Genomic DNA, 110,370 nt, shown 5'->3' with positions numbered 1-110,370 from the left:
GTCGTCCAGGCCCTGCGAAGCCAGCACCCGGCGGAATTTCCTGAGGCGGCCTTCCACCCGCGAGACATCCACCTCGCCCTGCTGAATGGCGTGCAGACGGGTCAGCTGCACTTTCAGCTGGGGCAGGGCAGCCGGCAACGTTGCAGCCGTGACCCGCTTGCCCTCGAACCGGCGCATCACCAGGGCTTCGGCGCCGTCGGCAAAGAGGGTGTCCAGCACCCAGTGGCCCAGTCCGGCGCGGTGCAAATTGGCGGCCTCGCGCTCGGCCTTGCCCACCCCGCTGCGGTACACCTTGATCACTGCCTCGCCGTCGGCGGTGGCGTACACCCGGCTCTGCATGCCCGTGCCCATGCTGCTCAGCGGCCCGTACCTGGCGGTGAGTTCGGGCAGGCGGGTGGTGGGGCCGTTGGTCACCCCGGCATGATAGCGGGCCGGGGGGCAGCCGGGGCAAGGGCGCACCAGACACACAGGTACACCGGTTGCCTTCCCTTGGCCGACCTTTTCGCTCAGCTCATTCCCACTCGATGGTGGCGGGCGGCTTGCCGGTGATGTCGTACACCACACGGTTTACCTCATGGACCTGGTTCACGATGCGGTTGCTCATGGTGGCCAGGAAATCGTAAGGCAGCCGGGCCCACTCGGCGGTCATGAAATCACCGGTGGTCACGGCACGCAGGGCCACCGTGTAGGAATAGGTGCGCTCGTCGCCCATCACGCCTACCGACTGAATTGGGGTCAACACCGCCAGCGCCTGCGAGCAGTCGTCGTACAGGTCAAACTCGCGCAGGCCACTGATAAAGATGTCGTCCACCCGCCGCAGGATGTCCAGCTTGTCCTCGGTGATGGCACCCAGGCAGCGAATCGCCAGACCAGGGCCGGGGAAAGGGTGGCGCATCCGGACCTCGTCGGGCAGGCCCAGCAGACCGGCAATCTCGCGCACCTCGTCCTTGAAGAGGGTGCGGAAAGGCTCCACCAGCTTGAACTGGAGGTCGTCGGGCAGACCGCCCACGTTATGGTGGCTCTTGATGTTGGCCGCGCCCTCACCGCCGGCCGACTCGATCACGTCGGGATAGAGGGTGCCCTGCGCCAGGAAATCGAAAGGGCCGTGGTCGCGGGCTTCACGCTCGAACGCCCGGATAAACTCGCGGCCGATGATCTTGCGTTTCTGCTCGGGATCGCTGACGCCTTCTAAGTGGCGCATGAATTCCTCGCGGGCGTCCACCGTGATCAGGTTCACGCCCAGAGGCCGCAGCGCCGCTTCCACCTGTTCGCGCTCGCCCAGCCGCAGCAGGCCGTGGTCGATAAAGACGGCGGTCAGCCGCTCGCCCACCGCGCGGGCCAGCAGCAGCGACAGGGTCGAGGAATCCACGCCCCCGCTGATGCCCAGCAGCACCCGGCCGTCCTCGCCCACCTGGGCCTGCACGTCTGCCACCAGTTCGTCGATGATGTGCTCGGCCGTCCAGTCGCGCTGAATACCGCAGATGTCCAGGAAATTGGCCAGCAGTTGCCCGCCCTTGGGGGTGTGCACCACTTCCGGGTGGAACTGCACGCCGTAGCGTTTCGTTTCGCTGTTCTCGATGGCGGTCACCGGGGTGTCCTCGGTGCGGGCCACCACCTGATAGCCGGCCGGCAGCTGGGTTACCGAGTCCGAGTGGCTCATCCAGGCCACGAACTCGCCCTCGATGCCCCGGAACAGCTCGCCGCCGTATTCGGTCAGGCTGGCCTTGCCGTATTCGCGCTTGCCGGCCCGCTTTACATCGCCGCCGGCCTGCTGCGCCAGAAACTGCATGCCGTAGCAGACGCCCAGTACCGGCACGTCCAGCTCCAGTACGCCCGGCGCGGGGCGGGGGGCCTGTTCGTCGTACACGCTGCTGGGGCCGCCCGAAAGAATGATGCCGCGGGGATTTTCCTGCAAAATCCGCTCCAGCGGCGCGCTGCCGGGCAAAATCACCGAGTAGGCGTTCAGCTCGCGGAAGCGCCGGGCAATCAGCCGGGTGTACTGACTGCCGAAGTCGAGAATGACGATGCTTGGCTGGGTGGGCTGTGAAGGCTCAGTCATGTCGGTTTATTGTGCCACGCTGCCGGGCATTTCCGGGCTTTCTCCCCCGCCCTTTCCAGCTCCTGCCCAGCCAGCGGGCCTGAGCTTCCAGCTTATTCGTCGAACTCGATTTCCACCTTGTTCATGCCGTGCTTGACCTTGACATCCAGCTCGATGTTGTTCTGAGGGCCGGTGCCCCGGCTGAGGTTGGCCTTGTAGCCCAGGCCGCTGGACTTGAATTTGGTGCTCGTTACCGTGAAGCCCTGGCCCTTGAAATAGTTCACGTAGTAGTCGTAGACCCGGCGCAGCTCATTGTTGCGCTTGAAGTAGAGTTCGTATTCGTCACTATCGGTTTCGATTTTCACGTTCTGGGCACCGGGATAGGTGGGCACATTCAGGCCGTGAAAAGCCGTGGATGTCTGAGCCAGCGCCGAACCGAACAGGGCGAGAAAAGAGACAGCCAGAGCAGCTTTTTGCATGCTTTCAGTCTGGCCGGGGGGTAAGGGCGGCAGGTGAACTCTGCCCCAACCCGAGCTTGAGGTTGGGGCAGAGCTGGTTTCTATATGCAAGAGATCCTTGTACGCAGGGTTCAGGTCAGCGCGTCAGTTCCTGCACGCCGTCCGGCGCGGCCACGAAGGCCCGCTCGGCCATGCCCAGGAACAGGCCGGTGTCCACCACGCCCAGGGTGCCCTTGATACGGCGTTCCAGCGCGGCCGCCTCGAACTGCTCGGGCAGCTGCGCATCGTAGATGAAGTTGCCGTTGTCGGTCACGAAGTTGTGGGCGCCGTCCATTCGCAGGCGGCCGCCTGGCAGGAACGCCCGCAGGCGCTCGACGGTGGACAGAAACCCGAACTGCGCAATCTCAATGGGCAAGGGGGCTTTTTCCCCCAGCCGGCCGACCAGCTTGGTGTGGTCGGCGATGATGATCAGGTGCCGGGCCTGCACCTCGGTCAGTTTCTCGCGCAGCAGGGCGCCGCCCAGCCCCTTGACCAGGTCCAGATTCGGGGCGATTTCGTCGGCCCCGTCAATGGCGATGTCCAGCGGCCGGGGGTCAAGGTCTTCCACCGGGACGCCCACCTGCCGGGCCAGCTCCGCCGAAGCGTTGGAGGTCGCCACGCCCACGATGCCCGTCAGCTCGCCCGCCTGCAACCGGCGGCCCAATTCCTCAATCGCGTATTTGGCAGTGCTGCCGGTGCCCAGGCCCACCCGCTGCCCACTTTCCACCAGCGCCACGGCGCGCAGGGCCGCTTCTTTTTTCAGGGCTTCAAGGTCGCTCATTGCTTCTCCTCCATCTCTTTCTGTGTCTGCATGTCTTTTTCGATGGCATCGGCCACCGCGTCGGCGTGGCCGTCCACCTTGACGGCCAGCCAACTCTTGACCAGCCGGCCCTGCGGGTCAATCACGAAGGTGGAGCGTTTGATGCCCTCGGTCACCTTGCCGTAGCTGTTCTTCTCGCCGTATGCGCCCAGCGTCCGCAGAAAATCCGGGTCCGGGGCAGTCAGCAGCGGAAAAGGCAGGCTGTACTTCTCGGCGAACTTGCGGTGGCTGGCGTCATCGTCCAGGCTGACACCCAGCACCTGAGCGCCCAGCTCGCGCAGGCGGGCGCTGTCGCGGAAATCGCACGCCTCGCGGGTGCATCCGGGGGTGTCATCCTTGGGATAGACATACAGCACCACGTACTGCCCGGCGTAGTCGCCGGGGCGGTGGGTCTGTCCGTTCGCGTCAAGAAAGGCGAAGTCGGGAAACGCTTCGCCGGGTTGCAGGCGGCCTGGATTGGTCATAAAAGAAGTCTAAGGGCCAGACGGGCGTCAGGGCCAGCTTTGCAGCTGTGACCGGAGCCTGCGCTGCAGACCCCCGGCCCCGCCGCCCTTTAGACTCTGACTTATGGACAGTCATCCTCTGGCCCCTCACATTGACCACACCCTGCTCAAGGCCGAAGCCACCTCGGCGGATATTCGCCGGCTGTGCGCCGAGGCCCGCGAACACCACTTCGCCGCCGTGTGCGTGAACCCGGTGTATGTGGCGCTGGCCGCCGAGGAACTGGCCGGCAGCGGCGTAAAGGTGGCGACCGTGTGCGGCTTTCCGCTGGGTGCCATTTCCAGCGACCAGAAAGCCGCCGAAGCCCGCCAGAGCGCCGAACAGGGCGCCGACGAGGTGGACATGGTGATTCATATCGGAGCCGCCCGCGCCGGCGAGTGGGAAACGGTGCAGGCCGACATCGAAGCGGTGCGCCGCGCCATTCCCGACACGGTGCTGAAAGTGATTATCGAAACGGCCCTGCTGGACGACGCCCAGAAGCGCCAGGCCACTGAAGCCGCGGTGCAGGCGGGCACCGACTTCGTGAAGACCTCCACCGGCTTTTCCACCGGCGGCGCCACCGTGGAGGACGTGGCCCTGATGAAAGAAGTGATCGGCGACCGCGCCCAGATCAAGGCGGCCGGCGGCGTGCGCAGCCCCGAAGACGCCCAGGCCATGCTGAACGCCGGAGCCTCCCGCCTGGGCACCAGCGGCGGCGTGGGCCTGGTGTCGGGCGGCGAAAACGGCAGCGGCTACTAGAAACTGAGAGGTGAGGGAGAGAGTCGTCCTTATGGTCCTTTCTTCTCACCTCAGGCCAGCAGGGCAGCCACGCACAGCAGCAACACTGCCAGCAGGGTGAGCTGGGTCAGCCACGGGGTGGGGGGCCGGTCTTGGGTTCTTTCACCCCCGGACTGCCATACGTGCCAGCCAGTCAGAGCACCAATGACGGCCAGCAGCAACAATTCGGCCCTCAGCGCCCAGGTCCAGCCGTGCCGTACCCCCAGGGCCAGCACGGCCAGAACCAGTAGCGCCGTGACAAATCCGTTGACGCGGGCATAGATGCGGCCCACCACGCGCCGGTATGCCGCCCGCTCGGCCGCGTCCGGAAACAGCTGCACAAACGCCGGGCTGACCACCAGGGTGGTGAACAGGTACATGCCGGCCCAGACGCCAGCCAGCAGAACATTCAGAGCCGTCAGCAGGTGCATGAATGCAGTATGCGCCGCGCCGCTAGGATGAAGGTCATGAGCAGCGCACCCGGTCGGCCGGCCGCGTTAGCATCGGCCCATGCCCGAACCTTTGCCGCTCATCCTGGCCTCCGGCAGCCCGCGCCGCCGCGAACTGCTGGCCCGCCTGCTGCCCGATTTTGAAGTGGTGGTCAGTGATGTGGACGAAACCAGCCCCGAGACCGACCCCGCCGCCCTGGCCGTAACCCTGGCGCAGCGCAAGGCCCTGGCGGTGGCCGCTGCCCACCCCGGCCGCGCTGTGCTGGGCGCCGACACGGTGGTGGCGCTGGGCGGCACCCTGTTGGCCAAACCGGAGAGCAACGCCGAAAACCGCAAGTTTCTCCGGCAGCTGGGCGGGCAGACCCATCAGGTCGTGACCGGGCTGTGCCTGGTGGCCGGCGGTCAGGTCTGCACCGCGGCCGAAAGCACTGCCGTGACTTTTCGCCCGCTGACTGAAGCTGAGATTGCCCATTACGCTGCCAGCGGCGAAGGGCTGGACAAGGCCGGCGGCTACGGCATTCAGGGGCTGGGCATGGCGCTGATTTCAGGGATCAGCGGCGACTACTCAGGCGTGGTGGGTCTGCCGCTGGCGCGCACGCTGGAACTGCTGCGGGCAGGCGGCGTCGGCACGCGCTGGGAATAGCGAACCGTAGCTTCAGTCACAAGGCTGGAGAGGCAAACAGACGATGTGGCCCTGCTCCTCCAGCACAGGCGGTGGAGTGATGAAACGGTCATCCAGCATCAGACTGCCCCCCAGGCTCAGGGCCGCCCATCCCCCCCAAGCCCAGGCCAGAAGCACCAGCCAGCGCGGCGGCGACCATGTTCTCAGCAGGTAGGCCAGTAGGGCGAATGCGGCCAGCCAGAACAGAAAATTCAGCGCCAGCGGCACAGCAAACCAGGCCTGACTTTGACTGGACCAGTCCATTCCAGCGCGGTTGGGCAAGGGAAAACCATGGTAGTGCAGTACGCTTTCACCACCTTCCACATACGGCAGGCTGACCCGCTTGACCCACCGCAGCGTGACTGGCGGCTGTACAGCCCAGGCCCAAGCCAGAGGCAAAAGCCAGATGGGGCGCAGCCTGATCCTCAGCCCTGACCGCTTTCCTTACCTTCTGCCAGCTGCACGTCCAGCACAATCTCGGCGTTCAGGCTGGCCGCCACCGAGCAGTACTTGTCGTGGCTGAGGTGCGCAGCCTTTTCCAGCTGCTCCAGGGTCACGCCCTCGCCGCCGGCAATGTGGCGCACGGTGATGCGGGTGTAGCGGGCCGGGGTGGTATCGGCCCGCTCGCCTTCTACCTCAATGCGGTAGGTGCTCAGCGGAGTGCGGCGCTTTTGCATGATGCCCACCACGTCGTAGGCGGTGCAGGTGCCCAGCGCCGCCAGCAGGGCGTCCATCGGGGACACGCCCACCTTGTTCTCGGAGTTGTCAATCAGAATCTGCTGGCCGCCGTCGCTGCGGCCCACGTAACGCTGTTCGCCCAGCCAGTCGATGTTGACAGTCTTGGTAGTTGCCATGGCTAGAGCTTATCGCCCTGGCTGCCGGCCGACCGTTCCTGCGCCGCCACTTCCCTGACCCGGTCGGCCAGCAGCTGCCACGGCTCCAGCGAAAAGTGGTTGTGGCCCAGCGGGCTGGTGGAGGGCAGCACCCACAGCTCCGCGCCTTCGAGGTCCATCAGCTGACGGCCGTAGGGCAGCCGGCCGGTGGGCAGGCCCAGCGTTTCGGACGCCCCCCGCTTGGACGTAAAAGCCACGATGCGGGGCGCGTAGCGGCGCACCTTGCCACGCAGTTCGTCGGGCGCCCAGGCGTCGGCCGGCAGCGCGGCATCGACCCCGCTGTGCCGCTTGGCCACGTCGGTCAGGCCGATGCCGTAGTCCGGCAGCAGCGGAAACTCGGTGGGCGCCAGCTGCCGCGGGGTGAGGCCCACCGCGTGCAGGGTGCGCCAGAACTTGTTCTGCGGGTTGGCGTAGTAGGCCCGCGCCGCCGCCGAACGTTTGCTGGGCGCCGTGCCCACCAGCACCAGCGTCAGGCCCTCTTGGAGAACATCGGGCACGAAATAACCTTCGGGGGTGCGTTCCAGGCCAGTCAAATCAGCACTCATGCCGGGTATTGTCCCGCAAAACCGGGCAGCGCCGCTCAGCCGCAGTCCCAGTTGTAGGCCACCCGGGAAAAGTCACAGCGGGCCAGGTCTTCCGGGTAAATGAAGAAGTTGGCGATGCCCATGTCGCCCCACATCAGGCCCAGGTCGTCGTCAGAGTCCAGTTGCAGCAGCAGGATGCGGGGATCATCCGGGCCGCGGGGGTCGGCCTGGGTAAAAGACGGGTATCCGCCGAGCTGGTGCCCACCTGCCCCGAGCAGCTCACGGCCGTTTTCTTCCAGCCACTCGCCCAGCGTCCGTTCCGGGTCGGGCGATGCGGCGTCGTCCAGCAGATCCAGCCCGACCACCCCTTCAAACAGCCGGTCTGCGGCCGTCAGCGGCTGGGAGGCCAGCGTGCCCTCCAGCCGGCCTCCAGCGCCCGCCTCCAGCGGCGAAAAGAACTCCTCGTCCAACGGCGGCACGCCGGCGGGGTCGGTGTCCAGCTGCGTCAGGTCGTCTCCGGGGTCCGGAAACCAACGGGTCTGAAACACCTCGCGTTCCCCCTGGTCAGTCCCCAGAAAGGTGCAGCCGTAAACGTCGGTCCGCCCGATGAAAAATTGCAGGATGCCCCGCGTGGGGAAACCCGGCAGCGGCGGCAACGCGGCGAAATTGAGCTGCGCCAGAAGCGTCAGCGGCCCGGTTTCCGTGTCAGTGGGCCATGCCATCCCCCTGGGGCGATACGGCACACCGCCCACTTTGCTGTCCAGCACACTGGCGCTGGGACCAGCGGCCGTCAGCCGTAGCATGGGCCGCAGCGTGGCCTGTAGGCGCTCACGGTAGGGCTGCGGGAAGGCTTCCAGCCCCTGCAATTGGGTACCGTTTTCCATATGCCGTCAGCATAACGTAAGGGAGCTTTTTATCATCTTTGCGAAGCAGACGTCCGCGTCTCAGTCGCTCTCCCAGCGCTCCTGCGCCCAGGGGTCGCCCCGGTGATGGTAGCCGCGTGCTTCCCAGTAACCAGGGCGGTCGCGGTCCATGAACTCCAGGCCTTCCAGCCATTTCACCGACTTCCAGAAGTAACGGTGCGGGGCCACCAGCCGCAGCGGGCCGCCGTGCTTTTCCTCCAGTGGCTCGCCGCCGTAGGAGTGGGCCAGCAGCAGGTCGTCCCGCCGCCAGTCGTCCAGGGTCAGCCCGGCGCTATAGTCGCCCAGCGCGTGCGCCATCACGTGGGTGGCGCGGGGGTCCAGGTCTAGCACGTCCAGCAGGTCCCGGGTGCGTACGCCCTGCCAGACGGTGTCCAGCCGGGTCCAGTAGGTCACGCAGTGGATGTCCAGCGTGAGGGTGCTTTGCGGCAAGGCCAGCAGATCGGCCCAGGACAGGGTGCGCTCCTGAACCAGCCCAAAAACGCGCAGGGTCCAGTCCTCCCGCGCTGGCAGAGGCTGGGGCGGGGCCGCGGCCGTCAGGGTGGGAAAGCCCAGGGCCTGACGCTGCCGCGGCGGAAAGCGGCCGGCCTGCTCGGGGGCCGGGTCGGCAAAATGTTTGCGGCGGCTCATGGCCTCTCAGCATAGGCGCCGCCTGCCGGGCGGTAAGCACGCTGACCAAATCACACAGGCTGAGGACCTATACTCGGCCTCATTGTGAGCAAGACATCCAAAGGCAATATTCAGATTACCGACGCCGCCCTGGCCTCGCTGATCGGGCTGGCCGCACATGAGGTCCCCGGCGTGGTGGGCATGGCGCCCGTGAACCTGAAAGAAGGCATCACCCGGGCGCTGGGCCGCTCGCAGGTCAAAGACGGCGTGATTATTCACCGCGGGCCCGATACCGGCAAGGCCCGCCGGGAGAAGGCCGCCAGCCCCGACGCACCCTACTGGGCCGAGCTGAGCATCATCGTGGCTTACGGGGTCAGCATTCCCACCGTGGCGCAGAACATCGAGGACCGGGTCAAGCACATTGTCCGCACGCACGCCGGCACCGAGCTGCAGTCGGTGCGGGTGAACGTGGTGGGGGTCGGCCGTGAGTGAGAGCGCTGCGAACTACACCAGCATCTCGCCGGCGCAGCTGGCCCAGATGCTCCGCACCGCCACCGACTGGCTGGGTGTGCACCGCGAACAGGTCAACGCCCTGAACGTCTACCCGGTGCCCGACGGCGACACCGGCACCAACATGCACCTCACCATGCAGTCGGTGCGCCGAGAGCTGGACACCTGCGACACCGGCGAGATGCGCGCGGTGGCCCGGGCCATCAGCTATGGGGCGCTGCTGGGCGCCCGCGGCAATTCCGGCGTGATTCTCTCGCAGCTGCTGCGCGGCTTTGCCGACTCGGTCCGTGATCTACCGGCCATCGACGTGCCGGGGCTGAAGCGGGCGCTGCTGGCCGCGCGGCAAGCCGGCTATAAGGCCGTGATGAAGCCGGTCGAAGGCACCATCCTGACCGTGGCCCGTGGGATTGCCGAGGGCGCGCAGACGGGAAGCACCGTGCAGGAAGTGCTGGAAAACGCCGTGGCCCGTGGGCAGGATTTCCTGCTGCAGACCCAGGACATGCTGCCGGCCCTCAAGCAGGCAGGCGTGGTGGACAGCGGCGGCCAGGGCTTCCTGTACGTGGTGCGCGGCATGCTGGCCGGGCTGCTGGGCGAGGCGCTGCCCCCGGCGCCCGAAATTGCTGGCAACGCCCAGGAAAGCTTTGAGGCCGAGGAATACGGGTACTGCACCGAATTCCTGATGGACGAGGCGCGGCTGCCGATTGAAGACATCCGCGAGCTGGTCACGCCGTTCGGGGATTCGCTGCTGGTGGTGGGCGCCGAGGGGTACGTCAAGGGCCACATCCACACCGACCGCCCCGACGAGCTGCTGGCGACCGTGGGCCGGCACGGCCGGATGCTGCGCACCAAGGTCGAGGACATGACCGAGCAGCACACCGAAATCCTGGCCGGCTCGGGTAGCGCGGCGCAGGCGGAAGGCGAGCGGCCCCGGTCGGGCCTGGTGGCGGTGGCCTCCGGCGACGGCATCATCAAGCAGTTCCGTGCCCTGGGCGCCCGGATCGTGTCAGGCGGGCAGACCTCCAACCCCAGCGTGCAGGACATTCTGGACGCCGTGAACAGCGTGAGCGCCGAAACGGTGATCGTGCTGCCCAACAACAAGAACGTGCTGATGGCCGCCGACAAAGCCGCCGAGCTGCTGGGCGGCCGCGCCGTCGTGGTGTCCACCCGCACGCTGGGCCAGGGCCTGGGCGCCGCGCTGAGCTTCAATGCCGACGCCGACGCGCAGGAGCTGGCCGGCTACATGCAGGAAAGTGCCGGCCGGGTCACCACCTTTGAAATTACCCGCGCCAGCCGCAACACGGTCCACACCACCCCGGACGGCCGCGAGCTGGATATCCACGAGGGCGACGTGATCGGCCTGAAAGACGACGAACTGGTCCACGCCGGCGGCACCCCCGAAGCGGCGGTGCAGGCCCTGGTGCGTGCTCAGGCCGCCGACGCCGAAGTGGTGACGGTGTTCCGCAGCGTGAATACCCCGGCCGAGCGCCTGGAAGAACTCGCGCAGGCCCTGGAAGCCGAGTTTCCCCTGCTGGACATTCAGACCTACGCCGGCGGGCCGGAACTGTACGACTATCTGGTCACAGTGGAATAAGCCGGGCCGGTGGGCCAGGTGGGCTGCTACTTCTCGCCTGGCCCGCCAGATTTCCCTTTAATCGCCTCATCCGCTTTTGCTAGGCTCCGGGGGATGTTGAACCCTCATGACCTCCTGCCTTTTGAAGCGGCAGTTCACCCGGCCGCACGCCCGGCCGTGCGCCTGACCTGGGATTCCCGGCAGGCCGACGCCGAGACCGCGTTCGTGGCCCTGCCCGGCGAACACGACCACGGCAACCGTTTTATCGAGTCGGCGCTGGAACGTGGCGCCCCCTTCGTGCTGACCGACCTGCCCGGCGCGGCGGGCCAGCTGCCGCGCACGGTCGAGGTCAGCGATTCGCTGGCGGCCCTGACCGCCTGGGCGCAGCAGGAGCGGGCCAGGAACCGGCTGGTGGTCGGGATTACCGGCAGCGTGGGCAAAACCACGGCCAAAGCCTACGTGGCGGCGGCGCTGAACGCCCACTACATGCCGGTGTACAACACCATTCCCGCCATCGCCTGCTTTCTGATCGAGTTCGGCAGCTCCGACCGGCCGCTGGTGGTGGAAATGGGCATTGACCGGGTGGGCGAAATGGACCGGCTGGTGAATCTGGTGCATCCCGATGTGGGCGTCGTCACCTCGATCGGTGCGGCCCACCTCGAAGGGCTGAGCAGCCTGGAGATTATTGCCCGTGAAAAGGGCAAGATTCTGTCGGCGCCCCAGGCGCTGGTGGGCAATCAGGCGCGGGTCTGGTATCCCGAGCGGGCGATCTACGGCTTTTCCACCCCGGAGTTGCCGGTCACTTACAGCGGGCAGGACCTGCGGGTGACCGAGCAGGGCGCCGACTTCACCTATGCCGGTCAGGCGGTGCATCTGCCGCACGCGTCGCAGGTACAGGCCGAAGCGGCCGTGCTGGGGCTGCATCTGGCCGAAAGCAACGGCGTGCCACTGGCCGAGGCGATTCAGCGTACCGAACAGGTGCAGGTGCCCAGCGGCCGCTACCAGATTCATTCGGGCCGCTACACCGTGATTGACGACGCCTACAACGCCAGCCCACTGGCCGTGCAGGCGGCTCTGAGTGCCCTGAAGAACTTCCGTGGCCGGCGCATTTCGGTGCTGGGCACCATGCTGGAGCTGGGCGAAACGGCCCCCGAGCTGCACGCCGAAGTGGGCCGCAGCGCCTGCGACAGCGCTGACCTGTGCTTCGGGGTGGGCCCCTACGCCGAGGTGCTGGGCAAGCGGGCTTACCGTACCGTGCCCGAACTGCTCAGCGCCCTGAAGGCCGAAGTGCAGGACGGCGACGTGATTCTGGTCAAGGCCAGTCGGGGGATTTCGATGACCCCCGAGCAGCGCGCTCAGGAAGGCGTGGGGCTGGACAGCGTGGTGGACGAACTGCTGGCCTGGCGCGACCGTGGCCCGGCGCAAGCGGCGGCAAGCCTGGCTTGAAGTCGGCCTGAGCTTTCGGCGCACGCTGGTTCTCAGCCGCGGATCAGGCGGGACTGCTTGAATGGAGTATGGTTTCGCCTCTGCTCCGTTCCTGCCGTCCCGCTTTCTGGTTGGCCGCTGCCCTGACGGCCCTGTGCGCCTGTGCCCCGGCAGCGAGCCGTGGCCCAGCAGGTAACGCTGCCGGCATCACGTCCAGCGCCAGCGCGCCTGCGCCGCGTGCTGCCCAGGCCTCGTCACCTCAGGCCCAGGCACCGCGACAGGTACAGGCACCGCAACAGGCACAGGCACCGAGCCTGCAAGCCGCCTTCTCGCCGGAAGGTGTGGCCTGGAGTGACGGCCGGCAGGCCTGCGTGGCGCGGGTGCCGCAGCTGCGGCCGGTCTGCCCGCCCTGGCCGGCTCCTACCGGCGCAGTGGGCTGGAACGCGGGCCGCGCCTGGACAACGCTGCCCACCCTGGGCCAGGCCGTCACCCTGGACGGCGCCGCCGAGTCGCTGCCGGCCGGGCGGGTGGTCGCCATGTCGGCCACCCGGATTTACCGCGAAGACGGCAGCGCCCTGAATTACAGCGGTGCCCCGGTGCCCGGCACTCTGGGCCGACCTGCCCAGGTGGTGACGGGTGGCGACGGCCGCGACTACGCGCTGGTGGCCGGACGGCTCTGGGCGGTGGACAGTGGCCGCTCGGAGCCGGCCGGGGGGGGACGCTGGCTCCAGCCCACCCCGGACGGCGCACGCGCCGCAATTTTTCCCAGCGTCGAGACCTCGCAGGGCCGGCTGGAGCTGCGCGGCACCCAGGTGTTTGCCGCCGGCAGCGACACTCCACTGCCACTGCCGGGGCCGGCCCGGGCCCTGGGCATGGTTGGAATGGAACCTTACGTTTTGGTGGGAAGCGCGGGCGACTGGCAGCTCATTTCCCTCACGCGCCGGGTTTAATCTTCTCAGAAACCAGGAGGCCCTGCGGGGCCTTTTTTGGTCGACTGGATCGCTCTTTTTTATCTTTCCTGCATTTCAGAATGCGTCCTGGCCGACCTTGAGGGAGTTCTGTGAGCGGAAGCCTGTTATACTCCTCGGCAGTCTGAAAAGTCCAGAAGACCACTTAGAGAATGGTAATCTGGTTTGGAATTGCTGGAGGCTGAATGACAAATTACTTTCGTAAATCAGGTGGGCAGGCATTCGGCCTGGAAATCGGAACCAGCGCCATCAAGGCTGTCGCTCTGGGGCCCGGCGGCGCGGCGGTGCAGCAGGCCGTCATGACGCCGACGCCCCAGGGCGCGCTGCGCGACGGCGGCGTGGTGGAGCCACAGGCAGTCGCGGCCGAGATCCGCTCGCTGCTGTCACAAAGCGGCATCAGCCGCAAGCAGGTGGTCACCGCCATTCCCAATCAGGCCACCGTCACCCGCAACATCATGATTCCGCGCATGGACCTCAAGGAACTGCGCGGCAGCAACGTGATTCGCTACGAGGCGGAGCGTTACATTCCTTATCCCATCGACGAAGTGACGCTGGATTTCGACGTACTGGACGATCCCAGCACTCTGCCCGAAGATGCCCAGATGGAAGTGGTCATTGCCGCCGTGCCCAACGACGTGGTCAGCCGCCATGTGGAAACGTTGCAGATGGCCGGCCTGCAACCGGTGGTGGTGGACGTCAAGAGTTTCGCGGCGCTGCGGGCCATTCAGCAGCGTGCCGCCGGGCCTGAGGACGTGGTGCTGGCGCTCGAAATTGGCGCCAGCTCTTCTGTCATTGCCTTGATGCGCGGTGAGCGGCTGCTGATGTCGCGCAACATCAACGTGGCCGCCGACGATTTCACCACGGCGCTGCAGCGTGCTTTCGACCTGGATTTCGGCGCGGCCGAAGCGCTTAAATTAGGCTATCAGGTGCCCGGAAGCGGCCCGGTCGACAGCAGCCAGCTGCACAGCCCCGCCCGCGTGGCCGAGGCGCTGCGCCCGGCCACCATTGACCTGATCACCGAGGTGCGGCGCTCGCTGGAATTTTACCGGGTGCAGAGCGGCGAGCTGTTTATTGACCAGCTGGTGCTGGCCGGCGGCGGCGCCAAACTGAGCGGTCTGCCCACAGCCATCAGCGAGGCGCTGGGTATTCCCACCGAAATGGTGCAGCCCTGGAACGCTCTGGAGCTACCAGCCGACGATCTGGCGCTGCGGGAACACGGCCCCGAGTACACCGTCCCGCTGGGCCTGGCCCTGAGAGGAGTAAAACGTGGTTGAAGTCAATCTCTTACCGGCTTCACAGCGCCGCCAGGGTAGCTCAGGGGGGCAGGGCTGGCTGATTGCCGCCGCCGCGACCGGCCTGCTGAGTCTGGGCCTGATTGCGGGGTTGGAGTTGTATTACGCCTCGCAGATTAGCGGGCTGCGGACCGATCTGGACCGGCTGAACGGCGAGATTGCCGCGTTACAGCCGGACAAGACCGAGTTCGACAAGCTGCGCTCCGAGAAAACCGAACTGGAGCAGGTTACCAGTGTGGCCCGCACCCTGCGCGAAGGCAAAAGCTACTGGAGCAACGACCTGGCAGCCTTTACCGCGCAGATGCCGGCCGGGGGCAGCGTGGCCCTGAACAGTCTGGACATGCACCCGGCCGCTCAGCAGACGCCCGATATGCAGCAAAGCGGTGTGGAAGGTGGCAGCGTCAGCCGCGAATTCTTGATTGGCGGAACGGCACGCACGGCCCAGGCGGTGGTGGACCTGCTGAACGGTTTTGAGAGCAACCCCAAATTCGGCATCGTGTTCCAGGGTATGCAGCGCAAAGAGGCCGAGAACAAGGCTTCACCCTACACTTTCTCAGCCAGTGTGGGTGTGGCTGGAGCGGTCCCGGCTGGTGGCGACAGCATTTCACCGTCAGCAGTCGGCAGCAAAGCTGCCAACGCCGCCCCCGCAGCTCCAGCGCCGGCAGCCCCAGCGCCAGCCGCATCAACACCCGCAGCTGAAAGTGCGCCGGCCGCACCAGCGGGAGAGAACTGATGACCAAGAATCGCCTCGAACCCAAATACATCTTTTTTATTACTCTGGCGCTCTCGTTTCTGGTGCTGGGCCTGTGGTACACCTTCCGTTATCAGGCCCGCCAGCAGGAGATCACCACTCTGAAATCCGATATCGAAGCGGCTGATCTCAAAGCTACCCAGTACCGTCAGGCACAGGCCCAGTTGCCTGCGCTGCGGAAAGAGGTGGCTGGCCTGCGCACCGAGCGTGCCGAATTCGTGGCTGCACTCCCGCAGAAAAACGAGATGGGTCAGCTGCTGAGCGACATGCGCTCCAGTGCCCAGGCCACCGGCGCTGAAATCCAGAGCGTCAATGTGGCCGCAGGTGCGCCTACCAATGATCTGCCTGGCGGCGTGCGGCCCATCCCCATTTCCATGACTCTGGCCGGCACCTACGGCGAGGTGTTCCGTACCCTACGCGCCATGGAAACCATGAACCGCTTTACCACCATTGAGCAGCTGACAGTGCAAGCACCGCAGGCCACCAGCTTTGACCCCAATCTGACCGGCGCAATTAACATGACGGTCTACACTTTTGACCCGTCACAGGCTGCGTCCCCAGCCGCTGCCGCCGCTCCCAACGACACGGCCAGCGGTGCAGCAGCCAACGAGCAGGTGGCCAGTGAGACCGCGGCCAGCGATGCGGGAACTGGCGCCACGCCCACAGCGGCCCCGACCCAAGGAGGCGCACAATGACCGGCCCCAAGCAACCCAGGCAGGACACCCAGGCAGGCGTGCCCGGCGGACGGCTGACACGGGAAATGCAGCTGCTGATCGGCGCCCTGCTGACCCTGCTGCTGGCCGGCGCCCTGGTGTTCTACTTCAACAGCCGCAACAACCAGGCCGTGGTAGAAGAGAGCACCACGTCGTCCACGACCACCCAGACCGACAGCAGCACTGTCACAACGGTCACCACCAATACGGCCAGCGCAGCCGCCGCCGGACCGGTCAGCGGCAGTGACGCGGCACCCGGCACCATCCCGCCCCTCAGCACGGCACCGGAAACTGCTTCGGGCGCGCAAACCCAGCCCAAGCTCGGCGGCATTAACCCGGAAACGCCGCTGGCCGCTGTTCCTGCCAAAAACCCCTTCAAGCCATTCGTGTTAGAGAGTGACGGCTCGACCCCAGCCGGGGCTGTCCAGGCTCCGAGCGAGACGCCGGCCTCGCCAGAAGAGATTCGCACTTCGGAACCCAGTGTCATCGGCCAGCCAGCTTCACCGGAAAGAGTCCGCTTTTCCGAGCCTAGCGTCGCCATCTCGGCGCCGCCCAGCTCTGCAGGCAGCGGCTTCCCCGGCGGGGCTGGCGAGTCGCCGGCAGACGGCGGAAATGCACCAACTTACACGGCCTCGGTGCCTTCAGACAGCCGCAGCGGCGCGGTGGCACCTGTCAGCCGGGCCAGCGGCCGCACCACCAGCTGGGTCCTGGGCCCCGGGAATAAGCCGGTTGCCGTCACCAGCGGAGGAAATGGCGGTGCTTCCAGCTCCAGCCAGAGCCAGCCGGGCAGCAACACCACAGCACGCACCAGCAGTAACGGTGGATCCACGGCCAGTACCTCACGCGGCGACACCCAGGCCAGCAGCGGCAGTGGCCGTGTCCCCACAGCCAGCGCCCCACGCAGCAGCACCGGCCCGCGCCCGGCCAACAGCAGTGCGTCCGGCAGCAACGCACCCAGTAACGGCACCAGCGGCGGCATGGCCACCTGGGTGCTGGGCGGCGGCGGTCCGGGCAGCACTGGCAGCACCGGCCCCAGCGGGGCAGGAAGCCAGGGCCCGGCCACCGCACCGGCTCCCGCACCGGTGGCCGGCGTCACCGCGCCGCCGGTGGGCTCTGCCCTGGCAAAGCGGCCAGCGGTCCAGCCTGCAAACGGCAGCGGCAGTGCAGCGGCACCGGCTCTTTCGGTCCCGCTGCCGGTGCCCGGTCAGCCGGACCTGATCACCCGTTACGGTGATGATCAGGGCGTGGGCGCCCCGGACGACGGCACCGCGCTGTCGCGTGCCCTCAACCGGCAGGACGTGCGCTTTACCGGCGCCGTGCTGGGCCCCACCGACACCGCCATCTTCAAGAGCAGCCAGGGCTTCATGGTCCTGGCCCAGGGCGACCGCCTGCCCGACACCCAGATCGTGGTGTCGCAGATCACGGCCGACAGCGTGACGCTGGCCCTCGGTCAGGATTCGCTCAAACTCGAACTCGAACCCCTCCAGTAACCAGCCAAAAGGTGAACATGATGAAATACGCAACTGCCCTGTTTGTCACGGCCGCCCTGGGCCTGGGTGCGGCCCAGCCGGCCCCGGTGTCGGCCTCCGCTCCTGCTTCTGCCGCTTCCCAGCCGCAGAATACGGCCCCGAACGCTGCTCCCAGCACCACCAACGCCGACCCGTCCCTCTCGCCGGCCGCCATCACCATCGAAACCGGCCGCTATCAGGGTCCGCTGTCCAGCCTGCTGGGCGCCATTGCCCAGGCCGCCGGCTACGAACTGGTGCTGGAAGTCAATGTGGACACCCTGGCTGCTAGCGGGGGCGAAGGCCAAAATGCCCAGGCCGCCCGCCCGGTCGCCTACTCCTTCCGCAACAAGCCCTTCAACGAAGTGTGGCCGCTGCTGATGGACGTGTACGGGCTCAACTATGAAATCGTTCGTCTGGGTGATCAGCAAGTCATTCGAGTAAACAACACTTTGACCCAACGAGTAGTTGATCTGGAAGCAGCTGATCCCAATTACGTTGTGGGACGTGCAGAAGTTTTCTTTGGAAGCGTAACTAGTCGCTTCCAGAACCAAAGTACTTCCAGTGCTAACGGAAATGCCAGTAGTCAAGGAACCACCACTAGTAATAGCCAAGGTGGACAGAGCTCTTCTACTAGTAACGGGAGCGCCTCAGGTTCTGCAGATTCCAAATATGGCGCTAATAGCGTTATCTACAATAATAAGTTCGAGACAGAAAGCCTAAAAGTTATAGCCGACAACGTAGGTAAGAAAGTTATTATCCGAGGATACAATAAAGAAGTTCGCGACGTTGAACGTTTTGTAAGAAGCTTGGATCAAGCGGCAGTTGCCCAGCGCCGCGAACAATTGAGCCGCTATGGCAACGCAGTGAATTCGAACAAAAGAGAGATATATATTGCTAATAATGGCGCCGGCAATATTGGCGAATTTCTCTCTAATCAATATCCAGCTCTAAGCGTTACTGTGCTACCCAACAGCGCTGGTCTGCTCATTGAAGGCAATACCGCCGTGGTGGACGACGCATTGGCATTACTACGTCAAATTGATCCGGCCCCCGGTCAGATCACCCAGCGGGTCTTCCAGCTGGTGAACGCCAGTGCGGACGATCTGGCGACTACCCTGATGGTGACGCTCGCCCGTGATCTGACTGCAAACGGTAATGGGGCAAACACAGGGAACACCGCAGCCACGAGTACAAACGGCAATACTGGTACGGGCACCAATGGCAACAATAATTCAGGAAACACCCCGGTCAATGTCAACGTCGGCACGGCTTCTCCCAGCAGTGCTGCAGCCCCCCGCGCCGACATGGCAACCATCTTGCCTGACGCCCGCACCAACACACTGATCGTGCGCGGCACCCCGGCGCAGGTGGCCCAGATTGCCGAACTGATTCCCACCCTCGACCGCGCTGTTCCGCAGATCAACCTGCAAGTGCGTATCCAGGAAATCACCGAATCGGCCCAGCGCTCCCTGGGTGTGGACTGGCGCGCCGGTTTTGGTGGCTTCAATGTGGGCCTGATTAGCAGTGGATCGTCGCCCACCGGACTGACCGCCAGCTTCGACTTCGATCCCACCCGTTCGCTGGTCGGCTTCAACATCTTCCCCACCCTGAATGCTCTGGAAACCCAGTCCCAGGCCAAGCGGGTTTACGACGGAGTCATCACCATGCAGAGCGGACAACGCAGCCTGGGCAGCTCCGCCACCAACGGCAGCCGCAACGCTTCAGATACCGCCGCCGCTTCTATCAAGTCGGGTGGCAAGCTGGAACTGAACATCCCCGGCGGGGACGGCAAGACCATCGAAAAAGTCATCGATTACGGGGTTATTCTCGACTTTTTCGAGCCGACGGTGGCGCCTGACGGCACCATCACCCTGCGGGTCCGTGGACAGGTGAATGATCTGCAGAACCAGGACGCCATTACTCCGGGTGCCCTGCCCTATCTGCTCCGTTTCAGCAACTCGGAAGCCCAGACGCGGATTTCCTTCAAGCCGGGCGAAACCGTCTTGCTGTCGGGCCTGCTGGGGACCACCGAAAACAATACCAAGGCCGGCCTGCCATTCTTGTCCATGATTCCTGGTCTGGGGGCCGCAGCAGGAAACCAGGCCACCAACCGCAACTCTACCCAGATGCTGTTCATCATCACCGGCGATATCGTCAACTGATCTGGCCTGGCCGCCACCGCCGCAGTCGCGCCCCTCGTTCTCCCCCGCCCGCCGTGGCCGGGGGAGTTTTCCTTTGGGCGTTGCGCTACAGTGCGCTATGCGCTTTCTGACCGCCGGAGAGTCCCATGGACCGCGCCTGACCGCCATCATTGAGGGCCTGCCCTCGCAGCTGCCGCTCGGCAAGGCCGACATTGACCCTTGGCTGAGAAAGCGGCAGGGCGGCTACGGCCGGGGCCGGCGCATGGTGATCGAAACCGACGAGGCGCAGCTGATGAGCGGTGTGCGCGGCGGCGTGACCACCGGAGCGCCGGTCACGCTGGACATCGAAAACCGCGACTTTCGCAACTGGACCGAGATCATGGACCCGGCAGCCGGCAACTGGCCGCGCAAAAAGGCCCTGACCGACGCCCGCCCCGGCCACGCTGACCTGAGCGGCGGCATCAAGTACCGCCACAAGGACCTGCGCGATGTGCTGGAGCGGGCCTCGGCACGTGAGACGGCGGCGCGGGTGGCGGTGGGCGCCGTGGCCCTCAAGCTGCTGGGCGAGCTGGGCATTGAGGGCGCCAATTTCGTGCGGCGGCTGGCCTCGGTGGAGGTGGAGTCACCTTTCAGCTGGGACCACTTAGAGGCCATCGAGAACAGCGACCTGCGTACCTGGGACGAAGAGGCGGCCGCGCAGATGCGGGAACTGATCGACCAGGCCAAGGTGGGCGGCGACACCCTGGGGGGCATTCTGGAAGTGCGCTTCCGGGGACTGCCGGTGGGCCTGGGCAGCTTCACCCACTGGGACCGCAAGCTGGACGGGCAGATTGCCGGCGCCGTGATGAGCGTGCAGGCCATGAAAGGCGTGGAAATCGGCCAGGCCTTCGAGAACGCTTCACGCCCCGGCAGCGGGGTCCACGACGCCCTGTACCCGGATGAAGAGAAAGGCTACCGCCGCGAGACCAACGGCGCGGGCGGCCTAGAAGGCGGCATGACCAACGGCGAGGAACTGATTGTGCGGGTCGCCATGAAGCCGATTGCCACCCTGATGAAACCGCTGCCCACCGTGAACGTGGTCACCCACGAGGCCAGCGACGCCGCCCGCGAGCGCAGCGACACCACCGCCGTGCCGGCCGCCGGGGTGATTTTGCAGTGCGTGATCGGCTGGGTGCTGGCCGAAGCGGTACTGGAAAAGTTCGGCGGCGACACCCTGCCGGAATTGCAGGAGCGGGTGGCCGCTGCGCGGGCCTACGCAGCGGAGTACTAGGCGCCCAGAGTCAGAGCGGCAGCGCCGGGACAGACCCTAGCCGCGATGGTAAGGCTCGCCGGCGCTGATGGTGCTGGCGCGGTAAAGGGCTTCGAGCAGCACCACCATTGCCAGGTCGTGCGGCAAGGTCAGCTGCCCGAAACTCCAGAGCCGGGCCGCCCCAGCGCGTAGTTCGTCGGTGTGGCCCTCCGGTCCGCCAATGGCAAAAGCCAGCTCGCCGGTGCCGCCCAGCGCCTGAGCGTCCAGCCACTCGCTGAGCCCTTCCGAGCTGAACTCGCGCCCGCGCGGGTCCAGCAGCACCAGCGGGGCGCGGCCAGCGGCTTTCAGGACCGCCGCACTTTCGGCCTGCTGGGTTTTGCCGCTGACCCGGGTCACCTGCACCCGGTGGTAGCGGTGCAGGCGTTTTTCGTATTCTTCCCAGCCCAGCCGCGCGTATTTCAGCTTGGGTTCTCCCACGGTAATCAGGTGCAGGCGCATGCTTTCACCCTACCCCGCGCCCACGCTAAGCTGCCTGCATGCGAGACCGGCTGGAACAGCTGCTGCGCCTGGCCTTGCCCCGCGCCTGCCCCGGCTGCGGCGGGCAACTGGGCGCCGAGGCGGGGCTGTGCCGGGCCTGCCGGGCAGCGCTGCGGCCACGCGCCGAGCGGCACTCGGTGCTGTGCCCCACACCCACGCCGCATCTGGTCAGCTTCGGGCGGTATCAGGGGCCGGCGCGGCGCGCGGTACGGGCGCTGAAATACGGTCAGGCGCGGGAAGTGGCCGGGGCGCTGGGCCCACTACTCGCCTCGGCGGTGCCGGCAGACTGGCAGGTGGTGGGCGTGGTGCCGGTGCCGCTGCATCCCAGCCGGGAGCGCGAACGCGGGTACAACCAGGCCGGTCTGCTGGCTGCCGCCCTGGCCGACGTGCTGGAAGTGCCCTACGCGCCGGCCGCCCTGCGCCGTATTCAGCGTACCCGGCAGCAGGCCAAACTCAGCGGTGAGGACCGCCGCCAGAATGTGGCAGGCGCCTTTGCCGCCGACGCCTCGCAACTTTCAGAAGGAGCGGTGCTGTTGGTCGACGATGTGCTCACCACCGGCAGCACCCTGCTGGCCTGCCGCGCCGCACTGCAAGCACAGGGCGTGGAGCAGTTCTATTACGCGGTGGCCGCGCACTGAAGGCGCAACGTGGCTGAACGTGTCGCCGCTCAGGGCAGCCGCTCACCGGCCGGCACCGGCACGCTCAGCCAGTGTTCCTGCGGGGGCAGCGGGCAGCTGAAGCCGTCGGCGTAAGCGCAGCTGGGCTGATAGGCCCGGTTGAAATCCAGACTTGCCGTCACCTGCTCGCCGTCCCAGGCCAGCGGTACGTCCAGGTAGCGGCCCAGGCCGTAGGTTTCTTGGCCGCTGGTCGCGTCGCGGAACGGCAGGAAAGCCTGCCGGGGCTGTTCCTCGCCCAGCGGGGTGTAAAGGGTCAGGGTGACTGGGCCGGCGCCCGGCAGCCGGGGCGTGACCTGTCCGAACGCGCCCCACCATTTGGTGCGGCCGTCACTGGTGGGAAAAGAGACCTCGGCCGGAAAGGTGCCCAGACGCTGCACCGGCAGGGCCCAGACCCAGGCCGGGTCCGGCGCGTAATGGTGCAGGCCCGTGAACGCTGCCAAAGCCGCGCCCTGCAAGGGACCACGGCCCTCCCGGAAAGCCTGCTCCCGCGCCGCACGCCAGGCCAGCAGTGCTGTGCGCCAGCTGGCCTCAGCCGCGCCGGAACTGGCCGGACCGGGATCGGCCGGGGCCGGGTCGGTCACCAGTTCACCTCGACGCGTTCGCCGTAGATTTCCACCACGTCGCCGCGCTGCACCTTGCGGCGGCGGCGGGTTTCCACCTCGCCGTTCAGCCGCACCTCACCGCCCTGAATGCGGAATTTGGCCTCGCCGCCAGTCTCGACCAGGCCCTCGACCTTCAGAAAGTCCTGCAGGTCCATGCTGTCCATTTCCCCGTAATCGCGGGGGCCGCGGATTTCTTCGTTCATTGCTCGTTCTCTCTTTCTGTCTGGTCGCCGGGGCGGTCCAGCTCGCGGTAGGTGGCATCGATGGTGGGATGCTGTTTGGCAAAGCGCACCCGCAGAATCCCGGCATTCAGGCTGGCCTCACCGCTGCCGGCCACCACCGGCTCGGGGAAGGTCAGCGACCGGGTGAACGCGCCGGCGCGGCGCTCGGACTGCAGCAGTCGGCCCGCTTCCGGCGGCAGGCTGGCCCGCACGCCCGCCACGGTCAGGTGGTCACCGTCCTCTGCCATTTCCAGGCTGTCTGCCTCCACGCCCGGAACGTCCAGCAGCAGGGTCAGCGAGGCGCCTTCGTCCAGCCAGTCGGCCGCCGGGGTAAAGCCGCGTGCGTCGCCCTGTCCCAGGGCCTCCGTTTCCTCGCGTACGGTCATTAAGTGTTGCAACCTCGCCAGGGTGGGTTCGTTCATGCCGCCCACGCTAGCGCATCTGCCCCGGCGCACGTGTGACCCTTGGCCCCGCCTGCGCCCCGGCAGTCACCACCCCGCTAGACTGGGCGCGATGCTCTCCCCCTCTACCCCTGCCTTGCCGGTCCTGACGGCACCGACCGCCGCCGGCAAATCGGCCCTGGCGCTGGAACTGGCGCAGGAGTTTGGCCTGGACCTGATCAGCGCCGACGCGTTCACGGTGTACCGGGGGCTGGATATCGGCACCGCCAAGCCCAGCCGCGCCGACCGCGCCCGGGTGCCGCACCACCTGATGGACGTGGCCGAGGTGACCGAGTCCTACGACGTGGCCCGCTGGGTGGCCGCCGCCGAGGAGGTGGCTGCAGAGCTGCTGGCGCAGGGCCGCCGCCCGCTGGTGGTGGGCGGCACCGGCTTTTACCTGCAGGCGCTGACGCAGGGGCTGCCGCTGGCCCCGGCTGCCGACCCGGCGGTGCGGGCACAGCTGGAAAGCGAGTTGCAGGAACGCGGCCTGGACGCCCTGCTGGCTGAAATTGCCGCCGTGCGCCCCGACCAGCTGCCGCGCATGGAGCGCAACCCGCGCCGGGCCGTGCGGGCGCTGGAAGTGTTTCGCCGCACCGGGCAGTTTCCGGCCGATTTCGGCCGCCGCCCGCCCCGCTTCGCCGCGCAGGTATTCGCCTTCAGCCCGCCGCTGCCGCAGCTGGAAGCCCACATCACAGAACGCACCCAGGCGCTGCTGCAAGCCGGCTGGCCGCAGGAGGCACAGTGGCTGGCCGAGCAGGTTTCCGCAGAGGCGCGGCCGCTGCCCACCGCTTGGCAAGCCCTGGGCTACCGCGAGGCGCTGGCACTGGCACGCGGCGAACTGAGCCTGCCGCAGGCCGCAGAAGCCATCTCCACAGCCACCCGCCGCTACGCCAAGCGGCAGCGCACCTTTCTGCGCACCCAGTTGGGCGCCCCGCTGCTGGAACCTGATGCGGCCCGCGCCGCGCTGCGGGCCTGGTTGGCCGAAAGGCCGCAAGAATGGCAAGGCTGAAGCCGTGATAAACGGGCGCCGCCGTGCCTCCTACTTTATGGGCTCTCAGCCGGCGTTAGACTGAACCTGACCAATCTACTTGCTTAGCCAGGGCCGTGAAACCTGCGGGCGCCCGCGCCCCTCCCTCCTTCACTGGCTTCCCGCCTGCGCTGCTCAGTGGCTCCACTCCGATGAAAGGAACCCCCCCATGAAACCACGTGTACTCGGAATGATTCTGGCCGGCGGCCAGGGCTCGCGCCTCGCGCCCCTCACCGCGCAGCGCTCTAAGCCCTCGGTGCCGTTTGCCAGCAAATACCGCATCATCGATTTCGCCATCAACAACCTGATCAATTCGGGCATTTTCTCGGTGTATGTGCTGACGCAGTACAAGGCACAGAGCCTGACCGAGCACATCTCGCGTGGCTGGCGTTTCGGCACCTTCCTGCCCGACTACTTCATCACGGTGGTGCCGGCGCAGATGACGCTGTACGAGGAACTGGGCCCGGCCTGGTACCGCGGCACCGCCGACGCGGTCTATCAGAACCTGAATCTGGTGCGCGACTTCGACGCCGACTACGTGGCGATTCTCAGCGGTGACCACATCTACAAGATGAACCTCGAAGACATGCTGCAAAAGCACATCGAGTCCAAGGCCGATATCTCCATCGCCGCCTACCCGATGCCGCGCAGCGAGGCGCACCGCTTCGGAGTGATGCAGGTGGACGGGGCCGGCCGCATCGAGGAATTTCTGGAAAAGCCCGCCGACCCGCCCGGCATGCCCGGTGACCCCGATATGGCGCTGACCAGCATGGGCAATTACATCTTCAGCCGCAAAGCCCTGATGGAACTGCTGGACATCTCCATCAACGACGAGAAACCCGGCTTCGACTTCGGGCAGGACGTGATTCCCACCGCGCTACGGAGTGATTACCGGGTGCAGTCCTACGACTTTCACCAGAACCCCATTCCCGGTCAGGAGCTGCCCAACACCTACTGGCGCGACGTGGGCACCATCGACGCCTACTTCGAGGCCAGCATGGATCTGGTGTCGGTCAAGCCTGATTTCGGGCTCTACAACCCCAAGTGGCCGCTGCGTACCAGCAGCGAGTTCAGCCCGCCGGCCAAGTTCGTGCATGAATCCGAGGGCCGTAAGGGCCAGGCCTTCAACACCATCCTGGCCGGGGGCGTCATCATCTCGGGCGGCACGGTGCGCGACTCGGTGATCAGCCGCGACGTGCGGATCAATTCCTACTCACTGGTCGAGCAGTGCGTGCTGTTCGACGGGGTGGAAGTGGGCCGCGGCGCCCAGCTGAAACGCGTGATTGTAGACAAGGACGTGTGCATTCCCGCCAACGCCCGCATCGGCTACGACCTGGAAGAAGACCGCGCCCGTGGCTTTACCGTCAGCGAAGGCGGCGTGGTGGTGGTGCCCAAGGGCTACCAGTTCAGCCGCAACTGAGCGGATACCCCTTCTCCCCTGCTGGCCGGGGCGAGAGAAAAACTCCGCCCGGCAGAGGGCAGCAGGCACAGCAGGAGGCAGAAAATGACTTTTTCCATTGTGGGACGCGATTCCGAAACCGGTGACCTGGGCGTGGCGGTCGCCAGCAAATTCCTGGCGGTGGGCGCGGTGGTGCCTTACGTGCGCTTTGGCGCCGGGGCGGTCGCCACCCAGAGCTATGCCAACCCCACTTTCGGCCCTCGTGGGCTGGAGCTGTTGCAGCAGGGCCTCAGCCCCGAGCAGGTGGCGGCCTGCTTTGAGGAAAGTGACCCCGACTTTGCCCAGCGGCAGTTCGGGCTGGTCAGCGCCAGCGGGCACAGCCTGAGCTTTACCGGCAGCGAGTGCCACAGCTGGGCCGGCGGGTTGAGCGGGCCCGACTACGCCATTCAGGGCAACATCCTGGCCGGCGCCGAGGTGGTGCAGGCCATGCTGGAATCCTGGCAGGCCTCAGCCGGTCAGCCGCTGCCCCGGCGTCTGCTGGGCGCCCTGCAAGCCGGCGACCGGGCCGGCGCACACCAGCGCGGCCGGCAATCAGCCGCGCTGGTGTGCGCCGGACAGGGCCGCGGTTACGCTGGCCTGAGCGACGACTGGCTGAACCTGCGGGCCGACGACCATGCCGACCCCTGCAGCGAGCTGGAGCGGCTGCTGGACATCCACGATCTGCTGTTCGGCCGGCCCGAGGAAACCCGGCCGCTGACCCCGGAGGAACTGACCTGGCTGCGCGGCCTCCTGCAGCGTGAAGGCTACGCGCAGGAGCTGCCGGCCGGCGCCTGGGACCCCCAGACCGAGCAGGCCACCTGGGACCTCTACGGCAGCGAAAATCTGGAAGAGCGCTGGGCCGCCGGTGGTCACTTTGACCTCAGAGCGCTGGATTACCTGCGCGGCAAGTTCGGAGCCTGACAGGCAAGGCCGAGGCTGGGGGCGGGCGCTGGAAGCTGGCCCGGCCCTAACCCCAGTCCTGCCGCATGGTGAGCTGGGCATGACTGCCGCAGCCCACTCTTCTGATACACTGTCAGGCTGTGTGGCCCGCCTTCCTGAGCCGACACCAATGGCCACAGACAACAGGCGGGCTTTTTTGGTGCCGTCATGCAGGCCAGTAAGACCAGAGGAGGCCGTTTCCCCAGCGGCGCGGCCCACCCCTCTTTCAGAATGACCGGCTTTTCAAGCACCACCGAGGAGAGACTCATGGAATACCGCAACATCGCCATTATCGCCCACGTGGACCACGGCAAGACCACCCTGGTGGACGGGCTGCTCAAGCAGACCCTGGAACTCAAGCACGGTGAAGAAATCGCCGAACGCGCCATGGACTCCAACGACATTGAGCGTGAACGTGGCATCACCATTCTGGCCAAGAACACGGCCGTCGAATACCAGGGCATCAAGATCAACATCGTGGATACCCCTGGCCACGCCGATTTCGGCGGTGAAGTGGAGCGCGTGCTGGGCATGGTGGACGGCGCCCTGGTGCTGGTAGACGCCGCCGAAGGCCCGATGCCCCAGACCCGCTTCGTGCTGCGTAAGGCCCTGGAGCTGGGCCTCAAACCCATCGTGGTGGTCAACAAGATCGACCGTCAGGATGCCCGCCCCACCGAAGTGGTGGACATGACCTTCGACCTGATGGCCGAACTGGGCGCCAACGAAGACCAGCTGGACTTCCCAGTGCTGTACGCCATCGCCCGTGAAGGCAAGGCTTTCAAGGACCTGGACAACCCTCAGGACGACTTCCACGAGCTGTTCGAGATGGTGCTGGAACATATCCCCGCTCCCAAGGTGGACCTGGACGCGCCCTTCCAGATGGTCGTGACCAACCTCGACTACTCCGAGTACCTGGGCCGCATCGTGCTGGGCCGGGTGCAGCGCGGCACCGTGCACAAGGGTGATTTCGTGCAGCTGATCCACAAAGACGGCTCCATGACCAAGACCCGCGTGGTGCAGCCGTTCACCCACATGGGCCTCAAGCGCATTGAGGTGGACGAGGTGGGCGCCGGCGACATCGTGGCCCTGGCCGGCATCGAAGAAGCCCAGATCGGTGAAACCGTCGCCGACGTGAACAACCCCGAAGCGCTGCCGATCATCACCGTGGATGAACCCACCGTGAGCATGATCTTCCAGCCCAACACCAGCCCCTTTGCCGGTAAAGAAGGCAAGTTCGTGACCAGCCGCCAGATCAGCGAACGTCTGGCCCGCGAAATCATGACCAACGTAAGCCTGAAGGTGGAAGAAATCCGCCCCGACGAATTCAAGGTGTCGGGCCGCGGCGAGCTGCACCTGTCGATCCTGCTGGAAAACATGCGCCGCGAAGGCTTCGAGCTGCAGGTGGGCGCCCCGCAGGTGATCTACCGAGAAATCGACGGCGTCAAGCACGAGCCGGTGGAGCACGTGGTGATTGACGTGCCCGAGCAGTTTGCCAGCACTGTGATCGGCGTGCTGGGTAGCCGTAAGGGCCAGATGGTGCATATGGAGCCGCAGGGCAGCCGCACCCGTGTGGAATTCAAGATTCCTTCGCGCGCGCTGTTCGGCTTCCGCACCCAGTTCCTGAGCATGACCCAGGGCGAAGGCATCCTGAGCCACGTGTACGACTCGTACCAGCCCTACGCCGGCGACCTGAAGACCCGGCAAAACGGTTCGCTGGTCAGCATGGAAGACGGCGTGGCCTTTGCCTACTCCATCTGGAAGCTGCAAGACCGCGGCACCTTCTTTATCGACGCCGGCCAGGACGTGTACGTGGGCATGATCGTGGGTGAAAACGCCCGCGAGCAGGACATGAACGTGAACGTCTGCAGGAACAAGAAGCTGACCAACGTGCGCTCCAGCGGCGCCGACGAAGCCCTGACCCTGGTGCCCCCGCGCCGCCTGAGCCTGGAAGACGCTCTGGAATACATCGCGGAAGACGAACTGGTGGAACTGACCCCCACCAGCATCCGCCTGCGCAAGAAGGTGCTGAACCCCAGCATGCGCAAGTAAGACTCCGCCCAGCAAAAGGCAAAAAAAAGGCCCCAGCTTTTCCGGCTGGGGCTTTTTTGCTGACCCGCCGACGCTTGACAGCCGCCCGGCCCCGGCCCAATGCTTGGGCATGCCCCAGATTCGCCCTGCCACGCCCGCTGACCTTCCCGCCATTCTGAACATCTATAACCACGCTGTGACGCACACCACCGCCACCTACGACCATGCTCCGGTCAGTTTGGAGAGCCGCGAGGAATGGTTTGCCGAGCGGCAGGCGGCCGGGTTCCCGGTGCTGGTGGCGGAAACAGAAGACGGCGGGGTGGTGGGCTGGGCCAGCTACGGCGCTTTCCGGCCCAAGCTGGGTTACAGCCGCACAGTCGAGCACTCGGTGTACCTGGCGCCCGACTTTCAGGGCCAGGGACTGGGCGGAGAGCTGCTGGACGCCCTGATAACCCAGGCCACCGCCCAGGGCTATCACCTGATGATCGGCGTGATTGACGCCGAGAACGAGGGCAGCCTGCGCTTTCATAGGCGCCACGGCTTCAGCGAGGGTGGACGGCTGCCTCAGGCCGGGCACAAGTTCGGGCGCTGGCTGGACGCCGCTTTTTTGGTGCGCCGGTTGCAGGAGATGGACGCCCCGCCGCACGGCCAGGGGTAACAAGAGAACAGGGCACGGAAGCCTGAAGCCCCCGCGCCCCGTTCTCCTGAGTACTCAGTTGTACTTGTAAAAGCCTTCGCCGCTCTTGCGGCCCAGCAGCCCGGCCTGCACCATCTTACGCAGCAGCGGGCTGGGGCGGTACTTGTCGTCGCCCAGGCCCTGGTGCAGCACTTCCATAATGGCGAGGCAAGTGTCCAGCCCGATAAAGTCGGCCAGCGTCAGCGGCCCCATCGGGTGGTTCATACCCATTTTCATAATGCCGTCGATGGCTTCAGGCTCGGCCACGCCTTCCATCACGCACTGAATGGCCTCGTTCAGCATCGGCATCAGGATGCGGTTGGACACAAAACCGGGGTAATCGTTGCACGAGAGCGGCGTCTTGCCCATCTTCTCGGCGGTCTCGTTGACGAAGCGGGCGGTGTCGTCGCTCGTCTGGTAGCCGCGAATCACTTCCACCAGTTGCATCAGCGGTACCGGGTTCATAAAGTGCATCCCGATGAACTGGGTGGGCCGGCCCGAAGCGGTCGCCAGCGCCGTGATGGGAATGGAACTGGTGTTGCTGGCCAGGATGCCTTCCGGCTTCACGATTTCGCCCAGCTGCCGGAACAGTTCTTTCTTGATGGCCTCGTTTTCCACGATGGCTTCCACCACCAGGTCACAGTCGGCGAAGTCCTGCAGGCTGGTGGTGAACTGCATCCGCCCCAGCACCGCTTCGGGCGGATCGGTCAGCTTGCCTTTTTCGTGCAGCTTGCCGAGGCTCCCCTCAATCACACCGCGGCCCCGGTCCAGAAACTCCTGCTTCTGGTCATGGACCACCACGTCAAATCCACTTTGCGCCGCCACCTGCGCGATGCCGCCGCCCATCTGTCCTGCGCCGATAACTCCGAATTTCATGGTTGCTCCTTTAATGCTGCGGGAATGGGTTTCAGATACGCCGCGTCTGCATGGGTTGCGGGGTACTGCACCGTCAACTGCCGCAAAACTTTGATGAAAGGGAGAAGGTAGGTCTGGTCAGTCTCGAAGGAATCGCTGAACGCAGCGTTCCCGTTCTCAAGGTGCAGCCGAACCCTAATCTGCCCCCTGCCATTGCCGACAAGCAGCAGGCCAAAATCATCCTCGTATTCAGTGCCGAGAAACGCTTCGCCCCAAAGCGACTGACACAGCTGTTCAATCTGACTCTGAAATGCTTCCACAGCGACTTTCGGAAAGGCAACATCTAGTTGCGCCCTGGCCCAGCCGCCCCTATAGGTTGTAGAGGCGGAAAAATATCCTTCCTGAACGCCCTCAAAGGCAAGGCTCAATTGTTCCAGTGAAAGCAAAGCCTCTGGGGGAACATCCTCTACTCCACCAGCGGCACGCCGTCCAGCTCAATCATCTTCCCGCGCTTGACCGGGCGGAATTCGATGATTTCGTATTCCGCGACCCCGGCCTTGTGGAAGGGGTCGTCCTGCATTACGTCCAGCAGCTGTTCCTTGCTCTCGCCGGCGGCCAGAATCAGGCCGCCGGTGCGCGGTTCCTGCGGGCCGGAGGTGATGAACAGGCCCGAGCGGTAGTGCTGGTCCAGCCAGTCGCGGTGGGCGGGGGTGGCCGCCTCGACCTCGGCGGTGGGGGCAGTGTATTTGACCAGAATCACGTGCAGATTGCTCATAGGTTCAGCCACCCCCCACTCAGCTCAGCCGGCGCACGGCCATCGCCAGGCCGTTGCCGCCGCCCATGCACAGGGTCGCCACGCCCAGTTCCTTGTTCTGCTGCTTGAGGGCACCCAGCAGCGTGACCAGAATGCGGGCGCCGCTGGCACCGATGGGGTGACCCAGCGCCACCGCGCCGCCGTTCACATTGACGCGGTCCAGGTCCAGCCCCAGCTCACGGCCTACGGCCAGGCTCTGCACGCTGAACGCTTCGTTCAGTTCCCAGAGGTCCACGTCCGCCACATCCATCTTCAGCTTCTCCATCAGCTTCTGGGTGGCGGGCACCGGGGTCATCATGATCCACTTGGGGTCCAGGCCGGCGGTGGCGTAGTCGATAATTTCCGCCAGCGGGGTCAGGCCGTGGCTCTGGGCGAATTCCTCGCTGACCACCATCAGGCTGGCGGCGCCGTCGTTCAGGCCGGGCGCGTTACCAGCGGTCACGGTGCCGCCTTGTTTGAAAGCAGGCTTGAGGCGGGCCAGGGTTTCCTCGGAGGTGTCGCGGCGGGGGCTTTCGTCGGTGTCCACCACGGTGTCGCCCTTGCGGCCCTTCACGGTCACCGGCACGATTTCTTCCTTGAACAGTCCGGCGTCGGTCGCGGCAACCGCTTTCTTGTGGCTGGCGATGGCAAAAGCGTCCTGCTCATCGCGGGTGATGCCGTACTTGTCGGCCACTCGCTCGGCGGTCATGCCCATGCCTTCGTCGTTGATGGAGCACCACAGGCCATCTTGCATATTGGCGTCCACCACTTCCTTGTGGCCCATGCGGTAGCCCTTGCGGGCGCCGGGCAGCAGGTAGGGGGCGTTGCTCATGGATTCCATCCCGCCGGCCAGCACCGCCTGCTGGTCACCGGCACGGATGCTCTGGGCCGCCAGAATCACCGACTTGAGGCCCGAGCCGCAGACCTTGTTGATGGTCATGGCGCCGGCCGTGTCGGGCACACCGGCCATGATGGCCGCCTGGCGGGCCGGGGCCTGGCCCGAACCGGTCTGAATGACCTGGCCCATGATCACTTCCTCGATCAGCTGGGGGTCCACGCCAGAACGCCGCATGGTTTCGGCCAGGGTGATGCTGCCCAGCTCCACCGCCGTCACATCGCTGAGGGAGCCCAGAAATTTACCGGTCGGCGTACGCGACGCCGCCACAATCACAGATTTTGCCATGCCTTCAGGATAACGCAGACGCAGCGTTACCTTTTGTGGCACAGGCGGAATGGGGGCATTACATCCAGCCGACAGTCCCAGGAGAGAAAGTCACAAAAGCGACATTTGGTCCGTAAATCCCGCTACACTGAGACATGAACGCACGCGAGCGCCGCATCAAACAGGGCTTCAACGTGATCGTGACCCTTTGACTGTTGTTGCTGGTGGCCCGGTTGCTGGGCGCCTTGCCGCTGCTGGCACGCGGCGAAATGTTCGCGCTGCTGCCACTGCTGATCACCGCCTGGATGGCCTGGAATCTGTACAGTGGCTGGCTCTGGATCAGGAACCTGATTGCGCTTTACGGACTGTACGTGTGCCTGCAGTCGCTCTTTTGGCTGTTCGGCGGCGCCCTTATCGGCCAACCGCTGCTGATGGTGGCCGCGCTGTTCAACATCGCCGTTTTTGCAGGCACCATCTACCTGCTGTTCGCCTACGAACCGGTGCAGGACTATTTCCGCTACGTCGGCGGCCAGACTCTCTGAGCCGAGCCTGCCTGTCTTCCTAGGGCTGCCCTGGCAGACAGGAACAAGTACTCTGAAGGCCATGACGCTCGCTTCCTTGGTCTTTCTGGTCGCCTGGCTGCTGGCCCTGGCGGGCAGCTTTGTTCCGGTGATTCCGGCCACTGCCCTGCTGCTGCTCGGCGCGGCGGCAGGAGTGTGGATTAAAGGCTACGCGGGCCCCGGCGACGGCATTTTCCTGGGCGTGCTGGTGCTGCTGACCCTGGTGTCCAGCTTTGCCGACAACATCGCGGCCGCCTGGGGCGCAGGCCGCTACGGGGGCAGCCGGCAGGCCATGTGGGGCGCAGTGGCCGGCAGCCTTGCCGGGCTGTTTCTGGGGCCGCTGAGCATCATCTTCGGGCCACTGCTGGGCGCTTTTGCCGCCGAGCTACTACTGCTACGCCGCCCGGTGGATGAGGCTGCCCGCAGCGCTTTCGGCACCCTGGTGGGCCTGCTGACCGGCATGGCGGCCAAATTCGTGCTGAACTTCGTGATTGGCCTCTGGGTACTGTGGCGCTTCTGGGGACAGGGGCCGGCGCTGTTCTAAACCAGTAAAGTAGGCCGGGCCAGGAAGAGAGCCCCCACCGCGCCTCACATTCGCGGTGCTGCGAGTGCCTCTAGAGTGGAAGAATGGACAATCTCGGTGTCGACGACCTCTGGCGGCTGGCCTTCGTGCTGGCGGCCATTTATCTGGGGCTGGCCCTTTTTCTGCGCAGCCGGGCGCCGGTGCCCAGCGACCCGCCGCGGCCCATCTCGCCGCAGCAGCGGGCCGAAGTGCTGGCCCTGCTCCAGCGCGGCGAGGAGGTGGCCGCCGTGCGGCGTTACCGCGAGTATTCCGGCGCCTCACTGCTGGCGGCCAAGCGCTATGTGGACGTCCTCAGTGAAACAGAAGGCAAGACGGTCAGGAAAACAGGCGACCCGAGCTGAGCAGCCCGCGCACCCACTCCAGCACGCTGGGAAACGACAGGGCCATATTCAGCAGGCCGAACAGCAGAATCAGCAGGTAGGCACCACTGAGCCAGGGGCCGGGGGCGGAACGTTCCTGCGGGTCGGGCTTCGGCGTCAGCCACAGGTGCAACACCAGCAGCAGCCCGGCGCCCAGCACAAAGGCGGCGGCGCCCACCAGTGGGCTGAGATGGTCCAGCCCTGCCTCCGCGCCCTGGGCCGCCGAGGTCATCTGGTCCAGCGGCAGCCGGTCGCCCAGCGCCACCACTGCCAGCAGCACCAAGCCGTTGTTCAGCACGTGAACAATCACACTGTTCCAGAGGCTGCCGGTGTGCTGCACCAGCCGGGCCAGCGCGTAAGCCAGCGGCAAGATGCCCGCCACGCTGAGCGGCACCCCGTGCGCCAGCGAGAACGCCACTGTGGTGGTCAGCGCCGCCAGCCCGAACCCGGCCGCCCGCTCGTGCCCGCGCAGCATCAAGCCCCGGAAAGCGATTTCTTCGATGATCGGGACCAGTACGCCGCCGGTCAGCACCATCAGCCAGGCGCTGCTGCCGGCGCCGGTCAAGACATTGACGGTATCGGCCACCGGCAGCTGCGGCGAAAAGGCCAGCGCCGCCGCCGACCAGGCCCGCGAGGCGATAAAGGCTACCAGAAACACCGCCAGCGCCAGCCCCCAGCTGGGTGGGGTGGTCCAGCGAGTATCGGCCCGCAGCGCGGCAAAGTCGCGCCGAAACACCGTGAACAACAGCACCACATTCAGCGCAATGGTGACCACGAAGGCCAGCACCGCATTCAGCCCAAACTGCGTCATCAGAACCGGGGCACCCACCGCCTGCACCAGCAGCACGGTGAGCGCCGCGCGGTTGCCGCCCAGAGCGGTAACACCGCTGCCCGGCCCGGCGGGGGCAGGCGAGGCGGGTGGCGGTGAGGCAGCGGGCGGGATAACAGCGGGCGTTTCAGGCTGAGACATTCTGCTGCTCAGGGTAGCGCCCGGGCCTGCCCCCCGAAGCAGTCCGCGCCCCACTGCCGGGCCCAGCTTCAGGAAAGGCCAAGCCTGTCTCAAGCTGGGCTTAGCCGGGTGGCCTTCTGCCGGGCCGCTGCCGGCTCCTACCCTGAAGCCATGCACAAGACTGTTCTGACTGCCCTGACCCTGGCGGCCGCCGTGACCCTGCCCTCTGCCCTGGCTGAGAGCATCAGCTGCGCCGGCTCGGTGACCGGCAAAACCATCAACGGCGACCTGCAGGTGCAGCCCGGAGCCACCTGCAACGTCGTGAACAGCCGTATCAACGGGGACATCAAGTTCGGGCGCGGCGCCCGGCTGCTGCTGAAAGACAGCACCGTGACCGGCGACGTGGAAGGCAAAGCCGGTTATGCGCAGGCAGTCGTCACCGGCACGCTGATTCAGGGCGACCTGAGCCTGGAAGGCGGTCAGGGCGGTGTGCTGCGCAACAACCGGGTGCGCGGCGACGTGGAATTCAGCGGCAACCGCGGCCGGCTGGCCTTTGCCACCAACGCGGTGGGCGAGGACCTGGAATGCCAGAACAACCGCTGGACCTACTCCTTTTATGACAATGCGGTGAGCGGCAAACGCTAGGGCCAGTGCCTCAACTGGAAGTGAAGTCAGGTGAGGGGCCGGGGGCATAAGGCGCCGGCTGCTTTAGACTACTGGGCATGACTGGCGCCCCTGACCCACTGTTTCAGCAGACCGGCTACCAGGCTGTAATCGGGCTGGAAGTCCACCTGCAGCTGAACACCCACTCCAAACTGCTCAGCTCCTGCCCCGCCGACTACCACGGCGCCGAGCCCAACACCTACACCGACCCGGTCAGCCTGGGTCTCCCCGGCACCCTGCCGGTGCTGAACGCTGAAGCGCTGGAACTCAGCCTGCGTTTCGGCCTGGGGCTGAACTGCACGGTGGAAGGCGTGACCCAGTTTCACCGCAAGCACTATTTCTACCCGGATTCCTCCAAGAACTTTCAGCTCTCGCAGTGGGATAAGCCGGTGGCGCACGGCGGTTATCTGGACGTGGAAGGTGGCCGGGTGGGCATTACCCGCGCCCACTTGGAAGAAGACGCCGGCAAGCTGCTGCACCCGGCCTACGTGCCCTACTCGGAGCTGGACCTTAACCGCGCCGGCACGCCCCTGATCGAGATGGTCACCGAGCCGGATATCCGCTCGGGAGCGCACGCCCGCGCCTTTCTGGAAACCGTGCAGGCGATTGCCCGCGCCCTGGGCGTCAGCCACGCCAGCCCCGAAGAAGGCCAGATGCGCTGTGACGTGAACATCAGCCTGCACCAGCCCGGCGAGCCGTGGGGCACCAAGGTAGAGGTAAAAAACCTCAACTCGTTCCGCTCGGTGGAGCGGGCCATCACCTACGAGTGGCAGCGTCAGGCGCGGCGCCTGGCCGCCGGCGAGACGATCACCCAGGACACCCTGGGCTGGGACGAGGGCGGCGGCAAGACTTTCCTGATGCGCACCAAGGAGGGCGAGGCCGACTACCGCTACATGGCCGAGCCGGACCTGCCGGAGCTGCACATCACCCCCGAGTGGGCGGCGGCGGTGCGCTCGCGGATGCCCGAGCTGCCGGCGCAGAAGCTGGAGCGCTACCAGGCGGCGGGCCTGCGTGAATCCGACGCCCGCACGGTCAGCATGGACGTGACCCTCAGCCGCTTTCTGGATGCGGCGCTGGAAAGCGGCACCGCCCCTATCCAGAAACTGGCCAACTGGCTGCTGAGCGAGGTGCCCGGCAGCCTGGGTGAGGGCGAAACACTGGAGACTTCTGCCCTGCAGCCCGCGCACCTGGCCGAGCTGGTCACGCTGGTCGAAAGCGGCGACCTGACCGGGCGCAGCGCCAAGGACCTGCTGCCGGCCGTAATGCAGGGCCAGTCTCCCCGCGCACTGGCCGAAGCCCAGGGCCTGCTGGGGCAGGCTGGCGCAGGCGAGCTGGAAGCGGCCATCGACGCGGCCATCGCTGCCGATCCGGATACGGTGGCCCAGGTGCGCGGCGGCAACAAGAAGGCCATTAACGCCCTATTCGGGGCCGTGATGAAAGCCACCGGCGGCAAGGCCAACCCTAAGGCCGCGCGCGAGCTGCTGACCCGGAAGCTGGAAAACTGATGCCAGAGCTGGATGGCCCGGAGCAAAATGGGCCGGGGCAGCGCGGGCCGGCAGGCTTCTGGCGCCCAGCCGCTCTGTCAGCGCTGGGGCTGCAGGTCCTGTCGCTGTTTCTGACGGCCGGCTACCATTTTGCCCGCGCCCAAACGGACGCCGGCGACGCCGAGTGGCTGAACGCCGGGCACGACCTGCTGACCGGCATTCTGACGCTGTGGTGGACCATGCTGCTGGCCCGGCTGACCCTGGGCCGGGGCCTGGTGCTGAACAGCTACCTGGACCGGGTGCGGCGGGCGTTGAAATACACCTTTCCACTGCTGACCGCCTTCCGTGGGGTGCTGTGGGGCCTGACGGCTCTGGCGCTGGCCAGCGGCGCCGCGTCCCAGGCCAATCCGGTGGCGGTCACGGCCATGATGACCATCTGGGGGGCCAGCATTGCGGCCAGCTACATGACGTTTTTCTGGGTGGTGCGCTGGGGCGAGCTGGGCCCGGAGCGGGCAGCCCCGGCCCGCAGGCAGCTGGAAGACTGGCTGAATCTGGCCGCCGCGCTGTCGCTGGGCATGACCGTGATCAATGTCGTGCCGATTGCTGGCTTCAGCGCCGCGCCCTCGCAGACCGATCAGCTGATTTTTGGCAGCACTGGCCTGCTGGACGTGGCGGCCACCCTGCTGGCCCTGCAGGCGGTGCGTCTGACCCGGCTACCGGAGGCAGAGGCCCGCTCAGGCTGAAACCTCTTCCGGGCGGGCCGGGCGCGCTGGTGCCAGCAGGCTGCGCCAGCGCGGGTAGTCCCAGGCCAGCAGATAGAGTGCTGCCAGCAGCATCAGCCCGGTGATGACCGTCGTCCCGCCAAAGCCCAGGCTGACAGTCAGCACGAAAATGTTGGTGATGATGCACAGGTACAGAACGGCCCCCACTGCCGCCGTGCGGGGAATCAGAATCAGCAGGCCAGCCAGCAGCTGCGCGGCCCCGATGAACTGGTAATACGTTCCCGTCTCCAGCAGAGCATCAAAAAAGTAGCCGATGGGGTCACTGACCGGAAGAGTCGTGAAGGGTTGCCCCATCAGCTTGACGAGCCCGGACGGCAAAAAAGCCAGCCACAGCAGCACCCGCGTCAGCCAGGTGAAAGGCACCGCCAGCCGGTGGCCCTGCCAGGCCGCCAGCCAGCGCTCAGGGCGGTCCAGCCAGGAAGAAGCGGAAGTGGTCATGTTCTCCAGCCTAGAGGGGCGGCCAGGAGCTGGCGTCCGTCAAAAGGAGGACACAGCCAACGAAGAATGCGGCGGCGCCTAGGCCATCTGGCGGACGCGTCCCCCGCTGACCGCAGGCTAAGCTGACCCATGCTTTCCCCGTCTCCCCTGGCCACCATTCACCCGCCCACCATCCGCCCCCTGGCCCCTGCCGACGCCGAGGCCTACCGCGCCGCCCGGCTGCAGATGCTGCAGGAAGCCCCGGCGGCCTTTCTGACAGCGGCCGAGGAATTTGCTGCCCGGCCACTGCCAGCGCTGGCCGAGCGGCTGCGGCCCGACCCGGAAAATGTGACGTTCGGGGCCTGGGAGGGCACGGAACTGGTGGGCCTCTGCACGCTGGTGCGCGAGCAGGGACCGCGCTCCCGGCACCGCGCCGACATCTTCGGCATGGGGGTGCTGACCCGCGCCCAGGGCCAGGGCCTGGGGCGGGCGCTGCTGGCAGCGGCCATCGCCTACGCCCGTGAGCTGCCGGGCTTACAGAGCCTGCACCTGGACGTGATGGAAACCCAGACCGCCGCGCTGAAGCTCTACCGCTCGCTGGGCTTTGAAGTCTGGGGCACCGAGCCGAATGCCATCTGCCTGGACGGGCAGCTGCTGCGGTCACACGCCATGTGGCTGGACCTGACCGCTTCCGGCACAGTGGAGTCTTCCGGCACAGCGGAGCCGACGAGTCAGCAGCCGGCCGGCCAGAGCTGAGCCCCCCCCTGCCCGCATTTCATTCGCCTGGCTCCTATTTCTGCGCCGGGCGGCCGCTCTAGACTGGGCGGCATGACCCGTCCCGACCACTCCTCTCAGAGCCAGACGCTGGAGCGCACCCGCGCCGAGCGGCCCCGCCTGTGGCGGGTGCTGCTGCTGAACGACGACTACACCCCGATGGAATTTGTGGTGGAGGTGCTGATGGGGCACTTTCACAAATCCGCGCCGGAAGCGGAAGTGATCATGCTGGCGGTGCACCACAAGGGGCAGGGCGTGGCCGGCAGTTACACCCGCGACGTGGCCGAAACCAAGGTCAGCCAGGTGACGGCCGAGGCGCGGGCCGCCGGTTATCCGCTGCGGCTGGTGGCCGAGCCGGAAGGGAGCGACGCATGATTTCCGACTCGCTGCAGGTCAGCATCGGCCGGGCAGCCGACTACGCCCGGCAGGCTGGGCACGAGTACATTACGCCCGAGCATCTGCTGCTGGCGCTGACCCATGACCCCGACGCGGTGGGTGCCTTCCACGTGCTGGGGGTGGACCTCGGGCAGCTGCGCGACGACCTTCAGGCTATTCTGGCCGACTTTGAACGGGTGGAAGGCGCCGACGACGTGCGCGATTTCAGCGCCGGCTTTCACCGGGTGGTGCAGGGCGCGGTGCTGCAGCTGCATGCCAGCGGCAAAGGCGACGAGCAGGCCACCGGGGCGCGGGTGCTGGCCGAGCTGCTGGAAGAGGACGACAGCTTCGCCCGCTGGACACTGGAAAAACAGGGCGTGACCCGGCTGGACGTGCTGGACTATCTCTCGCACGGGCTGAACGGCGGGACACGCGGCGCAGCGGGTCAGGCCGGCCAGGGCGCAGCCTCGGCAGGTGCAGAGGCTGCCGGCGCCGAGCCGTCCGCGCTGGACGCTTACGCGGCCGACCTGACCGCGCAGGCCCGCGCGGGCCGCTTCGACCCCCTGATCGGCCGGGACGCGGAACTCGAACGGGTGCTACACATCCTGGCGCGGCGGCAGAAGAACAACCCGGTGCTGGTAGGCGAGCCGGGCGTGGGCAAGACCGCGCTGGCCGAGGGACTGGCGCAGCGCATTGCCGCCGGCGAGGTGCCGCCTTTCCTGCAGGGCGCCAGCGTCCACGCGCTGGACCTGGGCGCCCTGACGGCCGGCACCCGTTACCGGGGAGATTTCGAGGAACGGCTGGGCGCCCTGCTGCGCGAGCTGGAAGGCCAAAACGCCGTGCTGTTTATTGACGAGCTGCATATGCTGGTGGGCGCCGGGCGCACCGAGGGCGGCAGCATGGACGCCGCCGGGCTGCTCAAGCCGGCACTGGCCCGCGGCGAACTGCGGGTGCTGGGGGCCACCACCCCTGCCGAGCTGCGCCACCTGGAAACCGACCGGGCGCTGTGGCGGCGCTTCGGCACAGTCACGGTGCCCGAGCCGGACGAGGCCGCCGCGCTGGAGATTCTACGCGGCCTGAGCAGCCACTACGCCGAGCACCACGGCGTGACCTACACGGACGCCGCGCTGGAAGCAGCGGTGCGGCTGAGCGTGCGCCACCTCAAAGACCGCTTCTTGCCCGACAAGGCGATTGACGTGCTGGACGAAGCCGGCGCGGCCCGTTCCAGCCACGGCCAGGGCGGCCAGATTGACGTGGAAGACATCGAAGCGACCGTTTCGCGGATGGCGCGCGTGCCGCTGGGCACTGTCCGGGCCGACGAAGCCCGGAGCCTCGCCACCCTGGAAGCTGACCTGGGGGCGCGGGTCTACGGCCAGGGCGAGGCGGTGCAGGCGGTCAGCCACGCGGTCAAGCTGTCCCACGCCGGCCTGCGCGCCGAGGGCAAGGTGCAGGGTGCTTTCCTGTTCGCCGGCCCCACCGGCGTCGGCAAGACCGAGCTGGCCCGCGCGCTGGCCGACCGGCTGGGCCTGACCCTGGCCCGCTTCGACATGTCGGAATATCAGGAAGCCCACTCGGCGGCGCGCCTGATCGGGGCGCCTCCCGGCTACGTGGGCTTCGATCAGGGCGGCCTGCTGACCGACGCGGTCTCCAAAGACCCGCACTCGGTGCTGCTGTTCGACGAGATCGAAAAGGCCCACCCCGACGTGTACAACATCTTCCTGCAACTGATGGACTACGGCACCCTGACCGACCACACCGGCAAGAAGGTGGATGCCAGAGGCTGCCTCGTCATCTTCACGACCAACGCCGGCGCCGCCGAAGCTGCCAGCGGTCTGGTGGGCTTCGGCGCACGCAGCAGCCAGGGACAGCAGGACGCGGCGGTAAAGCGCACCTTCTCCCCGGAATTCCGCAACCGGCTGGACGCAGTGCTGTATTTCCGCCCGCTGGCCCAGGAAACAATGGGACAGGTGGTGGACAAATTCGTGGCCGACCTGGGCCGCCGGCTGGCCGAGCAGGGTGTGCGCCTGAGCGTCTCCCCTGCCGCCCGCGCCCGGCTGGGCGAACTGGGTTACGACCCGGCGCTGGGCGCCCGCCCGCTGGCGCGGGTGATCGAGGAACACCTGGCCCGCCCGCTGGCCGACGCGCTGCTGTTCGGTGAACTCCGGGGCGGCGGCGCAGCCAAACTGGGGGTCAAGGGTGGCGAACTGCGGCTGGATATTCGCAGCGCGGCAAAAGCCTGAGCCTGGGCAAGCAGACCAGAGCAGTTCTGGCGGCCCAGCTTCCGAAGGCCATGTGCCGGCCGCGCTAAGCTGACACCCAATGAAGATTCTTTTTGTCGGTGACGTCTACGGCCAGCCGGGCCGGCGGGTGGTGGGCGAGCACCTGCCCCTGATCGCCCCAGGTTACGACTTCGTGATCGTGAACGCCGAGAACTCGGCCGGGGGGTTCGGGATGCATTTTGACGCGGCCACCCGGATTCTGGAAGCCGGCGCCGACTGCCTGACCCTGGGCAACCACGCCTGGGACCACAAGGACATTCTCCTGATGCTGGGGCAGCCGGAGCGCTTTCCCATCGTGCGGCCGCTGAACTACTCGGACCCGCAGACCCCCGGTGTGGGCTGGCGCACCTTCGAGGTGGGCGAAGCGGGCGAGCGCCTGACGGTGGTCAACCTGCTGGGCCGGGTCTTTATGGGCGAGAGTGCCAACCCCTTTACCGCCATGGACAGCCTGCTGGAGCGCGACGATCTGGGCAGCGTGTTCGTGGATTTCCACGCCGAAACCACCAGTGAAAAAGCGGCGATGGGCTGGCATCTGGACGGCCGGGTGGCCGCCGTGATCGGCACCCACACCCACGTGGCGACCGCCGACACCCGGATTCTGCCCGGGGGCACCGGCTTTCAGGCCGACGCGGGCTTTACCGGCCCGGTGAACAGCGTGATCGGGGCCAACCCGCAGGAGCCGGTGCAGGCTTTCCTGACCGAGCGCCGGCACCGCTTCCAGGTGGCCGGTGGCCCCGCCATGCTGAACGCCGTGAGCCTGGAGATTTCCGGAAACCGCTGCCTGGGCATCGAGCGCTACCGCTACGAGGAACCGGCCGAGGAAGAATGAAGCCGGCCCAGATTGCCCGCGAGCTGCGAACGGCGCGGCTTGTCCTGCGCGCTCCTGCCCGCACCGACTCGGAGGCGGCGCTGGCTGCGCAGCTGGCGTCACGTGCAGAGCTGAAGAGCTGGATGCTCTGGGCGCAGGAGGAACCGACGCTGGAAGGCGTACGCGCCGGTCTGGCCGGAGCCGAGGAACGCTTCGGGAGTGGCGAGCAGCTGCGCTACCACGTCTGGGACGCGTTGAGCGGTGAATTCATCGGGTCCAGCGGCTTTCACAGCCTGGACTGGCGGGTGCCCAAAGGCGAGATCGGATACTGGATTGCCACGCCTCACACCGGCCATGGCTACGCGCTGGAGGTGACGCAGGCCCTGACCCATTTCGGGCTGGCCGGGCAGGAGGAGGGCGGCCTGGGCTTTCGCCGGCTGGAAATTCGCTGTGACCCCATGAATGCCCGCTCGCGGCGCATCCCCGAGCGGCTGGGCTACCGGCTGGACGCCGAACTGGTGAACGACACCGTTTCGGCAGATGCGGCAGAGGTGCGCAACACCCTGGTCTTCAGCCGGACCCGTTAAAGCCGGGGGGAGAGAAGCGCCCGGACTTCAGCCGCGCACCAGCGCCGCGCCTTCGGAAGCCTGCCGAATGCTCAGGACCCGGCTGACCCCGCCGCCGTCGGTGGTCACGCCCCAGAGGGTGTCGGCCACTTCCATGGTGGCTTTCTGGTGAGTGACCACCACGAACTGGGTGCCCTGCGCGGCAAAGCGGGTCAGAAAGGCGGTAAAGCGGCGAATATTGGCCTCGTCCAGCGGAGCGTCCACCTCGTCCAGCACGGCCAGCGGCAGGCCACCGGCGGCCCCCTCGCCCCCAGCGTGGTTCAGGGCAAACAGGAAGGCCAGCCCCGCCATGGTGCGCTCGCCCGCGCTGAGCAGGGTCATCGAACGGGTGCGCTTGCCGCCCGGCTGCACCGCCAGCGACAGGCCGCTGATGCGCCCGGCGTCGTCCTGCTGGGCCTCCAATTCGCCGCTGCCGCCCAGCAGTTCGGCCACGTAGCGGGCAAAAGCGGCCGCCACGGTGTCCAGCGCCTGGCGGGTGGCGGCGTCTTCTAGACCCGACAGCTCGTCCAGCTGCCGGCGCAACTCGTCCACGGCGGCCTGGGCGTCGTCCAGCCCGGCCTGGGTGGCAGCCCATTCGGCCTGACCGGCCAGGAAATCGGCCTCGGCGCGGGCGTTGACCGGCCCCAGGGCGGCCAGTTCGCTGCGCAGGCGGCCCAGTTCGTGCGCCCACTCGCGGGGAGTGCCAGCCGGTGAGCACCCGTCGGGCACCGCTCCCAGCCCCCCTTCACGCCGGGCGATGGTCAGACGCAGTTCGTCCAGCCGGGCGCGGGCCTTGTTCTGGGCAGCAATCAGGGCAGCGTAAGCGTCGGCAGTCCGGCGGCTTTCCTCCTCGGCGCGGGCCACCGCCTGGGAGTCGAAATCGCCCAGCGACTGCCGGCGGCGCTCCACCTCGGCGGCGGCGGCCGCGATGTGACCGGCCTGCTCGCTGCGGGCGCGGGCGTTAGCTTCCAGGCGCTGCCCCACCTCGGCGCGGCGGCTTTCAGCCTGCCGGTAGCTGTGCCACTGAGCGGCCAGCTCACGGCCCAGCGCCAGCGCTTCGGCAGCAGCACGCTCGGCGGCGCGGGCTTGCTCGGCTCCGGCACGGCTGGCGGTCAGCTCAGCTTCCAGGGCGGCGGGGTCGGCTTCCGGCTGTGGGGCGGCGGCAGGAAGGGCCGGCGCAGGCAAGGCGGCCAGGCCCTCAGCCAGCCGCGCCGCATCGGTTTCTAGGCTACGCTGCTGGGCGGCCAGCTCGCGGGCCTGGGCCGCCAGCTCGCGCTCGGCTGCCTGGGCGGCGGCGTGGGCGGCGGTCAGCGCGGGCAGGTCGGTGGCTTGCTCGTCGCTCAGAGTGTCCAGGGCCGCTTCCACTTTCTGTAAGGCCGCTTCGGCCGTCTCCACCTCGTCGGCGAGTTCCTGAAAGCGCCGCTGGTCAGCCAGCACGCTGCTGCCGGAGTCGCGCAGGCGGCCGCCAGTCATGGCGCCAGACGGTTCGACCAGCTCGCCGCCCAGCGTAACCAGCCGGGGGCGCTGACGGTGTTGCCGGGCCAGCCGGTTGGTGGTGTCCAGCGTGTCCACGACCATGGTATCGGCCAGCAGCGAGCGGCCCACCAGCGGCGGGTCGGTGGGGCACAGCTCGGCCAGGTTACCCACCACGCCGGGTTCGCGCAGCAGCGCAGCGTCGCGGCGGGGGCGCTCGTGCAGCAGTTCCAGCGGCAGGAAAGTGGCCCGGCCGCCCTGGCGTTTCAGCTCGGCGATGATGTCGCGGGCGTCGTCAGCGGTGTTCACCACCACCTGTTCCAGCCGCCGGCCCAGCGCGGCGGTCACAGCGGTTTCCAGCTCGGCCGGCACTGTCAGCACGTCGGCCACACTACCCACGATGCCGGGATGGTCCAGCCGCAGCGCGTTGCGGGCGCCCTCGCCGTAGCGCGAATAGGCATTCAGCGCCGCTTCCAGCCGCTCCAGTTCGCGGCGCAGCGGAGCCAGCCCGGCCTGCAAGCGGGTGCGCTCGGCCAGCATGTCCTGGCGGCGGACTTGCCGGCTCTGCGCTTCAGTCTGGGCCGCCGCCAGCCTGGTCGCCTGGGCCTCGCGCTCGGCAGCGGCGCGGGCCAGTTCGGCTGCCAGTTGCTGTTCTTCGGTGGCCAGGGCCACCAGAGCTGCCGCCACCCGTTCCTGCTCGCGGGTCAGGGCAGCGTGGTCGGCCTCGGCACGGGCCTGAGCCTGGGTGCGGCGCAACTCGGCCTCGCGGCTTTCCGCCAGCTGGCGTTCCAGGCGGCGAGAAGCCGCTTCGGCCGCTTCAGCTTGGGTGCGGGCCTCCTGCACGGCGCGGGACAGCGTATCCAGGTCGGGAGCCGCTTCGGCCGGAGCATGGTTCGGGAGAGCGGTCAGCTCGGCGTTGAGGGCTGCTTCTTCACCCCCCAGGTGCTCGCCGTAGCGGGCCGCCTGGGCGTGGGCCTGCTCGGCGGCGTTCAAGGCGGCCAGGGCGTCCTCACGGGCGCGGGCAGCCGCGCGAGCCTGCGCCAGAGCCTCGCGGGCCGCCTCTGCCCGAGCGGCAGCGTCTCCCAGCCCCGCTCCCAGCCGCTGCGAGTGGGCCTCCTGCTCACTGGCCTCCCGGCGGGCAGCGTCCAATTCGCGGCGCAGGGCCAGCTGTTTCTCGCGTTCCTGGGCCGCGTCCAGCAGGGCCTGCCGCGCCACCAGCTCACGCCAGCGCAGCGCCGCCTCGGCCGCCAGCCGCAGCCGCTCCAGCGCCGCCTGCCGCTCGGACTGCACCAGGGTCAGGTCGGCCAGATGGCGCTCGGCTTCGGCCAGCCGCGCAGCTGTCTCGGCGCGGGCCGCCACCGAGCGCGACAGCCCGGCCGCCTCCTGCAGGTATCCCAGCAGCCGTGGGCCTTCCGCCTGCACCACCCCGGACACCTCGCCCTGCCCAATCACTGCCAAACCACCCGGTCCCAGACCGGTGCCGCGCAGCGCGGCCTGCACGTCGCGGACCCGCGCACTGCGCCCGGCCAGCTCCTGCTCGGAAGTGCCGTCGCGGTAGATCCGGCGGCTCAGGTTCAGCGCTTCGCCACTGTGCCGCAGCTCGGCCTGCACCTCTGCCAGGCCCAGCGGCGCCCGGCCGGAGCCGCTGCCTCCGTGGAAAATCAGCTCGGTGGCCCTGGCCGCCCGCAGCTCGCGGGTGCGTGCAGCGTGCGTCACCCAGCGCAGCGCCTCCACCACATTGCTCTTGCCGCTGCCGTTGGGGCCAATCACTGCCGTGATACCGGGCTCGAACTCAATGTGGGTGCGCTGCGAGAAACTCTTGAAACCGTGCAGGGTCAGGGATTCGATCATGGCAAAAAGCGGCAATCAGGCGGGAAATGGGCGTGGGCCGGGGCCTGCGGGTTGCAGGCAGGCCCAGCGAAAACGCTTCACCCTAGAGGTCCTTACAGTCCTGTTTGGTCAGCGGCTGGCGCAGGTCCATCGCGCCGATGGTGGTCACGTTCTGCCCGCCAACCAGGAAAGTCACGTCCAGGCCGCGGCTTTCCAGCAGCGTGCGGGTGATGGAGCAGAACATCAGGTATTCGCCGCTCACCGAGTAACCCAGGTTGCGGTACTCGGGCGGCAGGCTGACGAAATAGTTGTCGCCGCGCAGCCACACCCGGGGGGCCGGCAGCCGGGTCGGCACTGCCGGCTTCAGCCCCTCGCCCGCCGGGCCCTGGCTCCAGATGGTCAGGGCAGCGTCGGCAATGCCCTGCGGGTTCTTGTCGCCCTGCACCACCGGCACCTTGCGCTTCTCGCTCACCAGCTTCTGCCCGCTGGCGTCCAGGTAGTACACCGGCACCTCCACCGGCAGCCGCTCGGACAGCACGTAGTTGGGCGCCTCGGGCGCAGGCGGGGGCCGCTTCACCCAGGTGATGGCCGCGAACGACAGTACCAGCAGCACGAAAGCCAGCACATTGAAAAAGGAAAAGAGGTTCTTCACTGCTGGCCTCCTGCGCCGCCCTCGGCCGCCGCTCCGGAGGCGTCACCGCCAGGCAGCACGGCCGCGTTGTCCACCTTCTTGGACAGGTACCCGGCCACCGACCGGGCGATGCTGGCCGCCACCCGCTGCCGGAAGGTGTCGTCGCCCATCGCGGCCACGTCGTCGGCGTTGTCCAGGCTACCCAGTTCGATCAGGGCGCCGGCCTGCGGAGCTTCGCCCAGGGTCAGCACCTTGGACAGGGGCCGCTGCTGCGCCTGGATTTTCTGGGTGCCCAGCTCCTTGACCAGCGACTCGGTCAGAATCCGGGTGCCGCCCAGGTCGCTGACCGCGTTGCTGGCATAGGCCGGGTTCTCGCCGGAGCGGATGTTCTCCACGTATTCCGAGGAATTCTCGCTCAGCTGCTGATAGACCTTCACGCCGGGGGCCACCACACCCGGCACCCCAATATGGCTCACGTCCAGCATCAGGTACACGTCACTCTGGCGGGCCAGCACCATCTTCTGGTCCAAGCTGGCGTCTTTCTGGTCGCTGCGGGTCATTTTGACCTGCCAGCCAGCTTCGTTCAGCAGGCGCTGGGCTTTTTTGGCCACGTCCAGGCTGAAATCGTTGTTGCCCGCCGCACCCCCCGTCAGCACCGGCTCAATCACGATCAAGGGCCGGGCGATGCGGTCCAGCAGCGCCGGCGTGGTGCGCTCAATGGCCGGGCCGGCGTCCACCACCACACGCACGCTGCCGGGGCGAATCACCTTGTACATCCGGTAACCGCTGTCCTTGGGCAGGCTGAAGCGCAGGCGCAGGTCTTTGCCGTCGGCCACCACCCGGGCGTTGGAAATGAACTTGCCGGTGGTGGTGTAGCGGCGCTGATCGCCGGCGGTGCCGCGCACCACCACATGCACGTCGTTGCCGCGCAGTTCAGTAAACACGTCGGCGTCCTGCGAGAGGTCCAGCACCAGCCGGTCGGCCTTGTCGCCCACCGAGCTGCTCACGTTGGTCAGGCGGCGGTCCGGCATGCTGAACGAGCCGGAGCGGTAGGTCGCCCCAAAGGTGCGGGCCACCACTTCCAGCGGCACATGCACCGCCCCGTCCACGTAGGTGGCCGTGCGGCCCTTTTCCCGCACGGTATCCAGCTGAACAGTGTTGAAATCGGTGGTGGCGCGGTAAGCGTCCTCGTCAATCGGCAGCACGATGGAGTGGCCGTAGCCTTCAACGCGCAGATAAGGGCCTTCCTGCACCACCCGCGCCAGGCTCCGCAGGCTTTCCACGTCGATGTACTCGGTGCCGTACAGGTTCACGCTCTGCACCGGGGTGCCCTGCAGAGTCAGGTTGCTATAGGCCACCTGCGCCGAGGCCACGCTGCCGTACCACACTCCCAGCCCGCCCAGGCTCAGGGCCGCCAGCAGGGCCGCGGCCTGCCAGGGCGCCCGGGCCGAAATCACTCGTTTCATCAGTACTCCCTCAGTTCGCGGCGCACCGTTTTCTCGGCGTCGGCGCGGCGTTTGTCGTGCAGCTTCTTGCCCCGGGCCAGCGCCAGTTCCACCTTGAAATAGCGGCCCTGCTGGTACAGCCGGGTGGGCACCAGCGTCAGACCTTTTTGGTCCAGCGCCCGGCGAATCTTCTCGATTTCCATGCGGTGCAGCAGCAGCCGGCGCGGCCGGCGGGGCTCGTGGTTGTTGTAGGTCGCTTCCTTGTAGGGCGGAATATACAACCCTTCAAGGTCAATGTTGCGGCCATTGAGGCGCGCGAAAGCGTCCCGGAAGTCAACCCCCCCGGCCCGGATACTCTTGACCTCGCTGCCGGTCAGCGACAGACCAGCTTCGTAGCGGTCAAGCAGTTCATATTCGTAGCCAGCGCGGCGATTGACATACACGCGGGGCATTCTAGCGCAGGCTCCTCAGCCCTGACAGAATGCCCACAGGCCAGCCCAGATTCCGGGCTCAGCGCCGCCAGTGCAGCGCGGCCACCCAGACCAGCGCAGCGATCATCAGCACGCCCCCAATGGGCGTAATGGCCCCCAGCCAGCGCACGCCCAGGCCCACCAGCAAATACAGACTGACACTGAAAATCAGGCTGCCAATCAGCAGCAGCCGCGCCGGCCAGCCGCCCTGACCAACCGCGCCCAGTGCCAGCAGGGCCAGCGCGGCGTACATCTGGTATCTCACTCCGGTTTCGTAAATGGCCAGGTCGGCCGGGCTGAAGCGGTCCGCGAGCGCGTGGGCTCCAAAGGCTCCCAGCGCGATGCCGATGGCTCCCCAGAGGGCGCCAATCGGAAAAGCGCGGCTGACACGCGACACCGGCGCGGCGCCGGCGGAAGCTGCAGAAGATACAGGGGACGCAGAAGAAAGGGGCGCAGACATGCTGTTCAGTCTAGTCCGGCAGATGAGAGCCGGCTCCGAAGATGAGAGCTGGCCGCTAAGCGCCGGGGGGAGCGTCTGGGCGGTGCTTTCAGGGCCTTTGCAACCGGAGCGCTGGCCCAGAGCCGGCCGCCCCCAGTCAGCCTGGTCTGTCGCCCCTCTCATGGGGGTCACCTATGGTGAATCTCACCGGGTTATTCCCCCGCCTCCGGGCACGCACCTGCTTTCCGGACCCTGCCATGACGGGAATAATACGGTCATCTCGGAAAAATCCTTGATTTTTCTCATGTAAATGAAATTGGGAACAAGTTCATGACATACCGGACTTGTTAGGCTCTGTCAGCCGGGAAGCGAGCTTCTACCGGCCTCCGTGCGGGGCCGGCTCGCGCAATGCATGGCAGCCCTGTTTTTTCCAGCTGCCGGAGCCCCCATGTCTTTTTCTGACTCGCCGTAAGCTTGCTTCCCTCCCCGGGAACAGGACCAAGGAGATCCATGCCAAAACGTACTTTGCTGGCCGCGCTGGCCGCCGCCGTGTTGGGCACTGCCGCTGCCCTGCCGCCCCTCCCCGCCGCTGCGCTGGCCGACCGGGCCGTGCAGTCCGCCCTGAGCGATGACGCTGTTCGCAGCCTGCCTTATGTAAGCCCTGCCGTGATGCCTGCTGCCGAGCAGCCCAGCGATGTGGTGCTGGGCGCCCGCGCTCCCGCCGGCCGCACCGCCGTGCTGCGCTCCACCGCTTATAACAGCCTGTCGGCCCAGACCGACAGCTCACCGCACATCACCGCCACCGGCACCCGCACCCGCCCCGGCGTGGTGGCCCTGAGCCGCGACATGCTGCGCATCTTTCCTTACGGCACCCGCCTGAGGATTCAGGACCTGAGCGGCAATCACCCTTACGCGAACGGCCGCATTTTTATTGTCGAAGACACCATGCACGCCCGCAAGTCCCGCCAGATCGATGTCTGGATGCCCACCCGCTCGCAGGCCATGCAGTGGGGCGTGCGCAGCGTACGCATCACCGCTGTGCGCTGAGGGCCGCCCCAGTCTCTTCCCCCGGCATTTGCCCTGTCCCCGCCTTTTCCCGGCGGGGATTTTTGCTGGCCGCTCCACGCATCTGCCGGCGGCGCCCCGGCCAACTTGGCTATGCTGGGCTCTACTGTGACTGTGCCTGCCGCTGAACCTTCTGCCCCCGCCTCCGCGCGGCGCCTGCCCTGGCTGCTGGCGCGTGCCCACCTTAAGAAGCGCCGCACCCAGAACGCCCTGACCGTGGCCGGCATCGCGGTGGGCGTAGCGGTGCTGATTGCTGCGCTCAGCCTCACCAACGGCTTTACCGGCGCGCTGATCAGCGCCACCCTGCGGGCCAGTCCGCACCTCAGCGTGCAGCCATACACGCCCGGCGGCCAGGATCAGGCGATGGAACAGGCCCTGGCCGGCAATACGGAGGTGGCGGCCTTTACTCCCTTTCTGGCCGACAAGGCCCTGCTGACCCGGCCCGCCGACGAATACCGCGCTGCCGGCACCGATTTCAGCACCCTGTTCGGGGTGGGGCCGCAGGCCGCCGACGTGCTGGAACTCCAGCCGCAGGAGGGCGAGCTGCTGCGTACCCTGAAAGACGGCGACATTCTGCTGGGGTCGGCGCTGGCCCGCAATATCGGGGCGGCAGCCGGCGAGCGGCTGAACCTGCTCAACAGCAGCCAGAACCGCGGGGGACTGACCGTGAAAGGCGTCTTTCATACCGGCAACTACCTGATTGATTCCGGCTACGCTTTTACCAACCTGAAAACCCTGCAGCAATTGCAGCAGACCGGCAAGATCACCGGCTATCAGGTGCGCCTCAAGGACCCCGAGCAGGCACCGCAGGTGGGGCAGGCCCTCACGGCGCAGCTGCCCTACGCCGCCACGCCCTGGCAGTCGCTTTACGGCACCCTGCTCGACCAGCTGAAGCTGCAAAAAGAAGTGATCGGCTTCGTGGTGTTCCTGATCGTGGTGGTGGCCGCCTTCGGTATCGCCAACGTGATGACGCTGGCCGTGTTCGAGAAAACCCAGGAAATCGCCATTCTGCGCGCCATTGGGGCCACCCGCAGCACCATCACTCACATCTTCTTGCTGGAAGGTCTGGTGCTGGGCCTCAGTGGGCTGCTGCTGGGCAACCTGCTGGGGCTGGCGGTGGCCGGCTACTTTACGCTGCGCCCTTTTCAGATTCCGGGAGACCTGTATTTCATCACCTCGCTGCCGGTCGAAGTGCGGCCGACCGACCTGCTGTGGGTCAATGCCGTGGGGCTGGTCACCACGCTGCTGGCCGCCCTGATTCCGGCCCGCCGCGCCGCCGCCATCGAACCGGCCCGTATCATCCGCTAGCCTAAGAGCGGGCCCAAGCAGGGCGCTTCAGCGCCTTCACCGTCAGAAACCAGACAGGTCTGACGGTGATCTGAATGACCATTAAATTTGCTGCCGGTCCGTCTCACCGTGCGTCATATTAGGAGCCTTAGCCTGGGGCCATGAACAAGACTCTTCTGAAGGCAGCCCTGCTGCCCATGACCCTGCTGGCCGGCACCGCCGGTGCGCAGAGCATCAGCGCCCAGAGCATTATCGTGAACCCTGCCCAGCCTGACCTGAATGTGCAGGTCAGCGTGGACAAGGACCCCACCGGCGACGCTGTCCCCACCTACCGCATCGGCGACGGCATCAAGCTGAACGTCAAGACCAACCGTGACGCTTATGTGTACCTGTTCAACGTGGGCGCCGACGGCGAAGTCAACCAGATTCTGCCCAACCGTCTGAGCGGTTCCAACCGCGTGACCGCCAACACCAACTGGACCTTCCCGGCAGCCAACGCCAACTTCACCTACAACGTGGACGGCCCCGCCGGCCTGAACAAGGTGCTGGCCCTGGCCTCGCTGACCGAGCTGAGCCTGAATGACCTGAGCACCTTCGCCAACGCCCAGAGCCAGTTCGCCAACGTGAGCGTGCGCGGTCAGGACAACCTGGCCCAGGCCCTGAGCATCGTGGTGAACCCGCTGCCCCAGAACAGCTGGGTGAGCGACACCGCCTTCTTCGACGTGGCGGAACGCGCTCCGGTGCGCACCGGTAACCTGTTCGTGGGCACCAACGTGAACAACGCCCAGGTGATCCTGAACGGCCGCGTACTGGGCAGCGCCAACAAGACCTACAGCGGCATCGCTCCCGGCAACTACCCGGTACGTATCGTGGCCCCCGGCTTTGCGGACTTCCGCACCACCGTGACCATCCGCGGCAACGCCACCACCAACCTGACGGTGCCCTTCAGCGGCAACACCGTGACCCCCGCGCCGGTGCGCCCCGCCCCGGTGAACGGCACCTACAACGTGACTGTGCGCAGCGCGATGGAAGGCGGCCGGGTGTTCCTGAACGGCAACGAAGCAGGTACCATTCGCGGCGGCCAGCTGACCACCTCGGTGGAACGTGGACAGTACCAGATCGTGGTGCTGGCTCCCGGCCAGTCGGCGGAAATCGCCACGGTGAACGTGAACCGCGACGGCGGCATCAACCTGAGCCAGGCTCCCCGCAGCACCACCATCAACCTGCTGGACCTGCTGTTCCGTTAAGCAAGAACTGATTCAAGAGAAGCTCCCCGGCCCCTTGGCCGGGGGCTTTTTTGTGCTGTAGGCCCGGGCGCGCGGGCAGCATTCCCAGCCCGTCCCACCTTTGGAAAGATGCTGCGCGCGTTAGACTGACCGGATGACTACTGCGCCCACTGCCCACGCTTCAGCGGCCCGGCCTCTGCTGCTGGACCTGCACCCCGACGATTACCCGCTGCCCGGCTTTCGCCGCCGGCAACTGCTGGAGTGGGTGTATCAGCACGGGGTGGGCGAGTTTGGGCAGATGCACACCCTGCCAGCCGAGCAGCGCAGCGAGCTGGAACGGGAATGGCGGCTCAATCCCTTTACTGACATTGAAACCTTCCGCAGCGACGACGGCTCGGTGAAATACCTCTTCACCCTGCCCGACGGCCGGCAGATGGAAGCGGTCTATATGCCGTACCTGGACCGCAAGACCATCTGCGTAAGCACCATGGTGGGCTGCCCGGCCCGCTGCGCCTTTTGCGCCACCGGGGCGATGGGCTTCGGGCGCAACCTGACCCCCGGCGAAATCGTGGGGCAGGTGCTGGCGGTGGCCGGCGGCGAGGGCATCGAACCGCGCGAAATTCGCAACCTGGTGTTTATGGGTATGGGTGAAGCCATGCTGAACTACGACAACACCATGCAGGCCGCCCGGATTCTGCTGCACCCGCAGGCGCTGGGCATGAGCAAGCGCCGGGTGACCCTCAGCACGGTGGGCATTGCCAAAGGCATTCGCCGGCTGGCCGACGAAGACGACCTGGGTATCAAGCTGGCCATCAGCCTACATGCCCCGGACGAGGAAACCCGCCGCAAGATCATTCCGACCGGCGGGGCCAACTCGATTGACGAGATTATGGACGCTGCCCGCGACTACCAGGCCCGGACCGGCCGGCGCATTACCATGGAGTACACCATGCTGGACGGTGTCAACGATCATCTCTGGCAGGCCGAACTGCTGGCCGAGCGCCTGCAGGGCCTGGTCAGCCACGTGAACCTGATTCCGATGAATCCCTGGCCCGGTAGCCCTTTTGTGAGCAGCAGCGAGGCGCAGATTCAGGCGTTCTATGACCTGCTGGAAGAACGCGGCGTAGACGTGAGTGTACGGCGCTCGCGCGGCAAGGACGCCGGGGCCGCCTGCGGCCAGCTGGCGCTGAAGCGTCCCGGTGCAGCCCAGGGATATGCAGCGCAGGAACACGCCGGAGCCTGAACTCGGCTCTCCCGGACACACTGTGCCCGAACCCTCAATCGGCCTTTATCCACCCGTCAGAACAACATCAGCGCGAGTCTAAAGACTCGCGCTATGTTTACAATTTTACTCACTCTGGCAGCAGCTTCGCTTCCGCTCCCGGCCTGGAATGCCCCTGCTCCGCAGGTCAGGACCGACAGCCAGCGGCCCGATGCGCATCAAACACGGGTGCTGGGGGCAGCCTACTGCGCCGGCCAGCCGGGCTGCCGGATGGAATTTCTGACGGTAAGCAGCGGTGGCGCCCAGATGCCAGTATTCGGCCGGCGCGTACCGACCAGCGTAACGTTCGGCTCTTTCAGCGCGCCGGGCCGTGAAGAGGCGCTGCTGAACCTGTGCTGGGCCGAATCGGACAGCTGTGATGGCGTTGCCCTGCTGCGCCGTGAGCGGGGGCAGTGGAAGAGGATCCACCACACACCGGGCGTAACTGCCCAGGAGTGCCTGAAGTTCCGGCGCTTTGATGGCCGCGACGCGCTGGCCTGCCGGGGCCACTTCGTGATGTACGGCTCACAGCTGACCCTGGTCACGGCCGACAGTCGCCGCAGCAGCGAGAAGGTGTTGCTGGACGGCAACCTCCAGAACTGTGGCAAGGGCACAGCCACCGTGACCCGGCTGGGTGACTGGCGCAAGGCAGACGTGAACGGTGACGGCCGGCCCGACCTGGTGGTGGACGTGAACCGTTATGCGGTGCGCTCGGCCCAGTGCCCGCCGGCCGGCAATGCCCCCTTTACTGCCGAGAAACTGGTGCGCCGCTGGGCGATGTAGCCGGGGCCAAGCAGGCTTCAGCCCAGCCGCGACCACTCGGCCGCCTGACGCAGGGCTGCGGCCGCCTGCTGCACTCCTTCCAGCGTGCTGGCCGCCCCAAAGCTGAAGCGCAAGCTGCTGCGGGCGTCCGCTTCGCTGTGGCCGATGGCCGTCAACACGTGGCTGGGCTGCATGGTCCCCGCGCTACAGGCGCTGCCTGCGCTGGCACAGACGCCGGCCATGTCCAGGTTCATCAGCAGGGCTTCGCCGTCGGCGCCGCTGAGGGTCAGGCTGGCGACCTTGGGGCTGCTGCCTTCGGCCGGGTGGTTCCAGCGCAGGCCCGGCAACTCGCCTACGGCAGCCACGAAAGCCTCTCGGAGGTCAAGGAGGTGGGCAAAAGTGGACTCCCGCGCCTCCTCAGCGGCAGTGAGGGCCACTCCCGCCGCATAGATGCCTGCCGTGTTCTGGGTGCCGGCACGCTGCCCGCTTTCTTGCCCACCGCCGATCTGCTGGGGCGGCAGGTCCTGGCCCTGGGCGGAATACAGCACGCCCACGCCGCGCGGACCGCCCCACTTGTGGGCGCTGAATGTGGCGTAGGTGACGCCCCACTCGGCCAGCGGCACCGGCAGTACGCCGGGCGCCTGCACCGCGTCGGTGTGATAGGGCACTCCGGCGATCGCCGCTACTGCTGCCAGTTCGGCGGTGGGCTGAATGGTTCCGATCTCGTTGCTGACGTGGTGCAGGCTGACCAGGGCGGTGTCTGGCCGCAGGGCTTCCTGCAACTGCTCGGGGGCTATCCGGCCGTGCTGGTCCGGCGGCAGAAAGGTCACGTCCCAGCCCCGGGCGGCCAGGGCGCGGGCGGGGGCCAGCACCGCTGAATGCTCGCTGGCACTGGTCACGAGGTGGCCGAGCCGGCCATGCCGCTCCTGATACGCCTGCGCCACGCCGAACAGCACGGCGTTGTCGCCCTCGGTGCCGCCACTGTTGAGGGTCAGTCGGCGGGGGTCCACCCCGAATACCTGCGCCAGCCGGGTGCGGCCTTCTTCCAGTTTCTCGCGGGCCTGCTGCCCGGCAACGTGAACGCTGGACGGGTTGCCCGGCAGCGCGGCCGCCTCAGCGTAAGCGGCCAGGGCAGCGGGCGTCATGGGATGGGTGGCAGCGTAGTCGAGATAGATCATAAGAGGACCTTCCCTTCTGAAAGGCAAGCTGAAAAAAGAAGAGGGAGAAGGCGACGACCTGTGCCCCCACCTTCTTCCCTACGCACTGCCCCGAGCCTAGGGGATAGACGCGGCGAACGTTTCGCCGTCGCGCAGGATGATGAAAGTGGCATTGCCGGTCACCTGCACGGTGCTGGAGGCGCGGGCACCGGCCAGCTTGCTGCTGGGCGTCGCGCCCATCAGCACCCGCTGCCCAGCGCCGTCGCGGACCACGATGGAATAGTTGCCGGGGGGCAGGTCGGCCGGGAAGTCGTAGTTCAGCTGCACGTCGCGCTGCTCTGCGGCGGGGGCCCCGGCGGGCGTTGCCGGAACCGTGTCCGGGCTGGTGGCCGGCGGCGTGCCAGCAGGCGTTCCGGGCGGCGGGGTTTCCTGCGGGGTCGGTTCCGGTTCCGGCTCAGGCAGCGGGGGCGGCGGGGCCGGGGGCACATAAGCCGGGGGTACCGGCAGGGCGCCCACGGTGGCCGGCGGCTCGCTGAACTTGGGCGCGGCCACAACCAGGGTCATCTTCTCGCCGCTGCCGATCCGGGTATAGGGCTTGGGCACCTGCGAAATCACGGTGTTTTCCGGCAAGTCGCTCTCTTCCGGCTTGACTTCGGTGATCACCAGGCCAGCGGTGCGGGCATGCTCACGGGCCGAGGTGAAATCCAGCCCGGTCAGGTCGGGAATCCAGGTTTCTTTGCCGGCAATCCCGGTAGACACCAGCACATTCACATTCTGACCGCGCTGGGTGGACAGTCCGGCAGGCGGATCCTGCGAGATGATGCGGCCTTCAGGCGTCTGGGTGGGCGTGCCGTCAATCTTGGTGACGGTGCCCAGCCGGAACCCGCTTTCCTTGAGGTTGACGGTGGCCCGGTCGGGGGTCAGGTCCTCCACCCGCGGCACCGTCAGGTCGGGCGGGCTGTTGACCGTCAGGGTGACCAGCCGGCCCAGCGGCATGTTGGTGGCACCCTCAGGTTCCTGGCGCAGCACCGAACCGATAGCTGCATCGCTGCCCTCGCCCTCGGTATAGGCCACCCGGAACCCGCTTTTGGCCAGCTGTTTCGCGGCCTCGTTGGCCGGTAGGCCCTTGACGTCCTTGACCACAGCCACCCGGGGGTTGAGGTAAGCCTGGGTGGCCTGATAGCCATACCAGCCGGTCGCAGCCAGCAGCGCCAGCCCCGGCACGAAAGACAGCCAGCGCAGGTTATCGGCGCGGCGGCGGGTGCGGCCCTCGAACACTGGGCGCAGCACCGGGGCGTTCAGCCGGGCAATCTCAGCGTCGGTGCGCTGTGGGGCCGGTTCCAGATATGCCAGCACCGCCTGCTCACTGCGCCGGCCGGCCAGCAGGATCTCGGCATCGGTCAGGGCGTAGCCGTGCTCGGCCAGGTGCTGGGTCAGCAGCCGCAGTGAATCGAGGCCCTCTTCCGGCCGGGCCGGCAGGGCTGCAAAATCGCCCAGTGTCTGCCCCGCCAGCGGCCGCCACACGGCGTAGTTGGCTTCCGGCGTGGCAACCAGCTCGACCAGACCGGCGGGGTTCAAGGCGCGCAGGGCGTCGCGGTAAGCGAAAAAGTCACGGCGCTGCTCGGGGGTGTCAATCTCGAACCAGGCCAGGCGCAACAGCTCGCCGTCTGGGGCGCTCACCTCGCTGAGCGTCAGGTTGCCCCGCTCTTCCAGCGTGCGCAGCACCGTATATTTGCCATCGATCCGCACTTCTTCTGCCGTCATTCGGCACTCAGCATACTCCATGCCCGGCGGCAGACCCCCGGCCGGAGCGGCAGGCACCGGCCGGGCGCGGTGGGAGCGGCCCGCTCAGACAGTCAGCAGGTCGGCGCCCTTCTTGGTCACGACCAGGGTGTGCTCGAACTGCGCCGAGGGCCGGCGGTCACGGGTCACCACGGTCCAGCCGTCGCTGAGCAACTCGGTTTCGGCGGTGCCCAGGTTCAGCATCGGCTCGATGGTAAAGACCATGCCTTCTTCCAGCTTCATGCCGGTGTAGCGCACGCCCTTGTGAAACACGGTGGGGTCTTCGTGCAGGTCGTGGCCAATGCCGTGTCCGGTGTATTCCTCCACCACCGAGTAACCGCGCGGCTCGGCAATTTCCTGAATGGCCGCGCCGATGTCGCCCAGGCGCGAGCCGGCCCGCACAGTGGCGATGCCGGCGTCCATCGCTTCGCGGGTGGTGTCCACTAGGCCCTGCACCTCGGGGGTTACCTGGCCTACGGTGTAGGTGTAGCAGGCGTCACCATAAAAGCCGTCCAGCAGTACGCCGATGTCCATGCCCACGATGTCGCCGTCTCTCAGCTCACGGCTGTCGGGAATGCCGTGGCAGATCGTCTCGTTCACGCTGGCGCAGATGGTGCCGGGAAAGGGGTTGGACTTGGGACCGTAGCCCAGGTAGGCGGGCAGCGCCCCGGCCGCACGGATATGCTCCTCGGCGATGCGGTCCAGCTCGGCCAGGGAGGCCCCCGGCTTGATGTAAGGGTCCAGCACCCGGAAGGTTTCGGCCACCAGCCCGCCGGCCCGGCGCATGATTTCGATGTCTTTTGGCCGCTTGATGGAAACTCGTCTTCTCAGTGCACTCATAACGCTCTAGCCTAGCGCAGCTGCCCTGCCCCAGCGAGGCACAGGTCGCGTTGTGAACGGAAGATGATGGCAGATCGGGTCGGGCACCGCCCTTGCCCGCTCGGGCGCCCAGAGGGCCTATGCTGAGCCTGATGACCCTGCCTCCGCCCGACTTGCCCCCCGGCGCTCCGGCCGACCTGCTGACCGGCGAAGTTCCACCGGCGCTGTTCGACCTGGCTGTCAACCGGGCCAGTGCGGCGCTGCGAGGACTCCACGGCGAGGCCGAGCAGCGGGCGCTGCGGCAGTGGCACGCCCGGACCCGCTTTGCCCGGCGAGTGCCGCTGGCCGAGGTGGCACGTGCCCTGGCCCTGCGGCCACCGCAGAACGGACGGGAAGAAGAGAGCGGGCCCTGGCACTGGGCCGGTGGGCCAGAGGGCCACTGGCAGCCGGGCAAGGCACCTTTTCCCTGAGCTACCTTTGAGCCGCCTTTTCCTGAGCTGGCAGCGGAGCGGGGCGTAAGCTGAAGCGCATGGTTCCATCTCTTCCCGATGACCGAGAGGCCACCGACCCGGCAACCGCGGGCCAAGCCGCTGGGGCTCAGCCGGCGCCGGGCGGGTCGGCCACGCCTCCACCCGGCTCCCCACCGCCCGGCACCCCTTCTGGTGAAGGCGGCAGCAGTGGCGTGATGGGCTGGCTGCGGCGCACTTTCAGCGCCCTGGCCCATCCCCTGTTTCGGCGTTACTGGCTCTCGCAGCTGCTGAGCCTGATCGGCACCTGGATGCAGACCACGGCGCAGCAGTATCTGGTGCTGGAGCTGACCGGCGGCAGTTCGGCGGCGCTGGGCTGGGTGACGGCGGTGCAGTTTGCCCCCAGCCTGCTGTTCTCGCTGTTTGCGGGGGCTATCGTGGACCGGATGCCCCGGCGCACCGTGCTGCTGCTGACCCAGACCGGTTTTCTGTTCACGGCCGCCACCTTGGCCGTAACCACCCACCTGCAGGTGGTCACGCTGCCGCTGGTGCTGGCGCTGGCTTTTGTGCACGGTATCGCCCAGGCTTTCGATATGCCGGCCCGCCAGAGCACTGTGGTGGACCTGGTGCCGCGCAGCAGCGTGGCCAACGCCATTGCCCTCAACAGTTTCTCGTTCAATGTCAGCCGCACCACCGGGCAGGCGCTGTTCGGCATCGTGGTGGCGGCCGGGGTGGCGCTGCTGGCCGGCGGCAACCCCAACGCCCTGTCGCGGCTGGCCCTGCCCTACTACCTGAACGTGGCTTCCTTTTTCCTGGTGATGTACGTGATCGCCACCATGCCCTTTCCGCCGCGTGAGACGGCACCGCGCGGCAGCATGCTGGAACAGATCGGTGACGGGCTGCGCTACGTGCGCGGCAACCGTGACGTCTCCAGCGTGATGTGGCTGGTGGGGCTGCTCAGCCTGACCGTCATCAACTTCAACATCATGATTCCGTACTTTACCCGCGAGGTCTTTGGGGCACGGGAAGCGGCCTTCGGGCTGATGAGCGCTGTGTTCGGTCTGGGCGCCGTGGGCGGGGCACTTTATCAGGCCAGCAAGCCCAACCCGGTGCGCTTTCTGCGGCTGGGCGCCGTGATCGTGGTGGCCGCCACAGCAGCGTTCGCCTGGGTGCCGGGGCCACAGCTGGGGCTGCCGGTGCTGGTGCTGGCCGGCTTTGGCATGCTGAGCTTTCTGGTCAGCGCCAACAGCACGGTGCAGCTGATTATCCCCGACCAGCTGCGGGGGCGGGTCATGAGCCTCTATTCCTTCGTGCTGACCGGCATGGGCCCGATCAGCGCGCTGTTCGTCAGTTACATGATCGGCAAAAGCGGTCCCCTGGGCCCGCACTGGGGCCTGAGCGTGGTCGCCGCCCTGGGGGGCCTCAGCCTGATAGCGCTGTGGGGGCGGCTGCCGCGCTCGCTCTCACGGCCCGGAGCGCCGGCGCCCGGGGCACTCAACCCTGAAGCAAACAGTTCTGAAACGAGCGGTTCCCAGGCACCATAAACGTCGGCTGGTCCAAATGTGCCCCCGGATGTATTCTGGGGCCATGCAAGCCCACAAATTCAGCCTGCCCCGGATCATCGTCCTGGTCACCCTGGGCGCAGCCCTGGGCCTCGTTGCTGCGACGTACTTTGACGCCCGCCGGGGCCTGCCGGGTCAGGACGACAGCGAGACACCGCTGTTCATCTGACGCTGTTCATCTGATTCCGGCTGCAGCCGGAGGCGGGCGGCGCTGAAGACACGCCGGCGGGAACGCCGTTTCTCACGCGCCCGCGCTCTACACTGCGTGACGTGCGTGTGAGTTTCATTGTCCCTGGCCTGCTTCTGGCCGCTTTTCTGGCGCTGCTGGCCCCGGCGGCTCCGGCACTGGCCCGTTACGGCGCGGTGCCCAGGCCAGCCGACCACCCGCTGAATATTCTGCTGGCCGGTGTGACCCCCAAGTACCCGCCCAGCGCGGTGTGGCCCTACCCGGCCGCTCCCGAGGACTTCAGCGGCCTGACCGACACCATCATGCTGGCGCAAGTTTACCCGGACGGCCGAGTCAAGCTGTTGTCGGTGCCGCGCGATTCCTGGGTGGAGATTCCCGGCGTGGGCATGAGCAAGATCAACGCCAGCAACCCACGCGGCGGCCCCGAACTGCTGATGGAGACGGTGGGCGACCTGACCGGCCTGACGGTGGACGGCTACGCCCTGCTCTCGCTGCACGCGGCCCGCGCCATGACCGACGCCGCCGGCGGCGTGACGGTGGAGGTCAAACAGCCGATGCGCTACGACGACGATGCCGGCAAACTGCACATCAACCTGCAGCCGGGTACCCAGCAGCTGAACGGTGAGCAGATGGAAGGGTTTTTGCGCTTCCGCAAGGACCGCCTGGGCGATATCGGGCGGGTGGCCCGGCAGCAGCAGTTCGTGGCCGCCTTCTCGGACCAGATGAAGCGCCCGCTGAACTGGTGGCGCTGGCCAGTGGTGGCCGGGGCACTGAACGCCAACACCAAATCCAACCTGCGCCGCGACGAGGTAGGGGCTCTCCTGGCGGCCGCGCTGCATGGCCCCAAGGTGAACACCTACCTGGTGCCAGGCAATTTTGGTGCCCACGGCACCTGGGCGGTGGACCGGCCGGCGCTGGAAGAACTGATCGCGCAGGAATTTTCCGGCGAAGGGTCGGGCCGGGCGCAGAGCAGCAGCGGCGGCGACGCGGCACCGGCCGCCAGCCTCAACACCGATATGAGCATCACCATTCTGAACGTGGGCGCGCCTGCAGGCAGTGCCGGGCGGCTGGCCGAGCAACTAAGAGGTCAGGGGTTCAGCCGGGTCAACGTGGGCAACGGCGAGGGAACAGTGCCAGTGACGCAGTTCCAGGGACCAGAGGCTGCACAGGTCCAGCGCCGGCTGGGTTTCGGGGAGGCTGACCCTACGCCCAACCCGGACGGCAGCGACCTGGTGATTCGCTTGGGCGCCGACGTGCCGCAGCCCTAAACCCCAACCCCAGGTCAGGGCCGCCCCCGCTCAGCGGTCCAGCCGCAGCGGGGGCGCTGGCTGAGCGGCCGGCGCTGGCAACTCCTCACGCCAGTTCAACAGTTCACCGCGCACCGCTGCGGCTGAAGCCGGGCGGCCCTGGGCGCGGGGCTGCAGCAGCTGCCGAATCAGGGTTTGTGCTTCTGCCTGGAAGAAGGGCTCAGGGCAGACATCAGAGCTGCCACTGGAGAGTTCTGCCTCAGGAGCTAAAGCATCCAGATCAAGGATGTCCGTGTCGGGGTCTGGCTCGGGCAGGGCGCCCCAGAGCCCCCAGTACAGCAGCAGGCCAACGCCATACAGGTCGCTGGCCGTGCCCAGTTCGCCGCCAGCCTGGGCCTCGGGGCTCTGAAAGGCAGGCGTGCCCACCCGGGCGTGCAGCGGTTCGTCCAGCGGCCCGCTGAGGTCGTAATCCACCAGAATCGCCCGCCCAGACGGCTGCACCAGAATATTGTCGGGTTTCACGTCACGGTGCAGCATCCCTAACTGGTGCATGTGATCCAGGCCGTCCAGCACATCGGCCAGGGTGGTCAGGTAAGCGTAGGGCTCGCAGCGCAGCGCCGGGCGGCGGCGGTAATGGGCCAGCAGCGTCTCGCCCGGCACCCAGCTCATGACCAGCGCGGGGTAATCGTCCAGCCAGGTCAGCCGGCCCACCCGCGAGAGCCGGGGGTGCCGGAAACGGCTACCGACTTCCAGCTCGCGCTGGGCATGGTCCAGCAGCTGCGGCTGAAACAGCTTGACCGTACACGGCTGCCCACTGGCCGTGACCGCTAGATAGGCCACCGAGTGCGAACCGTTACCCACCGGCCGCACCAGCCGGATTCCACCTTCGAGCTGTCTGCCCGCCAGCGCCATGTCTCACAGGCTAGCGCAGTACCTCCGGCAGAGGCTGACGGCCAGATGAACGCTGGCAGAACAAGGCGAGGACGCGCAAAGAGGCAGCAGCCGGCCTTCTCCGCGCCCTCAGCGCACCTGCAGGGGACTCAGCTGCACCTCAGGCTGCTCGGCACTCAGAGTGGCGGAAGTGTTCACGCCGCCTTCACCGTATTCGCCGGCCACGCCGTTGCCGTTGAAGTCGTGCCCGGCCCGCAGGACATAGGTGCCGGTGCCCAGATAGGCGGTAAAGCGGCCTTGCTCGTCCAGCGCCGGCTGGTAGCTCTGGCCCCGGTCCGACTGCAGCGAGAACCCGGCTGCGCGGCTGACGGCGGGGGCCTCCAGGGCGGCGGCAGGGTTGATCATGCCGTAGCCGAAATACTCGTCGCGGCCGGCCGGACCCAGGTCGGTGGCGGTATCGAACATCCGGGCTTCGGTGTCCTCAGGGCCGTGGGTGACGCCCTTAGACAGCAGCAGGGCGGCCAGCGCGCTCACCTGCGGCGCCGCCTGCGAGGTGCCGGCCTGGTAGGCGTAGCGCGGCTCGTTTTTGGCATAGTCCCAGTCGGTGGAGAAGATCTGGTCGGGCGCGGGTTTGTCGTTCAGCCGGCCGCCGTTGTAGGTGGTGCCCTCTGCCGTGCCGCCCGGCGCGCTGAGGCGCACTTCAGCGTAATGATCGGAAAACTCGGAGTGGCGCGGCGCCGAGGCGCCCGAAAGGGTCACACTGCCCACCGCCACCGCGCCGGGACAGGCAGCCGGATACACCTGCGAGGAAGAATAGTAATTGCCGGCTGCCGCGACCACCACAGCGCCGGCAGCGCGGGCTTCAGCCACCGCGTCGCACAGAGGCCGGGCTTCTGCGGCGCTGATCGGCCCACCCAGACTGAGGTTAATGACCTGAGCCGGGGCCGGATTCTGGAAAGTCTGCCCGCCCAGCGTCACCGGCTGACCCACCGCGTAGCGCAGGCCGGCGGCCACCTGGGCCACGTCCGTATTCCCGGCAGCGTCAATCACCCGCACCGGCAAAATCTTGACCGGCGCGCGGTAGGCGGCACCCACCACCCCACTGGTGCTCCATTTGGAGTTAGCAACCGCCTGTTCACCCCAGCGGGCCGCGATGATGCCGCTGACGTGGGTGCCGTGGCTGTGGTCGGTGCGGCGCGGGGCGGCCGGGTCGGTAGGATCGCGGTCCGGGCCGTCACCGTCGCCGTTGTCGTAGCCAGCCTGTCCCTCGGCAGCGGGGGTAAAGTCCAGCACGTCCAGGGCACCTTCAGCCGGGGTCAGCGGCTGGCCCTGCAGGTCAGGGTGGTCGTAGCGCACCCCGGTGTCCAGCACCGCCACCGTGACCGGGCGGGTGTAGCCGCCGGCTTCCATGTCGCGCCAGACAGCGCCGTAGCCCAGCGTCCGGTAAGCCCATTGCAGCGACGCGTACTGGTCGGTGGGGATTACCGGCTGCGCCAGAGCATTCGTCTGGGTGCCGGCTGGTTGGGTGCCTTCCGCCTGTGTACCTGCCGGCTGCATACCCGCTGGCTGGATAGCTGGCCCATCCACCTGCTGCGTGCTCAGCGGGGCGCTCAGCACGGCGTATTCCACCGCCGGGTCCTGCTGCAGGGCCGTCAGGAGGGCCTGCGGGTCGGCCGGGCGTGCCAGCAGGGTCTGAGCACCCAGCCGCGCCACCGGCTGCGCGGCCCCGGCCCGCTGCCAGCGCTGCAGCGACTGCGCCGACAGCTGCCGCGCCGAGCCGGCGGTGTCCGGCGTCAGCGACTGGGCCCCGGCCTGTTCGGCACTTCCAGCCTGTCCAGCGCCCTGACCCAGCCGGGCGCCGACTGCCTGCGCCACCGCCGCCGAGCGGTATTTCACGATGACCTGACGGGCCGGCCCAGCTGCGGCCGGCTGCACCGTTCCAGCCTGCACCAGAGCGTCGGCGCCGGTCACGGCCGGCCACCGGATCTGCCCACTCAGCGAGTAACGCCGGGCCTGCACCGGCCAGCGCGAGGTAACCCACGTCGCGCTGCCCGGAGCCTGCCAGCGTACCTTAATCACGTCGCTCAGCTGCGGTTCGGCGGCAGTGGGCTGTATGCCCACGTTGCGGTCAGCCTGCACCCGCAGCGACAGCGGGGTGCCAGCGCTTCCGGCAAAACTGCTCGGCTTGAGCCAGACCGGCACCTTCTCAATCTGCCAGTTGCCGCTGAAAGCTTTGTCAATCTGGCCGCTTTCAGCGTAGCCCAGGTCCAGCGTGACCTCGCCGGCTGCCGGCGTCATGCAGCCGCCGCAGCCGTCACTCAGCGGAGCGGCCGCCTGCCGGCACCCCAGCAGAAGCGCAGGAAAAAGACCGGCCAGAACCAGTCGGGAACGCCAGCGGGCAGTTAACATCCCTTCAGCATGGCCCAAACGGAGCGGCGGAGGATAAAACGCCGCCGCCAACTTTCTCATTTCCGGGCGGGCGGGCGCAGTTCTTGCTCACGCGGCGTGCGCCACAGGGTGATGGACGCCGCAGCCGCCAGAGCGAGGCTCAGCAGGCCCAGGCCCCACAGCAACCAGGGCCGAAGGTCACTCAGACGGCCCACCGGGGCCAGCACGCCCAGATTGAACGGCTGCGGCGAGTCCTCGGCCATCAGGACATCCAGCGGCACTGGCACCGAAGCGCTGTCCTGCGACGTAGTCACCGCAAAGTTGCCGCTGCCGCCGGGCGCCAGCACCCCGCCGGACGACAGCGGCGAGTACACCGAACTGGTCACCCAGTAGAGGTAACGGCCGCGCGGCAAATCAGTGTCAATGATCAGGGCATTGCCCTCGGTGCGGACCCGCGCGGGGGGCGGCAGTTCCGGGCCAGCCGGTTCCGGGGCGCTAGCGTTGGCGTCAGGTGCCCCGCTGCCGTCTGCTGCCACCGCCGCAGCATGGGTCCAGCGGCTGCCAAAGCCGGTCACGCGCAGGTGATACTGCCAGCCCCCGCCCTCGGTGCGCAGGCGCAGGTCGCCCAGATCGGTCTCGCCACCCCGGCGGGTGCCTACAAAGATGTCCAGCGTCTGTGCCGAGAAGCCGCCCAGCGCGTTCCAGGGATTGGCCAGCTGCCCGAACTCGGTGCGGAAAGTCAGGTACTTGCCGCGCGGCCAGACCTCGAACGAGCGCAGGTCCAGCGCTTCCGGGGCAATGGCCGGCTGACGCGGCAGCTGCGCGGTGCCGCCGCCGTGCGCGTCGCCGGCCGGGTCAACGACGCGCAGCAGCGGTTCCTGCTGCCCAGCCAGCGCCGGACTCAGGCCGGGCAGCAGGGCCACGGGCAGCAGAGCAGCGGCCCAGACAGAAGCGAGGCGAGCTGACCTCTTCATGCGCTCAGCACTCCGTCTACCAGATGCAGGCTGCGGTCGGCCTGCGCCGCCAGACCAGCGTCGTGGGTGACCAGCAGCACGCCGGTGCCCTGGCGGCGGGCCAGGTCAAACATCAGCCCGGCGGCAGCGCGGGCGTTTGCCTGGTCCAGGCTGCCGGTGGGTTCGTCGGCCAACAGAGCGCGGGGCCGGGACGCCAGCGCCCGCGCAATGGCGATGCGTTGCCGCTCGCCGCCGCTCAGCACGCCGGTGCTTTCATGGCCGCGTCCGCCCAGGCCCACAGCGTCCAGCAGCTCCTGAATGCGCGTCCCGGCGCCGGGTTGCCCGGCCAGCAGCAGCGGCACTTCCAGATTCTCGGCCACGCTGAGGTCTTCCAGCAGGTAATGGTGCTGGAACACGAACCCCAGCGACGCCGCCCGCAGCGACGCCCGCGCCTGGGTGTTCAGGGTGTCTATCCGAGTATTCCCCCACCACACCTCGCCGCTGCCTGGGGTATCCAGCCCGCCCAGCAGATGCAGTAGGGTGGATTTCCCGCTGCCCGACGGCCCGGTCACCGCCACCACCTCGCCGGGCGCCACCGCCAGGCTGACCCCGCGCAGCACCGGGCGCTCCCCGAAAGAATGGGACACCTCGGCGGCGTACAGGGCGGCATTGGCCGCCGGGGCAGGCGGCGCGGGGTAGGCAGCGGGAGCGGGGCCGGACTTCACAGCCGCCATGCTAGAGCATGCGGGCGCTGACAGGAGATCACCTCTGCGCTGAGCCCGGCCTTGCCTGCTGCCTGCCGCCTGTTGCTATGTGCGGCCACTCCTCACCCCCGCGTCACCTGCCGCTGGCAGACTGGCACTATGGCTTCCGAGTTTGCCTCCCGCCCCACATCTGCCTTGCACCAGCTTTCACTGCACCGGCTGGCCCGCCACGCGCCGCTGGTCACCCTGCTGCTGACGCTGGGGCTGCCTTCCGCCCAGGCCAAGGTGCGGCTGGGCGATCCCTTACCGGCACACCCCTGGACAGCGCAGGAACGCGAGCTGGTGGTGGTGTACGGCGCCGGCTGCGGCGACATGGGCCACCTCTGGGACGCCGCACTGGCCAGCGGCCTGCCGGTGCGGGCAGTGTTCGCGGAAGGAGACTTTTACCGCACCGCTCAGGCGCCGGTCACGCCCTGGCGCGGCGCGGACGCCACCCGCTTTGCCCGGCAGCTGCACGTGGCGCAGTACCCCACCATCCTGCTGGTAGAAGGTGGGCGTCTGATGAACCTCTGGGAAGGCACTTTTGCCGCCAGCGAGGTGCCTGCCGGCGAAGCTCAGGCGCGGGCCAGGGCAGCAGCCAGGGCAGCCAAAGACTCCGTCCAGGCCCGCCCGTAAACGGCCACTGAAGCCTTAGACTAGTCGGGTGTTTCGCCGCTCTGCTACCTCGCCGCCACAACCGGCCGCCGCCTGGGGCCGGGTCGAGCTGCTGGGGCTGACGCAGCTGTCCGGCACCGACTGGCGGGCGCTGCACGCCCTGTACCGCGACCTGGAGCTGTCGCGGCTGAACGCCGCCGAACCCACCCGGATTCCCCGCTGGCTGTTCCGGATCATACTGCTGGCCGAGCAGGGCCGCGAGCGGATGAGCTTTGGGGTGATGATCGGCGGGCAGCTGGCCGGCAATGCCGAACTGTACGCCTTTAGCCCGGCGTGGCCGGCGGCCCCGGTGCGTGCCACTCTGGGCGTGATGCTGGCGCCGGGCTACTGGGGGCGGGGCTACGGCCAGGACACGCTCAACGCTCTGCTGGCCTGGGAGTTCGGGGAAGCGGCCGGCAGCAGCCTGGAGCCGCCGCTGGAGCGCATCCGCCTGACCACCCTGGGCAGCAACAAGCGGGCCCAGACTGCCTTCGCCCGGGCCGGCTTCGAGGAAAAGGGCCGTTTCCAGCAACGCGGCCACACCGAGGTGAACATGGAACTGCGCCGCGAGGACTGGCTAGCCCGGCACCGGCAGCCGCCGTTTTCCCCCTCATCCCCTTCCGGAGGACCCGTATGAGAGTGATTGTTCCTGATCTGCCCGCCTTTGAGAGCCTGGAAAAACACGGTGCCGAACTGCTGAGATTTCGCCCGCGGGATGGCCAGACCTTCGAGCAGGCCGATGGGCTGGTCTTGCTGTTCGGTCCCGGCCGGGAGCAGCGCCGCGCCCTGCTGCAAACGCCGGGGCTGCAATGGGTGCTGACCCTGACCGCCGGCATAGACCACCTCACCCCCGACCTGCCAGCGGGCGTGCGGCTGTTCAACGCGAACGCCCTGCATGCCCCGGCGGTGGCGGTGCATGTGGTCAGCGGCCTGCTGGCCGCCGCGCGGCAGCTCCACACCTACCGTGATCAACAACGTGGCCGCGATCAGCAGCACAGTGGCCGCTGGCAGCGCTGGCCAGAGCGGATGCACACCCTGCGCGGCCAGAAATTGGCGCTGTGGGGCTACGGCCACATCGGCCGCGAGATTGAGCGGTTGCTGACTCCGTTTGGCGCCGAGGTGCTGACGGTCCGCAGCCACACCGGCGAGCAGGAAAAGGCCAATATCCGTGCCCAGGCCGATTATCTGGTCCTGCTGCTGCCCAGCACGCCGGACACGCAGGGCAGTGTGAACGCCGAATTCCTGCGCGGGATGCGGCCGGGCGCCTGGCTCTACAACATCGGGCGCGGCGACCTGCTGGTGCAGGATGATCTGGTCGCGGCGCTGCAAGGCCACCTCGGCGGCGCCATTCTGGATGTCACCGACCCCGAGCCGCTGCCGCCGGAACACCCACTGTGGCGCCTGGACAACGTCATCCTGACGCCGCACGTGGGCAGCGCCACCGCCGATCTGGAACAGCGGGCCGCCGACTACACCGGCGCCTTTCTCCAGACGCTGCTGCAGGGCCGCCAGCCGGACGGTGAGGTAGACACCGGGCGCGGGTACTGACCGCCCCGGGGCCCCTCACCTGATAAATGAGCGGCGGGGAGGGAGAAAGAGGCGTGGCAGCCTCTGACCCTCCCTCCCCGCCGCTGCAGGACCATGGCTCAGGGAGCCGGGTGATCCTCGGCCGCGCGGCGACTTTCGAAGTCACGGCGGATCTCGGCCCACAGCGGCGCGTTGTGGACCCCATTGGCCTCGGCGTCGTAGACCGGATCGCGGCCGGCCCGCTTCTGGGCCTCGTAGTCGCGCAGGGCGGCCAGAGCAGGCTTTTGCAGGAACAGGATGCCGATGATGTTCAGCCAGGCTATGACGCCCACGCCCAGGTCACCCATCGCCCAGGCCACGTCGGCGGTCCGCAGGCAGCCGTAGACGACCATGCCGATCAGCACCAGCTTGAGAATGGGCAGCGCCCAGTCCATCTTCACGCTGCGGCCGAGGTAACGGATGTTGGTTTCGGCGATGTAGTAGTAGGCCAAGATGGTCGTGAAGGCGAACAGGAACAGCGCCACCGCCACGAAGGTGGCACCGATGCCCGGCATGATGTTTTCCATGGCGATCTGCACGTAGCCGGGGCCGGCGGCCACACCTGCCACGCCCTGGTGCAAGAAGCCCTCGGCATTGTTGGGGTCCTGCACGTTGTACATGCCGGTGCTCAGCAGCATGAAGCCGGTGGCCGAGCAGACCAGCAGGGTGTCCACATACACCGAGAACGCCTGCACCAGCCCCTGCTTGGCCGGGTGCGAAACGTTGGCGGCGGCGGCGGGGTGCGGGCCGGTGCCCTGCCCGGCCTCGTTGGAGTACACGCCGCGCTTGACGCCCCAGGCCACGGCCTGACCGAGAATGGCCCCGAACGCCGCGTCCGGCCCGAACGCCGAGCGGAAAATCAGCGACAGGGTTTCCGGCAGCTGCCCGATGTTCATCAGCACCACGATGATGGCCACCAGAATGTAGGCCCCCGCCATGAACGGCACGATCACCTCGGCGGCAGACGCGATGCGCTTGACCCCACCGAAGATAATGAAGGCCAGAACCACGGCCAGCACGCCGGCGGTGTAGGCGGGCGATAGGCTCAGCGCGGTGTCCATGGCGGTGGCGATGGAGTTGGCCTGCACGCCCGGCAGCAGCAGCCCGCAGGCGATGGCTGCGCTAATGGCGAACAGCACGCCGTACCATTTCTGGCCCAGGCCCTTTTCAAAGTAGTAGGCCGGGCCGCCGATGTAGTGGCCACTGCTGTCCTTTTCCTTATAGATCTGGCCCAGCACCGATTCCACAAAAGCGGTGCTGGCGCCCAGGAAAGCCACCATCCACATCCAGAACAACGCACCGGGGCCGCCGAAGGTAATGGCGGTGGCGACCCCGGCGATGTTGCCGGTACCGACCCGCCCGGCCAGCGCCATCGCCAGCGCCTGGAAAGAGGACACCCCTTCGTTGGAGCTGCGGCCGTCGCGCAGCAGCCGCAGCATCTCGCCGAAATGCCGCACCTGCAAGAAGCCTGTCCGCAGAGAAAAATAAAGCCCGACACCCAGGCACAGGTAAATCAGGGCTGGGCTCCAGACCCAGCCGTTCAGCGTGTTGACCAGTGTTTCAAACATGCTTGCACTCCAAAAGGGGGGATTTCTGACTTGTGGCCAAATTACGCCCCGCCTCCCGGACCGGCCCTCAAGCAAGGAAACCCACCCGGGTGAATGAGCAAAGATGTAGTTTGGTTAAAGTTGCTCAGAGGTTAGCACATCTCAGTTGCAAGGTGATTTGTCCCCCAAAGTCTGCGGGTGAAATAAATCTGTGTCGTTCAGCCTGGGCCCTAGTAGGTAGAAGGCCTGGAGTTCGACCAACCGACTCTTCCGGCAGCCGGCAAAAAAGTATGTGCAGCAGGCAATATCAGCCGCCGACTACGCGGGTGAGTTTATCCGGACCCTGCTGCAAGGCCGAGAGCCTCAGGGCGCGGTAGACACGGGGCAGGGATACTGACCCAGGTTTTAACCGAACGATTGATGTGCGGGGAGTCAATAACTGGACTCCCCGCATACGTTTAAAGGGTTCACAGAGATGCGGATTTAATCCAGCGCTGTCAAGCCAGGCAGCGGTTCGCCACATTCCTGGCATTCCTAACTGCTGTCCACTTGCATCAGGAAATTACCAATGCGGTAAGCCCTTTTCGCCGTAGCGAGAACGGCCAGCAGTAGCTTCAAGTCCTCTTCGGACTCTACTGGATGCTGTAACGCCTCCAATACTAGCCGTTCTAAGCGAAGTCGTTCAGTCTCAAGATTGACCCACTGCTCGTCTACTTCAGGAGCCCCGTCCTCAACACTAGAGGCCAGGATGCAAGCTATCAGTTGCAGCAGACTCTGTTGACCTTCAGGTGATGCCTCTGGAACTGCATCCAACAAGTAGGGCAGCGCAGGATAAGACGCTGAATAGACGTCACCCTGATGTCACAGCGAGCTCCAGAGCGAGAACATCGGCTCATCTTGCCAGCCCCAACCCCCTACTGGCCCCTGTAGAGCTTCCAGCAGCCCAGGAATATTCCCCGCTGGACCATACGCAGTCTTCAGTTCATTCCAGTGGGCGTCATTTAGGGTCAGTCTGCTCATCTCACCCAAAGTACCCCAACACATCCAGCAGCACCTTTAGGTAGTCGTCCGGCTTCAGACCGCGCTTGTCAATCTGCACGGCCGGCGGAAAGGTCGTGACCTGGGTCTTGTACGGGAAGTTGCGCAGGCTGGCGGCGTCGTAGTCCAGCGACTTGTAGTTGAAGGTGACCTGCAGGTGCGTCATGGTGTCGCGGATTTCGGTCACCCGCTTGCGAATCGCCAGCATTCGCAGCTTGGCAAGGTCGATAAAGTTCTGCACGTCCGGGCTGGGCGGCCCGAACCGCTTGCGCAGGTCACGCTCAATCCGGCTAACTGCCTGTAGGGTGCGGGCGTCGCTGAGTTTGCCGTAAGTGGCGATGCGGGCTTCGTCGTCCAGCGCAAAATATTCCGGGTCCAGCCGCGCGCTCACCGGCAGGTCGATGGTCACGCTGGGCACCGGCTCCAGCTTCTCGCCCTTGAGCTTGGCAACCGCTTCGGCCAGCAACTCGGTATAGACGTCGATGCTGACCGCCTGCACCTGCCCGTGCTGCTCCTCGCCCAGGATGTTGCCCACCCCGCGAATCTCCATGTCCTTTTCGGCCAGCAGGTGCCCGGAGCCGAGGTCCTGCAGGTCGGCAATCGCCCACAGCCGGCGCTGGGCATTCTCGGTCATGCGCGGCGGGTAGAACAGGTAAGCGTAGGCGGTCTGGGCGCGGCGGCCCACCCGGCCGCGCAGCTGGTACAGCTGGGCCAGCCCCAGGCGGTCGGCGCGCTCGATCAGGATGGTGTTGGCTTCGGGAATGTCCAGTCCCGTTTCCACGATGGTGGTGGACAGCAGCACGTCGAAGGCGCCCTCTTCGAAGCCTTTCATGATCTCGTCCAGCTCTTCCTCGTTCATGCGGCCATGCGCCACCCCGATGCGGGCTTCGGGCACCAGCTGGCGCAGGTACAGGCTGCGTGCCCCGATTGAGGCGATGCGGTCGTGGATATAAAACACTTTGCCGCCGCGCTCGATTTCGCTGACGATGGCGTCGCGCACCGTGACCGGGTCGAAAGGAGTCAGCACCGTCTGGATAGGCCGGCGGCCCTTGGGCGGCGTCTGGATGCTAGACATGTCGCGCAGGCCCACCATGCTCATGTAAAGGGTGCGTGGAATCGGCGTGGCCGAGAGCGAGAGGGTATCCACCGCCTTGACTCCATCGGGCAGTTCCATCTTGCCGCCGCTGGGGGCGTCGGGAATGCCGCGCATGGCCCGCAGTTTTTCCTTCTGCCCCACCCCGAAGCGGTGCTCCTCATCCACGATGATCAGGCCCAGGTTCTTGAATTCGATGTCGCCGCTCAGCAGCCGGTGCGTGCCGATCACCACGTCTACCCGGCCAGCTTTCAGCCCGGCCAGAATCTCGCGGGCTTCCTTGTCGGAAGTAAAGCGGCTGAGTTCTTCGACCCGCACCGGCAGGCCCCGGAAACGTTCGCGGAAGGTTTGCAGGTGCTGGTCGGCCAGCAGCGTGGTGGGCACCAGCATCGCCACCTGATAGCCGTGGCCCACCACCCGGTGCGCGGCCCGCAGCGCCACCTCGGTCTTGCCGAAGCCCACATCGCCCGCGATCAGGCGGTCGGCGGGGTTGTCCCGTTCCAGGTCGCGCAGGGTTTCTTGCAATGCCATCTTCTGGTCGGCCGTCAGCTCGAACTCGAAATTCTTCTCGACCTGTTCGTCCCACTCGGGAATCGGCGGGAAAGCCGTGCCGGGCATCACCTGCCGGGCGGCGTACTGCACCAGCAACTTGGCGGCCACCTCCTCGGCGTTCTTGCGAGCGCGCTCCTTGGCGCGGCTCCAGTCTTTCTTGTCGAAGCTGCTCAGGCGGGGAGGGTCGTCGGTGGTGCCGGGGTGCCGGCGCAGCAACGAAAGCTGCTCGATAGGCACGCTCAGACGCGAGCCTCCCCGGTATTCCAGGTTCAGGTAATCGCGGGTCACGCCCAGCACGGTGCGCGTTTCCAGCCCCTGAAACTGCCCGATGCCGTGTTCGGGGTGAATCAGGTAATCGCCCACCTGTAGCCCCAACGCGTCGGTGACCGGCTTGCCGGCCATCTTTTTGCCGCGCAGCGCCGCGCCACCCTGAAACCCGTAAATCAGGTCCTCGGTCAGCACCACCGTGTTGTGCTCGGGAATGACGAAGCCGCCCTCGCCCAGCGCCCGCAGGAAACCCAGTTCGCCCGGTTCCAGGCGCGGCAGCTGCAGCCAGGGCACCTCCACGCTCTGGTCGTCAGGGCCGTCGCCCAGCAACCGCCCGGCCAGATACTCGGCGGTGCGGTCGTGGCGCACCAGCAGGTAGACCCGGTAGCCGGCCGAGCGCCACTCCTGCACATCACGCTCCAATTCGGTCAGGCGGGCGCGGTAAAACGGCAGCACCTTCAGGCCCAAGTCAAAATCGGTCAGCTCGATAGGCGAGCGGCCAAACGACGTGATTTCGCGCCCCCGCAGCGTCTCCCAGAGGCTGTCTACCAGCACGCCCACTGCCGAAGGGTAGAACTCCGGCGAATCCAGAAAGACTCGGCCCGGCAGTTGCTGCAACCGGGTGGAATCCCATTTGCTTTCGCTGAGGTATTCGGCACCCGGCTCCAGCGTAAAGCGCTCGATCTTCTCGCCGCTGAGGCCGCCCGGCTCCATCCGGCGCAGGGTGTCCAGCTCGTCTCCGAAGAACTCGGCGCGGATCCAGACCTCCTCATCGGCGCCTGCCGGCAGGCCCATGCCAGGAGCCAGCCGCAGTTCCAGCGTGTCGCCCTGCAATTCGTAGCCGGGTTCCTCACCGCGCTCGTAGCCCAGCGCTTCCAGGCGGCCCAGCAGTTCCTCGCGCGGAAAGTCGCCGCCCACCCGCAGGCTCAGGGCGTGCGCGGCCGGGTCGGAGGGAAACAGGTCAATGGCGGTGTTCACGTCCAGCACCACATGCTCGTGCCGGGTCTCCCAGTCGGCCAGGCCCGGATTCACGCTGACCGGCGCCCCCAGCGCTCCCGCCGAAGCGTACAGCGCGGCCCGCTCGGGCGTGGTCAGCAGCACCGCCGGGCCCTGGTGAGCCGAGAACAGCGCGGCGCGGGCCACCTGCGGAAGCAACAGCACATTGCCCACCGGCGCAGCAGGCAGCAGGCGGGCGAGGTTGGGGGTCTGTTCGGCAGCAGTCACAAAAAAAGATTTTACTGCGGGTCCCGGCCGGCAACGGTGCTCTGGCTCAGGCAGAAAGGCACAGGCGCGCGGGTGAGCGGCCGGCCCGAGTTCACTGCCGTGGCAAAGCAGCGTAACAGGCCCGGTGATATCCCAGATGGGCCGGGTCAATGCGGTGCTGTGGGTGAACCTGCAACGTTCCCGGCAGCCCCACCAGCTGGAAATCGTCCTGAACTGTAAAGCTGCCGAAATCGAACAGGACGTGATGATTAGGGCATAGACACAGCAGATTCTCGGCCACGTCCGGTCCATAATGGGGCGCTCCGAGCGGGCGAATGTGGGCCGCTTCGGCATAAGCTCCAGCCGAAGTTTCCAGCCGCGTTCCACACACCTGACAACGAAAATCGTACAGAGATTTGATGGCCCGTGCCGCCGCCGTGTCACGGACAATGCGCTGAATGATGGCCTCCCGCCGCTCAGCCCCTACAGTTTCACCGGGACCGGCAGGAAGCGTGGCGTTTTCCAGCCGGGTCAGCCTGAAACGCCAGATGGAGTGGCCGGATTTCCCCACCTCGCGCCAGTGGTCTTCTACGCGGTAGAGCCCGGCATACTCATAACCGGCAGCCGGCGAATAGGCTGAAGCATGGCGGCTGCCACGGGTCACACGAACCGGCAGGCCGTCACGGTGATTGACAGCAAGCGCCAGATTTCCGCGCACCAGCTCCTGGGGCTTGACCTGCCGGCCAGTGAGCGGGTCGCGGCCGCCTTCTCCCGTATAGACGATGACATCACCCTCATCCAAGTCGTCCTCATAACTGCCCGAAAGCACGATGGAGTCGGCACCCTCTTTGGCTGAGCCACTGATGCCGGCCTGGGTGGGGAGGTGAACCTTCGCGCTGCGCAGTTCCCGGCGGTCCGGGAAAGTTGCTCCTTCCGGAATCCCGGGAATTGCACCGAAATGACGTGACATAAAACATGCTGGCATAGGGTGGCGGCTGTATTTCTATGGACCCGCAGCGCCCCAGCCGTCTCTCGCCCGCCAGAGCCGGCGCCGCACTACACTGCCCCCATGCATCTCAGCGGCAGCGCACGCATCGCCCCCGGCGGCGAACTCGAACAGGGGGGTGTCACCGCTTCCGCCTTAGCGGAGCAATTCGGCACCCCCCTGTTCGTCTATGACGAGGCCCTGATCCGGGAGCAGTGCCGGCGGTTTCACCGCACCCTGCAGGCAACCGGGCTGGACTATCAGGTGTCTTACGCGTCCAAGGCGTTTCTCTGCCGGGCGCTGGTGCGGCTGATGGCCGAGGAACATATGGGGCTGGACGTGGTGTCGGGCGGCGAACTGTATACAGCGCTGAGTGCCGGCTTTGACCCGGGTCAGATTCACCTGCACGGCAACAACAAGCTGGACGCCGAACTGCGGCAGGCACTGGACGCCGGCGTGGGCTGCTTCGTGGTAGACAGCCTGGACGAGGTGGCGCGGCTGAACGCCTTGGCCGGTGAACACGGCGCCCGGGCGCGCTGCCTGCTGCGGGTCACGCCGGGGGTGGAAGCCCACACCCACTCGTTTATTCAGACCGGCGCCGAGGACAGCAAATTTGGCCTGGGGCTGGCAAACGGTCAGGCCACCGCCGGCCTGCACGCCCTGCTGGCCGCGCCACATCTGGAGGTGCTGGGCATTCATTTCCATATCGGCTCGCAGATTTTCGGCACCGAGGGCACCCGGGCGGCGCTGGCGCGGGTGCTGGCCTGGCTGGCGGTCCTGCGGGCCGAAACCGGCTTCGCCGCGCAGGTGCTGAACGTGGGCGGGGGCTTTGGCATTCGCTACACCGCCGCCGACCAGCCCCAGCCCCTGGAAGATGCCCTGACTGAGATTGCCGGGGCGCTGCGGGCCGGCGCTGCCGAGCACGGCCTGCCGCTGCCACAGCTGTGGCTGGAACCGGGCCGCGCCGTGGTGGGCGAAGCCGGCTGGACGCTATATCAGGTGGGCACCGTCAAGGAGATTCCCGGCGTGCGTAACTATCTTTCGGTGGACGGCGGCATGAGCGACCATCTCCGCACCGCACTATATGACGCCGACTATGAGGTGGCGCTGGCCAACCGCATGGAGGACACCCCGGAAGGCCTTTACACCGTGGCCGGCAAGCTGTGTGAATCGGGCGACGTGGTGGCCCGCGACAAGCCGCTGCCGCGCCCGCGCCCCGGCGACCTGCTGGCCGTCAGCTGCACCGGGGCTTACCACTACTCGATGTCCAGCCGCTACAACCAGATGCCGCGCCCGGCGGTGGTGTTCGTGCGGGACGGACAAGCGCGCGAGGTGGTGCGCCGGGAAACCTTCGAGGACCTCCTGCGCGGGCAGGCCGACTAAAGCCCGGCGGCGCAGCCAGGGAAGCAGCCTAAACCGGCCCCTGTGTGAGGGCCAGCCAGACCAGCAGCGCCAGCAACAACGCAGCCCCCGCCAGCGCCCAGGGGCTGACGCGCAGGCCGGGGCGCGCCCTGGCGTTCAGGTCGCCCCGGCCCAGGTAAGCCACCACCCGCTCGTAGCTGGCCTCTAGGCTGGCGCGGTCCTTGGAGCTCAGCGGTAGGTCAATGTTGCGGTGAACCAGATCGTTGCGAACCCGGTTGATTTTCATGATGTCGTGCAGCACATCGTCCGGCAGCTGCCCGCGCAGTGAGCGGGCATATTCGCCCAGGCCCCGGCCCAGGGCGCCGCGTTCCGCCAGCCGGCGCTCCAGCCGCTGCGCCATGCGGATAATGTCCACGTTCTGCTCGGCGCTCATGGCCTGCGGGCGGCCAACTTTGCGGGCCGCAGGGCCAAAGCGGTCCATCCCAGCAATCCCAGCAGCAAGCTCAGCAGCTCGGGGAAGGCATTCCCGGCCCGGCCCAGTTCATCGGCCACATAACCGCCCAGCACGCCCGAGAGCAGGGTCAGGCCCAGCCAGCCCAGCACCAGCCCGGCCCGCTGCTGGCGCAGAGCGCCCCACACCAGCGCGGCCACGCCCAGCAACCACGCCGCCAGCGCCAACGGGTACGGCAGCAGAATCAGGTCGGAGGCGGTCCGCAGGGCGCAGAAGGCCCCCAGTCCGCCAAACAGCGCCGTAAAAGGAAGGTCCGGTGAGCGGTTCATGCCTGCCTATTTTAAGCGGCCTCCCCCGCGCGGCAACAGTCTCTCCGCGTTCCTCACGCTATGCTGCCGGGCATGACCAACAGCAGCAAATCCAAGAAACAGGGTGGGCGTTACATCCGGGGCAAAGGCGCCACCGGCAGCCGCGCCCAGGGCCGGGGCGGCGTGACCCGCGACGCCCTGCCGCCGGCGCGGACCGGCGCGGGCAGCAGCCGCGGCAGCACCGAGCGCCTGCAAGAAGGCGAAACTTTCCAGCGCGGCACCCAGCGCAAAGCCGCCCCCAGAGTACAGAAGCCGGCAGAAGGACCCCAGAAACGCCTGCCCCAGCTGCGGCAGGTGCAGCTGGACGCCCCACCCGAAACGGCCACCTTCCGTGACCGCGACGGCGTCAAGCACACCTTCCCCGACTCCAAGCTGCGCCGGGTCGCCGCGCAGATTCTCAGCGAGCGGGACAAGCACTGGCGCTACCGGCCCTTTTCCTTTCCCATCTTTACCGACAAGGGCCACGAGCAGACCCTGCACTTCGACTTTTATATCTACGACGCCGAGGACACCGTGATTCGCTTGATTCTGGTGGTGCCGCACGAGTCGCGCGAGGTGTGGGACAAGATCGGCCGCTTCAAGCGCCAGTACCCGATGTACGACTACGAGCTGTGGACCCCCGAGCGGCTGGCCGCCATTCAGAGCGGGCGAGGCCGCGCCAGCCGGCTGGATTTCTGAGGGGCGTCCGGGCCAGAGCAGCGCCCAGGCTTCCGGCTCTGCCCTGGCTCAATTTCCACCGAATGTTAAAAGCCCACTTCATTCCACCTGGCCTTCTGCGCCTTACTCTGTGAATCTGACCGCGCCGCGCCGACTGCAAAGCCGCCGCGGCTGCCTTCTGAAAGGCGGCGGCCCCGTTTGCCGCCTTCTTCCCCGCCTGGGCTCAGCCACGCTCTGCCCGTCCTCAGATTTTTCTAGAGTCAACCCCTCACAGGTAAATAAAACCCATGACCAACTCTGTATCTTCCGACACCGCATCTTCCGAGACCATAGCCGCCCTGTCTCTGGGCCAGCCGCAGCCCCTGGGCGCGACCCGCGAAGAGGGCGGCACCAATTTTGCCGTCTATGCCCCCGAAGCCGAGCGGATTGAGCTGTGCCTGCTGACCGGCGACGGCGAGCGCTGCGTGGACCTGCCCGAGCGCACCGGCAATGTCTGGCACGGCTTTTTGCCGGATGACCACCCGTACAGCAGCGGCGTGGGCCAGGGCTACGGCTACCGCGTCCACGGCCCCCACGACCCGGACAACGGTGTCTATGCCCAGCCGGAAGTGCGGCTGCTGGACCCCTACGCCCGCGCACTGCTGGGCCCCGACGAGCCCGTCCTTAACGACGACGGCGTGGTCGCCTCGCTGCAGGCGCCCTGGGGCATCGTGCTGGACAATGCCGAAGAGGTGGCGCTGGAAGACAAGCCCCAGGTGCCCTGGAACCACACCGTAATTTACGAAACCCACGTGCGCGGCATTACCATGACCCACCCGGACGTGCCCGAGGAACTGCGCGGCACCTACGCCGGCCTGGCCTCCGAGCCGGTGGTCAGTTACCTCAAGGACCTGGGCATCACGGCGGTGGAGCTGCTGCCGGTCCACGCCCACGCCGACAATCCTTTCCTGCGCAACAAGGACCTGCACAACTACTGGGGCTACTCCACCCTGAGTTACTTTGCACCGGAGTCCCGCTACAGCGCCGCCGCCCGCGCCGGCCGGCCCCAGGACACCGAACAGGAATTCCGCGACATGGTGCAGACGCTGCACGACGCCGGCCTAGAAGTGATTCTGGACGTGGTGTACAACCACACCGCCGAGGGCGGCAAGGGTGGACCCCTACTCAGCTGGCGGGGCCTGGCCAACTCCACCTACTACTGGCTCAGCCAGGAGAACATGGGCGAGTACTTCGACTTTACCGGCACTGGCAACTCGCTGCGGATGACACACCGCCGCACCGTGCAGATGGTGCTGGATTCGATGCGGCACTGGGCGGCGCTGGGGGTGGACGGTTTCCGCTTCGACCTGGCCTCGACCCTGGCGCGCGGCGAACAGGGCTTTGACCGCAACTCCAACTTCCTGGCCGGTGTGCAGGCCGACCCGGTCCTCAGCCGCCTCAAGCTGATTGCCGAGCCGTGGGATGTGGGTCTGGGCGGCTATCAGGTGGGCAACTTCCCGCCGCCCTGGGCCGAATGGAACGACCGCTACCGCGATACGGTGCGCGGCTTCTGGAAAGGTGACGAGGGCCTGGTGGCCGAGATGGGCACCCGCCTGACCGGCAGCAGCGATATCTACGGCGCGGCGCACCGGCACCCGCAGGCCGGCATCAACTTCGTAACCGCGCACGACGGCTTTACCCTGCGCGACGTAGTCAGCTACAACGACAAGCACAACGAAGCCAACGGTGAAGAAAACCGCGATGGCCACGGCAACAACCTCTCGTGGAACATGGGCGCCGAGGGCGACACCGACGACGCCGAAGTGCTGCAGGCGCGCCACAAGCAGCAGCGCAACCTGCTGACCACCCTGCTGATTTCGCAGGGCGTGCCGATGATTCTGGGCGGCGACGAATTCGGGCGCACCAAGGGCGGCAACAACAACACCTACGCGCAGGACAACGCCATCAACTGGTACGACTGGGACAATATGGACGGCGACCTGCTGGCCTTTACCCGCCGGCTGATCGGCCTGCGCCAGCAGCATCCCTCCTTCCGGCGCGAGCGGTTCTTCACCGGCCGCCGCGAGGAAGGCGAGGAAATCCCGCACATCCTGTGGCTGCGCTTTGACGGCGCCGAGCTGAACGATGAGGACTGGCAGAACCCACAGACCAAGAGCATCGGGCTGTTCCTGTACGGCGGCGAGAGCGAAGAAGAAGGCGAAAAGCGCGATCACCTGCTGGTGCTGCTGAACGCCTCGCACGTGAACCTTCCCTTTACCCTGCCCAGCTTCCAGGACAAGGGTCTGGGCGTGACCTGCAACGCCTGGAAGCTGCTGCTGGACACTGCCAACGATCAGGCACAGGAAGAAATCACCGCCGACCAGGACACCCAGCTGACTGCCCGCAGCATCAAGATTTTCAGCTGCGCGGCCGAGTAAAGGGAACGGGGGCGCTGTGACGCCTCTGCCCCAGCTGCACTTCCACCCGGAATACCGGGCGGCGGTGCAGTCCGGGCGCAAGCAGACCACTATTCGCTGGGGCGAGGCGGTGGAGGTTGGCCCGGTGCTGCTGCGCTTTGGGGATGACCCGCAGGGCTGGCCGGCCCACATCACCCGGCTGGAACCCTTTCCCCTGGCGGCCCTGACCGACGCGCAAGCCCAGGCAGACGGCTTTCAGGACCGGGCAGAGCTGCTGGAGCGGCTGCGCTTCCACTATCCGGAGTTGCCAGTAGACGCTCAGGTGAAGGTGGTGCATTTCCGGCTGGACTGATTCACGGCGAGGGCGCAGCAGCGTGACCAGCGGCCACCCCCGAAGCGTCCCGGCATTGCCCGGCTGTGCCGCCCGCTTTCAAGCATTCAGCCACAGCTGGGCGCTCTTCCAGCAGGCGGTTCAGGCGCTGGCTCATGGCTCCCATGCCTAGCAGGAGCAGCATAATAAGACCCAGCAGGGCAGTGACGACTTGGGTTCCACGGCGGCTCATGGGTATCAGGCTAGCGCCGCCGCACTAAGCTGAACGACATGACCTCTCCTGACTGCCCTCTCACTGTCCGCCAGCGCTGCCAGGAAGACTTGCCCACGCTGGAAAAGGTGCTGTGGGAGGTTCACCAGCAGTTTGGCTACCCGGCCAACTGGCCGCAGCACCCTGCCGCCTTTATTGCCCCGCCAGGCGGGGGTGCCTGGGTGGCCGAACTAGGCGGCGCGGTGTCGGGGCAGGTCCTGTTGCGCCGGGCCCAGAACAGCCCCGGGCGGTCCTGGGAGCAGCTGACCGGTCATCCCGCTGAGTCATTGGCGCTCGTCTCAAGGCTGTTCGTCCACCCGGACGCCGCGGGGTAAGGCGCGGCGCGTAGGCTGTTGCAGGAGGCTACCGGCGCTGCACGTAAACGCGGCTCCATTCCCGCGCTGGAGGTTTATGCCGAATCACACCGGGGCATTCGCCTGTATGAACGGCTGGGCTGGCGGCACACAGCCAGGTACACCGGGCACCGGCTGTGGGGCAGTGAATATCCCAGTGTTTATGTTTATGTGGCCCCAGAGCCTCATAGGGAACGGAAGCTGGGCGAATCCCTTAAGCTGGCCGCAACCAAACCTTGAGACAGCGTCCATATGCAGAAAAATTGCCTGTTTAGCCCCCAAGGCAGGTGGCAGACTGCCTGCTATGAGTGAAGTCGATAAGACCCAGAACTTCCCCGACAAGGTGCCCGGCCAGGTGCAGCCCCAGCAGCCCGGCATCGAAGAGCAGATGGACCCCAAGCCGGTGTACATCAAAGAAGGCTACAAGGGTGCCGACAAGCTGAAAGGCAAAGTGGCCCTGATCTCGGGCGGTGACTCGGGCATTGGCCGCGCTGTGGCAGTGCATTTTGCCCGTGAAGGCGCCGACGTGGCCTTTATCTACCTGAACGAAGACCAGGACGCCGACAAGACGGCTGCGCTGGTAGAAGCCGAAGGCCGCCGGGTGCTCAAGCTTGCCGGCGACGTACGCGACTCGGAATTCTGCAAGAGTGCCGTAGAACAGACTGTCAAGGAACTGGGCGGCCTGAACGTGCTGGTTAACAACGCCGGTGTGCAGTACCCCCAGGACAGCCTGACCGACATTGACGACGAACAGCTGCACAAGACCATGGAAACCAACTTCTATGGCTACTTTTACCTGGCCCGCGCCGCCCTGCCCCACCTTAAGGAAGGCGACGCAATCGTGAACACCACCTCGGTAACCACCTACCGGGGTAGCCCCACCCTGGTGGACTACGCCAGCACCAAGGGCGCCATCCTGGGCCTGACCCGTTCGCTGGCCGGTCAGCTGGCCGAGAAGGGCATTCGCGTCAACGGCGTGGCTCCCGGCCCGATCTGGACGCCGCTGATTCCTGCCACTTTCTCGGAAGACAAGGTGGCCGAGTTCGGTCAGGAAGTGCCAATGAAGCGCCCCGGCCAGCCGGCCGAAGTGGCGACCTGCTTCGTGTTCCTGGCTTCGGACGATTCCAGCTATATCACCGGACAGGTGCTGCACCCCAACGGCGGCGAAGTGGTCGGCGGCTGAGCGAGCAGCTAACAAGCACCTCAACAAAAAAGCTCCCCAGGAAGTCCTGGGGAGCTTTTTTTGGTGGATATCTGCCAAAGGAAGCAGCCCACAGGCGTTCATTTACTGGCGCAGTTCGAACGGCACCACCTGAGCCTGCGACATCAGCTTGAAGCGCTGGCGCAGTTCGTCGAGTTTGCGCTTGCTGTCGTCGTCGAAGGCGCGCAGGCCGTGTGGCACCTCGTCGGTCACGTATTCCAGCACCACACCTTCAATTTCGATGCCCTGGCTGCTCTGCGCCGGCGCGCCTTCCGGCAGGCGCACCATCCGGCCGGCCAGGGTGTGTTCTTCCGGGCCGAAAACGAAGGTCAGGGTCAGCGGCTGGTTCTCTTGAAATTCCATAGGCCCCAGCTTAGAGGCCGCTGCGGAGCCATCCGGCTTATCTCAACGGCGGCACAAGAAATCTGCCAGAGTTCAGGCTCTAGCATGGCCGGGATGTCTTTTCCGTCTGTGCCGGCTTCCTCCGCTGCCCCAGCCACGCCCGCCCTGCAGGCCCTGCGCCGCAGCCTGGCGCAGCTGGACCGGGTCATTCTGGGCAAGCCTCAGCAGGTGCGGCTGGCGCTGGCCTGCATTCTGGCGCGCGGCCACCTCCTGATCGAGGACCTGCCGGGCGTAGGCAAAACCACCCTGGCCGGGGCCATTGCCCGCACCCTGGGGCTGGACTTCGGGCGGGTGCAGTTCACGGCCGACCTGCTGCCGGCCGACCTGCTGGGCGTCAGCATCTGGGAGAACGAGCGGCGCGAATTCCGCTTTCATCCGGGACCAATTTTCACCTCGGTGCTGCTGGCCGACGAAATTAACCGTGCCACCCCCAAGACTCAGGGCGCCCTGCTGGAAGCCATGGAAGAGCGGCAGGTGTCCGAAGGCGGGGTCAGCCGGCCGCTGCCCAGCCCTTTTTTCGTGATCGCCACCCAGAACCCGGCGGCGTTCGTGGGCACCTCGCCGCTGCCCGAGGCACAGCTGGACCGCTTTCTGCTGACCGTGACCCTGGGCTACCCCGACGCCCGCGCCGAACGCGAACTGCTGGAGACCGGCGGCCGGGGCCAGGTGGTGCGTGACCTGCCGGCCGCGATGGACGCCGCCACACTGCTGACCGCGCAGGCCGAAGCCGATCAGGTGCATGTTTCGGGCGCGCTGCTGGACTACCTGCAGCTGCTGGCCGCCGCGACCCGCCACCATCCTGACCTGGAAGCCGGACTGAGCCCCCGCGCGCTGCTGGCGTTGCTGGCGGTCAGCCGGGCCTGGGCGTATCTACAGGGCCGGACCATGGTGCTGCCCGAGGATGTGCAGGCGGTCTTCCCTGCCCTGGCCGGGCACCGCTTGCCCCCGGCAGGCCCGCGCCCGGCGGCCGAAATCATCCGCGACATTCTGCGGGAAACGCCCCTTCCCTGAGCCGCGCCTGAGATGACCCGTTTTTCCACCACGGCTGCGGCTGCCCCCGGACCGCTGGAGCGCCTGCGGCAAACCCTGGACACGCCTGCTGGCCGGCTCAGGCCCTCCCGCGCCGGGCTGGGCTTTCTGCTGGCGGTGCTGCTCAGTCTGGTAGGCTGCATCAACTACGACCTCAGCCTGGGGTACGCCCTGACTTTTCTGCTGGCTGGCGTCTGGATGACCAGCGCGGCCTACGCTGCCCGGCAGGCCCGCGACACGCAGGCGCGGCTGCTGGCTCCCGCGCACGGCACCGCCGGCGGCAGCGCCGAGTACCAGCTGGAAGTGCGCCGCCGGGGCCAGGGTCTGCCGTTCCGCGCCGAACTGACCGGGGCCGGCGGCTCTCAGGCACTGACCGTGCCGGCGCAGGCGGAAGTGGCGACTTTCGGCTGGGAACTGCCGCTGCTGACTCGGGGACTGCACGACCCGGCCGCCCGGCTCAGCCTCTACGACCCGCTGGGCCTGTGGCGGGTGACCCGCGAACTGCATCCGCCGCAGCCGCTGCTGGTCTGGCCGCGCCCCGAAGCCCAGCCGCCGGCCCTACCACAGCAGGCACTGGTCAGCGGCACCGAAGGCATGCAGCGGGTGCGCGGCGAGCAGGAGTTCAGCGGGCTGCGGCCTTATCAGCCGGGCGACCCCACCCGGCGCATTTCCTGGCGGCGTTCGGCCGGCCGCGAAGACCTGCCCGGCGGCGGGCTGCTGGTCCGCGAAAGCGACGCGCCAGCCGCCCTGGCCGCCGCGCTGGACTGGAACACTCTCAGCGGTGATGCAGAACTGCGGGCCTCGCGGCTGGCCGGCTGGATCGCGGCTCTGAGCGCGGCCGGGCAGCCGTTCTCATTGACCCTGCCCGGCGAGCAGCTGGCTACCGGCCAGGGCGAAGCACACCGGCAGCGGGCGCTGTCAGCGCTGGCCCGGGTCGAGCCGCATCTCGCACCGGAGCTGGACCCGTACAGCCAAGACCTGAAGGCGTGGCGGGCACGGCTGCTGCCGCACGCCTGGCCCTGGACCCTGCTGGCCGCCGCCTGGGTGCTGCTGCCCAGCCTGACCCGCGCCCCGGTCTGGGCCACCCTGCTGACCGCTGCCCTGATTGGCGCGGCGTATTGGCGAACTGTCCTGCGGCCGGCGCCGCAGCGGCCCAGCACCGTCTATCTGAATGGGCTGGCCCTGCTGGCAGCCGCTGCCATCGGCGGCGTGTACCTGCAGTACGGCACCTTAATCGGGCTGGACGCCGGCACCACCCTGCTGACCCTGCTGCTGGGCCTGAAAATCGCCGAGAGCCGCAGCGCCCGCGACGGCGTGCTGGTGGTGCTGCTCGGTTTCTTTATCACGCTGACCCACTTTTTGCATTCCATGTCGCCGGCGCAGGCGCTGCACGCCCTCGTCAGCAGTGTGTTGCTGCTGGGCGCGCTGCACCTGTGGTCACTGCCGGACCGCAGCGCTGGCCCGGCTGGGGGGGAAGCAGCAGCCTCAGCAGCCCCGGCTCCCGGCGCTCCACCCGCCTGGAAAGCTGGCCTGTCGCTGTCTGCCCTCTCGCTGCCGCTGATGCTGGCGCTGTTCTTCTTTTTTCCGCGTCCCGCCGCGCCGCTGTGGCAATTCCAGACCAAGGGCAGCGCCCAGACTGGCCTGGGCAGCTCGGTCAAGGCAGGCGACGTGACGCAGCTGGCGCAGAACACCGCCGTGGCGCTCCGGGCCACCTTTGAGGGCACGGTGCCCCCACAGGAACAGCTCTACTGGCGCGGTCCCGTTTACGAAGCCTACGACGGGCTGGAATGGAACGTGGTCCGCGCCAATGTCCCGGCCCCCTCGGTGGAAGTGACCGGGCCGGCTTACCGCTACTCGCTGCTGCAGGAACCCAACGGCCAGCCCTGGGTGCTGGCACTGGACACGGTGCAGCAGCGGCCACAGGGCACGCTCCTCACCTCGGCGCTGAGCGTGGTCGCCCAGCCGTCGGGCCGGGCCGCCCGCTTCCAGCTGACCAGCGCCGCCAGCCGGGTGGGGCTGGATGAGGGGCGCGACCGCCTGAACTACGACCTGCAACTTCCGCCGGGCCAGAATCCACGTGCCCGTGCCCTGGCCCAGAGCTGGAAAAGTCTGCCGCCGGAAGGCCGGGTGCAGGCTGCGCTGAACTATTTTGCCAGCAGCGGGTTCAGCTATACCCTCACGCCACCGGCCCTGCCCACGCAGGACCGGACCGACGCTTTCCTGTTCAGCGCCCGGGCCGGCTTCTGCGAACACTACGCCAGCGCGTTCGGGTTCCTGATGCGGGCCGCCGGGGTGCCTACCCGGCTGGTGGGCGGCTACCAGGGCGGCGAGACGGCAGAAGGCAGCCCGACCGTCACGGTGCGGCAGTCATCCGCACACGTCTGGGACGAAGTCTGGCTGGAAGGCCGGGGGTGGGTGAGGGTGGACCCCACCGCCGCCGTGGCCCCGGCCCGCACCCGCACCGACACGGCCACGGCGCTCAGCAACCCGGGGGCGACGGCCCCACTGCGCCAGACCGGGCTATGGAAGCGGCTGTCCAGCACCTACGACCGGCTGCAGCTGAACTGGTACGACCTGGTGGTCAACTTCGACGACCAGCAGCAGGCCAGCGCCCTGAGCCGCCTGGGCCTGGGCGAAACCGGCGGCGCCCGCTACTGGGCCGGGTTCGCAGGGCTGATGCTGCTGGCCCTGCTGCCGCTGGTCTGGGTCTGGCGGGCCCGCAGCCGTCCCAGCGAGCCAGCGGCCCGCGCCCTGGACGACCTGACCCGCCGCCTGGGCCTGCCACGTGGAGTCAGCGAGCCGGTCGGCACTTACGTGAACCGCGCAGCAGCCGAGTATCCGCAGCTGGCGCCGCAGCTGCAAGCCATCGCCCAGCTGTACAGCGAGTTGCGCTACGGCCCCCAGCCCAGTGCCGCCGACCTCGCGCAGCTGCAGCAACTGGTGCGCCGGGTGCGGCGCCCGTGACCTGAGCCGCCGCTTTCCGCTACAACAGAAGGCATGTTGCCCGTTCTGAACCCGGCCAGCGCCGCCGCCCCGCCTGACCCCAGTCAGAGCTCGCTGGAGCGGCACCCATGAGGCTGGCCCCCGCCGAAGTCCTGCTGGTGGTCGCCACCGCCGGCGAGGCCGATTTCTTCGGTGATCTGGGCTGCCGGGTGGTGGTCAGCGGGGTGGGGGGGGTGGCCGCCGCACTCGCCACTGCGCAGGCTGTGGCGCAGCAGCGGCCCCGGCTGGCGGTCAGCCTGGGCATTGCCGGCGCCTTCAGCACGGCCGGCCTGCGCCCCGGCGACCTGGCAGTGTCCAGCCGGATGATTCAGGCCGATTACGGCGCCGAACTGGGCGACGACTTTCTGCCGCTGCCAGCGCTGGACCTGCGAGTAGGAGATTTTCCAGGCCCGGCCGCGTTCGGAGACTTCGCCGCGGCCCCCGGCGCAGAAACCCTGGCCTGGGAGTTGGGCGCCACTTACGGGCCAATGCTTTCGCTGAATACCGTGACCGGCACCGCCGAGCGGGCGGCCGCCTTGCTGCGCCGCTTTCCCGGTGCCCTGACTGAAGGCATGGAAGGTGCCGGGGTAGCCCACGCCGCACAGCTGGCCGGGGTGCCGGCGCTGGAACTGCGCGGCGTCAGCAACGCGGTGGGGCCGCGCGACCGCAGCAGCTGGCAGATTGTGCCGGCCCTGCAAGCGGCCCGGCGCGGCCTGACCGGCCTGCTGGCGGCCGACTGGCTGCTGGACTGACTGGAAAAGAGCCCTGGCGAGCGAGGTAAAAAACAAAGCAGCATGCCCCCGGGAATCCCAGAGGGGCATGCTCAAAAATAAGGGCGCTCAGTTGTTCAGCTGCAGGTTGTTGGCAGCGGCCTTGGCAGGATCGGGGAAATCCACCTTCACATGCACGGTGGTGCCGGGCTGGGTGGCCGGGTCGATGTTGATCCACTGGCTGGCCAGCAGCGGGGGGTTGGGCGCGGTGTCAATGGCGCGAATCAGCACCCGGCCGCGCGCTGGAATCAGCATGCACCAGCCGTCCTGATTGGCACCGAACGCCCGCACCGGCAGAATGCTCTGCAGGGTGATGTCCTCATTGGTGGCCCAGTACTCAATCAGGAGGCAGGCCTGGGTGCGGCTCAGGTCACTCTTGTCCAGGTCCAACTGGATTTCGATAGCGTCGGGGGTCCCTTCAATCAGGTTCATCCAGCCGGGCACCACGAACCGGCCGCTCTGGCTGCTCTTGTACTGCTGCTGGGCGTTGGGGTTGGTCGGGTTGGTCATGGGTTCAGCCTAACCCAAGAGGCCCTGCGCCCGCATGACGGGTTGCTCAGGGCCTCTTGTGCTTTGGGAGCTGTCTGTGCCTGCCGAGTCACAGTCGCCTGTGGGCAGCTGGCTCAGACGTCGAAAGCGTTCAGCAGGGCCTTGACGGCGATATAGCCCACGCCGAACAGCATCAGCGGCATCAAGTCCACCATCACTTCGGTTTCCTTGCTGGGGTCCTGGGGGTCACGCTGTTGGAACTTGATCATGCTCTCAGCTTACCCTCTGCCGCGCTCCCGGCAGATTCACTCCGCCTTGACCGAAGGTTGGAACTCCGGCCGTATTCTCGCGGCCCAGGTGCGCCCTTCCTATTCCTGGCCGGGGTTCCGCCATTCCGGGCGCCGGCGGCCGGCTGCACTAGACTGGCGGCATGACCCAGACCCTGAACCAGCCTGTTTCCAGCGATGAATTCCCTACTGTCATTTCCGCACACGGCCGGATGCCGGCCGAGTACCCTGCCACCATGAAAGCCCTGGCCAAACAGGAGGCGCGCGAGGGGATCTGGATGGTGGAGACACCCACCCCCGAAATGGGCCCCAACGACCTGCTGATCCGGATCCAGCGCTCGTCCATCTGCGGCACCGACGTGCACATCTACCGCTGGGACGACTGGGCCAGCAAAACGGTGCCGGTACCGATGGTGGTGGGCCACGAGTACGCCGGCGTGGTGGTGGGCATCGGCAGCGAGGTGCGCGGGTTCGAAATCGGGGACCGGGTCAGCGGCGAGGGCCACATCACCTGCGGGCACTGCCGCAACTGCCGCGCCGGGCGCCGGCACCTGTGCCGCAACACCCAGGGCGTGGGCGTGGACCGGCCCGGCTCCTTCGCCGAGTATCTGGTGCTGCCGGCCTTTAACGCTTTCAAGCTGCCGGCCGACATCCCCGATGACATCGCCAGTATCTTCGATCCGCTGGGCAACGCGGTGCACACTGCCCTGAGCTTCGACCTGGTGGGCGAGGACGTGCTGATCACCGGCGCCGGGCCTATCGGCTGCATGGCGGCGGCCATCGCCCGGCACGTGGGCGCCCGGCACGTGGTCGTGACCGATGTCAACGGCTACCGCTTGGACCTGGCCCGGCAGATGGGCGCGACCCGCACCGTCAACGTGGCCCGCGAGGACCTCTGGAGCGCCGCGCGGGCCCTGGGCATGACCGAAGGCTTCGACGTGGGTATGGAAATGAGCGGCTCCGGCCCCGCCCTGGCGCAGATGGTGGGCGTGATGAACAACGGCGGCAAGGTGGCGCTGCTGGGCATTCCCTCGGGCCGGGTGGACATCGACTGGAACGACGTGATTTTCAAGATGCTGACCATCAAGGGCATCTACGGCCGCGAGATGTTCGAAACCTGGTACAAGATGGCCGCCCTGGTGCAGTCGGGCCTGGACCTGACGCCGGTCATCACCCACCGCTTTGCCATCGACGACTATCAGCAGGGCTTCGACGCCATGCTGAGCGGCCAGAGCGGCAAAGTGGTGCTGGACTGGTAAAGCCTGGGCCGGCCTAACCTCCACGTTCCAGGGAATGGGCGTGGGGGTAGCCTAGAAGGATGAAGCCCGCACCTTTGCTCTTGCCCCTGCTGTCGTTGGTCGGTTGCGCCCAGCCGACCAGCGACAGCAGGGGCAGTTCTTCCGGCGCTTCCTCTAGCGTCAGCGCCCCGGCAGCCCCAGCAACCTCGGCGCCAGCTGCTCCGATAGCAACACCAGAGACACCTACGGCGCCTGCCGCCAGCCAGAGCGCAGCCACCGCAGAACCCAGCCCAGCGGCGCCAGACACAGTCGCGTCCTCAGCCACGACGTCCGCACCGGATGCGGCCAGCGCTAAAACGGCTACGGCCACTGCCGGCGGCTGCGCCCTGACCCCTGGCCAGCGCAGCGAGGGGCTGTGGTTCCCAGTCTCCGGACAAACTTTCGGCCAGCTGACCGCCGAGTGCCGCAGCCAGCTCACGAGCGAGGGCTTCACGCTGAGCCAAAGCCGCGAAGAAGGCCCGCACAAGACCTACAGCCAGTTCAGCAGCAGCGGCGGCCGCGCCGGCCAGGGCGCGAAACTGATCGTCGTGCAGGCTGGAGACCACTACAAGGTGGTGGTGAACCGCTGGTAAGCCGGAGTGGGGCGGGGCGGGGCAGGTCAGAAGTGCTATCCTCTCCCCCATGAACGCTGCCCCTGACCTGCGCTGCTGGTGGCCCTGAACTGGGGCGCATCCCTAGCGTGCTGCACGCTGCACCAGGCCAGACAGCCTGCGCCCAAGCCTCTTTACGGCTGGGCGCTTTTTCTTGTTTTCCCCGTTTCTATCTCCCAGGAGGATTTTCCATGACCGACACCGACATTGCCCCCGCTGCGGCCCAAGCGCCGGCTCCCGCCCGCAAACGCATCCTGACCGGCGACCGGCCCACCGGCCCACTGCACATCGGCCACTACGCCGGCTCGCTGAAAAACCGCGTCAAGCTCCAGTCACAGTACGACACCTTCATCCTGATTGCGGACGTGCAGGCCATGACCGACAATTTCGAGAACCCACAGAAAGTGCGGGACAACGTGTTGCAAGTGGCGCTGGACTATCTGGCAGTGGGCCTGAACCCCGAGCACTCTACTTTCGTGGTGCAGAGCATGGTGCCGGAAATTGCTGAGCTGACGGTGTTTTACCTGAATCTGGTCACGGTGTCGCACCTGCGGCAGAACCCCACCGTCAAGACCGAAATTGCCCAGAAAGGCTACGGCGAAAGCGTGCCGGCCGGCTTTTTCGTGTATCCGGTGTCGCAGGCGGCCGACATCACCGCTTTCCAGGCCAGCCTGGTGCCGGTGGGTGCCGATCAGCTGCCCATGATCGAGCAGACCCGCGAAATCGTGCGGCGCTTCAACCATCTCTACGCGCCGGTGCTGGTCGAGCCGCAGGCGATGGTGCCGGAGGGCACGGTGGCCCGGCTGCCGGGCATTGACGGCCAGGCCAAGATGAGCAAGAGCCTGGACAATGCGGTGTACCTGGGCGACTCGGCCGACGAGCTGGCCAAGAAAGTGCGGGCAATGTACACCGATCCTGGACACCTGCGGGTCGAAGACCCCGGTAAGGTCGAAGGCAATACCGTATTCAGTTACCTCGACGCCTTCGACCCGGATACAGCGCATGTGGCCGAGCTGAAAGCGCACTACCAACGCGGCGGCCTGGGCGATGTGAAGGTGAAAAAGTACCTGCTGGAAGTGCTGGAAGCCGAGCTGGGCCCCATCCGCGAGCGCCGCGCCGAGTTTGCCCGAAACATGGACGAGGTGGAGCGGGTGGTCAAGGCCGGCACTGCCAAGGGCCGCGAGGTGGCCGCCCAGACGATGGACGCCGCCCGCCGGGCCATGCAGCTGGACTACTTCTAGACACAAGTTTTAGGCACAAGCGCTGGTTCCAGGCAGGGGCACTGGCGGCCGGGCCACCTTGCAGCTCAGGCCTGGGCTTCTGCGTTCAGGCCGGGCGCCTGCCGTCGGGCGGCCGCTGGCCGCTGCGCCAGCAGCAGGCCGGTCCAAGCAAACAGGCTCAGGGCAGCAGCCAGCCCGGCCGGCAGCAGGCCCATTTCCAGCCGGGAGTCGCCGGCCCAGAGCAGGTGCAGAGACAGCAGCAGCGGGGCCGCGCAGAGGGCCGCCGCCCAGCCCCAGGTCCGTGCGGCGCGGGCCGGGCGGTAATACAGCACCGCCGCAGCCCCCAGATATACCACCAGCAGCATCTGTTCGGGAGCGCTCAGCAGCCGGGCCGGGGTCAGGCCGCCCAGCAGGTCCAGCGGTACGGCGCTGCGCCGCAGGGTCAGCAGCAAAGCCGGCAGCGTCAGCAGCAGCGGCCAGAGACAGACCGGTGCCTGCAGGCCAGTGGCCCGCAACCGGCGGCCCAGCAGCGCCCAGGGCAGTCCCAACGCCAGCGCGCCCAGTCCAGCCAGGGAAAGCAGCCGGCCCAGCAACAGGGTGGCGCCTGCCCCGTTCTCCCATCCAGCCCCGAACAGTGCCGCTTCCATCCGCTGTTTGTCCCCCCTTTCTGCAGCCCCGGCCCCAGTCCTTTAGACAGGCCCCAGACCTGATCTCTGGCCTGCTTTTCAGCCTGGCAACTGCGTGACTTATCTTACGAACGCCAGCCTGACGCCTCTCTGACTGCCTCTTTCATGGAAGTCAGGGCCGGAGGGTCCGAAAATGAAGAGGGACTTTGCTGCACATTACCTGAGTCCGGTTGTGTTAACCTGCTTCCCAGACAGTGTGTGGCTGCTGCGCGGAAGCCGCACCGGAGTTTGACCCACTTGCCACTACGGCGGCCCGGCCCTCTGCGGCGGCGGCCGCGCTAAGGAGCCTATGGACTACTACGAACTACTCGGCGTGGCGCGTGACGCCAGCGCCAGTGAAATCAAGAGCGCCTACCGCAAGATGGCGCTGAAGTACCATCCCGACCGCAATAAAGAAGAAGGCGCCAGCGAGAAGTTTGCGCAGATCAGCGAAGCCTACTCGGTGCTGAGCGACGACGAGAAACGGGCCCACTACGACCGCTTTGGCTCGGCACCCAGCGCAGGCGGCTTTCCTGGCGGCGACCCTTTTGGGGGCATGGGCGGAATGGGCGGCGCCGGCTTCGACCCGATGGACCTGTTCGAGCAGCTGTTCGGAGGGATGGCCGGCGGCATGGGCGCCCGCCGTGGCCCGCCCCGCGGCGAGGACATCGAAACCGAGGCCGTCATTACGCTGCTGCAGGCCCGCGCCGGCGATGATATCCAGGTGGAAGTGGCCCGCCTGAGCGAGTGCGAACACTGCCACGGCACCAAGACCGAGCCGGGCGGCAAACCGCCGGTCACCTGCCCCACCTGCCAGGGGCGCGGGGCCGTGCGCGGCCAGGCCCGCACCATTTTCGGCGTGGTGGAAACCCAGCAGGTCTGCCCCGAATGTAAAGGCGAGGGCAAGAAGATCGTGGAACCCTGCACCGTCTGTCACGGCCGCGGCAGCACGCTCAAGGACGAAGAAGTCACCGTCAAGCTGCCCAAGGGTATCGACGAGGGCTACCGTATCCGGGTGGCCGGCAAGGGCCATCAGGGTCCCGGCGGCAGCGGAGACCTTTATGTCCACATCGAGATGGAACCGCACGAGTACCTGCGGCGCGAGGACGAGAACCTGATCTATACCGCGCCCATCGGCTACGCACACGCGGTGCTGGGCCACGAGATCGAAGTGCCCACCCTGGACGGCACCCAGCAGGTGGAAGTCAAGCCCGGCACCCAGCACGGCGACACCCACCGGATTCGCGGCGCGGGGATGCCCCGGCTGCAAGGCTCCGGTGTGGGCGACCTGATCGTGGAATACGACATCGTGGTGCCGCGCCCCAACCAGCTGACCCCCGAAGCCCGCGAAGCCCTGGAAGCTTACGCCGCCGCTGTTGGTGACGACGTACCGCACAAGAGCGGCGAAGGCTTCTTCGGCCGGATTGGCAAACTGTTCGGCCGCGACTGAAGCTCTCCCCTCCCGCGCCCCCTAGCCAGAGCCCCCCGCTCAGGCTGGGGGCTTTTTTATGCAGCGGAAGGTCGCGGCACTGCATAGCCTAATCGCCGGCAACTCGGCTCCTGCGAAAGCGCAGTGCCGTGACCTATCCTGTCAGGGTCGAGAAAACCTAAAGCAGTCTTCCAGTCTGGCCCTGTAGGCAACAGCTGGAGCGGCTGTATATCTATCCACCCTGCGCCCGTGGGGTGGCTCCCCCTTGCAGGAGGTAAGGACATGACCACAACGCCACCAAGCAGTGCGGTATTCGATCAGCAGGTTCAGGACTGGCTGGGCCAGTACGGAGGCGAGGAGGTCGATGTCGCCCAGCTGCTGTGCGACCGCTGGGCCGCGGAGCCGGGCAAGCTGGCCCTCAACTACGAGAACGGTTTTGGCTACCACGAGAGCCTCAGCTACGCCGAGCTGGAAGACAAATCACGCCGCTTCGCCGCCGCACTGCGCTCGCTGGGCGTGAAAAAGGGTGACCGGGTGGCGGTGCTGCTGCCCAAGCGCCCGGCCCTTCTGATTGCCGCACTGGGGATTTTCCGGCTGGGCGCCGTATATGTGCCGCTGTTTACCGCTTTCGGCCCCGACGCGGTCAAGGTGCGCGTGGAGGATGCCCGCGCCCACATCGTCATCACCGACGCCGCCAACGATCCCAAGCTGGCCGGCATCGGCGGGATTCACGTGATCCGGGTAGAGAGCGACAACGACGAGGATGAGCTGGGCCCTGACCACGGCTTTTACGCCAGCCTGGTGGCCCACGGCCCGCTGGAAGACAACGTCAAGGTGAGCGGCAACGACATGATGGTGCTGCTCTACACCTCCGGCACCACCGGGCAGCCCAAGGGCGTGCCGGTGCGGGTGCGGGCGCTGGCCGCTTTTGAAGCGTATATGCGCTGGGCGCTGGACGTGCGCGACGACGACATCTTCTGGAATATGGCCGACCCCGGCTGGGCCTACGGTATGTACTACGGCATCCTAGGGCCGCTGGCGCTGGGCAAGACTCTGCTGTTTTACCGCGCCGCCTTCAACCCCGAAAAGGCACTGGACGTGATGCGCCGCTACGGCGTCACCAACTTCGCGGCCGCGCCCACCGCCTACCGGGTGATCCGGTCGTCGGGCCTGCCGCGGCCGGAGGGCCTGCAACTGCGGGTGGCCTCCAGCGCGGGCGAGCCGCTCAACCCCGAGCTGTACCGCTGGGCCAAGGATTTCCTGGGCGTGGAGCTGTTCGATCACTTCGGCCAGACCGAGATGGGCATGGCGGTGATCAACCCGCACTACCCGGACCTGAAAAAGCCGGTCAAGCCGGGCTCGATGGGCATGGCGATGCCCGGTTTCCGGGCAGTGGTGCTAGACGAGAACGACCAGGAAGTCGGTCCCGGCGTGGAAGGTCAGCTGGGCTTCGACCGGGAGCAGTCACCGCTGCTGTTCTACTCCGAGTATTTCGAGGCGCCGGACCGCACCCGCGAGCGGTTGACGGACGACGGCCGCTACTACCGCGCCGGCGATACCGTGGTGGCCGACGAGGACGGCTACCTGTTCTTCTCGGGCCGCTCGGACGACATCATTCTCAGCGCCGGCTACCGTATTGGCCCCTTTGAGGTGGAAAGTGCCCTGATGGCCCACCCGGACGTGGCCGAGGCAGCCGTGATCGGCAAACCCGACGAGCTGCGCGGCGAACTGGTCAAGGCTTACGTGGTGCTGCGGTCCGGCGCCGAGGCGAGCGACGCCCTCAAAGACGAACTAAGTTCCTTCGTCAAGACCAAACTGGCCGCCCACGCCTACCCGCGCGAAATCGTCTTTATGGATGTGCTGCCAAAGACACCCAGCGGCAAGGTGCAGCGTTTCCTGCTGCGCGCCGAGAGCTAAGACCCTTCCCAGACTGGTCTGTATAAACTTCGGCTCTAGACGTATATTCAGTCACAGCCGAGTGTATATACAGACCTCTGTGCCAGGTAACACAATAACGGGGTGACCTCCACTGTTTCCCACGCTTCTACCGCAGAACCGGCGGCGGAAAATGTCCATTCCTGGGCTGCCAGCAGCCGCGCCTGGCTGGACCATCTGCTGGGCTGGCCTTCCGAGGGCGGCACTGCCGGCGAACTGGGCTTTGCCGGCAAACTGGCCGCTCTGCTGGGAGAGCATCCCTACTTTGCCGCGCACCCGCAGCAGCTCTGGCGGCAGGCGGCCTGGCCAGGTGGCCCCGAGAACTTCTTTGCTCTGGCGCGTGGGCAGGGCAGCCGCACGGTGGTACTGAGCGGCCATTACGACACCGTAACCAGCAGTAATTACGAGTCACTGGCTCCGCTGGCCAACCGGCCGGAGGAGCTGCGGGCCGCCCTGCTGCGTTCGCTGCGGGCCACTGAAGCCAGTGATCCCGGCGCAGAGCGCGCTCTGCACGATCTGGAAAGCGGGGATTTTCTGCCCGGACGCGGTGCCCTGGACATGAAAGCCGGATTGGCGGCGGGGCTGGCCGTGCTGGAAGAATGGCTGGACCTCCCCGAAACCGAGCGGACGGGCAACCTGCTGCTGATGTTCTCGCCCGACGAGGAAGACAGCTCGCGCGGGGTACGCGCCGCCCGGGCCGAACTGGTCCAGGCGGCAGAGCGCTGGGAGCTGGACATCGCTGCTGGCATCAACCTGGACGCCACCAGCGATCAGGGGGACGGCTCGGCGGGGCGGGCCATTTACCTGGGAACAGTGGGCAAACTGCTGCCGGTCGTGTGCTTTGTGGGGCGTGATACCCACGCTGGCTTTCCCTTTGAAGGGGTCAGCGCACACGCCATGAACGCCGAACTGCTGCGCCGGCTGGAACTGAACCCGGCCCACGCCGACGAGGCGCACGGCGAGGCAGCGCCGCCCCTGGTTTGCCTGGAAGCCCGGGATTTCCGCGACCACTACGACGTGACCACGCCGCAGCGGGTCTGGAGCGCCTATAACGTCCTGAGCCACGCCCGCCCGCCGCAGCAGGTGCTGGAGCTGGTACAGCGCGAGGCGCACGCCGCCATGCAGACGGTGCTGGAGCGGCACCGCGCTTTTGCTGCGCAGGCGGGGCAGGACTTCACGGAAGCCGCGCCCCAGGTCATCTCGCTGGGCGAACTGCGGGATGAGGTGCTGAGCAGCCAGCCACAGTACCGGCAGCAATACGGGACACTGCTGGCCGAGCTGACGGCCGAGACTAATCCGCTGGTGGCCAGTCAGCGGGCCATGCGCTGGCTGCTGGACCGCAGCGACCGGCGCGGGCCGCTGGCCGTGGTGGGCTTTGGCAGCCTGCATTACCCCCACACCCACCTCAGCCGTCACGGGGAGGCAGGCCAGCGGCTACTGGCTGCAGTAGAGCGGGTGGCCGCGCAGCACAGCCTGAAAATCCGCCATTATTTTGCCGGCATCTCGGACATGAGCTTTATCGGGGCGCCTCTGGATCCGCAGACGCTGGGCGAGATACAGCGGCAGCTGGCGGCCCCCACCCCTAACTTCTGCGACGATCCGCAGGCGGCCGCATTGAACTTTCCCACCGTCAACCTGGGCCCCTGGGGCCGCGACTACTACCAGTGGCTGGAGCGGGTGCATCTTCCCTACGCCACCCAGGGCCTGCCGGCCGCACTGTGGGACCTGACCGCTCAGGTGCTGAAGCCCTGACTGAATCTGCCTCCAGCAACCAGAGCGGGGCCGCTTCTTCCCGTCAGAGTTACATAGAGCAAGAGAGAGGCGCCGCGTGATCAGCTACGCGGCGCCTCTCTCTTGTCTGCTTCTGTTTCGCTTCTGCGCTGTTTAGAGGCTCTCCACCCAGACTTCGCCGTCCTCGACTGCGGTGCGGAAGAGCGGCACCGGCTTGACGGCCGGCAGGGCCCGCGCCTGTCCGGTAGCCAGTTCGAACTTGCCCCCGTGCTTGGTGCAGGTGATTTTTCCGTCTGCAACGTCGCCGCCCAGCAGGGGGACATCCTTGTGGGTACAGCGGTTGCGCAACGCATAGAACTGGTCCTCGTAGCGCACCACCACCACGCTCTGGCCGTCTACCTCGACCTCGCGCTGCTCCTTTTCGTTCCATTCGCTGGCCTGTCCGGCACTGATTCGGCTCATGGCGAGCATTCTAGGGCACCGGACTTTCAGGGCCTACGCAGCAACTCAGCTTCATCTTTGCCATTAGAGCGTCATGGCAGTATCATCCGGAAGCCATTTATCAATAGATATTCATGTTGGCGCCGGAGGAAAGATGAAACACTGTACCGTACTGTTTACCGCCCTGAGCGTTTCTCTGCTGGCTGCCTGTGGTGGCCGTGGAGCCGCGCCAACGCCTACTGTGCCCACCGACTACAGCTCTTTGCAGCAGATCAAGCCTGGCGAAGAAGCCAAGATTGAGACCAAGCTGAAGGTCAACGTGGTGTTTGTGGGCTACCGTCAGACGGCCCCCGGCCAGGTGGCCCAGGCGCGGCAAGTTAACCTGCAGGATTTCAAGTCTGGTCTGCCCAGCAGCTACGACGCCATCGCGCGCAGCCCCAGCGCCTACGGCCGCACGGTCTACAGCGGCAACAAATTCGACTACAACTACAACTATGTTTTCGCCGATCAGGCCTTTGAGGACGATTTCTTCAAGCACCTGAGCAGCGCTGGCCAGGAAAAGCCCCTGACCTACTACCAGAAGGCCTACAACTGCCAGGCCACCGATGAAGAAACCGGGGAGTACATCACCGACTGCGACACGCCGTCCAAAGTGATCACCAAGCCCATCACCGGCAACCTGGAAATTGACGCACCCAGCACCGAAAACTGGCTGGCCGACAACGCTTCGCGCCTGGGCATCAAAAAAGACGAATACACCGTCTTCTTGGTGAACTGGTATGACCGCCCCGACTTCAAGTTCCACTCCTATACCAAGACCAGCGAAGGCGACAGCGATACCGGCAACAAGTTTGGTGAGCGGGCCAGCCGCCGGCTGACGGCCTGGGGTGGCGGCTTCCAGAAAGACAAGGGCCCCCAGCGCCTGTGGTTCTACGATCTGTCGGCCAACCCCGACCCCTGGACCAAAGCCTATGACGTGGTGAATTCCGATCTGGACGGAGACAAAGTTCCCGACGTGCGGATGCCCCCGGTCTGGGAATATGGCACCCGCAAGAACACCCTCGGCTACGGCCGCCAGGTGAGTGGTGACCTGGTCAAGATGGTGCGTTACACCGCCCTGAACCTGCTGTTCACTCCCAGCCCGCTTTACCGCGCTGACCTGACCCCGCCCGAAATGCCCGACGATATCGAGCTGCGTCTGAACGTGGACCAGGGCACCAAAGCGTCCGAGGTAGAAAGTGTCCTCAAGCCCCAGTTGGTCGAGGAGCGCGTTAAGGCGCTGCAGCCCTTTGCCAAGCTCAACACGGTGGTTGACCGCACCCCGCTGGAAGGCAACCTGCGCGACGTCTACAACTGCTTCTTTGTCACCGAAGCCGATGATGTCTGCTCGCCTGAATACGCTGACCAGACCGGCGAGTCGCTGTTCCGTTACAACGTCGCCGATGTACGCAGCGATTACGCTGGCCTGCCGGCTGGCAGCCACAAATACATCGTGCCCACCTACCTGTTCAACGATGACACCGATCCGCAAACCGGCCTGCTGGGGATTGCCGTGGATGACGGCGAAACCGGCACCCAGAGCTTTGTGTACTCGTTCGCCTCGCCGCAGCTGAAGGGGATTTATGGTCTGACCGACACCACCGTGCATGAAATCGGCCATCACCTCAGCCTGTCTCACCCACACGACGGCTATGACAGTGAGCAGGATCTCTCCTATGGTGCCTCCGGCCCCTTCCTGTTCGTCAACAGCGGGGACGAGAGCGCCAGCGTCATGTCCTACATTGACCTGACCTTCAATTTCGGGCAGTTCAACCTGGACAGCCAGTACCGCTATCTGACCTCCGCTTACCTGAACAACACCGGCGCCATTCTGGAAATTGCCCGCCGCGACGGCAAGATGGCGCAGCTGGCCCCCAGCGCCGTCAAGGCCGACGGCCTGTTTGCTCAGGCCAAAGCCGAATACGACGCCATGAACTACTACCACGCCGCCGAACTGGGTCACCAGGCCTACCGCACGGTGCTGGACGCCGCTCAGCAAAACGGTGTTCAGGTGGAAGGCTACAAGTGGTACCAGAACCTCACCGGCCTCTCGCAGCAGCAGGCCAAGCCGCGCGTGGTACGCACCCACCTGCCGCAAAAAGGCGCGGTTATCTTCCCGGAGGAAACGCCTGCCCAGCGCGCACTGCGCCTGAGTCACTGAGCTTTTCCTCCCGGGGGCTTTCTCCCAGTTTCCCCGCCTGCGCCTTCACCGGCAGGGCGGGGTTTCTGCTTCTTTATAGAAGGGCAGGTTCAGGGGCAGATCAGGCAGCCTGGTTAGACTGAACTTATGAAACCTGCCTTATCCTTGACCCTGCTGGCAGCGCTGCTCAGCGGCAGCCCCGCTGCGGCGCTTTCCCAGGCAGCCAGCACCCGCCCGGCCACTAGCCCCCCGGCCGCCAGCGAGCGTCAGGGGCCGGTCTATGCACTGCGCCCGCAACTGGAAACAGTGCTGACCATTCAGCTCCTGGCCGGCCTGACTGCCAACGACCAGATCAGCTGGACGGCGGTGCAGCGCAAGCAGCTTCGCGACCTGCTTCAACCTTTGCAGCAACCCGGCGTGCCGGCCGGCATCTGGGCCACACTGAGCGAGGAGCTGCCTGCCGTGCTGTCTCCAGGACAGCGCAGCGCTCTGGAGCAGGCCCGCGCCCGCGTCAACGCTCTGGCGGCCCGCCGGCTGAGTGCCAGTCGCCTGGCCCTGCTGGACGGCCCCGGCTTTAGTCAGCTGAAATGGCGTTACGCTTTCTCCATTCAGGGAGGGCCCGGTCTGGTGCGCCAGCTGGAAGAGAACCCGGCATACAACCTCTACCAGCATGCACCCTACAGCGAGCACCTCGCCGTCCTGCTGAATCGCTAGAGCAACACTTACACGGAACAAGCAGGCCGCCCACCCCCAATACGGAGGCAGGCGGCTCAGCCTGAAAAGGCGAACTCAGATCAGCGGAAAAGGGTCGACACGCTCTCGCCGGTGTGAATGTTCCGGATGGCGTTGGCGAAGTGCGGCGCCACGTCCAGCACGGCCAGTTTGCCTTCAGCCGCTTTGATCTTGGTGTCCGGCACCAGCACGGTGTTGGTGCTGGCCACCTGGGTCACGTCCAGCTTGGCGATGCGCTCCATGGCGGGGCCAGTGTAAACGCCGTGAGTCACGCCCACGTAAACGTCCTTGGCGCCCATGCCGCGGGCGATGTTCACCGTTTCGATCAGGCTGCCGGCGGTGCTGATCTCGTCGTCCACGATAAATACGGTCTTGCCCTCCACGTCACCGATCAGGGCGCGTGGGGTCACTTCGGTATCGCTGATGCGCTGCTTGTCCACCATGGCCAGTCCGGCGTCCAGGCGGTGCGCAATGCTGGCGGCGCGCTTGATGCTGCCGGCGTCAGGGGCCAGCACCACGCCCTCGTGCACATCGTCCACGCAGGAGCGGAAATACTGACTCAGCACCGAATCGGCCGAGAGGTGGTCCACCGGCACCTTGAAAAAGCCGTGCACCTGCGGGGCGTGCAGGGTCATGGTCAGCACCCGGTCGGCGCCGGCTTCCTGCAGCAGATCAGCCACCAGCCGGCCCGCGATGGAGATGCGGGGGCTGTCTTTCTTGTCGCTGCGGGCGTACGAATAGTAAGGAATCACCGCCGTGACGCGGCCAGCGCTGGCGCTCTTGGCAGCGTCAATCATCATCAGCAGTTCCATGATGGAATCGCTGACCGGGGTGGAGAAGCTCTGCACGATGAAGACGTCCCCTTCACGCAGCGACTCCTCGTAGCGAACGATCAGGTTGTCGTTGGTGAATTTCTCGGTGCTGCTCAGACCCAGTGGAATGCCCAGGTTACGGCAGATGGCTTCAGCCAAAGGCTTGTTGCTCTGGCCCGAAAACACCAGCAGCGGGGCGCGGCGGCTATCGGCACTGGGGGGCAGATGGGGACTTTCACTCACGGGGAACCTCCGGAAAAATACATTCTGGACTGAGAGGCGGCGGAAATACGGCAGGCAGGTCCGGTGCCGGACCCAGAGGAACATGGGCGAAAGGCACAGCGCCGGAAGAAAAACGGACACCGGAAGGCCCACAGCCGGGCCAAAGGTCGGCATCAGCATACCCCAGCGCCCGCGTCAGGCACCAGAGAAAGCACCCCAGCAGACTCTTCTTCTGTTTCTGCCGGGGTAACAAAGTGCTGACAGAAGGCGAAGAGCCCTCAGCAGCGCAGACCTAGTGGCTCAGACGCCTTCGTCGAGGGCGCCGGCGTTGTCGGGAGCGTCGGCCAGATCGTAAGCGCCGCTTTCTACCCGGGTCACGGCACCGCCGCGGTTGCCGTAAGTCGCTTCGTTGCCGCCGGCCAGCGCAGCGGCTTCGGGGCTGAAGGGTTCGGTCTCAAGGTGGCCGGTGTCGTGGGTATGGCCGCTGCCCATTTCGTCCAGCATCTTCTCGGGGTCGCGGGTGGCCAGCTCGTCGAACTGCTCAGTGACAGCGCCGGGGTCGGTGTAGACCACCGGTTCGTATTCGACATATTCACTGTCATGAGCGTCGCTGCCCTGAGCGGCTGCCTGAGACTGAGTGGTCTGAGATTGGGCGCTCTGGGGCTGAGCCGTTTGGGCCTGGGCCTGCCCCTGCTGGGTCACTTCGCCGCCTTCGGCTGAGTACACCACCAATGTTGCCTTGTCGTTGTTCATGCCCCAGTCTAACGCCCGGCCCCGCTGCCGCCCTATTCGCGGTCTTCTATCTCTTCTTTATTTCTTCGCTGCCGGGCGGCCTGCGCTTCCCGCCGGCGCTGCTCGGCTTCCCGTTCGCGTTCCAGCACAGCTTCGGCTTCAGCCCAGTCATGGCTTTCGTCTGCTCCATCAGCGCTACCCGGTTCATCTTCTGAGGCCCACCAGGTCTGATTCTGCCAGGCGGCTGGGGCCGAGGTCGGAGCTAGGGCTGGGGCTGGCCGGGGCTCCTCTGCTTGCGGCAAAAGGGGCTGGTCAGCGGGAGAGGCTGCCTGGGCCGGCGGCTTCACTTCAGCCGACGGCAGCGCGGCGGGCGCAGCCGGCACGGCCCAGACCGGATGCTCCGGCGGTGACACTGCTGCAGGAGGGGGCTGAATCGCAACCGTCCAGTCGGCCGCGTCCGCAAGCAGCGTGACCGGCGCAGGTTCCGGCGGGGGTGGAACTTCCAGCGGTGCGGTCCTGGACGCCGGCGTAGCGTCTGGCTTTACTGGCTGAGCCTGGGGCTGCGGCACCACCTCCTCCGGCAAAGCCTCAGCTGCCGGGGCCACCTCCGGACGCACCAAGGCGGCGCCCAGCAGGCCTAGGCCCAGGCCGGCCAGCCAGTATGGAAACCCGGCCGGCTGACCTCCCAGCGCCCAGCCCCACTGCATCACCGCAAACACCCAGGCCAGCCACAGCAGGGCGGCGCCCCAGTCGCTGCCGGCACGGCGCACCAGGCCGCCCAGCACCAGTGCCAGCAGGCCGGCCAGCGGCAGCACCCACAAGGCATTCCAGGCTTGCGGCAGCAACAATGGCCCAGCAAAGGCCAGTGCCAGCAGCAGGGCGCTCAGAGCTGCCGCCAGCAACAGCCAGAATCCGCGTGCCGCCCGGGTCAGTGAATGCCCCCAGGCCGGGGTTCAGTGACGGCTGCCGCTCCAGTGTGACCGTCTGGGTCGTGTTCGACCAGTTCAATCAAGGTGCCCTGACCCCACTTGGGATGCAGAAAAGCCACCCGGCTGCCAGACCGGCCCGCCTGTGGAGCGTCGCTGAGCAGCGGAGTGCCGGCCGCGCGCATTTCCTGCATCGCCGTTTCGATGTCGGCCACCCGGTAGGCGGTGTGGTGCAGGCCGGGACCTTTTTTCTCGATGAACTTGTGGATGGTGCTCTGCTCGCTGTCGGGGGCCAGCAGTTCGATCAGGGTGTCGCCAATCCGGAAAGCCCGGATCCAGGCGCCCCGGGCGGTCATATGTTCGTCGGGGCCCTCGGGCGTCAGCCCCAGCGCCAGATAAGGAGCGCTGCCCTCGTCCAGCGAGCGGGCCGCAATGGCGATATGGTCCAGCAGCTGCAATTTCATGATTTCCAGTTTAGGCCGCCGGGATGAGGAAAAGGGAGGGGCGGCGCTTTTTCCCGTCCGCCTGCCCCTCCCCCGTCACTGATTCCCGCCCGCCTCAGCGCACCAGATAATCCTTTTCGCCGGGTTGCGGGGCCTTGTCGGTGCCTTCGGTGGCAGCGGCCGTGCCCTGGTCGTCCGGGGCCGGCTCGACCGGTTCGGACACCGCCCGGGCCGGAGCGTGACCGCGTAGCCGTTCCTCGGCACCCTCGATCACGTCAGCGCCATCCTCGTATTCCAGGTAGGTGTAGCCCAGCAGTTCCTCGCCGTAGTCTTCCAGCAGCTCGAATTCCTGCACCGGGGTCAGGTGCCCGACCCGGAGAGCCTCGTCCACCTGATCCTCAATCGAGTCGCGCAGCATGACTTCCTCATAGCCCATCGACTCGATCATGCGCCGCGCCTTTTGCCCACGCACGAACAGGTCAATGCTGTATTCGCCCGGTCCAGAGATGGTCACATGGGCCTCGCTCACCTTGCCGAACAGGTTGTGCGCGTTGCCCAGCACGTCCTGATAAGCGCCAGCCAGGAACACGCCCAAGTAGTAGGGCTGGTCGCCCGGCTCGTGCACCGGCAGGGTGGTCTTGACGTCGCGCAGGTCGATGAATTTCTCGATTTTGCCGTCGGAGTCGCAGGTGATATCCACCAGGGTGGCCTGGCGGGTGGGCTTCTCATCCAGCCGGTCCAGCGGCACGATGGGAAACAGGGCGTCGATGGCCCAGTTGTCCGGCAGGCTCTGGAACAGCGAAAAGTTGCAGATGTACTGGTCGGCCAGGATGCTCTGCAGGTCCTCGAACTCGTCGGGCACGTACTTTTCGTTGCGGACCAGCTTGGCGACTTTCTTCAGGATGGCGTGAAACAGCGCCTCGCCGCGGGCACGGTCCTCCAGCGAGACATAGCCCAGGTCAAACAGGTTATGCAGGGTCCGCTTGGCGTCTACCGCGTCGTTGTAGGTTTCACGGTAGTTGCGCAGGGTCAGACTTTCCAGGAACTCGGCCAGGTCATAGACCACCTGGTGCGAGTCCTCGGCGGGGACGGGGGTTTCGCCGCGGTCACGGGTGGGTCCGGTCACGTCCACCACCGGCATTACCAGCACCGCATGGTGGGCGGTCAGGGCGCGGCCCGACTCGGTCACGATGGTGGGCTCGGGCACCTCGCGGGCGCGGCAGACTTCCTGCACGGTGTACACCACGTCGGAGGCGTACTCGGCCATGGTGTAGTTCATCGAGGCGTAGAAGGTGGTCTTGGAGCCGTCGTAGTCCACCGCCAGACCGCCGCCCAGGTTAAGGTATTTCAGCTGCGCGCCGGCCGCAATCAGGCCAGCGTAGGTCTGGGTGGCTTCACGCACCGCCACCTTGACCCGGCGAATGTCGGTGATCTGTGAACCGATGTGGGTGTGCAGCATCACCAGGGTATCCAGCATGTCCTCTTCACGCAGGCGCTCGACCACCCGCAGCAGTTCGTAAGCGTTCAGGCCGAACTTGGCCTGGTCACCGCCGGATTCCTCCCACTGGCCCGAGCCACGGGCGTGCAGCTTGAAGCGCACGCCGAACGCCGGGCGCACGCCCAGCGCCTTGGCCTGCTTGAGGGTGCGTTCCAGCTCGGAGAATTTCTCGATGGTGATAACCACGTTCTTGCCCAGGGTGCGGCCCCACAGCGCCAGCTTGATAAAGCCGTCGTCCTTGAAGCCGTTACAGCTGAGCAGGGCGTCGGGGTGCATTTTCTGCGCCAGGCACAGCGCCAGCTCGGCCTTGGAACCGGCTTCCAGGCCGTGGGCGTAATCGTAGCCAGCTGCCGCCACCTCTTCCACCACGGCGCGGCGCTGGTTCACCTTGATCGGAAAGACGCCCTGATAGCCACCGGCGTAGTCGTATTCCTTGATAGCAGTGCGGAACGATTCGTTCAGGTGCCCAACGCGGCCGGCCAGCACTTGCGGAAAGCGCAGAATCAGCGGCAGGCTTTCGCCGCGCTCCTCGACCAGTTCGTCCACAATCTCGCGCAGCGGAGCGCTCAGGCCGGGGCCCGGCGTCACTTCCATCTGGCCGCTGTCAGAAACGCGGAACCAGCCGCTGCTCCAGCGGTCAACCTGATACAGCTCACTGGCGTCGCTGGGCTTGAAGTCGGCGGATTTGTAAGGGCTATGGGCCTGCGGGGCGTGTGTCATGGGCGTTCCTCCTTGGGGGCTTGAGGCTCGCCGTGCGCGGGGTCCCTGAAGTGATGAGGGCGGAGCTGTCATCGCCCCCGGACGCCGTGCGAAACCGCCCTGCATGATACCCCCTGCCTCTCAGGGTTCAAGTCTGGCGCCCGGCCAAATCCAGCGTCATGGCCGGAATCGCTTTTTCGGCAAAGCCCAGCTCCCGGTAGAGTGCCTGGCCCATCGGAGCAGCGTTCAGGGTCACGGTGCGGTAGCCGGCCTCCTGCGCCCAGGCCAGCGCCGCTTGCATCAGGGCGCGGGCAATTCCCCGGCGGCGAAAGGCCGGCTGCACCGCCACATTCAGGATGTGCGGGTGTTCGGTATGGGCGTCGCCACTGCTTGGGTGGGCCGGATGAAACATCACGCCCACGCCGCCTGCCACCTGCGGGCCTTTCTCCTCTGCCTCCGGCACCTCGGCCAGCCAGCCCAGATAGCGGCCCGCCGGAACCGCCTGCCGGTAAAAGGCTTCCCAGACCGCCAGATCGGCGGCCACCTGCTCGGCCGTGCGGCCATTGTCCAGCTGCATGACGCCGCGCAGCTGCGCCAGAACGGGGGCGTCGGCGGCGGTGGCCCGGCGAATGGTCGCTGTCATGCCGCTCAGCATAGCGGGCACAGCGGGAGGGAAAACAAAGAAAGCCACCCCGGGGGGTGGCTTCTTTCTGGCGGTCCGGACGGGATTTGAACCCGCGACCTTCTGCGTGACAGGCAGATATGCTAACCGCTACACTACCGGACCAGCGGAGAGAAGATTACCGTGTGGCGCCCGGAGTGTCAAGCGTGGCCCGGCCCGCCGCCCCCTTCAGGGCCCCTATTATCGGCAGGTGAATTACGACGAGCTGTCCGAACTGTACGACCAGCAGTACGACCTGTACCGCGACGACCTGCACTTCTACGCCGGGCTGGCCGAGGGCGCGGGCCGGGTGCTAGAAGTGGGTGCCGGCACTGGGCGGGTCAGCTGCTTTTTGGCACGGCACGGCGCCAACGTGACTGGCCTGGAGCCCAGCGCAGGAATGCTGGAAAAGGCGCGGGCCCGGGCCGAGGAAAGCCGGGTAGACGTGACCTGGATTCAGGGCGACGCGGCGGGTTTCCAGACCAAAGAACGCTTTGACCTGATTATCGCGCCGTTCAATGCGCTGATGCACCTGTACACCCCGGCCGAGCAGCTCGGCAGCCTGGAAAATCTGCGCCGGCACCTGGCGCCAGGGGGCCGCTTCGCTTTTGACCTGTACGTGCCCAACTACGGCGCGCAGGGCGTGCTGCGCCACGAGGGCGAAACTCTTTACCGGGACGGTCAGCGCACCGACGTCTTCTTGCTGCAGCGCATCGACGCCGCCCGGCAGCACGTGACCACCGAATACTTTGTGGATACGGCCGGCCCTGATGGGCAGCTGCAGCGCCGCTACTACACCCTGACCCAGCGCTACTACTGGCGCTATGAGGTGGAATGGCTGCTGCGCTGCGCCGGCTTCGAGGCGCCAAGGGTCAGCGGCAGCTTCCAGGGTGGCCCCTATACCGAAGCCAGCGAGGTGATGGTGTTTCAGACGCGGGCGGCAGAGAACGCCGGCTGACGCTCTCCCACGCCCCATTTCCCGTTTATTGGGCAGCGAAAGTGCGGACTATTGCCCGGGCGTCGTTGAGACACACGCCCAGATTTTCCGGGCGCCAGTTGCCCTGGCGGAGGCCCAGCACGGCGTCGTAGCGCAGCAGCGAATCGTTGGTCAGCAAGTAGAGGGAGCCGTCGGCCAGGGTCACGTCGCGCAGGTTGGTCAGGCTGTCCACCGTGCGGGCCGAATCCGCCACCGTGCCGACACCGTCCCAGACCCGTAGTGGCTGGCGCTGCCCGCTCTGCAGGCTGTCACCCCGCCAGGCGGCCAACAGCGGCGAGCTGCCGCTGGTCAGTTCCTGGGTGCCCCACAGCCGGTCATAGCGCTCAGGGCCGAAAGCAGGTAGCGGGTTGGCGTCCGGCACACCGGCGGTGGTCAGCGGAAACACGCCGGCATCGGTCGCGGCATAGACGGTGGTGCGCCCGCCAGCGCTGAGAGTGGCCAGGTCACGGACGGCCACCGTGCGCTGCGGCGCGCTGGATTCGGCCCGCTTCTCGCCGGGGTTGCGGACGGCCACCCGCAGCATTTCGCTGCCGCCGCCCACCACCGGCCGGGCCACCACACCCACTTCACCGGCTACCGCCACCCGCAGGGGCGGCGCCGTGACCGGGTCCAGCGGCGGGGTTGCCAGCGGCAGGCTGGCCCACCATTGCAGCTGCCCGCGGCTGTCGTACAGCGCCACGTTTTGCGGGCCAGTTCCACACTGGCTCAGCGCAAAAAAGCGCTCCGAGCCCGGCGTTACCGCCGAAGCCCGCCAGCAGGCCTCGAACGGTGGGGCCTGGAAAGTGTTGTGTGGAACCAACGCGGCGGAGCGCTCTTCCACCGCGGCGCTGCGGGTCAGCAGGAAATTGCGCTCGCCCACCTGTGGGTGCAGGTCTATCCCCGCCTCCACCGGCACCGGGTCGCCCAGCACGGCGTCCGGACGGGGGGCACCGTTCGGCCCCGTCCCGCCCAGGTCCACCCGCTGCAGCGCGGTGCCGCCATCAGTCAGCAGGGCCAGATTTACGGTACTGCCCCCTTCGACCGTGCCGGTGCAGCCGCTCAGCAGGCCCAGGCCCAGCGCGGCGGTCAGCAAGAAAGGTTTAAGGCGGCGGGCAGGCAGGTGGTGGGGCATCAGGCAGGTCCTCCAAGGCAGATATGGGCGAAGGGAAAGTTTAGGGCCAGGGGTCAGGGGCTAAGCAGCGGTACGGACCAGCCGCTGCGGTTGCGTTCCAGAAGCGTGTTGAAGTTGTTGCCAGGCAGGCCCACGCTGAAACGGTAGCGGCCCTGCGAGAAATCGGCTTCGGCCTGCGCCGCCCAGCAGCAGCGGTCCAGCGTGAGGGCCACCACCGGCTGCGGCAAGCCGGGCTCCTGCAGCCGGCCGTCCACCCAGGTGAACACCTGATTCAACCGGCCGGTGAGGTACAGGTCGGTCTGGGGGTTCGGCTCGAACTTGACGCCCACCGCCAGCGGGCTGAAGCTGAGGCGGTCGGTGGCGATGTCCTGCGGGTAGGTGCCGCTGCGGGTGCGAGTATAGGACGCCTCACCCGCCAGCGAGACGCGGTCCCCGGCCTGCCACGCACCGCTGAGGCTCAGCTGCGCCAGTTCGCTGCGTTTCTGGTCCAGGCCCGGCAGATTGTAGGTGCCGCCGACCCGGAACACCTCGCCCGGCTCGGTGGAGGTGTAGCTGGCCCGCAGGGTGGGCTGGGTCCAGTACGAGCGGCGCAGGTCGAAGGGGCCGCCGTAGGCGACTTCCCAGTTGTTGGCGCGGCCGGAACCACGGGTGCCCACGCTGAAAGTGATCTGGCCGCTGTCGCGGGCGGTCTCAGGAGCGTTCATCCGCAGCGAGTGGTTGGCCTCGAAGGCGTACTGCCCGCGCCACAGCACCTGGGCCGAGCCGCTCCAGAGGTCCGAGATCAGGTTGAGGCGCTGGGCCGTGGTAAAGGTCAGCGGGTTGACCACCGTATCGTAGCTTTTGGTCAGGCTGGCGTTCAGCCCGATTTCGCGCAGTTCGGGGGTCGTAATGTTGTGGGTGGCA

General features: G+C 66.8%; 111 protein-coding genes, 1 tRNA gene and 1 pseudogene (2 of these 113 cut by a window edge). 60 read left to right on the top strand and 53 right to left on the bottom strand.

All coding sequences use genetic code 11. The features are described from left to right. The 5 genes from OCI36_RS02975 to OCI36_RS02955 all read right to left on the bottom strand — a co-directional run. A protein-coding gene (locus OCI36_RS02975; protein ID WP_261663598.1) for a phosphotransferase family protein crosses the window boundary here: on the bottom strand, nt 1–414 show its 5' portion. 408 nt of this gene lie to the left of the window's left edge; only the first 414 of its 822 coding nucleotides appear in the window; the start codon lies at nt 412–414; the stop codon falls past the left edge of the window. A 97-nt stretch (nt 415–511) separates the two neighbouring features. Continuing rightward, on the bottom strand, nt 512–2,059 hold the full coding sequence (gene guaA / locus OCI36_RS02970) for a glutamine-hydrolyzing GMP synthase (protein ID WP_261663597.1): 1,548 nt from the start codon (nt 2,057–2,059) through the stop codon (nt 512–514). Between the two features lie 92 nt (nt 2,060–2,151). After that, the gene (locus OCI36_RS02965; RefSeq protein ID WP_261663596.1) at nt 2,152–2,517 is read right to left on the bottom strand and encodes a hypothetical protein; all 366 of its coding nucleotides are present in this window, start codon (nt 2,515–2,517) and stop codon (nt 2,152–2,154) included. Between the two features lie 115 nt (nt 2,518–2,632). Then, nucleotides 2,633–3,316, bottom strand: coding sequence for a ribose 5-phosphate isomerase A (gene rpiA, locus OCI36_RS02960; protein WP_261663595.1), 684 nt, complete (start codon nt 3,314–3,316; stop codon nt 2,633–2,635). Further along, nucleotides 3,313–3,819 (bottom strand): peroxiredoxin, encoded by a 507-nt coding sequence (locus OCI36_RS02955; RefSeq protein ID WP_261663594.1) that lies wholly within the window; start codon nt 3,817–3,819, stop codon nt 3,313–3,315. The genes rpiA and OCI36_RS02955 overlap by 4 nt, the downstream gene beginning before the upstream one ends. Nucleotides 3,820–3,922: 103 nt before the next feature. Here OCI36_RS02955 and deoC point away from each other — a divergent pair, with 103 nt between their 5' ends. Beyond that, the gene (gene deoC / locus OCI36_RS02950; protein ID WP_261663593.1) at nt 3,923–4,594 is read left to right on the top strand and encodes a deoxyribose-phosphate aldolase; all 672 of its coding nucleotides are present in this window, start codon (nt 3,923–3,925) and stop codon (nt 4,592–4,594) included. A gap of 50 nt (nt 4,595–4,644) precedes the next feature. On the opposite strand, the gene OCI36_RS02945 is transcribed toward deoC, so the two are convergent. Next, nucleotides 4,645–5,043 (bottom strand): DUF4149 domain-containing protein, encoded by a 399-nt coding sequence (locus OCI36_RS02945; RefSeq protein WP_261663592.1) that lies wholly within the window; start codon nt 5,041–5,043, stop codon nt 4,645–4,647. A 79-nt stretch (nt 5,044–5,122) separates the two neighbouring features. Here OCI36_RS02945 and OCI36_RS02940 point away from each other — a divergent pair, with 79 nt between their 5' ends. Further along, nucleotides 5,123–5,704, top strand: coding sequence for a Maf family protein (locus OCI36_RS02940; RefSeq protein ID WP_261663591.1), 582 nt, complete (start codon nt 5,123–5,125; stop codon nt 5,702–5,704). Between the two features lie 12 nt (nt 5,705–5,716). On the opposite strand, the gene OCI36_RS02935 is transcribed toward OCI36_RS02940, so the two are convergent. The 5 genes from OCI36_RS02935 to OCI36_RS02915 are packed head-to-tail and all read right to left on the bottom strand — an operon-like array spanning nt 5,717 to nt 8,689. Continuing rightward, the gene (locus OCI36_RS02935; RefSeq protein WP_261663590.1) at nt 5,717–6,121 is read right to left on the bottom strand and encodes a hypothetical protein; all 405 of its coding nucleotides are present in this window, start codon (nt 6,119–6,121) and stop codon (nt 5,717–5,719) included. Nucleotides 6,122–6,147: 26 nt separating this feature from the next. After that, nucleotides 6,148–6,576: an OsmC family protein gene (locus OCI36_RS02930; protein ID WP_261663589.1), complete on the bottom strand. Its 429-nt coding sequence runs from the start codon at nt 6,574–6,576 to the stop codon at nt 6,148–6,150. A 2-nt stretch (nt 6,577–6,578) separates the two neighbouring features. Beyond that, nucleotides 6,579–7,160 (bottom strand): mismatch-specific DNA-glycosylase, encoded by a 582-nt coding sequence (locus OCI36_RS02925; RefSeq protein WP_261663588.1) that lies wholly within the window; start codon nt 7,158–7,160, stop codon nt 6,579–6,581. A gap of 35 nt (nt 7,161–7,195) precedes the next feature. Then, a complete protein-coding gene (locus OCI36_RS02920; protein WP_261663587.1) occupies nt 7,196–8,023 on the bottom strand; it encodes a YwqG family protein in 828 nt (275 codons plus the stop codon). Nucleotides 8,024–8,083: 60 nt separating this feature from the next. Next, on the bottom strand, nt 8,084–8,689 hold the full coding sequence (locus OCI36_RS02915) for a molybdopterin-dependent oxidoreductase (protein ID WP_261663586.1): 606 nt from the start codon (nt 8,687–8,689) through the stop codon (nt 8,084–8,086). Nucleotides 8,690–8,773: 84 nt separating this feature from the next. Between OCI36_RS02915 and OCI36_RS02910 the strand changes: the two genes are divergently transcribed. The 10 genes from OCI36_RS02910 (at nt 8,774) to aroC (ending at nt 20,816) form a co-directional block, all read left to right on the top strand. Further along, nucleotides 8,774–9,160: an Asp23/Gls24 family envelope stress response protein gene (locus tag OCI36_RS02910; protein WP_261663585.1), complete on the top strand. Its 387-nt coding sequence runs from the start codon at nt 8,774–8,776 to the stop codon at nt 9,158–9,160. Nucleotides 9,161–9,206: 46 nt separating this feature from the next. Next, on the top strand, nt 9,207–10,769 hold the full coding sequence (locus OCI36_RS02905) for a DAK2 domain-containing protein (protein WP_261664362.1): 1,563 nt from the start codon (nt 9,207–9,209) through the stop codon (nt 10,767–10,769). Nucleotides 10,770–10,862: 93 nt separating this feature from the next. Then, a complete protein-coding gene (murF, locus tag OCI36_RS02900; RefSeq protein WP_261663584.1) occupies nt 10,863–12,194 on the top strand; it encodes a UDP-N-acetylmuramoyl-tripeptide--D-alanyl-D-alanine ligase in 1,332 nt (443 codons plus the stop codon). A 68-nt stretch (nt 12,195–12,262) separates the two neighbouring features. Then, nucleotides 12,263–13,123 (top strand): hypothetical protein, encoded by an 861-nt coding sequence (locus tag OCI36_RS02895; RefSeq protein ID WP_261663583.1) that lies wholly within the window; start codon nt 12,263–12,265, stop codon nt 13,121–13,123. A 203-nt stretch (nt 13,124–13,326) separates the two neighbouring features. Then, the gene (gene pilM, locus OCI36_RS02890; RefSeq protein WP_261663582.1) at nt 13,327–14,415 is read left to right on the top strand and encodes a type IV pilus assembly protein PilM; all 1,089 of its coding nucleotides are present in this window, start codon (nt 13,327–13,329) and stop codon (nt 14,413–14,415) included. Beyond that, nucleotides 14,408–15,166, top strand: a complete 759-nt coding sequence (locus OCI36_RS02885) for a fimbrial assembly protein (RefSeq protein ID WP_261663581.1) — start codon at nt 14,408–14,410, stop codon at nt 15,164–15,166. The genes pilM and OCI36_RS02885 overlap by 8 nt, the downstream gene beginning before the upstream one ends. Then, a complete protein-coding gene (locus OCI36_RS02880; RefSeq protein ID WP_261663580.1) occupies nt 15,166–15,879 on the top strand; it encodes a type 4a pilus biogenesis protein PilO in 714 nt (237 codons plus the stop codon). Before OCI36_RS02885 ends, OCI36_RS02880 begins: the two co-directional genes overlap by 1 nt. Continuing rightward, nucleotides 15,876–17,387, top strand: coding sequence for a hypothetical protein (locus OCI36_RS02875; RefSeq protein ID WP_261663579.1), 1,512 nt, complete (start codon nt 15,876–15,878; stop codon nt 17,385–17,387). Before OCI36_RS02880 ends, OCI36_RS02875 begins: the two co-directional genes overlap by 4 nt. A 20-nt stretch (nt 17,388–17,407) precedes the next feature. Next, nucleotides 17,408–19,567: a type II secretion system protein GspD gene (locus tag OCI36_RS02870; protein WP_261663578.1), complete on the top strand. Its 2,160-nt coding sequence runs from the start codon at nt 17,408–17,410 to the stop codon at nt 19,565–19,567. 97 nt (nt 19,568–19,664) lie between these two features. Further along, nucleotides 19,665–20,816: a chorismate synthase gene (aroC, locus tag OCI36_RS02865; protein ID WP_261663577.1), complete on the top strand. Its 1,152-nt coding sequence runs from the start codon at nt 19,665–19,667 to the stop codon at nt 20,814–20,816. 36 nt (nt 20,817–20,852) lie between these two features. On the opposite strand, the gene OCI36_RS02860 is transcribed toward aroC, so the two are convergent. Then, nucleotides 20,853–21,293 carry a 23S rRNA (pseudouridine(1915)-N(3))-methyltransferase RlmH gene (locus tag OCI36_RS02860; RefSeq protein WP_261663576.1) on the bottom strand — a complete coding sequence of 147 codons (441 nt, stop codon included), beginning with the start codon at nt 21,291–21,293 and terminating at the stop codon, nt 20,853–20,855. A 38-nt stretch (nt 21,294–21,331) separates the two neighbouring features. Between OCI36_RS02860 and OCI36_RS02855 the strand changes: the two genes are divergently transcribed. Continuing rightward, nucleotides 21,332–21,970, top strand: a complete 639-nt coding sequence (locus OCI36_RS02855) for a ComF family protein (RefSeq protein ID WP_261663575.1) — start codon at nt 21,332–21,334, stop codon at nt 21,968–21,970. 29 nt (nt 21,971–21,999) lie between these two features. Here the strand turns inward: OCI36_RS02855 and OCI36_RS02850 are convergent, their stop codons facing one another. From OCI36_RS02850 to OCI36_RS02840, 3 genes are read right to left on the bottom strand one after another with little or no spacing between them, the layout of a single operon-like run. Then, the gene (locus OCI36_RS02850) at nt 22,000–22,590 is read right to left on the bottom strand and encodes a DUF1684 domain-containing protein (RefSeq protein WP_261663574.1); all 591 of its coding nucleotides are present in this window, start codon (nt 22,588–22,590) and stop codon (nt 22,000–22,002) included. Next, a complete protein-coding gene (locus OCI36_RS02845; protein WP_261663573.1) occupies nt 22,587–22,814 on the bottom strand; it encodes an RNA-binding S4 domain-containing protein in 228 nt (75 codons plus the stop codon). Before OCI36_RS02845 ends, OCI36_RS02850 begins: the two co-directional genes overlap by 4 nt. Further along, on the bottom strand, nt 22,811–23,254 hold the full coding sequence (locus tag OCI36_RS02840) for an Hsp20/alpha crystallin family protein (RefSeq protein WP_261663572.1): 444 nt from the start codon (nt 23,252–23,254) through the stop codon (nt 22,811–22,813). Before OCI36_RS02840 ends, OCI36_RS02845 begins: the two co-directional genes overlap by 4 nt. 91 nt (nt 23,255–23,345) lie before the next feature. Between OCI36_RS02840 and miaA the strand changes: the two genes are divergently transcribed. From miaA to OCI36_RS02815, 5 genes are all read left to right on the top strand, one after another. Next, complete coding sequence (miaA, locus tag OCI36_RS02835; protein WP_261663571.1) at nt 23,346–24,281, top strand: tRNA (adenosine(37)-N6)-dimethylallyltransferase MiaA; 936 nt, start codon at nt 23,346–23,348, stop codon at nt 24,279–24,281. Between the two features lie 187 nt (nt 24,282–24,468). Further along, nucleotides 24,469–25,719: a glucose-1-phosphate adenylyltransferase gene (gene glgC, locus OCI36_RS02830; protein ID WP_261663570.1), complete on the top strand. Its 1,251-nt coding sequence runs from the start codon at nt 24,469–24,471 to the stop codon at nt 25,717–25,719. 84 nt (nt 25,720–25,803) lie between these two features. Further along, nucleotides 25,804–26,658 (top strand): DUF1028 domain-containing protein, encoded by an 855-nt coding sequence (locus tag OCI36_RS02825; protein ID WP_261663569.1) that lies wholly within the window; start codon nt 25,804–25,806, stop codon nt 26,656–26,658. A gap of 285 nt (nt 26,659–26,943) precedes the next feature. Further along, nucleotides 26,944–28,725, top strand: a complete 1,782-nt coding sequence (gene typA / locus OCI36_RS02820; RefSeq protein ID WP_261663568.1) for a translational GTPase TypA — start codon at nt 26,944–26,946, stop codon at nt 28,723–28,725. A 109-nt stretch (nt 28,726–28,834) separates the two neighbouring features. Then, nucleotides 28,835–29,362 carry a GNAT family N-acetyltransferase gene (locus tag OCI36_RS02815; protein WP_261663567.1) on the top strand — a complete coding sequence of 176 codons (528 nt, stop codon included), beginning with the start codon at nt 28,835–28,837 and terminating at the stop codon, nt 29,360–29,362. 54 nt (nt 29,363–29,416) lie between these two features. On the opposite strand, the gene OCI36_RS02810 is transcribed toward OCI36_RS02815, so the two are convergent. The 4 genes from OCI36_RS02810 to OCI36_RS02795 are packed head-to-tail and all read right to left on the bottom strand — an operon-like array spanning nt 29,417 to nt 32,211. Beyond that, entirely contained in the window at nt 29,417–30,256 is an 840-nt protein-coding gene (locus OCI36_RS02810; RefSeq protein ID WP_261663566.1) for a 3-hydroxyacyl-CoA dehydrogenase family protein, read from the bottom strand. After that, nucleotides 30,253–30,663: a hypothetical protein gene (locus OCI36_RS02805; protein WP_261663565.1), complete on the bottom strand. Its 411-nt coding sequence runs from the start codon at nt 30,661–30,663 to the stop codon at nt 30,253–30,255. Before OCI36_RS02805 ends, OCI36_RS02810 begins: the two co-directional genes overlap by 4 nt. Before the next feature lie 38 nt (nt 30,664–30,701). After that, nucleotides 30,702–31,010 carry a YciI family protein gene (locus tag OCI36_RS02800; RefSeq protein ID WP_261663564.1) on the bottom strand — a complete coding sequence of 103 codons (309 nt, stop codon included), beginning with the start codon at nt 31,008–31,010 and terminating at the stop codon, nt 30,702–30,704. Between the two features lie 19 nt (nt 31,011–31,029). Further along, entirely contained in the window at nt 31,030–32,211 is a 1,182-nt protein-coding gene (locus OCI36_RS02795) for a thiolase family protein (protein ID WP_261663563.1), read from the bottom strand. A gap of 194 nt (nt 32,212–32,405) precedes the next feature. On the opposite strand from OCI36_RS02795, the gene OCI36_RS02790 reads away from it, so the two are divergent. The 3 genes from OCI36_RS02790 (at nt 32,406) to OCI36_RS02780 (ending at nt 33,674) form a co-directional block, all read left to right on the top strand. Continuing rightward, nucleotides 32,406–32,732: a hypothetical protein gene (locus tag OCI36_RS02790; protein ID WP_261663562.1), complete on the top strand. Its 327-nt coding sequence runs from the start codon at nt 32,406–32,408 to the stop codon at nt 32,730–32,732. Nucleotides 32,733–32,793: 61 nt separating this feature from the next. Next, nucleotides 32,794–33,294, top strand: a complete 501-nt coding sequence (locus OCI36_RS02785; protein ID WP_261663561.1) for a DUF456 domain-containing protein — start codon at nt 32,794–32,796, stop codon at nt 33,292–33,294. Nucleotides 33,295–33,377: 83 nt separating this feature from the next. Next, nucleotides 33,378–33,674, top strand: coding sequence for a hypothetical protein (locus tag OCI36_RS02780; protein ID WP_261663560.1), 297 nt, complete (start codon nt 33,378–33,380; stop codon nt 33,672–33,674). On the opposite strand, the gene OCI36_RS02775 is transcribed toward OCI36_RS02780, so the two are convergent. After that, the gene (locus tag OCI36_RS02775) at nt 33,649–34,662 is read right to left on the bottom strand and encodes a CPBP family intramembrane glutamic endopeptidase (protein WP_261663559.1); all 1,014 of its coding nucleotides are present in this window, start codon (nt 34,660–34,662) and stop codon (nt 33,649–33,651) included. The genes OCI36_RS02780 and OCI36_RS02775 overlap by 26 nt on opposite strands. Before the next feature lie 150 nt (nt 34,663–34,812). Between OCI36_RS02775 and OCI36_RS02770 the strand changes: the two genes are divergently transcribed. The 3 genes from OCI36_RS02770 to OCI36_RS02760 all read left to right on the top strand — a co-directional run bounded on the left by OCI36_RS02770 (nt 34,813) and on the right by OCI36_RS02760 (nt 37,531). After that, the gene (locus OCI36_RS02770; protein WP_261663558.1) at nt 34,813–35,286 is read left to right on the top strand and encodes a hypothetical protein; all 474 of its coding nucleotides are present in this window, start codon (nt 34,813–34,815) and stop codon (nt 35,284–35,286) included. A 77-nt stretch (nt 35,287–35,363) separates the two neighbouring features. Beyond that, the gene (gatB, locus tag OCI36_RS02765; RefSeq protein ID WP_261663557.1) at nt 35,364–36,809 is read left to right on the top strand and encodes an Asp-tRNA(Asn)/Glu-tRNA(Gln) amidotransferase subunit GatB; all 1,446 of its coding nucleotides are present in this window, start codon (nt 35,364–35,366) and stop codon (nt 36,807–36,809) included. Next, complete coding sequence (locus OCI36_RS02760) at nt 36,809–37,531, top strand: hypothetical protein (RefSeq protein ID WP_261663556.1); 723 nt, start codon at nt 36,809–36,811, stop codon at nt 37,529–37,531. Before gatB ends, OCI36_RS02760 begins: the two co-directional genes overlap by 1 nt. Here OCI36_RS02760 and OCI36_RS02755 read toward each other — a convergent pair. Continuing rightward, entirely contained in the window at nt 37,523–38,008 is a 486-nt protein-coding gene (locus tag OCI36_RS02755) for a hypothetical protein (RefSeq protein WP_261663555.1), read from the bottom strand. The two genes, OCI36_RS02760 and OCI36_RS02755, sit on opposite strands and share 9 nt — an antisense overlap. Before the next feature lie 129 nt (nt 38,009–38,137). On the opposite strand from OCI36_RS02755, the gene OCI36_RS02750 reads away from it, so the two are divergent. From OCI36_RS02750 to OCI36_RS02730, 5 genes are all read left to right on the top strand, one after another. Beyond that, nucleotides 38,138–38,743 carry a GNAT family N-acetyltransferase gene (locus OCI36_RS02750; protein ID WP_261663554.1) on the top strand — a complete coding sequence of 202 codons (606 nt, stop codon included), beginning with the start codon at nt 38,138–38,140 and terminating at the stop codon, nt 38,741–38,743. 72 nt (nt 38,744–38,815) lie between these two features. Further along, entirely contained in the window at nt 38,816–39,136 is a 321-nt protein-coding gene (locus tag OCI36_RS02745; RefSeq protein WP_261663553.1) for an ATP-dependent Clp protease adaptor ClpS, read from the top strand. Continuing rightward, a complete protein-coding gene (locus OCI36_RS02740) occupies nt 39,133–41,376 on the top strand; it encodes an ATP-dependent Clp protease ATP-binding subunit (protein ID WP_261663552.1) in 2,244 nt (747 codons plus the stop codon). The genes OCI36_RS02745 and OCI36_RS02740 overlap by 4 nt, the downstream gene beginning before the upstream one ends. A gap of 79 nt (nt 41,377–41,455) precedes the next feature. After that, nucleotides 41,456–42,244, top strand: a complete 789-nt coding sequence (locus tag OCI36_RS02735; RefSeq protein WP_261663551.1) for a YmdB family metallophosphoesterase — start codon at nt 41,456–41,458, stop codon at nt 42,242–42,244. Continuing rightward, the gene (locus tag OCI36_RS02730; protein ID WP_261663550.1) at nt 42,241–42,810 is read left to right on the top strand and encodes a GNAT family N-acetyltransferase; all 570 of its coding nucleotides are present in this window, start codon (nt 42,241–42,243) and stop codon (nt 42,808–42,810) included. The genes OCI36_RS02735 and OCI36_RS02730 overlap by 4 nt, the downstream gene beginning before the upstream one ends. A 27-nt stretch (nt 42,811–42,837) precedes the next feature. Here the strand turns inward: OCI36_RS02730 and OCI36_RS02725 are convergent, their stop codons facing one another. The 5 genes from OCI36_RS02725 to OCI36_RS02705 form a co-directional block, all read right to left on the bottom strand. Then, nucleotides 42,838–46,152 carry an AAA family ATPase gene (locus tag OCI36_RS02725; RefSeq protein ID WP_261663549.1) on the bottom strand — a complete coding sequence of 1,105 codons (3,315 nt, stop codon included), beginning with the start codon at nt 46,150–46,152 and terminating at the stop codon, nt 42,838–42,840. An 82-nt stretch (nt 46,153–46,234) separates the two neighbouring features. Continuing rightward, nucleotides 46,235–46,783 carry a GerMN domain-containing protein gene (locus OCI36_RS02720; RefSeq protein ID WP_261663548.1) on the bottom strand — a complete coding sequence of 183 codons (549 nt, stop codon included), beginning with the start codon at nt 46,781–46,783 and terminating at the stop codon, nt 46,235–46,237. Beyond that, nucleotides 46,780–48,228 (bottom strand): N-acetylmuramoyl-L-alanine amidase, encoded by a 1,449-nt coding sequence (locus OCI36_RS02715; RefSeq protein ID WP_261663547.1) that lies wholly within the window; start codon nt 48,226–48,228, stop codon nt 46,780–46,782. The genes OCI36_RS02720 and OCI36_RS02715 overlap by 4 nt, the downstream gene beginning before the upstream one ends. Beyond that, a complete protein-coding gene (gene smpB / locus OCI36_RS02710; RefSeq protein WP_261663546.1) occupies nt 48,228–48,659 on the bottom strand; it encodes an SsrA-binding protein SmpB in 432 nt (143 codons plus the stop codon). The genes OCI36_RS02715 and smpB overlap by 1 nt, the downstream gene beginning before the upstream one ends. 58 nt (nt 48,660–48,717) lie before the next feature. Then, a complete protein-coding gene (locus OCI36_RS02705) occupies nt 48,718–49,137 on the bottom strand; it encodes a DUF423 domain-containing protein (protein ID WP_261663545.1) in 420 nt (139 codons plus the stop codon). Nucleotides 49,138–49,626: 489 nt separating this feature from the next. Between OCI36_RS02705 and OCI36_RS02700 the strand changes: the two genes are divergently transcribed. The 5 genes from OCI36_RS02700 to OCI36_RS02680 all read left to right on the top strand — a co-directional run bounded on the left by OCI36_RS02700 (nt 49,627) and on the right by OCI36_RS02680 (nt 54,738). Continuing rightward, complete coding sequence (locus OCI36_RS02700) at nt 49,627–50,163, top strand: 3D domain-containing protein (RefSeq protein WP_261663544.1); 537 nt, start codon at nt 49,627–49,629, stop codon at nt 50,161–50,163. A gap of 132 nt (nt 50,164–50,295) precedes the next feature. Then, on the top strand, nt 50,296–51,489 hold the full coding sequence (locus tag OCI36_RS02695) for an ABC transporter permease (RefSeq protein ID WP_261663543.1): 1,194 nt from the start codon (nt 50,296–50,298) through the stop codon (nt 51,487–51,489). A 140-nt stretch (nt 51,490–51,629) separates the two neighbouring features. Continuing rightward, nucleotides 51,630–52,715 (top strand): DUF4384 domain-containing protein, encoded by a 1,086-nt coding sequence (locus OCI36_RS02690; protein ID WP_261663542.1) that lies wholly within the window; start codon nt 51,630–51,632, stop codon nt 52,713–52,715. 133 nt (nt 52,716–52,848) lie between these two features. Next, nucleotides 52,849–53,937, top strand: coding sequence for a 23S rRNA (adenine(2503)-C(2))-methyltransferase RlmN (rlmN, locus tag OCI36_RS02685; RefSeq protein ID WP_261663541.1), 1,089 nt, complete (start codon nt 52,849–52,851; stop codon nt 53,935–53,937). Between the two features lie 93 nt (nt 53,938–54,030). Further along, complete coding sequence (locus OCI36_RS02680) at nt 54,031–54,738, top strand: hypothetical protein (RefSeq protein ID WP_261663540.1); 708 nt, start codon at nt 54,031–54,033, stop codon at nt 54,736–54,738. Nucleotides 54,739–54,755: 17 nt separating this feature from the next. Here the strand turns inward: OCI36_RS02680 and OCI36_RS02675 are convergent, their stop codons facing one another. The 3 genes from OCI36_RS02675 to map all read right to left on the bottom strand — a co-directional run bounded on the left by OCI36_RS02675 (nt 54,756) and on the right by map (nt 58,496). Beyond that, complete coding sequence (locus OCI36_RS02675) at nt 54,756–55,895, bottom strand: cysteine desulfurase family protein (RefSeq protein ID WP_261663539.1); 1,140 nt, start codon at nt 55,893–55,895, stop codon at nt 54,756–54,758. Between the two features lie 96 nt (nt 55,896–55,991). Then, entirely contained in the window at nt 55,992–57,638 is a 1,647-nt protein-coding gene (locus OCI36_RS02670) for a PASTA domain-containing protein (RefSeq protein ID WP_261663538.1), read from the bottom strand. Nucleotides 57,639–57,722: 84 nt separating this feature from the next. Then, the gene (map, locus tag OCI36_RS02665) at nt 57,723–58,496 is read right to left on the bottom strand and encodes a type I methionyl aminopeptidase (protein ID WP_261663537.1); all 774 of its coding nucleotides are present in this window, start codon (nt 58,494–58,496) and stop codon (nt 57,723–57,725) included. Nucleotides 58,497–58,627: 131 nt separating this feature from the next. Here map and OCI36_RS02660 point away from each other — a divergent pair, with 131 nt between their 5' ends. From OCI36_RS02660 to OCI36_RS02645, 4 genes are all read left to right on the top strand, one after another. Continuing rightward, entirely contained in the window at nt 58,628–58,945 is a 318-nt protein-coding gene (locus OCI36_RS02660) for a hypothetical protein (RefSeq protein ID WP_261663536.1), read from the top strand. A 215-nt stretch (nt 58,946–59,160) separates the two neighbouring features. After that, nucleotides 59,161–60,486, top strand: coding sequence for an MFS transporter (locus OCI36_RS02655; protein ID WP_261664361.1), 1,326 nt, complete (start codon nt 59,161–59,163; stop codon nt 60,484–60,486). Between the two features lie 43 nt (nt 60,487–60,529). After that, nucleotides 60,530–60,673 carry a hypothetical protein gene (locus OCI36_RS02650; RefSeq protein ID WP_261663535.1) on the top strand — a complete coding sequence of 48 codons (144 nt, stop codon included), beginning with the start codon at nt 60,530–60,532 and terminating at the stop codon, nt 60,671–60,673. A 101-nt stretch (nt 60,674–60,774) separates the two neighbouring features. Beyond that, a complete protein-coding gene (locus tag OCI36_RS02645; RefSeq protein ID WP_261663534.1) occupies nt 60,775–61,959 on the top strand; it encodes an LCP family protein in 1,185 nt (394 codons plus the stop codon). Between the two features lie 30 nt (nt 61,960–61,989). Here the strand turns inward: OCI36_RS02645 and OCI36_RS02640 are convergent, their stop codons facing one another. From OCI36_RS02640 to OCI36_RS02625, 4 genes are all read right to left on the bottom strand, one after another. Continuing rightward, complete coding sequence (locus OCI36_RS02640) at nt 61,990–62,850, bottom strand: serine/threonine-protein kinase (protein WP_261663533.1); 861 nt, start codon at nt 62,848–62,850, stop codon at nt 61,990–61,992. Nucleotides 62,851–62,958: 108 nt separating this feature from the next. Continuing rightward, nucleotides 62,959–65,127: a S8 family serine peptidase gene (locus OCI36_RS02635; RefSeq protein ID WP_261663532.1), complete on the bottom strand. Its 2,169-nt coding sequence runs from the start codon at nt 65,125–65,127 to the stop codon at nt 62,959–62,961. Nucleotides 65,128–65,294: 167 nt separating this feature from the next. Then, nucleotides 65,295–66,191 carry a glucodextranase DOMON-like domain-containing protein gene (locus tag OCI36_RS02630; protein WP_261663531.1) on the bottom strand — a complete coding sequence of 299 codons (897 nt, stop codon included), beginning with the start codon at nt 66,189–66,191 and terminating at the stop codon, nt 65,295–65,297. Next, on the bottom strand, nt 66,188–66,904 hold the full coding sequence (locus OCI36_RS02625; RefSeq protein ID WP_261663530.1) for an ABC transporter ATP-binding protein: 717 nt from the start codon (nt 66,902–66,904) through the stop codon (nt 66,188–66,190). Before OCI36_RS02625 ends, OCI36_RS02630 begins: the two co-directional genes overlap by 4 nt. A 129-nt stretch (nt 66,905–67,033) precedes the next feature. Here OCI36_RS02625 and OCI36_RS02620 point away from each other — a divergent pair, with 129 nt between their 5' ends. Genes OCI36_RS02620 through OCI36_RS02610 form a run of 3 tightly spaced genes read left to right on the top strand, consistent with a single transcriptional unit; the run spans nt 67,034 to nt 69,115 of the window. After that, nucleotides 67,034–67,549 (top strand): penicillin-binding protein, encoded by a 516-nt coding sequence (locus OCI36_RS02620; protein ID WP_315941233.1) that lies wholly within the window; start codon nt 67,034–67,036, stop codon nt 67,547–67,549. 28 nt (nt 67,550–67,577) lie between these two features. Next, the gene (locus tag OCI36_RS02615; RefSeq protein WP_261663529.1) at nt 67,578–68,204 is read left to right on the top strand and encodes a GNAT family N-acetyltransferase; all 627 of its coding nucleotides are present in this window, start codon (nt 67,578–67,580) and stop codon (nt 68,202–68,204) included. Beyond that, nucleotides 68,201–69,115, top strand: a complete 915-nt coding sequence (locus OCI36_RS02610; protein WP_261663528.1) for an NAD(P)-dependent oxidoreductase — start codon at nt 68,201–68,203, stop codon at nt 69,113–69,115. Before OCI36_RS02615 ends, OCI36_RS02610 begins: the two co-directional genes overlap by 4 nt. A 98-nt stretch (nt 69,116–69,213) precedes the next feature. Here the strand turns inward: OCI36_RS02610 and OCI36_RS02605 are convergent, their stop codons facing one another. The 3 genes from OCI36_RS02605 to OCI36_RS02595 form a co-directional block, all read right to left on the bottom strand. Beyond that, complete coding sequence (locus OCI36_RS02605; protein WP_261663527.1) at nt 69,214–70,701, bottom strand: alanine/glycine:cation symporter family protein; 1,488 nt, start codon at nt 70,699–70,701, stop codon at nt 69,214–69,216. Nucleotides 70,702–71,701: 1,000 nt separating this feature from the next. Beyond that, nucleotides 71,702–74,854, bottom strand: coding sequence for a transcription-repair coupling factor (gene mfd / locus OCI36_RS02600; protein ID WP_261663526.1), 3,153 nt, complete (start codon nt 74,852–74,854; stop codon nt 71,702–71,704). Between the two features lie 91 nt (nt 74,855–74,945). Then, nucleotides 74,946–75,803, bottom strand: coding sequence for a YDG/SRA domain-containing protein (locus OCI36_RS02595; RefSeq protein ID WP_261663525.1), 858 nt, complete (start codon nt 75,801–75,803; stop codon nt 74,946–74,948). Nucleotides 75,804–75,902: 99 nt separating this feature from the next. On the opposite strand from OCI36_RS02595, the gene lysA reads away from it, so the two are divergent. Beyond that, the gene (gene lysA, locus OCI36_RS02590; RefSeq protein WP_261663524.1) at nt 75,903–77,201 is read left to right on the top strand and encodes a diaminopimelate decarboxylase; all 1,299 of its coding nucleotides are present in this window, start codon (nt 75,903–75,905) and stop codon (nt 77,199–77,201) included. Between the two features lie 28 nt (nt 77,202–77,229). Here lysA and OCI36_RS02585 read toward each other — a convergent pair whose 3' ends face one another. Both OCI36_RS02585 and OCI36_RS02580 read right to left on the bottom strand, forming a co-directional pair. Further along, nucleotides 77,230–77,661: a hypothetical protein gene (locus OCI36_RS02585; protein ID WP_261663523.1), complete on the bottom strand. Its 432-nt coding sequence runs from the start codon at nt 77,659–77,661 to the stop codon at nt 77,230–77,232. Continuing rightward, nucleotides 77,610–77,960, bottom strand: coding sequence for a hypothetical protein (locus tag OCI36_RS02580; RefSeq protein WP_261663522.1), 351 nt, complete (start codon nt 77,958–77,960; stop codon nt 77,610–77,612). The genes OCI36_RS02585 and OCI36_RS02580 overlap by 52 nt, the downstream gene beginning before the upstream one ends. Nucleotides 77,961–78,032: 72 nt before the next feature. On the opposite strand from OCI36_RS02580, the gene OCI36_RS02575 reads away from it, so the two are divergent. From OCI36_RS02575 to OCI36_RS02565, 3 genes are all read left to right on the top strand, one after another. Next, nucleotides 78,033–78,677: a hypothetical protein gene (locus OCI36_RS02575; RefSeq protein WP_261663521.1), complete on the top strand. Its 645-nt coding sequence runs from the start codon at nt 78,033–78,035 to the stop codon at nt 78,675–78,677. Nucleotides 78,678–78,943: 266 nt separating this feature from the next. Continuing rightward, on the top strand, nt 78,944–81,073 hold the full coding sequence (glgX, locus tag OCI36_RS02570) for a glycogen debranching protein GlgX (protein WP_261663520.1): 2,130 nt from the start codon (nt 78,944–78,946) through the stop codon (nt 81,071–81,073). Between the two features lie 16 nt (nt 81,074–81,089). Continuing rightward, complete coding sequence (locus tag OCI36_RS02565; RefSeq protein WP_261663519.1) at nt 81,090–81,404, top strand: ASCH domain-containing protein; 315 nt, start codon at nt 81,090–81,092, stop codon at nt 81,402–81,404. Nucleotide 81,405: 1 nt separating this feature from the next. Here the strand turns inward: OCI36_RS02565 and OCI36_RS02560 are convergent, their stop codons facing one another. Next, nucleotides 81,406–81,615 carry a hypothetical protein gene (locus OCI36_RS02560; protein WP_261663518.1) on the bottom strand — a complete coding sequence of 70 codons (210 nt, stop codon included), beginning with the start codon at nt 81,613–81,615 and terminating at the stop codon, nt 81,406–81,408. Nucleotides 81,616–81,653: 38 nt separating this feature from the next. On the opposite strand from OCI36_RS02560, the gene OCI36_RS02555 reads away from it, so the two are divergent. From OCI36_RS02555 to OCI36_RS02550, 3 genes and pseudogenes are all read left to right on the top strand, one after another. After that, nucleotides 81,654–81,968 (top strand): hypothetical protein, encoded by a 315-nt coding sequence (locus OCI36_RS02555; protein ID WP_261663517.1) that lies wholly within the window; start codon nt 81,654–81,656, stop codon nt 81,966–81,968. Between the two features lie 12 nt (nt 81,969–81,980). After that, a pseudogene (locus tag OCI36_RS13405) lies at nt 81,981–82,226 on the top strand (GNAT family N-acetyltransferase); the annotation flags it as partial. A 64-nt stretch (nt 82,227–82,290) separates the two neighbouring features. Beyond that, entirely contained in the window at nt 82,291–83,169 is an 879-nt protein-coding gene (locus OCI36_RS02550) for an SDR family oxidoreductase (protein ID WP_261663516.1), read from the top strand. Between the two features lie 102 nt (nt 83,170–83,271). Here OCI36_RS02550 and OCI36_RS02545 read toward each other — a convergent pair whose 3' ends face one another. Then, on the bottom strand, nt 83,272–83,550 hold the full coding sequence (locus OCI36_RS02545; protein ID WP_261663515.1) for a hypothetical protein: 279 nt from the start codon (nt 83,548–83,550) through the stop codon (nt 83,272–83,274). 84 nt (nt 83,551–83,634) lie between these two features. On the opposite strand from OCI36_RS02545, the gene OCI36_RS02540 reads away from it, so the two are divergent. The 3 genes from OCI36_RS02540 to mqnB all read left to right on the top strand — a co-directional run bounded on the left by OCI36_RS02540 (nt 83,635) and on the right by mqnB (nt 88,352). Then, nucleotides 83,635–84,600 (top strand): AAA family ATPase, encoded by a 966-nt coding sequence (locus OCI36_RS02540; RefSeq protein ID WP_409996710.1) that lies wholly within the window; start codon nt 83,635–83,637, stop codon nt 84,598–84,600. A gap of 12 nt (nt 84,601–84,612) precedes the next feature. Next, on the top strand, nt 84,613–87,582 hold the full coding sequence (locus OCI36_RS02535) for a transglutaminaseTgpA domain-containing protein (RefSeq protein WP_261663513.1): 2,970 nt from the start codon (nt 84,613–84,615) through the stop codon (nt 87,580–87,582). Nucleotides 87,583–87,689: 107 nt separating this feature from the next. Beyond that, nucleotides 87,690–88,352 (top strand): futalosine hydrolase, encoded by a 663-nt coding sequence (mqnB, locus tag OCI36_RS02530; protein WP_261663512.1) that lies wholly within the window; start codon nt 87,690–87,692, stop codon nt 88,350–88,352. Between the two features lie 87 nt (nt 88,353–88,439). On the opposite strand, the gene OCI36_RS02525 is transcribed toward mqnB, so the two are convergent. Continuing rightward, nucleotides 88,440–88,880, bottom strand: a complete 441-nt coding sequence (locus OCI36_RS02525; RefSeq protein ID WP_261663511.1) for a uracil-DNA glycosylase — start codon at nt 88,878–88,880, stop codon at nt 88,440–88,442. A 113-nt stretch (nt 88,881–88,993) separates the two neighbouring features. Continuing rightward, nucleotides 88,994–89,128 carry a hypothetical protein gene (locus OCI36_RS02520; RefSeq protein ID WP_261663510.1) on the bottom strand — a complete coding sequence of 45 codons (135 nt, stop codon included), beginning with the start codon at nt 89,126–89,128 and terminating at the stop codon, nt 88,994–88,996. A 254-nt stretch (nt 89,129–89,382) separates the two neighbouring features. Here OCI36_RS02520 and tdh point away from each other — a divergent pair, with 254 nt between their 5' ends. The 3 genes from tdh (at nt 89,383) to trpS (ending at nt 92,275) form a co-directional block, all read left to right on the top strand. After that, a complete protein-coding gene (gene tdh, locus OCI36_RS02515) occupies nt 89,383–90,405 on the top strand; it encodes an L-threonine 3-dehydrogenase (RefSeq protein WP_261664359.1) in 1,023 nt (340 codons plus the stop codon). A gap of 59 nt (nt 90,406–90,464) precedes the next feature. Continuing rightward, nucleotides 90,465–91,016, top strand: coding sequence for a hypothetical protein (locus OCI36_RS02510; RefSeq protein ID WP_261663509.1), 552 nt, complete (start codon nt 90,465–90,467; stop codon nt 91,014–91,016). Nucleotides 91,017–91,225: 209 nt separating this feature from the next. Next, nucleotides 91,226–92,275 (top strand): tryptophan--tRNA ligase, encoded by a 1,050-nt coding sequence (gene trpS / locus OCI36_RS02505; RefSeq protein WP_261663507.1) that lies wholly within the window; start codon nt 91,226–91,228, stop codon nt 92,273–92,275. Nucleotides 92,276–92,340: 65 nt separating this feature from the next. On the opposite strand, the gene OCI36_RS02500 is transcribed toward trpS, so the two are convergent. Further along, the gene (locus OCI36_RS02500) at nt 92,341–92,901 is read right to left on the bottom strand and encodes a hypothetical protein (RefSeq protein WP_261663506.1); all 561 of its coding nucleotides are present in this window, start codon (nt 92,899–92,901) and stop codon (nt 92,341–92,343) included. A 328-nt stretch (nt 92,902–93,229) separates the two neighbouring features. Between OCI36_RS02500 and dnaJ the strand changes: the two genes are divergently transcribed. The 3 genes from dnaJ to OCI36_RS02485 all read left to right on the top strand — a co-directional run bounded on the left by dnaJ (nt 93,230) and on the right by OCI36_RS02485 (nt 98,035). Further along, a complete protein-coding gene (gene dnaJ, locus OCI36_RS02495) occupies nt 93,230–94,369 on the top strand; it encodes a molecular chaperone DnaJ (protein ID WP_261663505.1) in 1,140 nt (379 codons plus the stop codon). A gap of 261 nt (nt 94,370–94,630) precedes the next feature. Further along, nucleotides 94,631–96,265 carry an AMP-binding protein gene (locus OCI36_RS02490; RefSeq protein ID WP_261663504.1) on the top strand — a complete coding sequence of 545 codons (1,635 nt, stop codon included), beginning with the start codon at nt 94,631–94,633 and terminating at the stop codon, nt 96,263–96,265. 102 nt (nt 96,266–96,367) lie between these two features. Further along, entirely contained in the window at nt 96,368–98,035 is a 1,668-nt protein-coding gene (locus OCI36_RS02485) for a M20/M25/M40 family metallo-hydrolase (RefSeq protein WP_261663503.1), read from the top strand. Nucleotides 98,036–98,167: 132 nt separating this feature from the next. Here OCI36_RS02485 and OCI36_RS02480 read toward each other — a convergent pair whose 3' ends face one another. Further along, nucleotides 98,168–98,476: a non-heme iron oxygenase ferredoxin subunit gene (locus OCI36_RS02480; protein WP_261663502.1), complete on the bottom strand. Its 309-nt coding sequence runs from the start codon at nt 98,474–98,476 to the stop codon at nt 98,168–98,170. Between the two features lie 133 nt (nt 98,477–98,609). Between OCI36_RS02480 and OCI36_RS02475 the strand changes: the two genes are divergently transcribed. Both OCI36_RS02475 and OCI36_RS02470 read left to right on the top strand, forming a co-directional pair. Continuing rightward, nucleotides 98,610–100,655 carry a hypothetical protein gene (locus OCI36_RS02475; RefSeq protein WP_261663501.1) on the top strand — a complete coding sequence of 682 codons (2,046 nt, stop codon included), beginning with the start codon at nt 98,610–98,612 and terminating at the stop codon, nt 100,653–100,655. Between the two features lie 126 nt (nt 100,656–100,781). After that, entirely contained in the window at nt 100,782–101,348 is a 567-nt protein-coding gene (locus tag OCI36_RS02470) for a hypothetical protein (protein ID WP_261663500.1), read from the top strand. Nucleotides 101,349–101,428: 80 nt separating this feature from the next. Here OCI36_RS02470 and OCI36_RS02465 read toward each other — a convergent pair whose 3' ends face one another. The 7 genes from OCI36_RS02465 to OCI36_RS02435 form a co-directional block, all read right to left on the bottom strand. Next, the gene (locus OCI36_RS02465; protein WP_261663499.1) at nt 101,429–102,421 is read right to left on the bottom strand and encodes a ribose-phosphate diphosphokinase; all 993 of its coding nucleotides are present in this window, start codon (nt 102,419–102,421) and stop codon (nt 101,429–101,431) included. 279 nt (nt 102,422–102,700) lie between these two features. Further along, nucleotides 102,701–103,153: a hypothetical protein gene (locus tag OCI36_RS02460; RefSeq protein WP_261663498.1), complete on the bottom strand. Its 453-nt coding sequence runs from the start codon at nt 103,151–103,153 to the stop codon at nt 102,701–102,703. A gap of 32 nt (nt 103,154–103,185) precedes the next feature. Then, complete coding sequence (locus tag OCI36_RS02455) at nt 103,186–104,034, bottom strand: hypothetical protein (protein ID WP_261663497.1); 849 nt, start codon at nt 104,032–104,034, stop codon at nt 103,186–103,188. Nucleotides 104,035–104,060: 26 nt separating this feature from the next. After that, on the bottom strand, nt 104,061–104,522 hold the full coding sequence (locus tag OCI36_RS02450; RefSeq protein ID WP_261663496.1) for a VOC family protein: 462 nt from the start codon (nt 104,520–104,522) through the stop codon (nt 104,061–104,063). A 94-nt stretch (nt 104,523–104,616) separates the two neighbouring features. Beyond that, nucleotides 104,617–106,719, bottom strand: a complete 2,103-nt coding sequence (gene speA / locus OCI36_RS02445; protein WP_261663495.1) for a biosynthetic arginine decarboxylase — start codon at nt 106,717–106,719, stop codon at nt 104,617–104,619. A 127-nt stretch (nt 106,720–106,846) separates the two neighbouring features. Then, nucleotides 106,847–107,341 carry a GNAT family N-acetyltransferase gene (locus tag OCI36_RS02440; protein ID WP_261663494.1) on the bottom strand — a complete coding sequence of 165 codons (495 nt, stop codon included), beginning with the start codon at nt 107,339–107,341 and terminating at the stop codon, nt 106,847–106,849. Nucleotides 107,342–107,409: 68 nt separating this feature from the next. After that, nucleotides 107,410–107,485 (bottom strand) — tRNA-Asp (locus tag OCI36_RS02435). A gap of 85 nt (nt 107,486–107,570) precedes the next feature. Here OCI36_RS02435 and OCI36_RS02430 point away from each other — a divergent pair. Then, nucleotides 107,571–108,317, top strand: a complete 747-nt coding sequence (locus tag OCI36_RS02430) for a class I SAM-dependent methyltransferase (protein ID WP_261663493.1) — start codon at nt 107,571–107,573, stop codon at nt 108,315–108,317. A 25-nt stretch (nt 108,318–108,342) separates the two neighbouring features. On the opposite strand, the gene OCI36_RS02425 is transcribed toward OCI36_RS02430, so the two are convergent. Both OCI36_RS02425 and OCI36_RS02420 read right to left on the bottom strand, forming a co-directional pair. Further along, the gene (locus OCI36_RS02425) at nt 108,343–109,467 is read right to left on the bottom strand and encodes a hypothetical protein (protein WP_261663492.1); all 1,125 of its coding nucleotides are present in this window, start codon (nt 109,465–109,467) and stop codon (nt 108,343–108,345) included. A gap of 53 nt (nt 109,468–109,520) precedes the next feature. Next, nucleotides 109,521–110,370, bottom strand: partial view of a hypothetical protein gene (locus OCI36_RS02420; RefSeq protein WP_261663491.1) — the 3' portion only. The gene runs 1,964 nt beyond the window's last position; only the last 850 of its 2,814 coding nucleotides appear in the window; the start codon falls outside the window, past its right edge; its stop codon occupies nt 109,521–109,523.

This window comes from Deinococcus sp. Marseille-Q6407, assembly GCF_946848805.1.
Taxonomy (GTDB): domain Bacteria; phylum Deinococcota; class Deinococci; order Deinococcales; family Deinococcaceae; genus Deinococcus.
The sequence above is the reverse complement of the archived record's forward strand: the minus strand, read 5'-3'. Positions and strand labels throughout refer to the sequence as shown.

Coding starts and splice junctions, on each gene's coding strand:
- OCI36_RS02520 (WP_261663510.1), bottom strand. CDS start 89,128: ATGATCAAGTTCCAACAGCGTGACCCCCAGGACCCCAGCAAGGAAACC.
- OCI36_RS02725 (WP_261663549.1), bottom strand. CDS start 46,152: ATGATCGAATCCCTGACCCTGCACGGTTTCAAGAGTTTCTCGCAGCGC.
- OCI36_RS02715 (WP_261663547.1), bottom strand. CDS start 48,228: ATGAAACGAGTGATTTCGGCCCGGGCGCCCTGGCAGGCCGCGGCCCTG.
- OCI36_RS02860 (WP_261663576.1), bottom strand. CDS start 21,293: ATGCGCCTGCACCTGATTACCGTGGGAGAACCCAAGCTGAAATACGCG.
- OCI36_RS02540 (WP_409996710.1), top strand. CDS start 83,635: ATGGCCGGGATGTCTTTTCCGTCTGTGCCGGCTTCCTCCGCTGCCCCA.
- OCI36_RS02700 (WP_261663544.1), top strand. CDS start 49,627: ATGCCAAAACGTACTTTGCTGGCCGCGCTGGCCGCCGCCGTGTTGGGC.
- OCI36_RS02940 (WP_261663591.1), top strand. CDS start 5,123: ATGCCCGAACCTTTGCCGCTCATCCTGGCCTCCGGCAGCCCGCGCCGC.
- OCI36_RS02585 (WP_261663523.1), bottom strand. CDS start 77,661: ATGGACCGCTTTGGCCCTGCGGCCCGCAAAGTTGGCCGCCCGCAGGCC.
- glgC (WP_261663570.1), top strand. CDS start 24,469: ATGAAACCACGTGTACTCGGAATGATTCTGGCCGGCGGCCAGGGCTCG.
- OCI36_RS02870 (WP_261663578.1), top strand. CDS start 17,408: ATGAAATACGCAACTGCCCTGTTTGTCACGGCCGCCCTGGGCCTGGGT.
- OCI36_RS02840 (WP_261663572.1), bottom strand. CDS start 23,254: ATGAACGAACCCACCCTGGCGAGGTTGCAACACTTAATGACCGTACGC.
- smpB (WP_261663546.1), bottom strand. CDS start 48,659: ATGCCCCGCGTGTATGTCAATCGCCGCGCTGGCTACGAATATGAACTG.
- gatB (WP_261663557.1), top strand. CDS start 35,364: ATGACTGGCGCCCCTGACCCACTGTTTCAGCAGACCGGCTACCAGGCT.
- tdh (WP_261664359.1), top strand. CDS start 89,383: ATGAAAGCCCTGGCCAAACAGGAGGCGCGCGAGGGGATCTGGATGGTG.
- OCI36_RS02735 (WP_261663551.1), top strand. CDS start 41,456: ATGAAGATTCTTTTTGTCGGTGACGTCTACGGCCAGCCGGGCCGGCGG.
- mqnB (WP_261663512.1), top strand. CDS start 87,690: ATGAGGCTGGCCCCCGCCGAAGTCCTGCTGGTGGTCGCCACCGCCGGC.
- OCI36_RS02450 (WP_261663496.1), bottom strand. CDS start 104,522: ATGAAATTGCAGCTGCTGGACCATATCGCCATTGCGGCCCGCTCGCTG.
- OCI36_RS02780 (WP_261663560.1), top strand. CDS start 33,378: ATGGACAATCTCGGTGTCGACGACCTCTGGCGGCTGGCCTTCGTGCTG.
- OCI36_RS02675 (WP_261663539.1), bottom strand. CDS start 55,895: ATGATCTATCTCGACTACGCTGCCACCCATCCCATGACGCCCGCTGCC.
- OCI36_RS02550 (WP_261663516.1), top strand. CDS start 82,291: ATGAGTGAAGTCGATAAGACCCAGAACTTCCCCGACAAGGTGCCCGGC.
- OCI36_RS02490 (WP_261663504.1), top strand. CDS start 94,631: ATGACCACAACGCCACCAAGCAGTGCGGTATTCGATCAGCAGGTTCAG.
- OCI36_RS02575 (WP_261663521.1), top strand. CDS start 78,033: ATGACCAACAGCAGCAAATCCAAGAAACAGGGTGGGCGTTACATCCGG.
- OCI36_RS02425 (WP_261663492.1), bottom strand. CDS start 109,467: ATGCCCCACCACCTGCCTGCCCGCCGCCTTAAACCTTTCTTGCTGACC.
- OCI36_RS02730 (WP_261663550.1), top strand. CDS start 42,241: ATGAAGCCGGCCCAGATTGCCCGCGAGCTGCGAACGGCGCGGCTTGTC.
- OCI36_RS02670 (WP_261663538.1), bottom strand. CDS start 57,638: ATGACGGCAGAAGAAGTGCGGATCGATGGCAAATATACGGTGCTGCGC.
- deoC (WP_261663593.1), top strand. CDS start 3,923: ATGGACAGTCATCCTCTGGCCCCTCACATTGACCACACCCTGCTCAAG.
- OCI36_RS02955 (WP_261663594.1), bottom strand. CDS start 3,819: ATGACCAATCCAGGCCGCCTGCAACCCGGCGAAGCGTTTCCCGACTTC.
- guaA (WP_261663597.1), bottom strand. CDS start 2,059: ATGACTGAGCCTTCACAGCCCACCCAGCCAAGCATCGTCATTCTCGAC.
- OCI36_RS02560 (WP_261663518.1), bottom strand. CDS start 81,615: ATGAGCCGCCGTGGAACCCAAGTCGTCACTGCCCTGCTGGGTCTTATT.
- OCI36_RS02760 (WP_261663556.1), top strand. CDS start 36,809: ATGCCAGAGCTGGATGGCCCGGAGCAAAATGGGCCGGGGCAGCGCGGG.
- OCI36_RS02740 (WP_261663552.1), top strand. CDS start 39,133: ATGATTTCCGACTCGCTGCAGGTCAGCATCGGCCGGGCAGCCGACTAC.
- rpiA (WP_261663595.1), bottom strand. CDS start 3,316: ATGAGCGACCTTGAAGCCCTGAAAAAAGAAGCGGCCCTGCGCGCCGTG.
- dnaJ (WP_261663505.1), top strand. CDS start 93,230: ATGGACTACTACGAACTACTCGGCGTGGCGCGTGACGCCAGCGCCAGT.
- OCI36_RS02875 (WP_261663579.1), top strand. CDS start 15,876: ATGACCGGCCCCAAGCAACCCAGGCAGGACACCCAGGCAGGCGTGCCC.
- OCI36_RS02655 (WP_261664361.1), top strand. CDS start 59,161: ATGGGCTGGCTGCGGCGCACTTTCAGCGCCCTGGCCCATCCCCTGTTT.
- aroC (WP_261663577.1), top strand. CDS start 19,665: ATGCGCTTTCTGACCGCCGGAGAGTCCCATGGACCGCGCCTGACCGCC.
- OCI36_RS02605 (WP_261663527.1), bottom strand. CDS start 70,701: ATGTTTGAAACACTGGTCAACACGCTGAACGGCTGGGTCTGGAGCCCA.
- speA (WP_261663495.1), bottom strand. CDS start 106,719: ATGACACACGCCCCGCAGGCCCATAGCCCTTACAAATCCGCCGACTTC.
- OCI36_RS02925 (WP_261663588.1), bottom strand. CDS start 7,160: ATGAGTGCTGATTTGACTGGCCTGGAACGCACCCCCGAAGGTTATTTC.
- OCI36_RS02580 (WP_261663522.1), bottom strand. CDS start 77,960: ATGAACCGCTCACCGGACCTTCCTTTTACGGCGCTGTTTGGCGGACTG.
- OCI36_RS02480 (WP_261663502.1), bottom strand. CDS start 98,476: ATGAGCCGAATCAGTGCCGGACAGGCCAGCGAATGGAACGAAAAGGAG.
- OCI36_RS02555 (WP_261663517.1), top strand. CDS start 81,654: ATGACCTCTCCTGACTGCCCTCTCACTGTCCGCCAGCGCTGCCAGGAA.
- OCI36_RS02770 (WP_261663558.1), top strand. CDS start 34,813: ATGCACAAGACTGTTCTGACTGCCCTGACCCTGGCGGCCGCCGTGACC.
- OCI36_RS02625 (WP_261663530.1), bottom strand. CDS start 66,904: ATGGCGGCTGTGAAGTCCGGCCCCGCTCCCGCTGCCTACCCCGCGCCG.
- OCI36_RS02800 (WP_261663564.1), bottom strand. CDS start 31,010: ATGAGCAATCTGCACGTGATTCTGGTCAAATACACTGCCCCCACCGCC.
- OCI36_RS02535 (WP_261663513.1), top strand. CDS start 84,613: ATGACCCGTTTTTCCACCACGGCTGCGGCTGCCCCCGGACCGCTGGAG.
- OCI36_RS02810 (WP_261663566.1), bottom strand. CDS start 30,256: ATGAAATTCGGAGTTATCGGCGCAGGACAGATGGGCGGCGGCATCGCG.
- OCI36_RS02595 (WP_261663525.1), bottom strand. CDS start 75,803: ATGTCACGTCATTTCGGTGCAATTCCCGGGATTCCGGAAGGAGCAACT.
- OCI36_RS02545 (WP_261663515.1), bottom strand. CDS start 83,550: ATGGAATTTCAAGAGAACCAGCCGCTGACCCTGACCTTCGTTTTCGGC.
- OCI36_RS02610 (WP_261663528.1), top strand. CDS start 68,201: ATGAGAGTGATTGTTCCTGATCTGCCCGCCTTTGAGAGCCTGGAAAAA.
- OCI36_RS02745 (WP_261663553.1), top strand. CDS start 38,816: ATGACCCGTCCCGACCACTCCTCTCAGAGCCAGACGCTGGAGCGCACC.
- lysA (WP_261663524.1), top strand. CDS start 75,903: ATGCATCTCAGCGGCAGCGCACGCATCGCCCCCGGCGGCGAACTCGAA.
- OCI36_RS02895 (WP_261663583.1), top strand. CDS start 12,263: ATGGTTTCGCCTCTGCTCCGTTCCTGCCGTCCCGCTTTCTGGTTGGCC.
- OCI36_RS02945 (WP_261663592.1), bottom strand. CDS start 5,043: ATGCACCTGCTGACGGCTCTGAATGTTCTGCTGGCTGGCGTCTGGGCC.
- OCI36_RS02775 (WP_261663559.1), bottom strand. CDS start 34,662: ATGTCTCAGCCTGAAACGCCCGCTGTTATCCCGCCCGCTGCCTCACCG.
- OCI36_RS02845 (WP_261663573.1), bottom strand. CDS start 22,814: ATGAACGAAGAAATCCGCGGCCCCCGCGATTACGGGGAAATGGACAGC.
- OCI36_RS02690 (WP_261663542.1), top strand. CDS start 51,630: ATGAACAAGACTCTTCTGAAGGCAGCCCTGCTGCCCATGACCCTGCTG.
- OCI36_RS02795 (WP_261663563.1), bottom strand. CDS start 32,211: ATGGCAAAATCTGTGATTGTGGCGGCGTCGCGTACGCCGACCGGTAAA.
- OCI36_RS02915 (WP_261663586.1), bottom strand. CDS start 8,689: ATGAGCCGCCGCAAACATTTTGCCGACCCGGCCCCCGAGCAGGCCGGC.
- OCI36_RS02785 (WP_261663561.1), top strand. CDS start 32,794: ATGACGCTCGCTTCCTTGGTCTTTCTGGTCGCCTGGCTGCTGGCCCTG.
- OCI36_RS02470 (WP_261663500.1), top strand. CDS start 100,782: ATGAAACCTGCCTTATCCTTGACCCTGCTGGCAGCGCTGCTCAGCGGC.
- OCI36_RS02815 (WP_261663567.1), top strand. CDS start 28,835: ATGCCCCAGATTCGCCCTGCCACGCCCGCTGACCTTCCCGCCATTCTG.
- glgX (WP_261663520.1), top strand. CDS start 78,944: ATGACCAACTCTGTATCTTCCGACACCGCATCTTCCGAGACCATAGCC.
- OCI36_RS02630 (WP_261663531.1), bottom strand. CDS start 66,191: ATGAAGAGGTCAGCTCGCCTCGCTTCTGTCTGGGCCGCTGCTCTGCTG.
- OCI36_RS02635 (WP_261663532.1), bottom strand. CDS start 65,127: ATGACGCCGGCAGCCGGCGAGGTCACGCTGGACCTGGGCTACGCTGAA.
- typA (WP_261663568.1), top strand. CDS start 26,944: ATGGAATACCGCAACATCGCCATTATCGCCCACGTGGACCACGGCAAG.
- murF (WP_261663584.1), top strand. CDS start 10,863: ATGTTGAACCCTCATGACCTCCTGCCTTTTGAAGCGGCAGTTCACCCG.
- OCI36_RS02475 (WP_261663501.1), top strand. CDS start 98,610: ATGAAACACTGTACCGTACTGTTTACCGCCCTGAGCGTTTCTCTGCTG.
- OCI36_RS02905 (WP_261664362.1), top strand. CDS start 9,207: ATGCTCCGCACCGCCACCGACTGGCTGGGTGTGCACCGCGAACAGGTC.
- OCI36_RS02755 (WP_261663555.1), bottom strand. CDS start 38,008: ATGACCACTTCCGCTTCTTCCTGGCTGGACCGCCCTGAGCGCTGGCTG.
- miaA (WP_261663571.1), top strand. CDS start 23,346: ATGCTCTCCCCCTCTACCCCTGCCTTGCCGGTCCTGACGGCACCGACC.
- OCI36_RS02510 (WP_261663509.1), top strand. CDS start 90,465: ATGAAGCCCGCACCTTTGCTCTTGCCCCTGCTGTCGTTGGTCGGTTGC.
- OCI36_RS02650 (WP_261663535.1), top strand. CDS start 60,530: ATGCAAGCCCACAAATTCAGCCTGCCCCGGATCATCGTCCTGGTCACC.
- OCI36_RS02460 (WP_261663498.1), bottom strand. CDS start 103,153: ATGAACAACGACAAGGCAACATTGGTGGTGTACTCAGCCGAAGGCGGC.
- OCI36_RS02660 (WP_261663536.1), top strand. CDS start 58,628: ATGACCCTGCCTCCGCCCGACTTGCCCCCCGGCGCTCCGGCCGACCTG.
- OCI36_RS02620 (WP_315941233.1), top strand. CDS start 67,034: ATGGCTTCCGAGTTTGCCTCCCGCCCCACATCTGCCTTGCACCAGCTT.
- OCI36_RS02880 (WP_261663580.1), top strand. CDS start 15,166: ATGACCAAGAATCGCCTCGAACCCAAATACATCTTTTTTATTACTCTG.
- OCI36_RS02705 (WP_261663545.1), bottom strand. CDS start 49,137: ATGTCTGCGCCCCTTTCTTCTGCGTCCCCTGTATCTTCTGCAGCTTCC.
- OCI36_RS02680 (WP_261663540.1), top strand. CDS start 54,031: ATGTTTACAATTTTACTCACTCTGGCAGCAGCTTCGCTTCCGCTCCCG.
- OCI36_RS02930 (WP_261663589.1), bottom strand. CDS start 6,576: ATGGCAACTACCAAGACTGTCAACATCGACTGGCTGGGCGAACAGCGT.
- OCI36_RS02855 (WP_261663575.1), top strand. CDS start 21,332: ATGCGAGACCGGCTGGAACAGCTGCTGCGCCTGGCCTTGCCCCGCGCC.
- OCI36_RS02440 (WP_261663494.1), bottom strand. CDS start 107,341: ATGACAGCGACCATTCGCCGGGCCACCGCCGCCGACGCCCCCGTTCTG.
- OCI36_RS02750 (WP_261663554.1), top strand. CDS start 38,138: ATGCTTTCCCCGTCTCCCCTGGCCACCATTCACCCGCCCACCATCCGC.
- rlmN (WP_261663541.1), top strand. CDS start 52,849: ATGACTACTGCGCCCACTGCCCACGCTTCAGCGGCCCGGCCTCTGCTG.
- trpS (WP_261663507.1), top strand. CDS start 91,226: ATGACCGACACCGACATTGCCCCCGCTGCGGCCCAAGCGCCGGCTCCC.
- OCI36_RS02920 (WP_261663587.1), bottom strand. CDS start 8,023: ATGGAAAACGGTACCCAATTGCAGGGGCTGGAAGCCTTCCCGCAGCCC.
- OCI36_RS02825 (WP_261663569.1), top strand. CDS start 25,804: ATGACTTTTTCCATTGTGGGACGCGATTCCGAAACCGGTGACCTGGGC.
- OCI36_RS02640 (WP_261663533.1), bottom strand. CDS start 62,850: ATGGCGCTGGCGGGCAGACAGCTCGAAGGTGGAATCCGGCTGGTGCGG.
- map (WP_261663537.1), bottom strand. CDS start 58,496: ATGAGTGCACTGAGAAGACGAGTTTCCATCAAGCGGCCAAAAGACATC.
- OCI36_RS02500 (WP_261663506.1), bottom strand. CDS start 92,901: ATGGAAGCGGCACTGTTCGGGGCTGGATGGGAGAACGGGGCAGGCGCC.
- OCI36_RS02525 (WP_261663511.1), bottom strand. CDS start 88,880: ATGACCAACCCGACCAACCCCAACGCCCAGCAGCAGTACAAGAGCAGC.
- pilM (WP_261663582.1), top strand. CDS start 13,327: ATGACAAATTACTTTCGTAAATCAGGTGGGCAGGCATTCGGCCTGGAA.
- OCI36_RS02965 (WP_261663596.1), bottom strand. CDS start 2,517: ATGCAAAAAGCTGCTCTGGCTGTCTCTTTTCTCGCCCTGTTCGGTTCG.